This window comes from Peristeroidobacter soli (assembly GCF_004138485.1).
GTDB classification, from domain to species: domain Bacteria; phylum Pseudomonadota; class Gammaproteobacteria; order Steroidobacterales; family Steroidobacteraceae; genus Steroidobacter; species Steroidobacter soli.
Map to the genome: position 1 here is coordinate 1 of NZ_RYEV01000003.1, position 112981 is coordinate 112981.

The window sequence follows — 112981 nt, forward strand, 5'->3', positions numbered from 1 at the left end:
CATGCCGCGCTCACGATCGACATCACCGGCGAGAGCTATCGCGGGGTCAAGGCCCGGAAACTTGCCAGCAAGAAACACGTCGCGTAAGAATCGCCCACTTCTGCTCCGCCAGTGACCTCACAAGGTGGTCCCCAACTCGGGAAATCGGGTGGTCCTCAACTGGGAAATCGCGCAAGCGTCGTGCTCGATCCAGAAGGCAATCGGCTCGAGCTCACTGTCTAGCGAGGCGTCCTCGGCACTACCCCAGAATCGCCTCCCGCTGATACAACTTGATCGCCACCCCCACCAGCAGCGCCCCCAGTGCCAGCGTCGTCCCCGCGCAAATCAGAACATGCAGCGCCGGGATCGAGTCTCCCCTCATCAGGCTCGTTGCGATCAAGTGCTGACTCAGGCTCGGCACCGCCATCAAACCCGCGCTGGGCTTGGTGCCCGTCACGACCGCGAACATGATGGGCGCGATCGGCAGCATCATCACGACTGACAGCCACGACTGCGCCTCGCGATTGCTCCGAGTGAATGAGGCGACGACGGTCATCAACCCCGCGCCCATGGGCACGAACGTCATCATGATGGCGAAGATGGTCAGGATCACGCGAGGGCCGAAGTTGGCCGACATGCCGAGCGCTTCCAGCGGAATGTAGGTGAGCACGACGCCGAACGCCGCGAGCGTCAATAGCAGCGAGACCGACATGAAGGCCGACGTCGCCAGCATCTTGCCGACGATCAACTGAGACCGGCTCACCGGCAGCGTCAGCAACGGTTCCAGCGAGCCGCGTTCGCGTTCCCCGGCGGTGGTGTCGATGGCGAGATAGAAGCCGCCGACCAGCATCGACATGAAACAGAAGTAAGTCATCATGCCGAGGATCAGCAGCGAGCGCCCGGCCGGTGTGGCCACATCCAGCGTGTGCACGCCGACAGGGTCGATCACCGTCGGGTTGATCCCGCGAACCATCAAGCGCAGGACCGCCAGCTGATGGCCATACGCGTTGAGCAACTGCCGGGCGCGATCCGCGCTCGGTGACGTGTTGCCGTTGGACGTATCGACGACCAGAGATAACGGCGCCGACTCACCGGCCTTGAGCGCCTTGGCGTAGTCATCGCCGATGATGAGCACGAGGTCCTGCGCGCCAGACCGGACTGCTTCCATGGCCTGATCGCTCGACAGCTCTACGTTTTGAACCTTGACTCCGTTCTCACGCAGGAACTGCACCAGGTTGGGCGCACGATCCGCGCCGGCGATGGGCAGGTTCAGCGGCTTGTCCTGATTCGCGACGGCGCGCTTCGACACCATCGTCGTGGTCAGGCCGAAGATCACCGGCGCCAGCAGCACGCCGAAAAAGAACGCCGACAGAATCACGCGACGGTCGCGCAGGTTCTCCAGCACTTCCTTGCGGAACACGGTCCAGACGGCGCTCATCACGCCACCTCGCCGGGTTGATCGGCAGCGCGCACGAACGCTTCTTCCAGATCGGGAGCGCCCGTCGCCTTGAGAATGTCCGCCGGCGTGCCTCGCACGACAACGCGACCGTGCGAGATGATCACGATGTCGTCGCACAAGGCCGCGACTTCCTGCATCACGTGACTGGAGAACAGCACGCACCGTCCCGACTCGCGCAGCTCGCGAATCAAATCGCGCAACATGCGCACGGCATTCACGTCGAGACCGTTGGTGGGCTCGTCGAGAATGATGGTCTGCGGTCGATGAATCAGCGCCCGCGCCAGGCCGACCTTGAGTCGTTCGCCTTGTGAATAACCTTTGGCGCGTCTATCAGCTACGCCGCCGAGCGCCAGGCGCTCGATCAGTTGATCGATGGAGCGATTCAACTCGACGCCGCGCAGGCCGTGCAGTTCGCCGTAGTAGCGAATGTTTTCGCGACCGCTCAGATGCGCATACAGCCCGCTCGCATGTGGCAACACGCCGAGCGAGCGGCGCACGCCCAGAGGGTCGGTGGCGCAATCGTGGCCGTCGATCAGCGCGCGGCCTTCGTTGGCGCGAATGACCGTGCTCAGGATGCGCAGGGTCGTGGACTTGCCGGCGCCGTTGTGGCCGAGCAGGCCGGTGATCCTGCCGTCGCCCGCCGAGAACGAAACATCCTGCAACGCTTGCACCGCGCCGAAGCGCTTTCTCAATCCATCGACTTGAATCATGGGGCGGGCGCCGAGCGTGACAGCAGGAACGGGGCGGGGGCGACGGTCTTCAGGCACTCGTCGTCGAGCGATTTCACGGTGCCGGCCGTGATGAAGTCGGCGACCACGCGCGGCATGCAGCCGACGGCGATCTGACCATGGCCTTGGCCGTCGAGCACGAGGTGCCTGGAGTTCTTCAAGCCCGCGAGGATTTGCTCGCCATAGCGCGACGGAGTCACCGGATCGTTACCGCCGGAGAGCACCAGCGTCGGAATCGCGCTCTGCAGAGGCTTGCCGAAGTCTGCATCGACCGGGCCGTGCGGCCATTGTTCGCAAATGCTCCGCATCGCCTGCATGAACGTTGCGCCGATGTACGTCTTGGCCAGGTCGGAGTCCGCGACCGGGCGCTCGTGCCAGCGCGGCGCGTCTTCGCTGCATACGACTGCGAAGTGCATGCCGTTGGCGATCTGAGTATCGAGGCTGCGTTTGATCATGAGGTATTGCGCGGCCAGCGCTTGCGGCTGTCCGATCTCCGCCTCGTGGATGAGCAACGGCAACGTCGAGACGGTTTCATCGGAATAGCTCAGCAATCGAACAGCCGCACTGAGCTCGGCCGCGCCCAGTTGCGTCGCTACTGGCTCCGCGTTCAGTGGATCCGGAATCGAAAGAGGCAGCGGCTTCTCGAGCACTCGCGCGCGCAGGGTCGCGAAGGTGGTCGCGATGTTTGGGAAGGCGCGCTGGCAGTCCGCGTTCGAATCGCACCGGGCAAAGGCGTTGTCGATAGCGGCTTGAGCGTCGAGCGCCACATCCGGGCCCAGCGGCAGCTCCGGTGGCACGACACCATCGAGAATCGCGACACGCACTCGTTGCGGATAACGTCGCATGTAGTGCTGAGCGACTCGCGTGCCATAGGACACGCCATACAGATCCACTCGTTGATAGCCTAGCGCGGCGCGTACATCGTCGAGGTCGCGCACGGCAACGCTGGTCGTGTAGTAGCGCGGATCACCGGGCAGCTTCTCCAGACAGGAGCGCGTCAGCTCGCGCAACTGCTTTGGATCGCTGAACGTAATGTCGCTCTCATCGGGGAAGGAGCAGTCGAGACGATTCGAGCGCCCGGTGCCGCGTTGATCGACGATCACGATGTCACGATCGCGCCGGATGCGCGCCAATGCCGGTGCGATGGAGATATAGAAGTCGCTCGCCGCCTGGCCGGGGCCGCCGCTCAGCACGAACAGCGGATCGCCCGCGGGCTCGGTGCGCATCGAGCGAATGACAGCGACATGCAGCTGAATCTGCTTGCCCGACGGTTGCTCACGATTTTCCGGCACCGACAGTCGGGCGCACTGAGCGGCCACGCCGCCGCCGGCAACCTCGCTCTGCAGTCGGCAGTCTTCGAGCTTCAGATTGGCCGCGTGCGCCTGGAATGCGCTGCAAAAGGTCAAGGGCACCAGGCTCAATGCGGCCAGCGCGCGCAAGCTCTTGTGAATCGAGGACATCGATTTCCCGGTGTGAAAGGTCACGGGGCGCAATGGTACCTCGCCGGCAGTTCCTGCACGTCCATGTGCCCGCTGCATTTGGATCTCCTGTATCAGGAACCTGTGGGCACCGGTAACGGTCTGTTACATTCGCACGCCCGACAACTATCTCAACGAGCCCCTGGAGTTACGCATGCGTTCATCGTCGTTGCTCGCCACCGTCGCCGCCGTTGCCTGCGCGCTGCCGCTGACGGGCGCCTTCGCCAAGGACGAGGCATTGGCCAAGGCCGTCGCCTCCGAGTCCCGCTCGCCGAATTTCGTGGCGCGCGACAAGTACCGGAAGCCGGAGCAGGTGCTCGAGTTCATCGGTGTGAAGCCGACCATGACAGTGGTGGAAATCGCGCCGGGCGGTGGTTATTGGACCGAGATCCTGGCCCCGTATCTGCATGACAAGGGCACTTATTACACGGCCATCACGCCACGCGCCGCCAGCGAGCGGGCCGCGGCCGCCGCGGATACGTGGCAGAAAAAGCTCGACAGCGACAAGGCGCGCTACGGCAATGTGAAGATCAGTGACTTCGGCGGCGGTAAATTCGAGCCCGGTCCGGCCGGCTCCGCCGACGTGGTCGCGACGTTCCGCAACGTTCACAACTGGATGGGCCAAGGCACGGCGGAACAGGCGTTCGCGTCGTTCTACAAGACGCTCAAGCCGGGTGGCGTGCTGGTGGTCGAGGAGCATCGCGCGCCGGCGGACAAGCCGCAGGACCCGAAGGCGGCCAACGGTTATGTGCGTGAGGACTACACCATCGGGCTGGCTGAGAAGGCCGGCTTCAAGCTGGTGGGTCGCTCCGATCTGCTGAACAATCCAAAGGACACCAAGGATTGGCCGAAGGGCGTGTGGACCTTGCCGCCGACCCTGGCGCTGGGCGACCAGGACAAGGCCAAGTACGAAGCGATCGGCGAGGCCGACAACTTTCTGCTGAAGTTTCAGAAGCCGCAGTGAGGTTGGCCCGCGAATTGACTGAGCGGATTTGACGCGCCGAGGAGCCACCCGTGGAAGACGAACAGAAGAAATGGTTGTACTGGGCGATCCCTGTCGTGGTCGCGGTGGCTATCGGCGCGGCTCTGTATTACGGACGTTCGCATCGGCAGGCGGAGCAGGCCGCGCAGCAAGCGCCTGCTCCTGTGCCTGAAACCACCACGCCGGCAACCGAGCCACCGATCCGCAATCCGGTGGCCGAGACGCCGCCGCCCAAGCCGCTGCCGCCGTTGGCCGATAGCGATCCTTCGATGCTGGAGTCGTTGAACGGCGTGTTCGGTCGCGCGCTCGAGCCGTTCCTGGTGCCGAAGAACATCGTTCGACACACGGTCGTGACCATCGACAACTTGCCCCGCAAGAAAACGGCGGTGCAGATGTGGCCGGTGAAGCCGATCGGTGGCGAGGTGCTCGCCAAGGGCGAAGGCGAGGAGATGACGCTCGACGCGAGCAACTACGCGCGCTATGAGCCCGTCATCAAGATCGTGCAGAACATGGACACCGCGCAGGTCGCGACGCTCTATAAACAGTATTACCCGCTGTTCCAGGAATCGTACGTGTCGCTCGGTTATCCGGACGGCTATTTCAACGACCGGCTGGTCGAAGTGATCGATCATCTGCTGGCGACGCCGGACGTGCCCGGCCCGATCAAGCTGAAGCGGCCGAGCGTCAATTTCGAGTTCGCCGATGCCGAGCTCGAAAGCTTGTCGTCGGGACAGAAATTGCTGATCCGCATGGGCAGCGCCAACGCCACCATCGTAAAAGCCAAGCTGCGCGAGCTGCGCAGTGCCATTGCTAAACAGGACGCCGCGACGGGTCGATGACGACTGGGCGCGGCAGCGTCAGTTGCACACAGGAGTGTCGTCATGAGCAAAGTCGTGCTGATATCCGTGGCCTCCGCGGTGGGCCTCGGATTGTTGAGCCTGCATCTGGTCAATCGACTGAAAGCGGGCGAGGCCACGATTGCCGACCTCAAAGCTCAGGTCGCCGCGCTCCAGGAACAGCAGCAACGGTCGCTGCCGCGCGAAGCAACTCCGCCTGCTGAAGACATCGGCCCGCAGCCCAGTGAAGTCATCGGCACACCGCCCAAAGCACCTCCGAAACTGGCCGGCGCCGTAACGGCCGCCGCTCAAGTGGCGCCGCCGGGCATGCCGAATCGCGACGAGCGCATGCGCATGTTTCGTGAGCAGCGCGAGCGTCAGCGCCAGTTGATGCAGGATCCCGAGTATCGCGAGGCGATGCGCGTGCAGACGCGAGGCAATTTCGCGCGCCAGTACCCGGGTGTGATCCAGGAGCTGGGCCTGGATCCGCAGCAGGCGGACGCGTTCTTCGACTTGCTCGCCGATCAGCAGCTGCGCGCCAACGAGCAGATGCAGCCGCTGTGGGAGATGGAAACCGATCCCAGCGATCAGGCCGCCATGCAGGAGCGAAATCGCAAGATCCAGCAGATGGCTCAGCAGAACCAGCGGCGCAACGAGGCGGAGATTGCCGCGCAGCTCGGCTCCAAGGTGCAGGCGTGGAAGGAGTATCAGTCGACCATGGGCGTGCGCTATGAGCTGGAGAACATGCGTAACACGCTCGTGTCGAACGGCTTGCCGATCAGCGACGACATGAGCAAGCCCATGCTCAAGGCGCTGGCGCAGGCGAATCAGGCCGAGGCGGACGAATTCGCCGCCGCCAATCGCGGGGAGCCGGCAGCAGCGTTGGGATGGAGCGCCGGCGGTTCGACCAGCGGCTCCGACAGCAACAACATGGAGCGTCACCTCGAGATGGCGAAGAAGCGCAATCAGCGCATGCTGGATGCGATCTCGCCGTACCTGTCGTTCGAGCAGCGTGCCGCCATCGAGAGGCAGCAGGAAGCGCAATTGAAGATGCAGGAGGCCCAGCTGCGGCTCATGCGTTCGCAGAGCAAGGCGGAGAGCAATGGGGTGCTGTTCCTGCAGAGCTCGGACGTGGTGGTGGCGCAGCCTTGATCGCCGCGTACACCCACGTTGAGTAATAATTGCGCGGTCATCGATCGGGTAAGACTTCCATGAGCACTACATCCGCCACTTCGTTCGCTGTGTTGATGGCCGCGACGCTGTTGGGAGCTACTGGCTGTAGCAAGCCGGAGCCCGCCGCGCCACCGCCGCCGCCGGAACCGACCACGCAGCCGTCGAATACCGAGGAGGTCGGTCAGCCGACCGATCCGCGCTTCATTGGCAAAATCTGGATGTCGACGACGCTGGGACATCCGCGCGGCACGATGATGATCTTCCTGCCCGACCGCTCGCTGTTGATGGACTCGTGCTTCGAGACCTATCGCATCTCCAAGTGGGGCGCGGAAGGCGATCGTATCCGCTGGATCGAAGACACCATCCCGATCGAAGGCACCCTGTCGATGCCGAGCGATCACGAATTGAACTTGACAATCGCGGGGCAGGACAAAGTGCAGTCGTATGTCATCGCAACGGTGCCGTTCGTCTGCCCCGACATGCCGCGATAGTTCGAGAGGAACGTTGCACCGTCGGTGTTTCACGTAAGCGAAATCACCCAAACGCGGTTGCCGGTATCGGAGGATTGCAAGCGCCGCGAGCCTGGTTTTAAAGCGATAACAAACAATCCGCGGCCAGTACTTTTTTCAGGTCGCGCTCACAATGTTTCTAATGCGCGAGCAGTGAATCCATTTGCAGACACTGTCTGAACGTTACGACATTTTGCGCAAACGACCTTCTTCTCGTTAACTGCGCCCGCCCACGAACGACACTTCGTCACATCGACTCGCCTCAATGCGTGCGATGGCCGACCAGGATGAGTCAGGCGGAACGATAGATCGCAACTCTGGGTGAGCGCCGTACCGCGCGCGTAAGCGGTGCGGCTCCCGTGTCATACCCGCGAGGATTGTCCATGCGCACTTCACTCAAGTGCACGCCCGGTTTCGGCGTGTCCGCCCTCTTTTTCGCACTTGTCTGCGCGTTCTCTCTGTTGAGTAGCATCGCCCAGGCCGCACCCACTATATCCGGCACGCCGAAAACCACGTTCGGCGTGAACTCCTGGTATAGCTGGGCGCCGACCGCGCGCGACCCGGCCGTCGAGCAACGCACGCTGCGCTATTCGATCGTCAACAAGCCCTCGTGGGCGCAATTCTCCGTGTACTCCGGCAAGCTCGAAGGCCCGACGCCGGCGACGCCCGGCACCTGGTCGAACATCCGCATCACGGTGCGCAGCGCGACGGGCACGGCCACTCTGCCGGCGTTCTCGATCGCAACCTATCGGCCTGGCAGCACCGGCAGCACGACCAATCGTCCGCCGGTCGTGAGCGGTACCCCGCCGACCTCGGTGACCGCGGGCACCGCGTATTCGTTCCGGCCGACAGGCTCGGATCCCGAAGGCCGCACGCTAACCTGGTCGATCACGAACCGTCCGGCGTGGGCGACGTTCAACACGTCGACCGGTGCGCTCACCGGCACGCCGACGGCCGCACAGGTCGGCACGACCTCCGGCATCGTGATCGCGGCGAGCGACGGCACCAATCGCACGGCGTTGCCTTCGTTCAACATCGCGGTGAATGCGGCGGGCAGCAGCACCGGCTCTGCCACGTTGAGCTGGACGCCGCCGACCAGTAACACCAACGGCTCGACGCTGAGCAATCTGGCGGGCTATCGCATTTACTACGGCACCAGCTCGAGCAATCTGTCGCGCACCATCCAGGTCGCGAATGCCGGCATGACCCGCTACGTGGTGCCGGATCTGGCGGCGGGCACGTGGTACTTCGCGATCCGTTCGTACACTACGACGGGCGCGGAGAGCGCGAACTCGAACACCGGTTCGAAGGTCGTCCGCTAGTCGCAAGTTCGTGAGCTGCTCTCCCGTTGCCGACACGGGACGGGAGAGCAGCGCGCATTCACGCGCCGGTTACTGCTGGCGGCGTGACAGCCAGTCCACCATCGTGTTGCTGACCAGTTCGGGCGCGTCCTGCTGCACGAAGTGGTTGGCGCCAGGGACGGTCACGATGGTCAGATCTTTCTCGACCCACTGCCACGTGCCATTGAGCGCACCCGGCAGCAGCGCCTGATCCTCGAGGCCGTGGAACATCAACACCGGCGCCTTTACCTTCGGAAAGGTGAAGTTCTCCGGCGGCGGTGGCGAGCCTGGCTTCGGATAGTTGGCCTTGTAGTAGTTGAGCATCCCTTCGACATCCGATTGCTGGAACGCTTGCAGATAGCGCGGTCGTACCGCCGGATCGGTCACCCATTGGGTGAGGCGTTCCAGCGAGATGGCCTGGTGCGCATCGGGCTTCTGGAAATTGAAAGCGTACTCGCTGTTTTTCTTCTGCTCGGGATTGGTGGCGATCTCGCGCGCGATGCCGGCGGGGTGCGGCAGATTGCAGATGACCAGCAGCCGCGTGATCTCGGGCTTGCGCATCGCCACGTTCCAGGCGACCGACCCACCCCAGTCATGACCGACGATCACGGCGCGCTCGACCTGTTCCGCCTTGACCACCGCGGCAATGTCGCCCACCAATAGCGGCATGGCGTAGTTCTCCACGCCTTTGGGTTTATCGGAAAGGTTGTAGCCGCGCAGATCGACAGCGGCCGCGCGATAGCCGTGATCGGCGAGCGCGCGCATTTGTTTGCGCCACGTGTACCAGAAATCCGGAAAGCCGTGGATCATCACGACCAGCGGTCCCTGGCCCAGTGCCGCATAGTGGATTTTCACGCCGTTGGCGTCGGCGTACTTGTGCTCGACCTGATCCCACACATCCATCGTGCCGGCCATCGCGATCCCCCCCTTGCAGCTGCCGCCGACTATATAACGACGCTCGATGCGCTACTGCCCGACAGTAGGACCGGGACGCCGCTGTGAAAGCCACTCCTATGCTCACCGTGCGGATCGGGCCTATGATGAGCCGTCCTCCAACCGGTCGGAGTTTCGTATGTCTCTTCGCGGCAAGACACTCTTCATCTCGGGCGCCTCGCGCGGTATCGGACTGGCGATTGCGGTGCGTGCGGCGAAAGACGGCGCCAATATCGCGATCGCGGCCAAGAGCGATCAGCCCAATCCCCGCTTGCCCGGCACCATTCACACCGCCGCCGAAGCGATCGAAGCGGCCGGCGGCAAGGCGTTGCCCATGCAGGTCGATATTCGCGACGAGAATGCGGTCGCCGAAGCGGTGAAGAAAACCGCCGCGCATTTCGGCAGTGTCGACATCCTGGTCAACAACGCCAGCGCGATCTCGCTGACCAGTACGCTCGACACGCCGATGAAGCGTTTCGACCTGATGTTCGGTGTCAACGTTCGTGGCACGTTCGTGTGCTCGCAGGCCTGTATTCCTTATCTGAAGGAATCGGCAAAGGCCGGTCGCAATCCTCACATTCTGAATCTGTCGCCGCCGCTGAGCATGAAGCCCCGTTGGTTCGGGCCGCACGTCGCGTACACGATGGCGAAGTACGGCATGAGCATGTGTGTGCTCGGCATGGCCGAGGAGTTTCGGGCTGACGGCATCGGTGTCAACGCGCTCTGGCCTCGCACCGTCATCGCAACGGCCGCACTGAATGTCATCGCCCTGGCCGATCCGAAGAAAGGCCGCAAGCCGGAAATCATGGCGGATGCGGCGCATGTGATTCTCACGCGTGATCCTCGCAGCTGCACCGGCAACTTCTTCATCGACGATGAAGTGTTGGCCAGTGCGGGCACCACGGATCTCGATCAATACGCGGTTACGCCCGGCACCAAACAGTTCCAGCCCGACTTCTTCGTCGACTGACCCGTGCGGCGGCTGGCATTTTTTCTTTTCGCGATGGTGTCGACGATGAGCGGACCGGTGCAAGCGCAATCCTCGTCTGTGGGCGGCAAGTGGGCGACGTTGGACGGCTCAGCGCCGCTGGTGATCGCGCATCGCGGTGCTTCGGGTTATCGGCCCGAGCACACGCTCGCGTCTTACATGTTGGCCATCGAGTTCGGCGCCGACTACGTCGAGCCCGATCTGGTGGCGACGCGCGACGGTCATCTGATCGCGCGTCACGAGCCTTTGCTGGACGACACCACCGATGTGAAGTCGCGGCCGGAGTTCGCGTCGCGTAGCAGCACCAAGACGCTCGACGGCAAGCAAATCACCGGCTTCTATGCCAGCGACTTCACGCTCGCGGAGATCCGTCAGCTGCGCGCCGTGCAAGCGAATCCGGCGCGCTCGAAAGAGTTTGACGGCCAGTTCACCGTGCCCACCTTCGAAGAGATTCTGGATCTGGTCGAGCAGGAGTCGGCGCAGCGCGGCCGGCGCATCGGCATCTATCCGGAAACCAAACATCCCGCGTTCCATCTGCAGTTGGGATTGGCGCTGGAAGATCGATTGCTGGAGGCGCTGAACCGCCGCGGTTTGAACAAGGCCGGCACGCCAATTTTCATCCAGTCGTTCGAGAGCGCGAACTTGCAGTACTTGCGCGGCAAGACCGAGCTGCCGCTGGTGCAGCTGATGGACGACGGCTCACTCATCTATGACGACAGCGGCAAGCACGTCGCGCGAGTCGCCATCCCTGAGCATGGCGATCCCCGCGGTAGCGAGCGACCGAACAGTCTCGCCGACGTGGCGAAGTATGCGAACGCGATCGGGCCGTGGAAGCGACAGATCCTGCGTGATGTTGGACAACCGAAGTTGTTGACGACGACGGTGATCGACCAGGCTCATCAAGCCGGGCTGCGCGTGCACACCTACACCTTCCGCAACGAGCCCGCGACGCTGGCGCCTGAGTACAACAACGATCCGCTGCAGGAGTACCGACGCTTTTACGAGCTGGGCATCGACGGCGTGTTTTCCGATTTCTCCGATACCGCGCTCAAGGCGCGGGCGTCACGCTGATCGACGGCCAGTCACGCACCCAACAGCACACGTGATCGAACCCTTCGAGGGTTCGCTGTTGTGCTCGAGGATATCGAGCGAAGTATCGTTCGGTGGTTGCTGGCGGCACGACCAGATCGTTCGCGCCGCGCAGATGTAACTCGGGCCACAGATGCGGCTGGTCGCTCAGCGCCGGATTGAGCGACTGCGACAGTCGCAGATACTGGTGATGGTCGGTCCAGGCGTCCGTATCCAGGTTGGCGCCGATGGTAACGACGGACGCGACGTCTTCGAGCCGCTCCGCAATCAATACAGCCAGCGTGCCACCACCGCTGTAACCAACCAGTGCAACGCTTTTGGCGCCGACGCGTCGCTGTACCTCGCGCACGGTTGCCACCATGCTCTCGACTACTTCGATTGAATAACGTGCGCCGGTCCAAAGCTCGAAGTTACATTTGTCCGAGCGAAGGCTGTTGTAGCACGGACGTGTGACATACGCGCCGGGCGCCGGCGAGCGCATCAACATTTCCAATGCCACCGGCTCGCGGGTGGTGGGGTCGTCGCTGGGAGTGCGGCCGAGCCAGGGTATGCCGTCGCTTTCCAGAAAGATCGTCACCGGCCCTGAAGCAGTGGAATCATTGGCATGATCGACCCCGGCGCTGCGTTTCAGATAAACGATGCTGGGAAACGTGCCCGCCTCGATGGGAACGACTTCGAGGCCGGCCTCGCGGGCTCGCTGATCCAGCCGTTGCCCGGGCGAGGTGCAGCCGGCGAGCAGCAGCGTCGCGGCCAGCACGGCATTAAGGGCAACCCTGATGTTCATGACTCGCGATTGCGACCTGCGTCACAACGGAAGTCAACCCTCGGCGGCACAGTTCGCCCGGCCCTGAAGGCCAGAGGCCTGCACTTAAGACCCGTTGCGGTCGCGGGACAGTGGCGGATAACTACGCACAGCTCATACGAATAAACCAAGGGAGAGCTTGCAATGAAGGTAGCGGCGCTGAGAGCAGCCGGACGGACGCTGGCCGCATGGATGGGCGGCGTGGCACTGCTCGCGATGGCCCCATTGGCGCAGGCCATTCCGCCGTCCTTCAGTGGCCAGGTCAATATTCCCATTCCGACCGGGGTCAGCCAGTCGGTGGTCGTCAATATGCGCGCGGCCGGCGCGATCAGCGGCTCGCCTCTGATCGATATCGGCACCGGCCAGGGCGTGGTGTTCGTCAACGGCACGCCAAGCGGCAACTTGCTCGTCGGCCTCTACAATCCCAGCGGCGCCGGCGGCGTTTGCGTCCAGATCACAAACAATGGTTACACGCCCAACCCCAGCGACGTGTTGACCGTGCCGCTCACGGCGACCAATGCCATAGGTGAAAGCGGGAACGCCACCGTTACGATCAACAATGCCGCGGGCACGGGCATCGTGACTCCGGGCAACCAAGCCCAGGAGGCGGCTTGCGCCGACCCGAACCAGGACCCCATCGCGACCATCAACGGCGGCAACCGCACGATCGCCGACACCGACGGCGCGCCGGGCGAGAATGTGACATTCAGCGCCACCGCGAGCGATCCGGAAGGCGAGACGCTCAGCTACGCCTGGTACGGCAGCGATGGTGAAACGCAGCTTTCCACATCGCCGAACCCGACGCTCGCGCTGCCGGATGGCGTCTCATTAGTACGCCTGCTCGTGTTCGACCAGTCGGGGGGCGGCAGCGTCGTCTCCGAAGTTACGATCACCGTCGGCGACGCGAGCGGACCCACCGCGAACGCGGGTGGGAGTCGCAACGTCGAAGACAACGACGCTGAAGACGGCGCATTGGTTACGCTCGACGGCAGCCTGTCCACCGATACCGATGGCACGATCGTGACCTATCGATGGTCGCTCATCACGGGCGGCGAGACGGAAACCTTGCTCGGCTCCAGTGCCTCGCCGACGCTGCAGGTCCGCTTGCCGGCCGGCGACAATCTCATTCAGTTGCTCGTCATCGATAACGCCGGCCTGCAAGGCTCGGATACCGTGACCATCACGGTCGCCGATGGTCCGGCGATCACGACGCTCTCCGACATTCCGAACCTGTCGCCGAATCAGCGGCGCGTCGCACTGGCGTTGGATCGTATCTGTGGCCAGCTGCGCGAGCTGTCCGAGCTCACGTCGGATCAGCAGGATCTGTTGATCCGTTGCAACGGCCTGCAGATCAACAACACGACGGACAATCAGCGCGACGCGCTCGACGAGTTGGTGGCTGACGATTTCGCCGTCGCCCGCACGCAGACGCTACTCTTCGCGAACACTCAGTACGCCAGCGTGATGGATCGCTTGATGGCGCTGCGTGGCGGCGCGAAGGGCTTGAGCCTGGCGGGCCTCAACATCATCGTCGATGGCAAGTCGGTGCCGCTGGCACAGTTGCACGACATGGTGACGGGTCTGTTGGGCGGCGGCGCCAGTGCCGATGACGAGCCGGGCGGCTTGCTCAGCGACAAGTGGGGCATGTGGGCGCGGGGCAATTACAGCTTCGGCGAGAAGGATCGTTCCAGCAGCAGCCCGGCCTTCGATGCCGATCAATGGGCGCTGGTCGGCGGCCTCGACTATCGATTCAGCGACCAGCTGGTCGGTGGCGTGTCGCTTGCGTACGGACAATCCAGCATCGACTTCAATCCGCGCAAAGAAGGCGGTCTCGATACGGATACCTGGGCCGTCTCCTTGTACGGCTCCGCGTATGTGGCCCGGAACCTTTACTTCGATGCCATCGTCAACGTCGCCAACGCCGACTACGGCGCCGATCGCAATATCACTTACGTGGACGGCACCGGTCTGGTGAACGCCGATGCGCGTGGCGACACCAGCGGCATGACCTATAGCGCCGGTCTCTCGGGCGGCTATGACTTCCTGGTGGGCGGCCTGACGTTGTCGCCGACTATCGGCTTCTACTACATCGACGCCACCATCGACAGCTTCACCGAGCGCGGCGCCGCCGGCTTGAACCTGATTTACGACGAGCAGACGTTCCAATCATTCACCGGCAACCTGGGCTTCCGCGTCACGTATGCGTGGAATCTGAGCTGGGGCGTGCTGTTGCCTCACCTGCGCGTCGACTACGTGCGCGAGTTCAAGGACGACGTCGATGTGTTCGGCGTACGTTTCGCGGCGGATCCGAACGCGACGAGCGCGCCGCCGATTCTGGTGGAGACCGACAATCCCGACGAGTCGTACTGGCGCCTGGCCACCGGTCTGTCGGCGCAGTTCATCCACGGCATTTCAGGATACATCGAGTATCAGCGCCTGGAGAGTTTCGAGTTCATCAGCTTCCAGGACGTGAGCATGGGTCTGCGCTTCCAAAAGAGCTTTTGACATGAAAACGCCGCAGCTGCCGAAGACTCTGGGTCGAATCACTGCGCTGTTGGCGCCGAGCCTGTTCGTCATCGCTTCGGCGGCGGCGCCCACTCAGGGCATGGTGAAGCGTTCCGATCTGGAGATCGTCGATTGTCTGTTGCCGGGCCAGGTGCGCCAGCTCGGCAACAGCAGCTTCCTGTCGCAACGGCGACCGATTCGGACCACGGCGTCGGAGTGTTCGATTCGCGGCGGCGAGTACGTCGCTTACGATCGCGCCGATCTGCAATCAGCGCTGCGCATCTGGATGCAGGCCGCCGAGTCGGGCGATGTGGAGGCACAGACCAACGTCGGCGAGATCTACGAGCGCGGCATGGGTGTCGCACCGGACTACGAAGCCGCCGCGAAGTGGTATCAGAAGGCGGCGGACAAGAACTTCGGTCGCGCGCTGTTCAATCTGGGCACGATGTATGAGCAGGGGCTGGGTGTGCCGCAGGATCAGCTCAAGGCGCTGAACCTGTATCGTCAGGCGTGGGGCGTGCCGGCGGACAACATCATTTTCACGTCGGCCGCGCAGCGCGAGCAGGACCAGCTTCGCAAGGAGCTCGATGCCGCCATCGCGGAGAAAGATGCGCAACTCGGCCTGCTGCAGAAACAGCTGAAGGATCTGCAGGAACAGCTTGCGAAGCAGCCGGCCGTCGAACAGGCCGCCGACAACGGCAGCAAGGAGGTCGAAGCGCTGAAGCGCTGGATCGCGCAGCTCGAATCGGAGCGTCGCAAGAGCACCGAGCGCCTGGCCGGCATTCCCAAGACACGCACTCCGCAGGGCACGACCGAACTGGCGCAGCTGCCGCCGACTGCCGACGAGCGCACGCTCGAAGGCATGAACTTCGGCCGTTACTACGCCATCGTCATCGGCAACCAGAATTATCAGAGCATCGAGAGCCTGCAGACTCCGAAGTACGACGCGGCCCGTGCCGCGCGCATCCTGGCCGATCGCTATGGATTCACGGTGTCGATTCTGGAAGACGCCAACGATGTAACCATGTTGAAGGCGATCAATGATCTGAACGCGGTGCTCAAGCCCGAGGACAACCTGCTCATTTATTACGCCGGTCACGGCGCGCGCCTGCGCAGTGGCAAGAGCGAGGCGGGCTATTGGCTGCCGGTGAATGCGGATGCGCCGCCAAAGGACACTTACTGGGTGCCGAACGAGCAGATCACCGGTCACCTCGGCCGCTTGCCCGCGAAGCGCGTGCTCGTGGTTGCGGACTCGTGCTACGCGGGTCTGCTGTCGACAGATCCGAGCTATCTGTTCCTCAACGACAAGGTCACTTACTCGAAGGACTACATCAAATTCAAACTGCCGAAGCGTGCGCGGCTGTTGTTGTCATCGGGCGGCGATAAACCGGTGCTCGATGAAGGCAGCGGCGGCAATTCGGTATTCGCGCGCGCGTTCCTCGATGAGCTGGAGAGCAATCAGGGCATTCTCTCCAGCCCGGAGCTGTTCAGCCGCATTCGCAAGCGCGTCGAGATTGCCGCGCATAAGAACAAATTCGTGCAGGTGCCCGAGTTCAAGTCGATCAAGGGCGCCGGGCACGAAGTCGGCGATTTCTTCTTCGTGCCGCGGGCCAGGAGTTAACCGCCGCGGCCGACTACGCCGCCGCCGTCGATCACGATGGTCTGACCGGTCATGAACGAACCGCTCGGACCGGCGAGGAACACGGCGGCACCGGCGATCTCATCCGGCTCGCCGATACGACGCAGCGGATAAGCCTTCACCGTCTGCTGGTAGACTTTCGGGTCTTCCCACAACGTGCGCGCGAAGTCGGTGCGGACCAGGCCGGGCGCGATGCAATTGGCGCGAATGTTCTTCGGGCCCCACTCGGCGCAGAGGTTGCGCGCCAGCGCCATGTCCGCCGCTTTCGACAAGCCATACACGCCGAGCGTGGACGAGCCGACCAGACCGGCGATGGATGAAATGATGACGATGGAGCCGCCGCCCCGTTCCGCCATCTGCGGCAGCACCATGTTGCACAACCAGAAGTTGCTGCGAACGTTGCTGCTCATCACTTTTTCATAGGCATCGTCCGGCATGTCGATGGACGGGCCGTAATAAGGATTGACCGCGGCGTTACAGACCAGCACGTCGATGCCGCCCCAATGTTTGAGGGTGTCGTCCACCAGCTTCTGCAGGTCTTCCTTGCGGCTGATGTTGCAGGCGAGCGCGATGGCTTCGCCGCCCTTGGCCTGGATCGACTTGACCACCGCTTCGCAGGCGTCGAGCTTGCGGCTGGTAACCACGACTTTCGCGCCATGTTCCGCCATGCGCTCGGCGATGGCGCGACCGATGCCGCGACTCGAACCGGTAATCACCGCAACTTTGCCGGTGAGATCGAACAGAGTGGAAGTCATGACGCATTCCCCAGGCGATGAGGGAATGGATGATAACGAAGCGGCCGGCATGGCTGAGAAAAGTTTCGTCGGGCGCTCTGCAGGTCGGAAATGCGCGACCAACTTGCGGTTCTGTGCACCCTGTCGCTAAACGGCAGCAACCACGTGCCGATGTCTCCGACTAAGCCTGCGGAACTGCCTACGCGAGCGGAACGTTCTGAGACCGAAGCGACGTGAGGTTCATATGAAATCCACTCAACAATGGGGCAAGCATCTACGCGAGATGGTGAACGCCAGCATGGATCCCATGGTCTACGCTCTGCAGTGGGCCCAGGATCCGCGCTGTATGCAGCGAGGCCTGCAACATCGACGCGTCGGCGCGCTGATTGAACGTAATGCGACCGTTTGCCGGCTGTGGCAGGGCAAGCCACGCTGATTTTCGCAGGGTTGGCTGGGCCAATTTCTCGGCAAACCCCCAATCAATTGAGTTAAATCGCCACGGGCGCGGCAGGTACGCTGCGCTCCATGCTGAGCAAAGACTTCAAGGATCGAAGCGCCAGGGACCGGATGGCGAGCGAAACGCAGGCGCTCGCGGAGTTGCTCGCCACGCGCGAGCTGCGTGAATTCCCCCTGACCCGCCACTGTGAAATCGGCCCGTTCGTGGTCGAGTACCTGTTCGCCGAACAGGCGCTGGTCGTCGAGCTCCAGCCTTCGGACACGCGCCTCAAATTCCTCACCGATATGGGCTACGACGTGCTCGCGGTCGATTCCCGCGAGTTGGTTCGCCATCCCAGGCGGGTTCTCGGCCGGTTGCGCGCGGCGTTAAGGGGTAATTCATGACTGATTTAGCGGTCTCGGAGTTGCACTGGCATTCAGTCCAGAATTGGAGTAATTTCGCTATTACTCCATTGGAGGACTTGGCCATGATGCAACCTCATAGTCTCGAGCGCGCCGGTTTCGATCCGGATGCCTTAGGTTCCGCGGCTCTGACCGCCTTTTTCAACATTACCGCCGCGTGGCGGCTGGGCGCCGAAGAGGAGCGGGTGCTGCTGGGCTCGCCGCCGCGCTCGACCTTCTTCAAATGGAAGAGCGACCGCGCCGCGCGCCTGTCCGCGGATACCGTGGAACGCATCAGCTACGTGATGGGCATCTATAAAGCCCTGCATATTCTGTTGCCGACCCAGGAAGTGGCGGATGCCTGGGTGAAGAAGCCGAATACCGCCCTTGGCTTCGGCGGCAAGTCGGCGCTGGAACGGATGCTCGCCGGTCGGGTCGTCGACCTGGCGGATGTGCGTCGTTATCTGGATGCGCAACGCGGATGACCGCCGAGCCGCGCGCGGTCACGCTCCGCTGGCAGAAGATGTATCGCATCGTCGCGTCCCGGCACCCGCCGGTGAACGTGTTCGAGAACATTCTGCCGCCGCAACAGAGGGAGCTGGGTTATTTCATCGAAGGTCTCACCAACGATCGGCTGCGCGACGAGAGCGGCGAAGCGCCGGTGATGCCGGACGAAGATCGGGTGCGCGGTCCGGGCGCCACGCTGGTCATGGCTGCGTTCACCCACACCGGATTTCCCAGTCGATTCAGCGATGGCAGTTATGGCGTCTACTATGCCGGGCACACGCTGGAAACGGCCGTGCGCGAGACGGTCTACCATCGCGAAATATTCATGGCCTCGACCAAGGAAAGTCCGTGCGAGGTCGACATGCGGGCCTACGTGAACCGGCCGGTGCAGCCGTTCCTGGATGTTCGCAGTCCGCGCTTCCAACATTTGCATCACCCCGACGACTACAGTCCCTCGCAGTCATTTGCGAAACCGTTGCGCGACCAGGGCCACTGGGGCGTGGTGTTCAGGAGCGTGCGCCACGAAGGCGGCGAATGCGTCGCGGCCTTCAAGCCGCAGGCAGTGAGCATTCCGGTCGCGGGCGCGGCGCTCGCCTACGTGTGGGATGGCGAGCGCATCAGCAAAGTCTACGAAAAGTCCGAAGTGCTGTTCGACTTCAGTCCGCCTAGCGATAGCGAGCCATGATTTTTTCCAATCCCTGGGCGCCGGGCGTCAGCTTCGGATAGGGCAGCTGATTCACCGGCGTGGCGGTCGTGCCGCTCACTTCGTGGAAGTCCGGGCTCTTCTCATCGATATAGATCAGGCCGGTGACGTATTCGTTCTGCGCCAGCTTGTCCCGCAGATAATTGAACGCCTGGCCGCGATGGGTCGGGTCGTAAGAAGGGTCCAGCTTGCGGAGCAGGATCCGGCTGCCGTCGTGCATGGTGACGGGCATCGCGTCGCCTTGCCCGTACTGCGCGGTGATCTCGCGAGCGGGCGGAACGAAATCGGCGTGCACGACCTCATCGTAATGATCGCGCACGAATTCGTAGCTCTTGGTCGAGCCTTCGTGATCGTTGAAGGTCACGCACGGCGACAGCACGTCGATCAGCGCGAAGCCACGATGTTTCAGGCCGGCGATGATCAGCGGCACCAATTGTTCCTTGTCGCCGGAAAAGCTGCGTGCCACGAAGGTGCCGCCGAGCGTGAGCGCGGCCAGCACCGGATCGATCGGCGGCTGCAGATTCTCCTCGCCTTTCTTGGCCTTCGAGCCAATGTCGGCGGACGCGGAGAACTGTCCCTTGGTCAGCCCATACACGCCGTTGTTCTCGACGATGTAGAGCATGTTGAGATTGCGGCGCATGGCGTGCGCAAACTGGCCGAAGCCGATGGACAGCGTGTCGCCGTCGCCGGAAACGCCGATGTAATGAAGATCTTTGTTCGCCGCGATCGCGCCCGTCGCGATCGAGGGCATGCGGCCATGCACGGAGTTGAAGCCGTGACCGCCGCCGACGAAATACGCCGTCGTCTTCGACGAGCAGCCGATGCCCGACAGTTTCACCAGCTGTTCCGGGCGCATCGACATCTGCCAGCAGGATTCGATGATGGCGGCCGTAATCGAGTCGTGGCCACAACCGGCGCACAGTGTCGACATGCCGCCTTCGTAGTCGCGGCGTGTCAGCCCGAGCTCGTTCTTGGGCAGGCCGGGATGCGCGATCTTTGGCTTGGCGATAAAGCTCACGATCAACCCCCCACGGCCAGACGCTGTTCGGGCACGCTGGCCAGCACGCCCTCGACGATGACGCTCGATGACATCGGCAAGCCGCTGTAATGCAGGATGGAGTGCAGCTTGGCTTTGTCCACCGCGGTCTCCAGCGTCAGCAGGCTGCGCAGTTGAGCGTCGCGGTTCTGCTCGACCACGAAGATGTGCGAGTGAGAGGCGAGAAAGTCCTCGACCTCCTGGCCGAATGGAAAGGCGCGCACTCGCAGGTAATCGATCTGCACGCCGCGCCGGCGTAGCAGATCCAGAGCTTCGCGCACGGCTCCATCACAGCTTCCCAAGGAGACGAGGCCGAGGTTGGTCGAGCCACGGCCATCGAGAACGGCTTTCGGCACCATCGTCTTGGCCGTCTCGAACTTGCGCTTCAGTCGATCGAGCACGATCTGATACTCGGTCGAGTCTTCGGTGTAACCGCCATACTGCGTGTGACCCGAACCGCGCGTGAAATACGCGCCCTTCGGATGCGTGCCGGGCAGCGTGCGATAGGGGATGGCGTCGCCATCCTTGTCGAAGTAGCGATAGAACTTGTCGATCTGCTCGAGCTGCTCCTTGCTGAGCACCTTGCCGCGGTCCGGCACGTAGCTGTCGTCCCATTTGAGGTCCGGACACATCCAGTCGTTCATGCCGATGTCCAGATCGGACATGACGAACACGGGGGTCTGCAGGCGCTCGGCGAGGTCGAACGCGTGCACGGACATGTAGAAACACTCTTCCGGGCTGTTGGGGAACAGCAGCACGTGACGCGTATCGCCATGCGAAGCGTAGGCGGCGAGCATCAAATCGCACTGTTGAGTCCGCGTCGGCATGCCCGTCGAGGGGCCGACGCGCTGAATGTCGAAAATCACGGCCGGTACTTCGGCGTAGTACGCCAGCCCGATGAACTCATTCATCAAGGAAATGCCGGGGCCGCTGGTTGGTGTGAACGAGCGTGCGCCATTCCACGACGCGCCGATGACGGTGCCGATCGCCGCCAGCTCGTCTTCGCATTGGACGATCACGAAGTTCCGCTTGCCGGTCTCGGGATCGATGCGCCATTTCTGGCAGAAGCTCTTGAAGCCATCCATCAACGAGGTCGACGGCGTGATCGGATACCACGCGCCGACGGTGGCGCCGGCATACATGCAGCCGAGGGCGGCCGCTGTGTTGCCGTCGATCATGATGTGGTTCGCGGTCTTGTCCATGCGCGTCACGCGTAGCGGCAGCGGACACGTGAAATGTTCCTTGGCGTAGTTGTAGCCCAGCTCCAGCGCTTTGACATTGGAATCGAGCAGCGACTTCTTGTTCGCATAGCTTTCGCCGAGCAGCGAACGCATGACATCGAGCTCGATGTCGAGCAGCGCGCCGAGCACGCCGGCATAGACGATGTTCTTCAGCAGAATGCGCGAGCGCACGCCCTGAAAGGTCTCGTTACAAATGCGCGCCAGCGGCACGCCGAAAATGGTGATGTCGTCGCGTTTCAGCAGCGCTGGCCTGGGCCACGTCGAGTCATAGAGCAGATAGCCGCCGGGGCTGACATCCTTCACGTCCCTCGCATACGTCTCGGCATTCATCGCTACCATGACGTCGATGCGGCCGGAGCGCGCGACATAGCCGTCACGCGAAATCCGGATCTCATACCAGGTGGGCAGCCCCTGGATGTTGGAGGGGAAGTAATTCTTGCCCATGACCGGAATGCCCATCCGGAACAGGGCTTTCATCAGCAACGTATTGGCACTGGCGGAGCCGGTGCCGTTCACGTTCGCGAGCTTGATGACGAAATCGTTCAGGCGCTCCGGCGAATCGGTGCCGGACGGGGTGTGGCTGGCGTGCTGCTGCATGGAGTGGTCTCGTCGCTCGCATAAGGAATGCGGATTTTCGACTTCTGCATGTCCCACGCCGCTGTCGGGCAGCGCTCGGCGCACAGTCCGCAATGTACGCAGACGTCTTCGTCTTTGACCATGACCCGCGCCGTATGTTGCAACGGTGCGGAAACAAACAAGGGCTGCGTGACGCGCAACGCAGGCGCTTTCAGCCGGGTTCGGATCTCGGCCTCCGTGCCGTTCGGCGTCATCGTCAGGCAGTCCACCGGGCAGATGTCGATACAGGCGTCGCATTCGATACAAAGGCGGGCCTCGAATACGGTCTGTACGTCGCAGTTGAGGCAACGTTGCACTTCGGCGGCGGCTTGCTCGGCGGTGAAGCCCAGCTCCACTTCGATATTGATCTTCTTGAACCGCTCCTTCAGATCGACGTGCGGCATCAGGCGCCGCTCGACCGGGTTGTAATCGTTCTTGTAGGCCCATTCGTGCAGGCCCATCTTGCGGCTGGACAGATTCAACAGACGCGGCGGCCGCTGCGCCACCTCCCGGTCCTGGCAGAACTGATGAATGGAGATGGCCGCCTGGTGGCCGTGCTCCACCGCCCAGATGATGTTCTTCGGCCCGAACGCCGCGTCGCCGCCGAAGAAAACACTCGGCCGCGTCGACTGGTACGTGGTCGTGTCCACCTTGGGCACGTGCCATTGATCGAACTCGATGCCCAGATCGTTCTCGATCCATGGAAACGCGTTCTCCTGGCCGATCGCCAGAATCACGTCGTCGCATGGCAAGAGTTTCTCGCCGACCACTCGCTCGGCGGTGATGCGGCCGGTCGCGTCCAGGTCGTATTCCATGACGTCGAAGCGCATGCCGACCAGCCGGCCGTTTTCGGTGACGAACGCCTTGGGCGCGTGATTCACCACGATCTCGACGTTCTCCGCTTCGGCATCCTCCAGTTCCCACTCGGACGCCTTGAAGAAGGCGCGCGGTTTGCGCGCCATCACTTTCACGTCGTCGGCGCCCAGTCGCAGCGATGAGCGGCAACAATCCATCGCGGTGTTGCCGACACCGATGATCAGCACGCGCCGGCCGATGTCTTTGACGTGGCCGAACGCCACGGATTCCAGCCAGTCGATGCCGATATGAATATGAGCCGCGGCGGCCGGGTCCTTGCGTCCGGGCAGCTTCAGGTCCTTGCCCTTGGGGGCGCCGCTGCCGACGAACACGGCGTCGAACTCACCGGTGGCGAGCAATTGTTTCATGCTCGTCACCGGTGAGCCCAGACGCAGATCCACCCCCAAATCGATGATGTATCCAATCTCCTCGCTGAGCACCTGCTCCGGCAGGCGGAATGAAGGAATATTGGTACGCATGAGGCCGCCGGGTGTCTGCCACTTCTCGAAGATCGTGACTTCGTAACCCAGCGGCATGAGATCGTTGGCCACGGTGAGCGAGGCCGGCCCGGCACCGATGCACACGACGCGCTTGCCATTCTTCCGGGCCGGTGCTTTCGGCAGATGAGGACGCACGTCATCGCGATGATCGGCGGCGACGCGCTTCAAGCGACAGATTGCGACCGGTTCCTGTTCGACACGGCCGCGCCGGCAGGCGGGCTCGCAAGGCCGATCGCAGACCCGACCGAGAATGCCGGGGAAGACGTTGGACTCACGGTTGACCAGATAGGCCGCCGTGAACTGTCCCTGCGCAATCAAGCGGATATATTCAGGAACGTCCGTATGGGCGGGGCACGCCCATTGGCAATCGACGACGCGATGATAATAGTCAGGATTCGCAGTATCGGTTGGTTGCACCGTTACTCAGCCCCCTATCACGACGACACTGCGCCGAAACGTTGCCGGCGCTGTGATAACTCGATCGATGAGCTAGGGTACACCTAAGCAGTGCGAGGCACCACCGGAACCGCCGAAACGAACTCTGAAGTAATGATGGGATCCAGGATGCGTCGCCGGCTGTCGAGTGTCAGACGATCCCAGTGCACTTTCTGTGTGGCCGCGCTGCGCAGTTCAGCATCGGTGACGGTGCGGACGATCTCGCTCGCGGCCGTCGGTCGCGTGGTGGAAAGTCGCAGGGTCTTTCCTTCCTTCAGGAGATTGGCGACCGCGGCCAGCACCTCGTTGTTATTGGTGAGCGCGCCGTGATTCTCCTGAACGAACCAGGTATCGGCGCCTTCCCAAAGTGCGCGGGCCAGCGGCACCGTGCCATCGCCATCGCGTCGCACGGAATATTCGAAGCCACCGTCCAGCAATTTGAGTGACGTGACCGTTTCCTGATGGGTGCCGACGATGACCGCGCATCGTTCATCCGGCGGCGGCATCCGGCTGCGAACTTTGTATGCACGGTTCAGCATCGTGGCGTCCGGCATGAGATCGTCCTGCGGCCACTGCGTCGGGTCGAACAGATTCGGCTCATCGGGCGTCAGTGCCGAGGGCAACATTTGATAGAGCCCGGGCAAGGTCAGGAACACGGTGCGAGCCAGTTGCTCCGCCGTGCTGAAGTGATCGAGTGCCGCGATCTTGCGAACGGTGGGATAGGCGGCGCGCAAAGCTTGCACGGGCGCGAATGATCCCTGATTGGGGGCGCCCAGTTGCACCAGTCGTTGGATCCGCTTGTCGCGGTCGTGGCCCAGCGCGATTCTCGCGACCAGGCCGCCCATGCTGTGCGCGACGATGTGCACTTTACGTGCGCCGGATTTCTCGATGGCCCTGAGCAGCGCGCGCGCCAGGGTTTCCAGATCGGAGCGCCAGTCGAAGGGATGAAATACCGGAACGAACCCGGCGATCTCCAGCGACAGCCGCAACTTCAAGTAGCCCGGCAGCATCACGCCCAGCGCGCGTAACGACTTGCCGGCCGGCAGCGCCAGTTGCGCCAGCCCGCCTTGCGCGATGGCCATCGGATGCAGCCAAAGCAAGGAAGTCGTTCGTCGCTGCATCGAGCCCAGTCGCGAGCCCATGATGCCGGGCAGGATGAACACCATCTCGCCACGACCGTTGCCACGAGTGGCCGCAATCTTTGCCAGCTGCGCCAGCTCTCGATACTCGACTTCGCCGAAGTACGCACTCAGCAACGCCGCGTGTGCCCCAGAGCGCAACAGCGCGATGATCTGGTCTTCGTGTAAGTCGGCGGGGCTGGGCAGAGCGGGCGGGTTGGACATGGGGAAGCTAAACGCTGTTAGCGGCTGCCGGGTTCAACGACCTGCACTTGAATCGTCTGCGCCGGCGCATGTTCGAACTCCAGCGTCATCGGGAAGCGCAGACCCGGGGTCAGGGGCTGGCGCAAATCCACCAGCATGAAATGCGCGCCGCCGGGCGCGAACGTGAACGGCTTGCCGGCCGCGAGCGGGACGTTCGATAGCGGCCGCATCTGCATCATGCCGTTCTCTTCGCTGCTGGTATGCATTTCGATGTGATCGGCGACGGTGGTGGTCGCCGACAATAATGTGTCGGCTTCCTTGGTCGTGATCTTGAGGTAGACCGCACCGATCGTGGCGCCCGCCGGCGTTGCATTGGCCCAGGGATCGTCCACGTTCACCGTCGGGGCCGACGAGTTGCAGCCGCCGGCGAGCAGTGCCAGGCCGGCGATGACAAGGTTCCGTAGCGCGCGAGTCATGAGCTCACCTGAAGATTATTCGTCCATCGCCGATTTGATCACATCGCACATGGCGTTTATCGCCTCGGTGCGCGACGTGCTCTTGCGCCAGACCGCGCCGACGGTTCGGGTCGGTATCGGTTTCGCGAATTCCTTCACCGCCAGCCCTTGACCGGAGCCGAACGGCCCGCGCGTCGCGAGATCCGGCAGCAGGGTGATGCCGAGACCCGCGGCTACCATCTGTCGCAACGTTTCCAGGCTGGTGGCGCGATAGTCCTCGTTCTCTTTCACGTCGATGCGGCTGCACACGTCGAGTGCCTGATCGCGCAGGCAGTGCCCATCCTCGAGCAGCAGCAAGGTCTCGCCCGTCAAGTCGTCGAGCTTGATGCTCGACTTCTTCGACAGCGGATGATTGTTGGGCACGGCGACGTTGAAGTCCTCGTGATACAGCTCGCGCGATTCCAAGCCGTCCATGGGCACGGGCAGTGCGAGGATCGCGACCTCGATCTCGCCATCGCGCAGTTTCTCCAGCAGCTGCTGGGTCTGGTATTCGTACAGCATCAGCTTCAGTTGCGGTAACTGCTTGCGCAGCCGGCGCGCCACCAGCGGCAACAGGTAGGGCCCGATGGTCGGGATCAGCCCCAGCTTGAGTTTGCCGGATAAGGGGTCATGTTCGTTGCGGGCCAGCGAGATGATCTCGTCGCTCTCCTGCAGGATGCGGCGGGCCAGTGGCAGGATCTTGGCGCCGGTGTCGGTCAGCGTGACCCGGCGCGGCTGTCGCTCGATCAATTGCACGCCGAGGTAGTTTTCCAGCTTCTTCAGCTGCGCCGACAGGGTCGGCTGACTGACGAAGGAGCGTTCGGCGGCCTTGCCGAAGTGCTTGGTATCGGCGAGTGCCACGAAATAACGCAGGTCGCGCAGATTCATGGGCGGAATACCCCATTCGTCATGAAGGACGGGTAGAATAGACTCATAGGCAAAGTCTATCAAACTTCCAGAAACAATCGATTGGCGATTGCGGGCAGTGCCCGCATAATTGCATCCGTCGCCGCAGCGCGCTCCACCACCGGAGCCCGCTGCGGCACGTTTTTCAACTGCGCCCAGCCGAAAGCCAGCGCTAAATATTGTCGATGAAGGAGTGTTCCATGTTAGGTGTAGGTCAAAAATTCCCGCAGTTCTCGCTGACCGGCGTGGTGTCGAACGATCTGAGCAATGCGTTCCAGCCGTTCGATTCGAACAGCAACAATGGCAAGTGGAAGATCGTGTTCTTCTGGCCGAAGGACTTCACCTTCGTGTGCCCGACCGAGATTGCCGCGTTCGGCAAGCTCAACAAGGAGTTCGCGGACCGTGACGCCGTCGTCTACGGCGTGAGCACCGATTCGGAGTTCGTGCACCTCGCCTGGCGCAAGGACAAGGAAGAGCTGCGCGATCTGCCGTTCCCGATGCTCTCGGACATCAAGCGCGAGCTGACCTCTGCGCTCGGCGTGCTCGACGCGGAAGCCGGTGTCGCCCAGCGCGCGACGTACATCGTCGATCCGCAGGGCGTGATCCGCTTCGCTTACGTCACCGACCTGAGCGTCGGCCGCAACCCGCAGGAAGTCCTGCGCGTGCTCGATGCTCTGCAGACCGACGAGCTGTGCCCCTGCAACTGGAAGAAGGGCGAGGACACGCTGAAGGCTGCCTGAGCCTGACGCGAGTCGCTTGACGATCTCGATGCCGGCGCGGATTCATTCCGCGCCGGTATCCCACGACGAAGCTCAATGTTGGAGGTTCAAGTAATGTCTCTCGAAACGATCCGCGATCAGCTGCCGGACTACGCGCGCGATCTGAAGCTCAATCTCGGCAGTGTGCTTGCGCCCACCGGCGCCCCCGGTCTCACTGAAAAGCAGATCGCCGCAGTCGCCTTGTCGACCGCGATCGCCGCCCGCAACCCGCATCTCACGCTCGCGATCGAGTCGTGGGCCAGGCCGCACCTCGACGACGCGTACGTGAACGGCGCGCGAGCCGCGGCAGCCATCATGGGCATGAACAACATCTATTACCGTTTCCTCCACCTGGTGGAAGACGGCGAGTATTCGACCATGCCGGCCCGGCTGCGCATGAACATCATCGGCAACCCGGGCATCGACAAGCTCGACTTCGAGTTGCTGTCGCTGGCGGTGTCGGCTGTCAACGGCTGCGGTATGTGCATCACCTCGCACGAGAAGAAGCTGCGTGAAGGTGGTATCAGCCGCGAGCAGATCCAGAGCGCGGTCCGGATCGCGTCGGTGATCCACGCCGTCGCCGGCGTACTGGAATATCACGCAGCCGAGGCTGCCGCTGCTGTGACCGTGTGAGAATCCGGGCATGGCGGCTATACTTGCCGCCATGTCCCCCCGCCCCACGAGATTGTCCGCCGGCGTGGTTGTGATTCGTGAGTCGCACGAGGGCTGGCTTTACCTGTTATTGCGGGCCTACAACCACTGGGATTTTCCCAAAGGTATGGTCGAGCCCGGCGAAGAGCCGCTTGCCGCCGCCATCCGCGAAGTGCGCGAAGAGACCCTGATCGAGGATCTGGAGTTCGCCTGGGGTGAGGTTTACACCCAGACCAATCCTTACAGCCGCGGCAAGGTCGCCCGCTATTACCTGGCCAAGACCCGGACCGCCGAAGTGTCGCTGCCCGTGATCGAAGCGCTGGGTCGCGCCGAACATAACGAGTTTCGTTGGGTGGACCGGGCGCAAGCGATGCGATTGGTTTCGCCCCGGGTCGCCCCTATCATCGAGTGGGCGGATGGCTATATCGAGCCGCGCCAGAGCGCGTTGGATATCGGCGAGGCTTCCGGATAAATGAGCGACAAAAAAGTCGTGGTCGTGGGTGCCGGGTTCGCCGGCTTGAATGCCGCGAAACGACTGGGCAACGTGCCTGGCATCGCCGTCACGGTGATCGATCGAGAGAATCATCACCTGTTCCAGCCGCTGCTGTATCAAGTCGCGATGGCCGCGCTCAGTCCGGCCGACATCGCCGCTCCCATCCGCAGCCTGCTCCACAAGTATCGAAACATCCGCGTCCTGAAGGCGACGGCGCAGAGCATCGACCCGGTCAATCGCAAAGTTGCGACCGATGTGGGCGACGTTCCCTACGATTACCTGTTGCTCGGCTGCGGCGCGCAGCACGCCTACTTCGGGCACGAAGAATGGGAGCCGCACGCGCCCGGGCTCAAATCCTTGCCGCAAGCGACCGAGATCCGGCGCCGGGTGCTCGAGGCCTTCGAGATTGCCGAGCGCGAAGTGAATCCCGAGGAGCGGCGTCGGTATCTCACATTCATCGTCATCGGCGGCGGTCCGACGGGCGTCGAACTGGCGGGTGCCATCGGCGAGATGAGTCGTTTCACGCTGGATCGCGATTTCCGCAGCGTCGATCCGCGTCAGACGCGAGTGATTCTGGTCGAAGCCGGTCCGCGAATTCTCACCAGCTTCGATGACAAGCTTGCCTCTCGCGCGATGCGAGACCTGGAGTCATTGGGCGTGCAAGTCTGGACGGGCGCGCGCGTGACCGATGTGACTTCCGAGGGCGTCGTCATCGGCAACGACAAGATCGCGGCCGCGACGGTGCTATGGGCGGCGGGCGTTCGCGCCGCGGATATCGGTCGCTCGCTCGGTGTGCCGCTAGATCCAGCGGGTCGAGTCATCACCAAGCCGGATTGCACGATCGAGGGGCATCCCGAAGTCTTTGTCATCGGCGACATGTCGAGTCGCGCCGGCTCGAATGGCCGACCGCTGCCAGGCGTCGCGCTGGTCGCCATGCAAGAGGGCGTCTTTGCGGCGGACATCATCAGGAAAGAAGTTCGCAGCAGTGCGCCGGTGACGCGGCCCGCCTTCAAGTATGTGGATCTCGGCCAGATGGCGACCATCGGTCGCAGCCGCGCCATCAGCGAATTTCGCGGCTGGAAGTTGACCGGCGTGCGGGCGTGGTGGTTCTGGCTGTTGGTGCACATCTACCGGCTGAGCGGCTTCCGGAACCGCTTGTCGGTGCTGGTGCACTGGGCGTGGTCGTATATAACGTTCGAACGCGGCGCGCGCCTGATCGTCGCCAAGGACTGGCAGTCGTACCCCGATAAGAGCGCTAATCCCGAAAATTCTTGAACTGCAGCGGCATGTCGAGCTTGGCGTTGCGCGCCAGCCGGATCACTTCCTGCAGATCGTCGCGGCTCTTGCCGGTCACGCGCACCTGCTTGTCCTGAATCGCGGCCTGCACCTTCAGCTTTGAATCCTTGATCAGGCGCTGCAGCTTCTTGCCCAGCTCGCTCTCGATGCCCTCGCGCAAGGTGACGACCTGATGCGCGGTCTGGCCGAGGACCACCGGCGGATCGACCTTGGTGCAGGCAACGTCGATGCCGCGCTTGGACAGCTTGAGCATCAGGATGTCGAGCATCTGCTTGACCTGAAACTCCGCCTTGGCGTGCAGAGTAACGACCAGCTCCTTCAACTCGTACTTCGCGTCGGTGCCCTTGAAGTCGAAACGCTGGCCGACCTCGCGATTGGCCTGGTCGACGGCATTGTTCACTTCGTGGGCATCGAGCTCGGAAACGATATCGAAGGATGGCATGGGCAATTCTTCAGCGGCTGACCAGAGGCGCGGCGGGCTGCAGGTCGATGCGGCAACCCATGGCGCTGCTGGTGAGCGCGGCCTCGATGACCCGGATTGTGTCATACGCCTGCGCGGCTGACACGGGGACCGGCCGGTCGTGCTCGATGGCCTCTCGCATGGCTTCGTAGAACGACACCCAGCGGCCGGTCTCGGGCGTAATGATTTCACGCTGGCCGGTGTCGCCCTGAACCAGCGTGCCCCATTGCTCGGTGGGCTCGCTGCCGAAAAAGTGTTCGTCCGGCTCGACGCCCGCGCGCAACTGCGCCTCCTGTTGATCGAGGCCGGCTTTCAGGAACGACGCCCGCGAACCGTTGACGCGATAGCGATAGCCGCCGTCGGCGCACAGTAAGCTGACGCCGATCGTCATGCGCAACGAACCCTGGCCGAGCAGAATCTCGAAACCGTCCACCGTCACGCTGTTGTCGCGCTGAGTGAAAACGTTGGCGTACAGCCATTCGGGCGCGCCGAACAGCATCAGCGTCTGATCGATCAGATGCGTGCCCAGGTCATAGAGAATGCCGTTGCCCGGATCGTCACGATCGCGCCAGCGGTCGGTGACCTGCGGCCGGAAGCGGTCCCAGCGCGCATGGAAGGAATTGATCTTGCCCAGCCGCCCTTGTTCGAGCAGCTTCTTGATCGTCAGGAAATCGCTATCCCAGCGCCGGTTCTGAAACACCGACAGCTTGCGCTTGTATTGCTGGGCCAGTTGCTCCAGCTCGCTGACTTCCGCGGTGGTTGGCGCAAGCGGCTTGTCGACGACCACGTGCTTGCCGGCACGCAAAGCCGCAGCTGCATGCGCTACATGCATCGGACTTGGCGAGGCGATTGCGACCAGATCGATGTCCGTGCGCGCGAGCAGTTCATCGGCCGTGGCCAGCACATCGACGTCGCCGAGATATTCCTGTGCCGCCGCGGGCTTGCTGGTCACGACGGCCGGAATGGAAATGCCGGCGGCCCGCAGCAGCGGCGCATGAAAATACCGACCCGCGACGCCGAACCCGAGGATGCCTGCGCGTAGTGTCATTTCATCAGCCTCGCATGCCGATCGCGACCAGGATCACGCCGAACATGGTGAGCACGAAGGAAATCATGATGGTGAGCAGGAACAAGCGCACCCATGCACCGAAGCGCGAGACACCATAAGCCCCGCGCAACTGCTTATAAAGATGCAGCGGGGGCACGATGGCGATCGCCGTGCCCCAGATCCAGGCGCTCACGCCCAGCTCATACAGCAGCGTCACGACGGTGGCGAACAGCATCATGAAGCTGATCGAGTACGTGACGAAGATGGCGTGATCGTAGGCGTGAATGTCCCGGCGCCAGAAAAACAGCAGCCACATGAACGGCACGCTCAACGGAATCAGCGCCCATGAGAATTTGTAGCCCGTGGTTTTCAGCTTGTAGGCCAGCAGCGCGGGATTGTCGGTGGCCTGCTTGACCGCGCTCTTCAGCCGGCTCTCGGTGTCGTCGATCTTCTTGCCGACACCCGCCGGGTCCTGCGCCTCCGTCCTGGCCTGAGCTTTGGCTTGAGCTTCCTGCTCCTGCGCGAACTTGACCATGTCCTTCCAGTCGCCGCTGATCAGGGCCTTCTGCGCTTCGCGCGTGGCTTCCAGGCCGATGATGTCGTCCTGGATCTGCTTGCGCTGCTCGGCGGTCAGCTCGGACTCGGCCAGCTTTTCGCGCTGCGCTGCCAGTTGCCCGTCGATCTGCCCGATGTTCGACTGGATGTTTTCCTTGAACTGCTCCGCGACGCCCAGCGGATCGGCGCCTTCGATCTGGATCGAATCCTCGCTGGCGGTGAACGGAATCACCGCGAACATCAGGAACACGATGAACAGATACAGCGCCATGGGCGAGACGAACCGCGCGCGCTCGCCGTCGATATACCGGCGCGTCAGCCGCCCCGGACGAAACAGCAGCTCCGGAATGGTGTGCCAGACCTTGCCTTCGAAATGGAATACGCCATGCAGGATGTCGTGGCCCAGCGAGACCAGGCTGCGATGCAAGTGGGCGGGCTGGCCGCAGTTGGAGCAGTAGGCGCCCGTGACAGTCGCGCCACAGTTGCGACACGGACCGTGCTCGTGTTTCTTGGATTCGCCCGCGGCGGGCTCGACGGCGCGAGCGATTACGCCGCCAGTGATGACATCCGCCGCCGCTTCGCTGTGCCCTTCCATGGACGCAAAAATATCATGTTCTGTCGGTGCCGAACCGGACCCTGCCGTCCACCAGGGTGCCGAGCACCTTGGCGCGTGTGATCTGTTCTGGTGCGCAGGTGGTCAGGTCGGTATCCAGGATCGTGAGGTCGGCCAGGTAGCCTGGCGCGATCAGGCCCAGCCGGTCTTCCTGGAAGCCGGCGTAGGCGTTGGTCGTTGTATACGCGGTCAATGCTTCCTGGACCGTGATCTTTTGTTCCGGCACCCAGCCGCTCGGATTCGCGCCGTCGATGGTCTGGCGAAGGACGGCCGCCGCGACGCCGAGCAATGGATCGATGGGCGCGACCGGCCAGTCCGATCCAAAGGTCACCTTCGCCCGGGCATCGAGCAGCGAGCGGATGGCCCACGAGGTGTGCAGACGTTCCGGTCCCAGCGGCTTGAGGGCCCAGCGACCGTCGTCGATAGCGTGATACGGCTGCATCGACGCGATGATGTTCAGCTTCGCGAAGCGCGGTACATCGCTCTCCAGCAGATGCTGGGCGTGCTCGATGCGGAAACGGCGATCGCGAGCGCCGTTCCTGGCAATCGCTTCCTCGAACATGCCGAGGACTTTGTCATTTCCTTCATCGCCGATGGCATGCACGGTGATGTGCAGACCGGCGGCATCGGCATCCAGGATCAGCTCGCGCAGCCGTTCCGGCGGCGTTCGATAGATGCCGTGATTCGCCGGGTCGTCCGCATAGGGTTCGTGGAACACGGCGGTGCGCGATCCCAAGGAGCCATCGACCAGACCTTTCAGCGCGCCCCATCGCACCCAGTCGTCACCCCGACCTTCCGCTTTGACCAGCGCGTCGAGCTTGCGCCAGTCCTCGAGCGGCACGAAGGAATAAAAGCGCATGCCGATCCTGTTCGCCTGGCGCAGCCGGCGCAGCGACTCGTGCGTGACCCAATCGAGCTCGGTCACGTGAACCTGCGTGACACCTTTCGACAAGGCATGCGCGGTGCCGACGCCGATGGCCGCATCGATGTCCGCATCGCTCGGCTTCGGAATCGCCGGCTTCAGCAAGTCCTTGGCCTTGTCTTTGATCAGACCGGTGGGCTCGCCTTTCTGGTCACGGATGATCAAGCCGCCTTCGGGGTCGGGCGTGTTCCGATCGATGTGGGCCAGCTTCAGGGCGAGCGAATTCAACAACGCGACGTGCTGATCCAAACGGACCACGGCCACGGGCGTGGTTGGCGTGACGGCATCGATCCACTCACGCGAGGGCAGCTCACCGCCCCACATCTGCTCGTCCCAGTTACCGCCTTGCAGCCACTGCCCGGGCCGCAATGCCTTCGCCGACCTGGCGATTCGATCGATGAATTCTTCTTTGGTCTTTGCGGTCCGCAGCTCGGGCGCGCTGAGTCCAAACGACGCGCGCAGGAAATGTGTGTGATTGTCCATGAAGCCGGGCATCACGAACGCGCCACGCAGATCGACGATGCGCGTGCGCTTGCCGGTGAGCTTGCGAATGCGTTCGTTGTCGCCAACGACTGTGACTCGATTGGCAGAGATGCCGATCGCACTGGCGAGCGGCACGTCGCGCTGACCGGTCCAGACCTTCGCATTCACATACGCCAGGTCGAGCGGCCGGTCGGCGGCGAAGAGCTCGCGCGCGGCGAACATCGCGCCCATGCCGGCCAGCAGTTCTCGTCGATTGATCAAAGCACGTCTCCGGGCTGCGGCTGGCCATTGATGCTCGGGGCGAGCAGCTTGGCCTGCGCATCCAGCTCTTTTAGAAACAACTTGGCGGCGGGCGAGAGCGAGCGCGCAGCGTGAGTGACCACGCCGATGGAGCGCGCCACGGTGGGATTGCGCAGTTTGCGGTAAGCGAGCGTGGGTGAGTCGAGCTGCGCGAGCGTCAATCGACTGAGCGCGCTGATGCCCAGGCCAGCATTCACCAGGCTGCCAATGGTCGTCGGCTGCTTGCAGTTGAACAAAGGTTCGGCGGCCACGCCGGCTTCATCCATTGCGCCATCGATCATCGCGCGCAAGCCCGTCTCGGGTGACAGGATCACGAACGCGCGAGTCGCAAACACGGACCAGTCGTGTTCTTCACGATGCGCCAGCATGTCGTCATTGCGACAGACCAGCACGACTTCATCACGCAACAGCGGGCGATAACGCAAGTCGCTGCTGATGGGCGGCGGCGTCGACAAACCGATGTCGGCGCGGCCTTCCAACACGGCCTTGTGCACCGGTCGGCCCACGTCTTCCCAAATCTGGATGCGCACGTCGGGCTGACGCTCGCGGAAGCTCACGATCGTGCTCGGCAACAGTAAGGCCGCGACTGATGGAAAGGCCGCGATCCGGACCACGCCCTGCCGGCCGGCGACGAAGTCGTCGAACTCGGCGAACACTTCCTGATATTCGTTCATGAGCCGGCGCGCCAGCGGCTCGAGGCGCTCGCCGGCCGGCGTCAGGCGCAGCTTGCGCGTGTCGCGGTCGAACAGGCGGGTGCCCAATTTGCCTTCGATCTGCTGGATGGTGCGGCTCAGCGCCGGCTGCGAGACCCCCAGCGCCTCGGCGGCATCGCCAAAGCTGCCGGTGTCCGCCAGCGTCAAAAAGGCCGAAAGCTGTTGGAGATTCAGGCGGGATTGCATCGAAGTGAACTGTTCCATGGCGCCTCCCGCATCGGCAATAGATTTCAGCCCGGCTATGCATAAATAACCATGGCCACATGGCTGCGTCGGGCGGTCGCCGCCGTATGCTCCGGCCCCATGATTCCACTCCTGGCAGGCACCCGAATTCTGGAGCTGAGCGCGGTCGTCATGGGCCCGTTCGCCGGCCAGATCCTCGCCGATCTGGGCGCCGAAGTAATCAAGGTCGAGCCCATCGAAGGAGATGTGGCCCGCGTCTCGCAGCCCCAGGCCAATAGTGGGGCCAACGGCATGGGGGCGCTGTACGTCAACAACAACCGTAACAAGCGCGGCATCGCGCTCGATTTGAAGCGCCAGGGCGGCAAGGCCATCGTCGAGAAGCTGATCCAGCGCAGCGATGTGTTGCTGCATAACATGCGGCCGGATGCGGCGGATCGCCTGGGCCTGAGCTTCGACGCCGTCGCCGCCATCAATCCTCGCATGATCTATTGCTCGGCCATTGGCTTCGGTCAACGCGGCCGTTATCGCGGCCGGCCGGCGTTCGACGACGTGATTCAAGCCGCCGCCGGCCTGGCCGGCATCGCCGAACACAATGGCGAGGATCCTCGCTTCATTCCGACCATCCTGGCGGACAAGGTCGGGGCGCTGCACGCCGTGTACGGCATCCTCGCCGCGCTGGTCGCCCGGGCGAATGGCCGGCAGGATGCGTTACGAGTCGAGGTGCCGATGTTCGAGGCGCTCACCTCGTTCGTGCTCAACGAGCACCTGGCGGCGGCGACCTTTCAAGAAGACGGTAAGGTGGGTTACTCCCGCGTGTTGTCGCCGGATCGGCGTCCTTATCAAACGCGCGACGGCTGGATCGCGGTGTTGCCGTACACAGCCGAGCAGTGGCGACGTTTCCTGATCGAGGCCGATCGCGCCGACGTGCTCGATCAGCCGTGGTTTCATCAGCCCGACAGCCGGCATGCGCACATCGATTATCTGTACAGCGTGATTGCCTCGGTGCTGCCACAACGCGATTCGGCGGACTGGCTGGAATCGTTGTCGCGTCTCGATATTCCCTGCTCGCAGGTCAACCGGCTCGAGGATCTGCTGGAAGATCCGCATCTGCGGGACGTCGATTTCTTCCATGTCGGCGAGCGCTATCCGTCGAATATCAAACGCATGCTGCCGCAGCCCGTCGTGTTCGGCGGTGTGGCGCCCGAAGCGGATATTCCGCCGCCGGCGCTGGGCGAGGACACACGCGCCGTGCTGAGCGAGTGCGGCTACTCGTCACTGGAAATCGAGGATCTGCTGGCAAGCGGGATCGCACGAGGTTCGAACCGATCGTGAGCTTCGCCCTCAGTCATCGGCAGCGTCTGGCTGCCATTGCCACCGGTTCGGCGGGCAATCTGATCGAGTGGTTCGATTTCTACATCTACGCGTTCACCGCGCTGTATTTCGCGGCCAGCTTCTTTCCGGAAGGCGACCGGACCGCGCAGCTCTTGAACGTGGCCGGCATCTACGCTGTCGGATTCCTGATCCGGCCGGTGGGTGGCTGGTACTTCGGTCGATTCGCCGATCGTCACGGTCGGCGCGCCGCGCTGGTCGCTTCGGTATTGATGATGGGCGCGGGCTCGTTGCTGATCGCCGCGCTTCCCACGTACGCCAGCATCGGTGCCTGGGCGCCGGCGTTGTTGCTACTCGCGCGATTGCTTCAAGGCTTCTCTACCGGTGGCCAATTCGGCGCGGCCGCGACTTACTTGAGCGAAGTATCGGCCGACGCACGCCGCGGGTTCTACGCTTCATTCCTGTATGTGACTTTGATCGCCGGGCAGCTGTGCGCGTTGCTCACACTCGTCGCGCTTCAACAGTTTCTCGATGAAGCCGAGCTGCGCGCGTGGGGCTGGCGAGTCCCGTTCGCGATCGGCGCGTGCATGGCGCTCATCGTGCTGTTGTTACGGAATCACCTGCACGAGACTACCGACAACAAGACCACGAAGTCCGCCGAGGCGGGCAGCCTGGTGGCGCTGCTTCGCCATCCCAAGGCTCTGTTCGTCGTCATGTCGCTCACGGCGGGCGGCGGTCTGTGTTTGTACACGTTCACCACATACATGCAAAAGTTTCTCGTGAATAGCGCGGGCTTGGATATCAAGGTCACCAGTAACGTGATGCTCGCCGCAATGTTCGGCTTCATGCTGTTGCAGCCGGCGATGGGCGCGCTGTCCGATCGTATCGGCCGCCGCAAATGCTTGTTGCTGTTTTCGGGGCTGATGACTTTGAGCGCGGTGCCGATTCTCACTGCCTTGTCCAAGGTGCAGGACGCGGGCGCGGCGTTCCTGTTGGTGCTGGCCGCGCTCACCATTCTCAGTCTCTACACGTCCATCAGTGGCTTGTTCAAAGCCGAGCTGTTCCCGCAGCACATTCGCGCGCTCGGCGTCGGGCTGGCGCATAGCATTTCCATCGCGATCTTCGGCGGCTCGGCCGAGTACATAGCGCTGCTCTGTAAGCGGGCGGGACAGGAACAGATTTACTTCTGGTATGTCGCGGCGATCTGCGCCGTCGCGTTCTTCACGGCTTTGTTCATGCGCGAGCCCCGTCGCGCCAGCATGATGGATCACGAATGAAGAAGCTGCTGGTCCAGGCGTTGCTCGTGGCCGGAGCATTACAGCTCGGCGCGTGCGGCAAGCGGGAAGCACCGGCGAAGGACACTGTCCCCAAGGCGCCGTACGGACGCATCGATCAGGCTCGCGTCGTCGCGGCCAACAACGAGCCGCAGAATTGGTTCACCACCGGCCGCACGTTCTCCGAAGAGCGTTTCTCGCCGCTCGATCAAATCAACGTCAGCAATGCTCAGCAACTCGGGTTCGCCTGGCAATATGACTTGCAGACCGAGCGCGGCCTGGAAGCGACGCCGGTCGTCGTCGACGGCGTGCTGTTCGCGAGCAGCAACTGGAGCAAGGTGTATGCGCTCGATGCGCGCACGGGGCGCGAATTGTGGGCGTTCGATCCCAAGGTGCCTGGCGAGTGGGCACGCAATGCCTGTTGTGACGTGGTCAATCGAGGCGTCGCGGTGTGGCAGGGCAAAGTCTATGTGGGCACGCTCGATGGCCGACTGATCGCGCTCGACGCCAACACCGGCAAGGAGCTGTGGAGCCAGGACACTTTCATCGATCACGCGCGCTCCTACACGATCACCGGCGCGCCGCGTATCGCTGGCGGCAAAGTGATCATTGGTAACGGCGGCGCTGAAATGGGTGTGCGCGGTTACATCACTGCCCATGACGCTGAGAGTGGCGCACAAGCGTGGCGCTTCTTCACCGTGCCTGGCGATCCGAAACTTCCATTCGAACATCCCGAGCTCGAAGCGGCGTCGAAGACCTGGGATCCGAACAGTCGCTGGGAAGCGGGCGGTGGCGGCACGGCGTGGGATGCGATGGCCTACGATCCGGAACTCAACCTGCTGTATGTCGGCACGGGCAACGCGAGTCCGTTCCCACAATCGGTACGCAGCCCCCAGGGCGGCGACAATCTTTATCTCAGCTCCATTCTTGCCATTCATCCCGACACGGGCCGGCTCGCCTGGCACTATCAAACGACGCCGGGCGAGTCGTGGGATTACACCGCCGTTCAACACATCGTCCTGACCGATCTGCCCATCGGCGGCACCACCCGCAAAGTATTGTTGCAGGCACCGAAGAACGGTTTCTTCTATGTGCTCGATCGCGCCACCGGCGAGCTGCTGTCGGCGCAGAAATATGTCGACGTGAACTGGGCCAGTCATGTCGATCTGAAAACCGGCCGGCCGGTGCCCACCGGTCAGGGCGATTATTCGAAACAACCCAGGCGCGTCGCACCGGGGCCGTTCGGCGGCCACAACTGGCAGCCGATGGCGTTCAGTCCCAAGACCGGCCTCGTTTATATTCCGACGCTGGATCGCACGGCGTATTACGCAGCCGATCCCGACTACAAATACATCCCGCGTCGCTCATTCAACACGGGCCGCGCCGGCGCAACCGAATACGCGACTCAGGTTCGCGATGGCGCGGTGATGACACGCAAAGGTGCGTTGAAGGCGTGGGATCCGGTCGCTCAGCGCGAAGTGTGGCGTATCGATTATCCCTGGTTCTACAACGGCGGCTTGCTGGCGACGGCGGGCAATCTCGTGTTTCAGGGAACGACGGATGGTTATCTGAAAGCCTACGCAGCCGACAGCGGAAAGCTTGTGGCCGAAGTGTTCGTCGGTACGAGCATCATGGCCGCGCCTGCAAGTTATTCGGTCGATGGCGAGCAGTACATCGCTGTGCTCGCGGGCTACGGCGGCGCGCAGCTCGATGAATACCTCGAAGGATCCGCTGCTCGCAAATACGGCAACGCCGGTCGCATCGTGTCGTTCAAGCTCGGCGGCGGCAAAGTGCCGGTGCCGCCGGAGAAGGATTGGAATGCAAACATTCCGCCGCTGCCCGAACGCATGCAGGCCGATGCGGCCACGTTGGAGCACGGCGCATTACTGTTCGGTCAGCATTGCGGCGTGTGTCATTCGCTCAGCGATACGCCGGGCGGCTATCCAAACCTGTTGCGGTTGCCACCGGGCAAGCATGCGGTTTTCGACGAGATCGTGCTGCGTGGCGCGTTGGCGAGCCGCGGTATGGCGAACTTCTCAAATGAGATCAGCGAAGCCGATGCTCATGCGATTCACGCCTTCCTGATCGACCAGGCTTACCAGGCTAGATCGAAGCGCTAGCCGTTTCGGTCAGCAGCGAATCGATCAGGCTGCGAAACCCGGCGACGTATTCCTCGTAATGCCGGCCGGTCGCCGGGCCCGAGAAACCCACGTGAATGTCACGAACTGTGCCGGCTCGATCCACGACAATCGTGGTCGGGTAACCATAGACGCCAGTCAGCGTCGGCAAGGCTTTGCTGGCTTCGTCGGTGTCTGAAACGCCGGCGATCAAGGTCGTGAACTCGATGCCAAGATCCTTGCGATAGCCACGCACAGCGTGCGCGGCCCGATCGAACTCGCCGTGACGCTCGAACATCAGCGCCACGATCTCCACCCCCCTTGGGTTGGTACTCCTCATAGAACGGCACCAGAAACGTGGCTTCGTCGTGACAATTGGGGCACCAGCTGCCGCCCAAGGTCACTACGACCACCTTGTTCCGAAACTTTTCGTCGTGCAGTGAAACTTCATTGCCGTCAAGATCGCGAAAGGTGAAGTCGAAGCGGGACGTTGCATCCTTCAGCTGCGTGTCCGGCTCCTTGCCTTCGAGCGTGGCGTTCTGGTCGCGTCGGGCTTTTACCTTGGAGTGCGACGCCAGGCCCTGCCACATCTCGCCTTCCAGCTCGCCGTGCTGATTCACTTTCACCTTGTACAGATACGCCAGCCCGCCGGCGAACGTCGACAGCTGGGCTTCATCGCCATGCACCTGGCCTTCGAGGAAGCGATGATCGCCGGTGGGCGTCATCACCGTGCCGGTGACGCGATCGTGTTGTTGCTCGAAGATCGCGACGGCCGCGCCGACCTTGCCGTCGTCGCCGGTCAATGTCATTTCCCAACGGCCGGCGAGGTCGGCGTTGTCGGTCAGCGGTTCCTTGTAGAAACGATAGGCCCCGTCTTTCTTGCCTTGCAGCCGTGCCTCGAAAGGAATCACTTGTTCCTTGCTGCGATCCTTGATGAGCGTGACATTGCCTTCCAGTCGATCGCCATACATGCGCGCTTTCAGTGAATTCTCATAACCGGGAAACACGGCGGTGAGCTCGCCGTCGGCCACCGTTACGTTAGCGACGCGCGTACGCTCAGACGCATTTTCTAAGTACAAAACGAAGCGTTTGTTTTCTTCGCGGACTTCCAGGCCAAACGGCGCTTCGCCGCCGGGCAGTTGCAGTGTGGCGCGATATCGACCCGTTTGTGGTTCATCCACGGGCCGGCCGCAGGCTGCCAGGATTGCAAGCAAGCCGGCTAAACCCAGACGCAATAGCCATCGATGACCCGAATCCCCAGCCGCTGAGTGCATGCATCGCTCCGCTTCGATGGCTTCAGTGTCGGGCGTCTGCCTGCGGAGTGCAACAACGGAACCTTTGCTAGCCGACTTGACACGCAAAACATAGTGGCCCCAGGGCCGGGAACCGCGCTGACGAGTGGCGCGTTTTCGGACCACTGAATCCTATACATAGCGTGAGGGAGGCAAGTATGAGAAGCCCGATTCTTCGAACGATGCTGCCCATGGTCGGCTTGCTGAGCATCGGCGTGCTGGGGGGCTGCAGCAGTGTTTCCGATGTGACCAGGGAGCGCGTCGCTCGCAGCGAATCTTCTTTTCAACAGGCCCAGCAGACGGTCGGCCGCTCTGAAGCCGGGGCGCTGGAGCTACAGCGCGCCAAGGACAATCTCGAGCAGGCCAAGGCACACCTGGCCAAGAAGGAGAGCCAGCCCGCCGAGCGTTATGCGCAACTGGCGCAGCTGGATTCGGAGCTGGCGGTGTCGAAGTCGCAAAGCGCGGCTGCACGCAAGGCCGCTGACGAGCTGATGGCGAGCATTCAGCAGTTGCGTCAGGAAGTTCAACGCTCCATGCCGGGCAATCAGTGATCGCGGGAGAAGGACTATGAACCGTTCATACAATCTGATTTTGATCGCGGTTGCCGCCGGTGTACTGGCCGGGTGCAGCTCGACACCGGAACGTGTCGAAGACTTGGAGGTTGCGCGCGCAGTGGTGCCGCAGGTGGAAGCTTCTCCACGAGCGGGTGTTGCTGCCAGCAATGTTTCCGAAGCGCGCAAGTCACTGGATCGTGCCAATAAGCTGTCGGACGAAGGCGGCAAGATTGGTGACATCCAGTTTGAATCTCAGGTAGCAGCACGCAACGCGCAGATCGCCAACGAGAAGATCCTCACCGCACAGGCGCGTGAAGAGATCGAGAAGGGCACTGCCGAGCGTCAGGCTGTGTTAGCCGAAGCGCGCGAGGCGCAGGCCAAGGCGGCTGAGCGGCGTGCCAGCACGCTGGAGCAGGAGCTCGCCGATATGCGCGCGAGGAAGACCGATCGAGGCATGGTGCTCACCTTGGGCGACGTGTTGTTCGATACGGGCAAGGCGACCTTGAAGCCGGGCGCATACGGCACGGTCGATCGGCTCGCCACCGTGTTGAAGGAATCGCCGGATCGCAAAGTGACTATCGAGGGTCACACTGACAACACGGGTTCAGCGGAGCTCAACCAGGCTCTGTCGGAACGTCGCGCGGCCGCTGTGCAGACGGCGTTGTTGGAACGTGGCGTGAACTCGAATCAGATCATCGCCGTTGGTAAGGGCATGGACTATCCGATCGCCAGCAACGCGGATGCCGGTGGTCGGCAGCGCAACCGTCGTGTCGAAATGATCTTCACCGACAGTCAATCGAAGGTGGCTTCCGACGTGAATTAGTCGGGCTGCAATGTCGAGAGAATCGGGCTTTCATTGACCCCCTCTGCCTCACGGCAGAGGGGGTATTGTCGTTGTTTGCCGTTTCGTAAGGAGCAGTCATGAATGTACGCATTGTCGTTGCCGATGAACGTCAGGCGAGCTTTTTCGACGCCGTGACCCCGAGGTCGCCGATGACCGAGCGTGGCTCGCTACACAATGAAAGGAGCGGCAAAAGAGACATTGAACTGGAGACCGACCGGCCGGGCCGTCGGGCCGGCGGTGCCAACGGGTTCGGTCATGGCATGGGGGGCGCGGAGGGGGCTCACCATGGCATCACTGGAGAGAAGAGTACCGTGCAGCACGAGCTGACTTTGTTTGCCAAGGAAGTGGCGAGAAAGATCGAGACGGATCGGGCCAGGAATGAGTTCGATCGCCTGGTGATCGTGGCGGGGCCGAAGATGCTGGGGCTGTTGCGACAGTCGCTGTCGAACCCGACGCAGTCGATGCTGGCGGGGGAGATCTCCAAGGATATTTTGCGTCAGGGGCCGGACGTTATTTTGAAGGCGGTGCCGGTGGAGGCGTTCGAGACGTTCCGGATGCAGTGAACTTCGCGTTGAGGCGTCGGAGGCACGCGTCGGTGGCGGGCATCGCCAGGGTGGGGGATCTCCTCCCCGGCACCGCGCACACGCCTGCGCACGCTTCGCTCCCGCTGTCGCGGGCGCCCTGCTGCACATTGCCCTGCGCAGTCCTGCTCCGGGCAAGCCCAGGGTGCACATCCATGTACACCCGCTCGGCGGAGCGAAGCCGTGCTTCGCCGAAAGGCCCCGCCGAGCCCCTGTGGCTGCTATAGGACCGCCATCCCTGGGCGGATCCAATTGCCGGGGAGGAGATCCCCCACCCTGGCGCTGCCTATAGGGCCGTTGCGTGCGCCGGCCTCTTTTGGAGAAGAGTACGGGTTAGCGGGTTAGATTGGTTGGCGCTGTGGAGATGGGATGGCCATTCAATCTGTTGGCTAGCCGTCCGATGAGTAGCGCTGCCAGTGTATCTGCTTCGAGAACAATGGGGCGCTCGCGACGTTCAATAATGGGCTGTTCCAGCAGCGCTTGATAGCGCTGCTGGAACAGCTTGCCCCGTCGCGTTCGGCCGTCGATTGGCGACCGGTCGATTAGGACTCGCGCAATGTTTGAAGTTGGAAGGAATTTGATCGCGCCGGCCGGTGGCCGGCAGCGGCGCAGGGGTGTTAGCTCGGTACCCACAGCAGGGCGACGGTGCGGACGTCGATGTCGGTCTTGCGGGGCTTGACGGTTGTTTGATCGATCGCCACCGTCGTCGGGTCGAGTTCGCTGCGCAGGCGGCTCACTTCTGACTCCAGTTCGTTTTGCATTTCCGTGAGTCGTTGCTGAATCACTTCGCGGTTTTCTTCCGCGCGGTCGACATCGTTTCCTTCCTTGCCGAGCCGGCCGGCGCTGCGGGCGGCGGTGCCGACGCGTTGGGCGTTGGTGACGCTCATGGCTTTGCGGCCGAGCAGAGCGCCGAGAATGGAGGTGCCGACTGAGATTGCGGTCTGCATCTTGTGCTGTGACAAATCCGAGCGCTCGCGCTCGACGCGCTCGTCGGCGCGACGAAGTTGATCCTGGAGCGTGGTCAGCTTGGGTGCATATTTCTTTCGCAGCTTTTCGATTTCAGCGTCGCGCTTCTCACGCAATGCCAAGCCGAGTTTGGCGCGGAAGTCACCCTCGCTGGTGCCGGGTGCGACGGACTGGCCGACCGAAGGGCAATGGAAGATGGGCAGCTCTTCATTCGAATAGAGATGAGTCACCAGCTCCTTCTGCCACGAACGATAGTTCGGAGCTCGCAGCAGCGCGGCTGGAATCTCGGCGTAGCGCGCATTCTCGGGCGGAGACTTGGAGAGTTGTTTCTGCAGATCCGCGCCGACGTCGGCTTGCGACCAGTCGACGTCGGTTTCGTTATCGTCGAGGGGTGCGATGTAGGAACGCGTTTCCCAAACATCGAGCCCGGCCGTCTTGTCGACGAAGTGCAAGCGCGCGATGCCGAGCACGCGAGGTAGATACCTTGCGTCTGCTTGTGACGTGTCGAGATACAGCTCGTCGATGCCCGCGGGCACCACCGGCTTCTCGGATTCGGAGGAGGTGCCTGAAGCTCGGCTTGTTTCCGCGGCAGCAGAGATATTTTTTCCTGCGCGCGACTGGTCCGGAGCAGGAGGAGGGGAGAATTTTGGCGCGGCTGTGGATCCGAAGGTGGATGTCTGAGCGGCGGCAGATCCAGAGGTGGAGGTTCGCGAGGCGGCTGAGCCGGACGAAGAGGGCTGGGCCGCCGAGTCGGGCGCCGACCGCGACAGCTTCGCAATCTCTTGCAACGTCAGCGGGCCGCGGAGATACGACAGGGTCCATCGCGTTCTGAACAAAACCGGCGCGGCGTCATGCACATTGCGCATCAGGAACACGCGGTTGCCCAGATTCGCCAGCAACTTTTCCAGCTGCCCCTTATCCAGTCCTTCGCCACCCGCCCCGAGCAGTCCATCGATCACTCGCGCCTTATCACGCTCGGTCTGCAAGCGACCGATGAACCAGGTGCCTGCATTCGACAGACCCTTGTAATCCAGATCGACTGGATTCTGGGTCGCCAGCACGACGCCCAATCCGAACGCGCGCGCCTGTTTCATCAACGTGAGCAGCGGCAACTTCGACGGAGGCGAGGCGGTCGGCGGGAAGTAGCCGAAGATCTCGTCCATATAAAGCAGGGCGCGCAAGCTCGACGTGCCCGACTGGCGACGCATCCACGCGACGATCTCACCCAGCAACAAGGTCACCACGAACATGCGCTCGGCATCGCCGAGGTGCGCGATCGAGATGATGGAGACGCGTGGCTTGCCCTCGGTCGTGAACAACAAGCGCTGCACGTCGAGCGGCTCGCCCTTCATCCAGGCGGCGAAGCTCGGCGCGGCGATCAGGTTGTTGAGCGCCATCGCCAGCTGCATGCGCTCCTTCGCCGGATAGAAGGTGTCGAGGTCGAACACGCCGACCTTGTCGAAGGGCGGCTTTTGAATGCCTTGAATCAGCGCGGCCAGCGACAGATCGCGGCCGGCGGTCCAGGTCTGTTCGAAAAGGGTCGACAGCAGAATGTGTTCGCGACTTTGCAGCGGATCGGCGTCGATGCCGGCCAATCCGAGCAATCCACCGACCGTGGCACTGACACGCTCGCGTAGCGCGCCGCTGTCGAGGCACTGCTCTTCGGGCGGTGCTGTAAAAGACTGCAGGACGCAGAGCGGACGGCCCGCTTCGCTGCCGGGCGTGTAGATCGCGAGATCGACAGCGTCGCGAAAACGCGCGATTCGGTCGCCATCTTGGTCCCAGTCGGCCAAACCTTGGCGCCAGGTGTCCGCGGTTTTCGTCGCGGCGTCTTCGGGCTTGAGGCCTTGACGGGCCGCGGCGCCGGTGTCGATCCAGGGTGCGAAGTCATCCGGTCGCAATGACGGAAAACTCAGCAGCAGGTTGCCGAGGTCGCCCTTGGGATCGATGGCGATGGCCGGCACGCCGTCGATGGCCGCTTCTTCGAGCAGCGACAGGCACAGGCCGGTCTTGCCGCTGCCGGTCATGCCGACGCAGACCGCGTGAGTGGTCAGGTCGCGCGAGTCGTAGAGCAGCAGGTCGGGCCGATCGGCACCGCGCTCAGCGTCGTATTCACGGCCCAGATAGAAGGAGCCGAGGGCTTCGTAAGAGGGGAGGGTCGCCATGAAAAATTGCTCGTTGCAGGACGGCGGCTAAGAACTTTTAGCGATGACCCGGCGTCGTTCGCTTCTGACGTTATAACCGTTTTGTAACCCGGCGATTACTGACCTTATCACTGCCGGCCGGTAAGCTCCCGGCCCGTATGTCCATTACGCTCGATCAAGTCACCAAACGGTATCAGGGCTCGCCAGTCGTCAACGACGTTTCGTTGGAAGTCGGCGAGGGCGAGTTCTACGTCCTGCTCGGCCCGAGCGGTAGCGGCAAAAGCACCCTGTTGCGTGCGATCGCCGGCTTGACCGGCGTCGACCATGGCCGCATTGCACTGCACGGCAACGATGTCACGCATGTGTCCGCCCGGCAACGGGGCGTCGGGCTGGTGTTCCAGAACTACGCGTTGTTCCGCCATATGACCGTGGGCGAGAACATCGAGTTCGCGCTCAAGGTCCGGCGCATGAAGGCCGCGGATCGACGGGAGCGTCGCAAGGAGCTGCTGCGTCTGGTGGCGCTCGAAGGCATGGACGATCGATTGCCGACTCAGCTGTCCGGCGGTCAGCAGCAGCGTGTCGCGGTGGCGCGCGCGCTCGCGCATAAGCCGCCGGTGTTGTTGCTCGACGAACCTTTCGGCGCGTTGGACGCCAAGATCCGCGAAGAATTGCGTCGAACGATTCGCCAGGTGCAGCGTGAGCTGAAGATCACCACGGTGCTGGTGACGCACGACCAGGAAGAAGCGTTCGCGATGGCCGATCGCATCGGCGTGATGAACCTCGGTCGCTTGCTCGAGAGCGGCAAGCCCGACGAGTTGTACGCGCGACCGGCGACGCGCTTTGTCGCGACCTTCCTGGGTGCCGCGAATCTGTTGCTGGCTCGTCAGACCGAACAGGGCATTCGCTTTGGCGCGGCTCCGGTGAATGCGCGGCGAGTCGAGAAGCTCGACGGTGGGCGCGAACAGGAAGTGGTCGCGGTGCTTCGGCCCGAAGAAGTGGAGCTCGCGCCGACGCGCGACAACCTGCGCACCAACTTCATCGCGAATGGCATCGTCGAAGAACAGGTCTTCACCGGCGCGTTCGAACGCATGCGTGTGCGCATGGCCGATGGCGCCGCCAATGCTCATATCGCAACTCCTGACATGAATGGCGGCAGCGCGCCGGCCGCGTTGCTGGATGTGACTCGCACTCAGCACGAACAGCGCCTGTTCCCGCTGGCGCTCGGTCAGTCCGTGGCCATCGGCGTGCGACGGATTCACGTGTTGCCGACGCCGCTGTCCAGCTACACCGCGTACGGTTCGGACGAGGCGTCGTGCGAGCGCTTGTCTCAGCATCCGTTCCTGGTCGAGCTTGCGAGCCGAATGAAGACTCGCATCATCAAGCGTCACGAAGCGCCGCTGGTCGCATGCGATGCGCCGGCGAGTGCACCTGTCTCCGGAGTGGCCGTGATCGCCGCCGGTCAGAAGACCGCGGAGCAATTGCAGTGGCTGTTACAGAACGGCGCGGGCGAAGTGCTGGTATTGCCGGCGCATTCCTCGCCGCCGCAACGGGTGTTGATTCATTGGGCCGACGATTCGGCTCGCCGTTCGACGCTTGCCGTCGCCGCGAGTCTGTTGCGTCACGTGGCGGCCGAAGCGGTTTACGTCGGCATCCTGCCCGAAGGCACGAGCGGCGAATCGCAACGTCCGTTCGGCGTGCGCACGCTGCTCGATGCGCGCTCGGAAGCGCAGGCGGTGCATGGTCTCGAAATGCGTACCGAGTTGCGATTCGGCGCGGCCGCTGACGAGTTGCAGCGGCAGTTGAACGAGTCTCAGGACCCGATGTTGATTCTCGGCGTATCCGATCCGGCGCAGCTGCGGAGTACGTTCGGTGCGTTGTTCACGTCGGGCGCGAGCTATCCGATGATGATCGTTTATCGGCCCAGCAAAGATACTGACGGAGCCGGCGAATGATCCGCTTCAACAAGCAACTGCTGCTGGCCGCCGGTCTCGGCTTGATGACGCTGCTTGCCGGTTGTGGCAAGAGCGACGAATCTTCCGGGCGCGTGACCTTGCTCAATGTCAGCTATGACCCGACGCGCGAGCTGTATCGGGAGTTCAACGAGAGCTTCTCGCGGCGCTGGGAAAAAGAGCATCACCAGCGTGTGACGATCAAGCAGTCGCACGCGGGCTCGGGCAGCCAGGCGCGCGCGGTGATCGATGGCCTGGACGCGGATGTGGTCACGCTCGCGCTCGCTTACGACATCGATTCGATCCAGACCAAAGGCAAGCGGCTCGGCGCCGACTGGCAGAAGCGTCTGCCGGATAACAGCTCGCCGTATACCTCGACCATCGTGTTCCTGGTGCGCAAGGGCAATCCCAAGCAGATCAAGGATTGGCCGGATCTGATTCGCGACGGTATCTCGGTCGTCACGCCGAACCCCAAGACCTCGGGCGGCGCGCGCTGGAATTATCTCGCCGCGTGGGGCTCGGTCCTGCGCACCGAGCTCGGTGGCGATTGGTCCAAGCTCGATGATCCGGCGTCCGAGCAAGCGGTCGCCGCGGCGGAGAAGAAGGCTGAAGCTTATGTATCGGCGCTGTACACGCACGTGCCGGTGCTCGACAGCGGCGCGCGTGGCGCAACGAATACGTTCGTGCAACGTGAGATTGGCGACGTGCTGCTCGCGTGGGAAAACGAGGCGCTGCTCGCCATCAAGGAATTGGGCCCCGACAAGGTCGAGGTCGTCGTGCCGAGCGTCAGTATTCTCGCTGAGCCGCCGGTGGCAGTCGTCGATACCGTCGTCGATCGCCGCGGCACGCGTCAGATCGCCGAGGCGTATCTGAAGTATCTATATGAAGAGCCGGGCCAGGAGCTGGCGGCGAAACATTACTTCCGTCCGCGCAATACCGCGGTCCTCGAGCGGTACAAGGAGCAGTTCCCGACGCTCGAGCTGTTCACCATCGATCAGGTGTTCGGCGGCTGGAAGGCAACGCACGAGCAACACTTCGCCGACGGTGCGATGTTCGATCGCATCTATGGCGGCGGGAGCAAGCCCAAGTGAGTTTCCGGCAGCCTTCCATCCTGCCGGGCTTCGGACTGACGCTGGGCTTTTCGACGTTCTTTCTGTCGGCCATCATCCTGGTGCCGCTGGCGGCACTGGTCATGAAGACGGCGACCATGGGCTGGGGCGATTTCATTCGAGTCGTCACCGATCCGCGCGCGCTCGCTTCGTATCGCCTGAGCTTTGGCGCATCCATCCTGGCGGCGACCTTGAACAGCGTGTTCGGCTTCATCATCGCCTGGACCCTGGTGCGCTATGAGTTTCCGGGCCGCAAGATCATCGATGCCTTGATCGACATGCCGTTCGCCTTGCCGACCGCCGTGTCCGGCATCGCGTTGACGGCGGTGTTCGCGGAGAACGGCTGGATCGGTCAGCACCTCGCGCCGTTCGGTATCAAGGTCGCTTACACCTGGATCGGCGTGGTCGTGGCATTGACGCTGATCGGATTGCCATTCGTCGTTCGCTCGGTGCAGCCGGCCATCGCCGAAGTGCAGCGGGATCTGGAAGACGCGGCTGAAACGCTCGGCGCCGGGCGCTTCACGATTTTCCGTCGCATCGTGTTGCCCACGGTGTTTCCCGCGCTGGCCACGGGTTTCACGCTGGCGTTCGCGCGTGCGGTCGGTGAGTACGGCTCGGTGATCTTCATCGCCGGCAACTTGCCGATGCGCACCGAGATCACGCCGCTGCTGATCGTGATCAAGCTGGAGCAGTTCGACTACAAGGGAGCGGCCGCACTCGGCTTCATCATGCTGACCATGTCGTTCGTGATGCTCCTGTCCATCAACCTGCTGCAGGCCTGGAGCCGCCGACGCATCGTCGCGGGGGCACGCTGATGGCAGGCGGTCCTTCCAAGGAGATGTTGGCGGAAATCGCGAGCCGGCCGGGTCGCGATACGGTGATCTCGTCCGTCGTAAAGTACATTTTCATCCTGCTGTCGCTCGGCTTCCTGGCGGCATTGCTGTTCGCGCCGCTGGCCACCGTGTTCATCACGGCGCTGAGCAAGGGCTGGGAGATGTACTTCGAGAGCTTCAAGGACGAAGACACGCTCGCCGCGATCAAGCTGACGCTGACGGTGGCCGCCATCGTCGTGCCCACGAATACGATTTTCGGTATCGCCGCGGCCTGGGCGATCGCGAAGTTCGAGTTTCGCGGCAAGAGCTTCCTGATCACCCTGATCGATCTGCCCATCGCGGTGTCGCCGGTGATATCGGGTCTCGTGTATGTGCTGCTGTTCGGCGCGCAGGGCTGGTTCGGCCTGTGGCTGCAGGAGCATGACATCAGCATCATTTTCGCGGTGCCGGGCATCGTGCTCGCGACCATGTTCGTGACGTTCCCTTACGTTGCGCGCGAACTGATTCCGTTGATGCAGCAGTTGGGCAACGACGAGGAAGAGGCCGCGATCACGCTCGGCGCGGGCGGCTTGATGACGTTCTTCCATGTCACGTTGCCGAAGATTCGCTGGGGCCTGGTGTACGGCGTGATCCTGTGTAACGCCCGCGCCATGGGCGAGTTCGGCGCCGTCTCGGTCGTGTCCGGCCACGTGCGTGGCCTGACGACGACCATGCCGCTGCACGTGGAAATCCTTTATAACGAGTACAACTTCGTCGGCTCGTTCGCGGTGGCTTCGCTGCTGACCTTGCTGGCGGTGCTGACCCTGATCATCAAATCCTTAGTGGAGATGAAGAGGAAGTGATCGATCGCTTCTTCTCATATGTGATCGACCGCATTCAGCAGTTCATCGACGGACTGCAGATCGATACCTCGCGCGCGAGTCTCGGGGTATGGATCGCGGTCATCAACGTCGCCATCGTGCTGCTGCTGGTCGGTGGCATTTCCATTTCGGCCATCGGTTCGCTGCGCGATCTGGCCGATCAGCAGGGCAAGTCGCGCGTGCAGCTGGCGGGCGCGATGGCGCGTGAAGATATCCGGCGCTTCAGCGAAGACGCGCTGACGCACGCCAAGTCGGTCGCCGATCGCCAGACATTGCAACGACTGCTTGCCGATCGGCGCTCGGCCACGGTCGGGCCGTATCTGCGCCGTTCCTGCAACTCGGACACCATTGCTTCGTGCGCGGTGTTCGAAGGCGGCCAGCTGATCGCGCAGGCCGGCGTGGAGTTGCCCTGGGAGTTGATCCAGTCCTCCGCTGCCGAACAGGGCGAGCGGTTCATGGCCGTGCCGGTCGGATCTCAGTTCGCGTTGCTCGGCGCGTCGGCGCAGGTGGGTGGAGCTACCGAACGACGCGTCTACGTCGCTCGGCTGCTCGATTCGCGGATGGCTCACCTGTTGACGGAACGCGTCGGCACTCAGATCCAGCTGATCAATTACCGCCTGTTCATCGAAGAGCGCAAGGTCGACGATTTCACGCGGCTGCATTCGGCGGGCCTGTCCGATGGTCGCTCGGCAGTGATGCGTCTCGATGCGCTCGACCTGTACGCCGCGAGCTTTCCGATCTTCGCCGTTTCCGGTGAAGCCATTGCGTTCCTGGAGGCGCGCTTGCCGTCGTCGGAAATCGACGCGTCGGTCGGCGGGCTCGCGAAACGGCTGCTGATCACCGCCATCATTCTCGCAGCGCTGGCCGTGCTGGCCGGCATCGTGCTCGGCCGACAGGTTACCGGTCCGGTCACGACGCTGACGGATGCGGTGGAGAAGCTGGGCCATGGCGACTTCTCCACGTCCATTCCGGTCGGCGGCACGCGTGAGGTGGGCAAGCTCGCGCGCACCATCGAGGACATGCGCAACAACCTGGTCGAGCTGACGGGAACATTGCGCCGTCGCGAAGCCGAGGCGCAGGCCGTGCTCGATGGCATCGTCGAAGGCGTGTACGCCGTCGATAAGTCGCGTGTCATTCGTTATTTGAATCCGCAGGCCGCTCAATTGCTCGGCGTGCAGGCTCACGAAGCCATCGGCCGATTCTGCGGTGACGTGTTGAAGCCGTGCCGCGATTCGAACGGTGTGCGTCCGTGCGAAACGAACTGCCCGATCCTGCGCGCGCGCCACGAAGGCAGCTCGCAGGCGACGGAACGTTTGCAATTGAGCGACGGCTCGCCGCGCATCACGATCATCACCAGCTCCAGCCCGGTCGATGAGTTGCAGGTGCAGGTCATTCGCGACGAGACCGAACTGGAAGGCGTGCGTCGCGCGCGCGATTCGGTGCTGGTCAATATTTCGCATGAATTCCGGACCCCGCTGGCGGCGCAGCTCGCGTCGATCGAGCTGTTGCGCGATGGCTTCGACTCGATGTCCACCGATCAGCAGAAGGAACTGGTGCAGTCGCTGGAACGCGGCGCGTTGCGTCTGACGCGGCTGATCGACAATCTGCTCGAGAGCGTGCGCATCGAGTCCGGCCAGCTCAGCATTCGTCATCAGGCGGTGGCGCTCTCCGAGGTGGTTGAAGACGCGGATGCGCTCATTGGCGCCTTGCTCACCCAGCGTCGTCAGCGTCTGGAAGTGGACCTGCCTGAAGATCTGCCAAATGTGGACGGCGATGGTCCGCGCCTGACGCAGGTGTTCGTCAATCTGCTGGCCAACGCAAGCAAGTTCGCGCCCGAAGACAGTGTCGTGCGCATCGGTGCCGAAGCCACGGGCGAGTTCGTCACCAGCTGGGTCGAGGACGAAGGCCCAGGCGTGCCCGAGATCGAGAGCAATTCGATCTTCGATCGTTTCTATCGCAGCGGTGGCCAGGAACCGGAGCCCGGTGGCCTGGGTCTGGGATTGTGGATCGTGAAATCCATCGTCGAGCGGCATGGCGGTACAATTGCCGCGCGACGTACTGCCGAGGGACGCACCCGTTTCGAAGTGAAGCTGCGACAGACTGCCGAGTAACTTAGGGCCTGCTGATGAAGATCTTATCTGCCGACGATGACAAGGATTTGCTGGCGTTGATCGCCTTCACGCTGTCGCAGGCGGGCTATCTGGTGGTCAAAGCCAGCGATGGCACGCAGGCCCTGCGCGCTTTCGAGGCTGAAGGGCCCGATCTGGTGATCCTGGACATCAACATGCCGGGCGCCACGGGGTTTCAGGTGTGCGAGCAGATTCGGACCAAGTCGCGCGTGCCGGTAATGATGTTGACGGTGCGCGGTGAAGAGGAAGATCTGGTTCGTGCGCTGGAGCTGGGTGCCGATGACTATCTCAGCAAGCCTTTCAGCCCGCGTACGTTGCTGGCCCGTGTGAAGGCGCTGCTGCGCCGGGCGGGCATGGAGAACACCGCGCCGCTCGCGGCCGGTCGCATCCAGCTCGACGTGGACGAACATACGGTTCAAGTCGGGTCGAATCAGCCGCTGCGTCTCACCAAGCTGGAGCTGCGGTTGTTGCAAATGCTGATCGCCAATGCCGGTCACACGGTCAGTTCGGATCGGTTGCTGATGCAGGTGTGGGGTCACAAAGGCTCGGGCGATCGGCAGCTGCTGAAGCAACTGGTGCATCGACTCCGGCAGAAAATCGAGATCGATCCGGCCGCGCCGCAGATGCTGCAGACCGCGCCGGGTGCCGGTTACAAACTCGTCGTAGAGTAATTCCAACGCCGCATACTTGCGTGCGTGTGGTTATAAATCGGTTGCAAAGTCATAGCATTCCCTGCGCCGATTCGTGACTGCCACGTTACAGACTTGATACCGTCCATTCCCTAGTCTGTCGCTTCCAAAGCAATGGGAGCGACGATTGGCGGGGCTGCTTCGAACCATAGTGATTGTCGGCGGCGGATTCAGCGGCACGGTGGTGGCCGCGAATCTGTTGCGACGTCCGCCGCCGGGACCGACTCGTCTGATCCTGATCGAGCGGGCGGACCAGGTGGCGCGCGGCGCCGCTTACGCCGAGCGTGGCTTCCCTTATCTGCTCAATGTGCCGGCCAGTCGCATGTCCGCGAACTCGGCTGCGCCCAAGGAATTCCTGGAGTTCGCGCAGCGGCGCATCCCGAAGGTCACGGGCGAGGACTTCCTGCCGCGCACGTTGTATGGCGAATATCTGGGTGAGGTGCTGCTCGCCGCGCAACTGAGTGCGCCAGGAAACATTCGACTCGAGATCGTCAAAGGCGCGGTCGCGAACCTGCGCCGTATCGAGCGTCATCTGCCGTTGCGAGTGGAGTTGGAAGACGGTCGACGTTTCACCGCGGACGACGTAGTGCTCGCGCTCGGCAATCCCAAGCCGGCTTCACTGTCGGCGGCCAGGGATGTATTGACACATCCGGCCTATATCGCCGATCCGTGGACGGTCGATCTCAAGTTCAATCGTTCGCAAACGGTGCTGTTGATTGGTACCGGCCTCACCACTGCCGACATCATCAACGTCGCGGCGTCAGATCCGCAGCGGACACCGACGTTGCATGCCTTGTCCCGGCACGGGCTGGTGCCGCCTCGACAAACGCCGTTCCGTCCCGATGCATTCAAGGGCGATGGCAATGCTCTGTTGCTGGCTGCATCGACGTCGCTTCGCCGCCTCGTCAGCAGCGTACGTTTGCTCGCCAACGAAGCCGAGCAGATGGGCGGCGACTGGCGTGAGGCAATCACCTTTGTTCGCAACATGGCGCCGACTATCTGGCAGCGCTTGCCGGAACGTGATCGCGTGCGCTTCCTGCGTCACGTGCGTGCGTACTGGGATATCTATCGGCACCGTCTACCGCCGGAACTGATCCAGAAGATCGATACGCTGCGTAACGCCGAGCGTCTGACCATTCACGCCGGCCACATCAAACAAATCATTCCGCGGGAAGACCGCATCGAAGTGATCTGGCGTCCGCGCGGCTCACAACAATTGCGGACTCAGCAATTCGATCGAGTCATCAACTGCACCGGTCCCGACTACGCCATCGCGCGTTCGACCGAGCCGGTGTGGCGCAACCTCGTGCAATGCGGGTTGGCGGTGCCCGATTCCTTGGGGTTGGGGCTGCGTACCGGACCGAATGGCGCCGTCGTCGATGCCGATGGCTGGCCGGGTCCGCATCTTTTCTATGTGGGGCCGATGTTGCGTGCCGATCATTGGGAAGCAACCGCGGCTCATGAATTACGCGGGCACGCCGAAAAGCTCGCGGCACTATTGGCTACGGAGCGGCGTTGACGCCATGAGAATCCTGGTCGCCGATGACGATGCGGACTTGAGAGCATTGATCGGATTCACGCTGATGCAGGCGGGATTCGACATTTGTACCGCGATCGATGGAGAAAGCGCGCTGCAGGCGTTTCAGCGCGATTCGCCGGACATGGTGCTGCTCGATATCAACATGCCCGAGCCGAATGGCTTGAAGGTATGTCGTGAGATCCGCGGCCGCTCGCCAGTGCCCATCATGATGTTGACGGTGCGTGATGTCGAAGAGGATCTGATCGAAGCATTCGATTCGGGTGCCGATGATTATGTGCACAAGCCGTTCAGTCCGCGTGCGCTGCTGGCGCGAGTGCGGGCATTGATCCGGCGTTCGGAGCCGTTCGATTCGGGGCCGGTGACGGCGGGGCAGTTGCGGCTGGATCCGGATCAACGAACCTTGCAGTTCGGCGCGGCGCCGCCAATCCGGCTCACGCCGCTCGAATTGAAAGCCATCCAGCTGCTCATGGTGACGCCGGGCCGAACGGTCACTGCGGAGAAGTTGTTACTGCATCTGTGGGGCCGCGCGACTGCTCGCGAGCGTCGCACGCTCAAGCAACTCATTTATCGGCTGCGTCACAAGATCGAGACGGATGCGTCGGCGCCTGAAGTGCTGCAGACCACGCCGGGCGCGGGCTACAAGCTCGTGGCCGACTAAGATCGAGTCGCTATCTGTTCATAGCGCGTAACCGGAGATCGGGTCGGACGCCGATATTGCTGACCCATGTGTCACTGGCCATCGACTGACCTCATGACCCGCGCCGGGTAGATTGCCCAACCAGCGGTACAGCAATCGACAAGGGATTGCGGTGCCGTGGGCTGCGAGCCGCATTCTCCCCCTGGGCCGTCAGTCTTGGTTCACCCTCTCGTCCCTCCCTCACTGGCGACGAGAGGGTCCTTTTCCAGCCTGGTACCTCGCCACGAATTCCGGGCTCGCATTCACCCGCTCCGTCAGCTGCGGTTCAGTGAGCGATGCACGTCGTCGAGCGGTCGCGAGCTTCAGGAGCGGTTGCCGATAGTTTGGTGTTGTAAGCAACGTCATCGGGGGTTCTTCCTGCCGGCGAATATCCCATTTCGAGATACTGTAGCAGCTCACAAATCGTGGTAAACGTGGGGAAATCCAGGCACCCGGGCCGGGGGCCATCCCGGTCGCGACCCGGTGCCGCGGGGCCGGGCCTGGAGTTGTGTCAATAACGTAATGTTCTTGTGACCGCCGCGCGGCAGAATGCCGGCCTCCTTCCGGGTTGCACAGGATTCTACGGACAGTGGCCGACGCAGTAAGCGGGTGGGCAAAGTGGCGTCTTTGGTTGATCGCGGCCGGCGCCGGTCTGATCAGCCTGCTGCTGTACGACGCCTTCCGCGTGCTGCTCGCCGAGGTGCATTTCTACAAGGTGTTGCAGCAGATGGAGGCCGAGCCGCTGCAGGACCTGCTGCTGGCGCTGGGTGCGACCGCGCTGAGCTATCTGGTACTCACTGGCTACGACCTGTCCGCCATGAAGTACGCGGAGGTGCAGATCCGTCGTTCCACGGTTCTGCTGACCTCCTTCATCGCTTACGCACTCGGTAATACCGTCGGGTTGGGTGTGCTGACGGGTGGTGCGGTTCGCATGCGCCTGTACACGGCCGCCGGCATCGAGGCGAACAAGGTCGCGCAGGTCATCGCTTTCAATGCCAGCGCATTCACGTTCGGTACTGCCGCCTTTGGCGCCGCGGGGCTGCTTTGGGGAGCGGATGGAGTCGCTCAGCTTGCGCACATGCCGGCGTGGCTGCTGCGGGTGATCGCCGGGGCGGTCTTGCTCGGCGTCCTTAGTTTCATCGCACTGTCCGTCCGGCGCCGCGAAATCATGGTCGCATGGCGCTGGAAAGTGCGCTTGCCGCCGGCCGGGCTGGCCGTGCAACAGCTGTTGATCTCGGCGTTGGACCTGATCGCGTCGGCCGCGACGCTGTGGGTCTTATTGCCGCCGGGCGCGGTCCCTCCCGGCGAGTTCATGGCGTGGTACGCGATCGCACTGGTGCTTGGCCTGCTGAGCCATGTGCCGGGTGGCTTGGGCGTGTTCGAAGCAGTGATCCTGCTCGCGTGCGGCGATCGTGCGCCGGTCGAGCACATCGTCAGCGCACTGGTGCTCTACCGCGTTATCTATTATTTGATTCCGCTGGTGCTGGCGGCGGTGTTGCTCGCCGCGTATGAAGTGCGTTCAGGCATCGCTGCTCCGATCGGTCGCGCAGCGGTGCGACTGTCGCCGATGTTGCTGGCCACGATGACGTTCATTGCCGGTGGCTGGCTGCTGGTGTCGGGTGTCACGCCGGCTTCGGCACAAGCCACCGACATGCTGGCGTTGCGAGTGCCGCTGACTCTGGTCGAGGCGTCGCACTTTCTCGGCAGCGTCACTGGCTTCGCGATGATCGTCATCGCGCGTGGCCTGTTGCATCGTCTCGATGCCGCGTGGTGGTCGGCGTTCGTGCTGGCGCTGGTCGCGGCCGTGCTGGCGATGCCCAAAGGGTTCGCGCTGATTCAAGCGTTCTATCTGGTGGTGCTGGCGATTCTCTTATATATGTCGCGGGCCCAGTTCGATCGACGCTCGGCGCTGTTCTCGAATCCGTTGCGCGGCGTGTGGTTGCTGTCGGTCGTGTGGATGGTGGTGGCGACGGTGTTCCTGCTGTTCTTTGCTTACCGTCGTGTCGATTACACCAACGAGCTGTGGTGGCAGTTCGAATTCAACGCCAACGCGCCGCGCTCGCTGCGCGCCATGATGGGGGTCATGGTGGCCGGCTTGGGTTTCGCGCTGTGGCAACTGCTGCGGCCGTCAGCCGGCGCGCCGGCGCTGCCATCTCCTGAAGAGCTGGACCGGGCGAGCAACATCGTGAGCTCGCAGTCCTCGGCGGAGGCGAATCTTGCGCTGATGGGCGACAAGCATCTGCTGTTCTCGACCCAATCCAACGCGTTCATCATGTACGGCCGGCAAGGCCGCTCGTGGATCTCGTTGTTCGATCCGGTCGGACGGCTGTCGGAATGGCAGGAGCTGATCTGGCGCTTCATCGAGCTGGCGACCGATCACGGCGGTCGCGCCGCGTTCTATCAGGTGCGCGGCGATTCGTTGCCGCTGTATCTCGACGCCGGCATGCGTGCTTTCAAACTGGGCGAGTACGCCTACGTCCCGCTGCAGGAGTTCACCACCAAGGGCTCGAAGCGCTCGCATTTGCGACAGGCGATCAATCGGGGCGAGCGTGACGGGCTCGAATTCGCCCTGGTGCCGCCAGCCGAAGTGAGTGCATTGTTGCCACAGTTGCGGAGCATTTCGGACGCGTGGCTGGAGGGTCAGGAGACGCGCGAAAAAGGTTTTTCGCTCGGTTCGTTCGAGCCGGCCTATCTGACGCGGCAGCCGTGCGCCATCGTGCGCCAGCAGGGTCAGATCGTCGCGTTCGCCAATCTGTTGTGCACCCAGATGAAGAACGAGGCCAGTGTCGACCTGATGCGTCAGCTGCCGCTTGCGCCACCGGGCACGATGGATTTTCTGTTCACCAAGCTCATGCTGTATTTCCAGGCGGAGGGTTTTCAGCGTTTCGGGTTGGGCATGGCGCCCATGTCCGGCATGGCCAGCCACGAGCTGGCGCCGCGCTGGCATCGATTCGGCCGGCTGCTGTTCGATCATGGCGAGACGTTCTACAACTTCCGGGGTCTGCGTGGCTTCAAGGACAAATTCGATCCGGTGTGGGAACCTCGTTATCTGGTCGCCGGCGGCGGACTGACCCCGTTGCTCACCCTGGCCGACGTGGCCACGTTGATCAGCGGCGGATTGCGAGGAATGATTGCGAAATGAGGTTAGCCCGCTGCTGGTTCGCGTTGCTGCTGTTGGTGCTGGGATCGACCGCGTTCGCTGAGACGATCTCGCACGGTCGCTTCGACAAGATCACCATCTATCGTCCGCAAGGCGACGCGCTACAAACGGTGCTGTTCTTTTCCGGCGAGCACGGCTGGAACGTCGAGCTCGAGCCCATCGCCCAATCGCTGGCCCGGCAGGGCGCGCTGGTGGCCGGCATCGATGCGCCGGCGTTCTTTCGCAATCTCGACCAGGACGGCGGCAAGTGCGTCTCGCCCGACGGGGACCTGGAAAATCTGAGTCACTTCCTCCAGGCCTACTATCGATTGCCGACCTATCGACCCGCATTGCTGGTCGGCACCTCGGCCAGCGCGCACTTCGTGTATGCAATGTTGGCGCAGGCACCCGATGGAACGTTCGGCGGCGGCATCTCGCTGGGCTTCTGTCCGACGCCGGCGCTGAAGAAGCCGCTGTGTGCCAGCGCCAGGCCGGCATCGTCGCCGCCGCTCAGCGCGCCCTGGACGGTGCTTCAAGGGATTCACGATCGGCAGTGTCAGACTCAAGCCAGGTCATTCCTCGCCAACGTGAAGCAGGCGGAGGTGCTGGCCATTCCCGGCGATAACCATGGCGAAGCCGACTTCCACACCTGGGAGCCGCAGTTCGCGACGGCGTTTCAACGCCTGGCCGCGCGTACGCGCGGCTTGCCGGCAGTCAGCGCCAGTGAGCTCAAGGATCTACCGCTCGTCGAAGTGCACACGTCCAGCGATGCCGACACACTGGCCGTGCTGATCTCCGGTGATGGCGGTTGGGCCGGCATCGACAAGGAGCTTGCGGCGGCGTTGTCGAAGCAAGGGCTGCCGGTGGTCGGTCTGGATTCGCTGCGCTACTTCTGGAAGAAGCGCACGCCCGAAGGCACCGCGGCCGACATCGACCGCCTGGTGCGCTATTACTTGAACGCCTGGAAGAAAAAGAACGTGATGCTGGTCGGTTTCTCGCAAGGCGCCGACGTGATGCCGTTCATCGTGAATCGATTGCCGGCCGCGACACGCGAGCGCCTGCGCATGGTGGCGTTCCTGTCGCTGTCCGAGACCGCTGTGTTCGAATTCCATTTACAGAACTGGATTGGCGCGGCCAAAGACGCCATTCCCGTGACTCCGGAACTGTTGAGAATGAAAGGCGTTCGCGGCCTGTGTGTGTATGGCGCGAATGACACAGACTCCATCTGTAGCAAGCCCGCTGCTAAATCATTGCAGGTAGTGAAACTTAGCGGCGGCCATCATTTCGATGGCAACTACGCCAAGCTGGCCGCGTTGCTCTTGAGCCACATGCATTGATCCGCTCGATATTCCGCGATGATCTTCAGCGAGGTGGTCACTCGTTGTGTGCTTGGGGTACGCTGCGTTCCGCGGATACCAGTGACGGGAACCGCAGACACCCTGACGCGTTAGTCAGCGCGCAGGCGAACAGCGGCGCTTGAACCGGATTCCAGTCCGGGGAGCAGCGAGATGAAGAACAACTCCGAGACGCAGACCTGGAGCGAGTGGCAACAGGCTGTGGTGAAGCTGATTCGTGAAGACTTCAGCGAAGTACTCACCGAGGTGGGTGAGGAGGACGTGGACTGGGACGCGTGGCGCCCTCTCTACGAGCAAGGTCTGACGCCGCGAGACGCGGTGGCGGACGCCTTCCTGTTATTGCCGGCCTGACGCCGTCATAACACTTATGCGCGGCGGCCCATAGAAAGCCCGGGCCGCCCATCCAATACTCCAGGCTCTGCCACAACGGAGCCCTCGAGTGAGCGCATCCCAACGTTTGCCCGTGATCTTTTTCGGTCACGGCAATCCCATGAATGCCCTGGCCGACAATGTATACACGCGCGGCTGGCGGCAGATCTGCAGCACGTTTCCCAAACCCCGAGCGGTAGTGTGCGTGTCGGCACATTGGTATGTGCCATACACGGCGGTCACTGCCATGCAGTCGCCGCGAACCATTCATGATTTCGGTGGCTTCCCGCGCCAGCTGTTCGAGTTTCAGTATCCGGCGCCTGGCAGTCCTGAGATTGCGTCCCAGCTTTGGGATCTGGTGGGTGCGGAGCTCGACACCGAGTGGGGTTTGGATCACGGTTCGTGGAGCGTGCTGTGCCATTGCTATCCCGATGCCGATGTGCCGGTCTTGCAGCTCAGCATCGATGAGACGTTGACGGCGCAAGATCACTATCGACTCGGCGCCTCGCTCGCGCCGTTGCGAGAGCAGGGCATTCTGATCGTCGGCAGCGGCAACCTCGTTCACAACTTGCATACGTATGGTTGGGGGCGACGAGTGGTCGAGCCCTACGATTGGGCAGTGCGCTTCGAGCAGCAGGCGCGCGCGTGGATGCTCGCGGGCGAACATCAACCGCTGATCGACTATGAAACATTGGGCCAGGATGCAGCGCTGTCCGCGCCCACGCCAGATCATTACTTGCCGTTGTTATATGTATTAGGGGCACAGCTGCCCGGCGACAAAGTCAGTTTTCCCATCGAAGGCGTCGATGGCGGATCGATCTCGATGCTGACGGTGCAGCTGAGTTAGCAGATGACCTGACGATGCCGACCTCAGGCACATGGATGTGCCCGCCGCCCTGCGGCGGCTCCGAGGGAAAAATCGCATTTTTCCCATCGGAGCACGGCCGGCGCGACAGGAAGTCGCGATCGGCCGTCCGATAAAAAGACAGCCCGAAGTGATTTGAACACTTCGGGCTGCCCCGTGCAGGAAAACTCGGCTCCCCTTGGGCGGAAGTCGAATGTGCCGGGTGGCTCTATCCTCTGATTAGCCGCCGCCCTGACGTTCCTGCAACTTCGCCGCCACGCGCTCGCGCACGTCGGCATTGGCCGTCATCGTTTCCACGATCTGATTGAATTCGTCGACCTTCAGGCCGGACTTCTCGACCGCGGCGATCATGTCGGACTCAGCCTTCGCTTTGACCTGATCCGCCTGCGCCGGCTCCTTCGCCGTTTGCAGATCGTTGGCCGCCTTTTCCTGGATGGTCTGCACCGCGACGTATGCATCCGCGAACTGCTCGATCTTCTGATCGCTGATGGGTGTGGACGCAGCCGACTTCGCAGCGGGCGCCTCATTCATCGGCGGGGTCTGCGCCTCCGACGCGGGAGACGGATATTCCTGGGCAGGCGGTGCAGGCTCTTGCACCTGCGCCCATGCCGCGGGGGCTGCTACGGCGCTCGCGGCGAACAGCGCGGTGTAAAGAATGTGGGAACGTAAGTTCATGAGGATCTCCTCGTCTTGCGGCAATCTCCAGTGGTGAATACCGCCAGCGCAGACGAGGTTCCCCCACGCCCAAACATTTTGTAAGTTGCTGTCGTCACAGGCCGACGCGTGTGGTCAGCCATCGGACGTCACAACCAGCAGACACTAAGTGTTCTTTACCATCGACATCACCTGGCCCGCATCGAGCGTGCTGGCCTTGTGCTGGATCTCAGACGAGTACTGACCTTGTAATTGTTTGGCCTGGCCGAGCAACGATTGATAGGTCTGTTGAATCAGCGCCGTGTTCATCTGGCGACCGCCGGAGTAATAGCGCTTCGCGAGCTGGCCGAGTGCATACGTCGTTGCAAACGAGAATGCGGCGCCTGCAGTGGCGCGTCCGAGTCCGCGACCGAGCCCGCCCGCGACACTGCCCAGCAGACCACCGAGCAACTTGCGGCCGATCTGCTCGACGTATTGCGACGTGAGACCCACACCGGCCGTCGCGAGAAACTCCCGAATGTGACCTTTGTCGAGCTGAAAGCCGTAAGCCTGGCCGATCCGATACACCAGTTTGATTTGCAGCGGAATGATGGCCATGGTGGCCAACGATTGCGGCAACAGCTCGATCGCGCCATTCACTATCGAGTGATTGAGGATGTACTTATCCAGTTCGGCGTCGGACATCGTTGCCTGTCTCGCGCCGTTATCGATGGGCTGGGCGGTTGCAGTGGCCGCGGCGACAGGCGTATTCGGCAGCGGCGCATCGGCAAGCGCTGCCGCGTCCTTTTCAACTTGTGCCGTTTGCTGAGTGTCGAGATTCAGCGCGGCACGCAGCTCTTGCAGAAATTTTTGCTCGACGGGATTTGCGACCCCATCGGCATCGCACACACAGACCGCCATTTCATAGGCGAGTTGGCGATGAGAAGGATCGCTGAGCACGGCCGCCGCCTGCGCGACGTTCACTCGCTTGAGCAGTACGTTCTGATAAAGCTGCGACAGTTGCGGCGCGCCCGGCTCGCCAGTCAAGGACTCGGCGATGCGTTTGATCTCCTCACGTTCGCGCTCATCCTTGGCGCCGTCGCTGAATGCAGCCAGCAGGGCAATGGTCAGAACAGCTTCTTGCTCGCGAGCATTCATCGACGTCACCTGTTTCGTTGTGGCGCTCCGTTATTTCTTGGCGGCAGCGCGCTGTTGACTCAAGGCCACGCCCCCCAGAATCAATGCGCCGGCCACGGCCATGCTGAGGGTGAGCGGCTCACTCAGGAACACCCACGCCCAGATTACGCCGAACAGCGGCACCAGATAAGTCACGGTCGAGGTACGGGGCGCACCGATGCGATACAACAGCCTGTAATAAAGGAAGTACGCCAGGCCGGTGCACAGCACCCCTAACATGACCGCGGACAGCCAGGAAAGTGCCGGCGGAGGCACGCTCGGCCAGGTCGCGAACGCCAGCGGAGCGACGGCAACCGAGGCACACAGCACCGTGCCCGCCGCCACTGCGCTCGGAGGCAGGTCGTGCAAGTAACGCTTGGTGAAATTTCCACCAAAGCCATAAAGGATGGACGCGAGCACGCCGGCGAGAGCGGCCGGTAGCACACTGCCGCCGGAAGTCTTGCCGCTCGCGAGCACGGCGACACCGATGAAGCCGAGCAGCAAGCCGAGCGCACTGCGCTTGCTGATCTTCTCACCGAACAAGGCCCACGCGACGATGCTGGTGAACATCACGACCGTCGCATTGCTGATCGCAACCACACCGGCGGGCGCACGCTGTGCCGCCCAGGCGAAGAGCACGAATGGCGCGGCGGAGTTGATGATGCCGATGCCCAGGAAGCGCAACCAATGCGATGGTTTGATCATCTGCTTCACTCGCAACAGGAACGGCAGCAGGATCAGCGCTCCCAATGCCAGGCGCATTTCGACCAGGGCGAATGCGCCGAAGTCCTTGGCGGCGATGCGCATGAACAGGAATGAGCTGCCCCACACCGCGCCGAGCAGCAACAGCTCACCCGGCGTCAGCCAGGCGTGGACAGCCGGAGCAATGGGAGTGGCCGCGGCCGACGACCGCAATGTAGGTTCGGAGCTGGACATGGGGTTGACCGGAAAAGTGAGCGGCGCGTCGTCATGGACGGCCAGACAGCAGCGAGTCGCGGGACACAAATATCATTTGCGCCCCACGCTGTCACGGTGTTTGCCCGATATCGGCAGCGACTGTCCGGTGCGGATAACTTTAGTTGATGCCGACCCGGCGATCGATAAATCCGGGCTAACGATAGCCCTTGGCCTGTAACGAGAACAGATGCGAGTAGTGGCCGTTCAATTGCATCAGCGCATCGTGGCTGCCGCGCTCGATGATCCGACCATTCTCGATCACGACGATCTGGTCCGCCATGCGCACGGTGGAAAACCGATGCGAGATCAGGATCGCGATCCGGCCGCGAGTCAGGGTGCGGAAGTGCTCGAAGATGGTTGCTTCGGCGCTGGCATCCATGGCCGAGGTAGGTTCGTCGAGCACCAGGATGTCGGCACGTGAGCGCATGAACGCACGTGACAAAGCGATCTTCTGCCACTGACCGCCCGACAGCTCGCGCCCGTCGTTGAACCACTTGCCCAACGGGGTGCGATAGCCCGCCGGCAATGTTTCGACGATGGGGGCGGCCATGCCTTTCTCGCCCGCGTCACGCCAGCGCTCTTCATCCTCGAAGTGACGCACGTCGCCGGCGCCGATGTTTTCACCGAGCATCAGCTGATAGCGGGTGAAGTCCTGGAAGATCACACCGATGCGATCGCGCAGCGCGGTTTCATCCCACTCCTGCAGATCCTGGCCGTCGAGCAGCACGCGCCCGGACGTGGGTGCATACAGGCGCGTCAGCAGTTTGATCATGGTCGTTTTGCCCGAACCGTTCTCGCCGACCAGCGCCAGCGATTCACCCGGACGGATGTGCAGATCGATGTCGATCAGGGTCGGCTGCTCGGCGTCGGGATAAGTGAAACTCACTTTCTCGAAACGAATCCCGTCGTCGGGCTTCGGACCGCGCACGGCCACTCCTTTGTCGCCGTTCACTGGCGTTTCGAGGTAGTCGTACAGCGTCGACAGATACAAATTATCTTCGTACATGCCGCCGACCGCGGACAGGATCGCCGACACCGCCGACTGTCCCTGCCGGAACAGCATCAGATACATCGTCATCTGGCCCAGCGTGATGCGAGTGGCGATGGCGGAGAGCGCGATCCAGGCGTACGCACCGTATAGCGTCGCTGTCCCGATCAGCCCGAGAAAGAAACCCCATGTATCGCGACGGACCGTGAGATTGCGATCCTCGTGATACAGCTTGTTGAAAATGTTTCGATAGCGGTCGAGGAACAACGGGCCCAGATCGAACAGCTTCACTTCCTTGGCGTGATCCTCGCGTGCCAGCACGGTTTCCAGATACAGCTGCATGCGTGTTTCCGGCGAGCGCCAGAGAAACAAGCGGAACTTGTCGCCGGAGAATTTGGCCTCGGCCAGGAACGCTGGCAGACCCGCGAGAATCAGCAGCGCGACCGCCCAGGGCGAGAAGTGCAGCAGCAGTGAGCCGAAACTCAACAGCGAGATCGCGTTCTGTGCCAGGCCGAACGTGCGCGTCACCAGCGACAGCGGACGGCTCGATGCTTCGCGTCGCGCGCGAGTGAGCTTGTCGTAGAAGTCGGAGTTCTCGAAGTGCGACAGCTCGAGCGTCAATGCCTTTTCCAGGATCATGACGTTGACGCGCTGGCCGAGCTGCGCTCGCAGCAGCGATTGACATAGGTTGAGTCCACGCTGAGCGCCGGCGATCGCGGCGACGAGTGCGCCTTCGCCGGCGACCAGCCATAAGGCGTGGTTCGTTAATGCATCGCGCGTGTCTGGCGCTGCCTGAATGGCGGCAACCACCGCGTCGACTATCAGCGCACCAACGTAAGCGACGGCGGCGGGCAGGGCACCCGCGATCAGTGTCAGCAGCGCGAACGCAATCGTGAGCGGACGACTCGTGGTCCACACGAGCTCGAGCGCGCGAGTGCTGTAGGCGAAAACACCAGCGAAACCACGCGCCAGTTCAGGTTTTGTATTGGATGGGCGGCGCAATGAGCTCATGCGCGCGTCTTCGATTGCTTTGTCATCTTCAGCAGCACAGAATCTCCGTCATCCAGTTTTGCAAGCGATGGCCATTCATGAGCGATCCCAGGGATAAACGATCCCAGGAGCCACCTGCCCCACCGCAGAGCGACGACCCGCAGGGCGACAAGCGCTCCGGGCGGATCTCCTATGATGAGCGCGGCAATTCGGTGTGGGAATGGCAACTCGAGACCGGGGTCTATAGCCGCGACATCAGCACGCAGCGCCTGAAGAAGCTCGACCTGAACGACCTGTCCATCGCCGATACCGCCACTCACAAGGTACCGCCCGGTCTGGAGCAGCCCGAGCCGCCAAAGCCCAAGCCCGCCGGCGGCTTCAATCCTTACGACAATTCCTCGACAGCGCGCGGCAACGTTGGCACCAATCCGTACAATAGTGGCGGCAAAGCGCCACTCAAGCCCGCCGCCGCCGAGCCCAAGCGCAAGCCGGCGGACATGAGGAAGCTGCAGGAGTGGATGGAGCTGCGCAAGCGCGTCGAGCAGAACAAGCGCGAAGACGACGATGAATGAGAACAGGCCCTCCGAGTTGCAGAGGGCCTTTCTGTAAGAACCCCGGATCCATGGAATGTACCCTGCCGCTCGAGCGGCGGGCGCCGGGGAAAAATCGCATTTTCCCCCAGCCACGACCGTCGTGACAGGATGTCCGATCGGTCGTATGAATCAGTTCGGCACGTAAATCTGATCGAACACGCCGCCGTCCGCGAAGTGCACCTTCTGCGCCTGTTCCCAGCCGCCGAAATCCTTGATGGTCACCAGCGGCAATTTCGGGAAGGTCTTCGCGTACTTCGCGGCCACCGTCTGATCGATCGGGCGGTAGAAATTCCTGGCGATGATCTCCTGCGCCTCCGGGCTGTACAGGTACTTCAGGTACTCGGTCGCCACCTCCCGCGTGCCTCGCTTCAGCACGACCTTGTCGACCACCGTCACCGGCGGCTCGGCCAGAATGCTCAGGCTCGGTACCACGATTTCCACCTTGTCCGCGCCCAGCTCTTTAATAGAGAGGAACGCCTCGTTCTCCCAGGCCAGCAACACGTCGCCGATGCCGCGTTGAACGAACGTCGTCGTCGAGCCGCGGGCGCCGGTGTCGAGCACGGGCACGTGGCTATACAGCTTCTTCGTGTATTCCTTCGCCGAAGCTTCGCTGCCGCCGGGCTGTTTCAACGCCCACGCCCAGGCCGCGAGATAGTTCCAGCGCGCACCGCCTGACGTCTTCGGATTCGGCGTAATCACCTGCACATCGGGTTTGACCAGATCGGCCCAGTCCTTGATGCCTTTCGGATTGCCCTTGCGCACCAGGAACACGATGGTCGAGGTGTACGGAGAAGAGTTGTGCGGCAGGCGGGACTGCCAGTTCACCGGCAACAACTTGCCATTGGTGGCGAGCGCGTCGATATCGCCCGCGAGCGCCAAGGTCACAACGTCGGCCGGCAAGCCGTCGATGACGGTGCGCGCCTGTTTACCCGAGCCGCCGTGCGATTGTTTGACCGTGACTTTGTCGCCGGTCTTCTTCTCCCAGTAGGCCGCGAATGCCTTGTTGTAATCCTCGTAGAGCTCGCGCGTCGGATCGTAAGAAACATTCAGCAGGGTCACATCGGCGGCGTGTGCCACCGAACCGCTGAATGCGAAGCTGGCGAGCGCGATGCCCGCCCACTTGCGCCATGAAAACGATTTGGAACCCGTCATTGTGCTCTTCTCCAGGTCGTGTGTTGGGAGCGCCGCCCGCGGCAGCCTTGGGAGCATCGTAGGAGCCCCCCGGTGATGGGTCAGTCGGGGTAACGTGACAAAGGGGTATCAACCCGGGTGCGTAGGTAGAACTTGCGGACCCGGCCAGCGACCCGGCGCTAACCGGATTGCATACAGGGAAGTTGACTGAGGCTCGGGCGGCCGGTAATACTCACGCCCATGATTCAGTCGCTTGCATCCCATCGCTGGTGGTGGCGACCCTCACGGGAGAGGGCCGCTGGAGCTCGCTGGGCGTAACAAACCACACACTAGCCAAGCATCCAAAGAACCCATCTCCGCGCACCGATCCGGAGATGGGTTTTTTATCGCCCCTCGCCGGACCGAAGAGCACGGTTCATCGCCGAGGACAGTTCAGTGCAACCACCCTTCGACATCGCCGCAGACCTGGATACTCCAGTCTCGGCCTATTTGAAGCTCAAGCCGTTCAAGCCGCGCTTTCTGCTGGAAAGCGTCGAGGGCGGCGAACGGCTGGCGCGGTATTCCTTCATCGGTTTCGGCGATTGCCTGGAGGTCCGGCTCGATGAGCGGGGCCTGAGCATCGACGGGCGCATCGGCCCGCCGCCGCAAACCCAAGCCGAGTTGCTGAGCGCGCTGCGAAGTGCATTGGCCCGCGCACCCCAGCCCAGCCCGCAGATTCCCGGCGTGCCATTGCCGGGCGGCCTGGTCGGTGCCGCGAGCTACGATTTGGTGCGGCGCTTCGAGCGCCTTCCACCCCGAATTCCCCTGGCTGAGCCCACTCCCGAAGCGCACTACCTCGCGCCTCGATCCTTGCTGGTGTTCGACCATCTCACTCGCGGCGTCGCCTTGTTGCACGCGGGCAGCGAAAGCGAGCGAATCGCTCTGCGCCGGGAAGTGATCAAGGCATTGCGCGGTGGCATTCCCGCCAGCGACAAGAAGATCAAGTATTCGCCGGCCGTCGGCAGCCTCACCGAAGAGCAGTACATCCAGGGTGTGCATCGCGTGAAGGAGTACATCGCCGCCGGCGATGTGTATCAGCTGGTGTTGTCGGTGCGCTTCGCCGGGCTGTGTGACCTCGAACCGTTCGAGGCCTATCGCGCGCTGCGTCTGCTGAATCCCTCTCCTTATATGTACTTCTGTGAGCTCGGTGACGCGACCATCGTCGGCTCTTCGCCGGAAGCGTTGGTGAAGTTGTCGCGCGGCCGCGGCTCGATGCGTCCTATCGCCGGCACCCGGCCGCGCGGTCGCGATTCGGTCGAAGATGCTTTGTTACAAAAAGAGTTGCTCGCCGATCCGAAGGAAAATGCCGAACACATCATGCTCGTCGATCTGGCCCGCAACGATCTGGGTCGGGTCGCAAAGGCCGGCACCGTCAATGTGAATCCTTATCGCAGCATCGAGCGTTACAGCCACGTGATGCACATCGTCAGCGGTGTGAACGGTGAGCTCGCTCCGGGTAAGGATGCATTCGACTTGTTCGCCGCCGCGTTCCCGGCCGGCACGCTGGTCGGTGCGCCGAAAGTGCGTGCGATGGAAATCATCGATGAATTGGAGCCGGTACGACGAGGCTTCTACGGCGGCACTGTCGGCTACTTCGGTCACGGCGGCGACATGGATCACGCGATCACCATCCGCACGATGGTCTTCCGCGGCGATACTTATAGTTATCAAGCAGGCGCGGGGGTGGTCGCGGACAGCGTCCCGGCCGCCGAATATCAAGAAGTCCTGGCCAAGAGCGCCATCCTGCGTCGTGCCCTGGCGTTGGCGGAGGAAGGGTTGTGAGCAACCAGCAAGAAACAGCACGTCTGCTGCTGATCGATAACTACGATTCGTTCACCTACAACCTGGTGCAGGCCTTCATGGTGCTCGGCGCGGAAGTGCTCGTGCATCGGAACGACAGCATCACCGTCGAGCAGGCGAAGTCGTTGCAGCCCACGCATCTGTGCATCTCGCCGGGTCCGGGCACTCCTTACGATGCCGGCGTGTCGATGCGGATGATCGAAGCGTTCGCCGGCGAAGTGCCGATCTTCGGTGTGTGCCTCGGACACCAGTCGCTCGTTGAAGTCTTCGGCGGCAAAGTGGTCCGGGCCGGCCGTCTCATGCACGGCAAGACGTCGCTGGTTCATCACGATGGCCAGAGCATTCTGAAGAACCTGCCCGAGCCGTTCGAAGCGGGCCGCTATCACTCGTTGATCGCGCAGCCCGACACGCTGCCCGATTCGCTCGAAGTGACCGCGCGCACCGATGAAGGCGAAATCATGGGCGTGCGGCACAAGACCTTCACCATCGAAGGCGTGCAGTTCCATCCCGAAAGCGTGCTGACCCCGCAAGGGCCGGTGCTGATGGGCAACTTCCTGCAGCAGCGGTCCGGCAAGCGAGCGGCATGAACATGCGCCAGACGCTCGAACGATTGCTCGACCGCAATAACTTGAGCGAGCAGGAAGCCTCGGAGCTGTTGGTGGCATTGACCGATCCGACGCTCGCTCCAGCCATGGGCGGCGCGGTCCTGGCAGCGTTGCGGGCGAAAGGCGTGACGGCGGATGAAGTGCGCGGTTTCGCGAAGAGCATGCGCAAGCTGGCGCGTCGCCCCGAGTTGCCGCCGGGCGGACCGCTGGTCGACATGGTCGGCACGGGCGGTGACGGTTCGGGCAGTTTCAATCTCTCCACGGGCGCGGCGTTGCTGGTGGCGGCGATGGGCATTCGAGTCGCCAAGCATGGCACCAGCTCGGTTTCCAGTCGCAGCGGTAGCGCGGATGTCATACGCGCGCTCGGCTTGAATCTGCCGCTCGATGAGCGGGCGGCGGGGGAATGTCTGGGCGAGACGGGATTTACGTTTTTTTTCGCGCCTCACTATCACCCGGCCATGAAGGCCGTGATGCCGATTCGCCAGGCGCTCGGTGTGCGCACGGTCTTCAATATTCTGGGTCCGCTGTCGAATCCCGCCGAGCCGGAGTTTCATTTGATCGGTGCATACAACGTCGACATCGCGGCGTTGATGGCCGAGACGATGGCGGGCATGCCGTTGCAGCGCGCTTACGTCGTGCACGGCGCGTCGGGATGGGACGAGGCGACGCCGATCGGGCCCTTTACCCTGTTCGATGTCACGCCGGGAAAGGTCACGCGGACGACGCGGAGTGCCGAGGAATTCATGCTGCCCCAGTGCAGCGTCGAAGACTTGAAGGGTGGCGATGCGGCCTACAACGCCGAGCATCTGCGCGCCGTTTTGGAAGGGCGGGAGCAGGGAGCTCATCGCAACGCGTTGATCCTGCAAGCCGCGCTGGTGCTCGAATTGCTCGGCAAAGCCGCTTCGGCGCAGGATGCGGCGCATATGGCGCAGGATGCCATCGAGAGCGGCGCCGGGCGGCGTCTGCTGGAAAAATTGACGGCTTTCGGCCAGAAGCAATCGGCCGTGAGCCAGGGGCGCTGATATGTCCGGCTTGCTTGCTCAAATGACTCAATCGAGCCAGACGCGGCTCGAAGAAGCGCGTGCGCGCGAATCCGAAAAGGCGTTGTGGGCGCGGGCCTGCGACATGCCGCCGGCGCCACCGCTGCGATTGTCGCCCGAGGGTTTCGACGTCATCGCCGAGTGCAAATTGCATTCGCCTTCGGCGGGTGATTTATCCGCCAACACCAGCGACGTGGAAAGTCGCGTCACTGAATATGCCTGTGGTGGCGCGTGTGCGGTGTCCGTGCTCACTGAGCCGTTGCGATTCGGTGGCAAGCTCGAGCATCTGACCCAAGCCGCGCGCGTGCTCGCGCCTCACAACGTGCCGGTGATGCGCAAAGACTTTCTGATCGATCCTTATCAAGTGATCGAAGGTCGTGTGGCGGGCGCGGGCGGCGTGCTCGTCATCGTGCGCATGCTCGACAAGAGCCGCATCACGGCGCTGCTCGACTGCGCGTGCATGTTGAAGATGTTCGTGCTGCTCGAAGCGTTCGACGCCGCCGATCTGCAGATCGCGCGCGAAGTGCTGGCGCTGCGACGAGGTCACGATGAGCAGATCCTGGTCGGGCTCAATTGCCGCGATCTCGACAAGCTCACGGTCGAGTTGTCGCGCTTGTCGGATCTCGCCGATAGCATGCCGACCGGTTTTGCACCGGTGGCAGAGAGCGGCGTGAATACGCTCGAGGATGTGACGAAGATCGTGAGCCTCGGCTATCGCGTCGCTCTGATCGGCACGACGCTGATGAAGGCGCCGCAGCCGCGAGAGTTGCTGGGCAAGATGCTCGCGACCGGGCGCCAGACCGCGATGGGTATGGCCACTCGCAAGCTGCGCATCGCGAAGGGCGAAGTGAGCTGAGAATGATGGCCGCACGACCCACAATGCTGGTACTCGACCGTTGCCTCGACGGTACGCGTCGCTGCCATCACGCAGGGCACGACATCGCTGCCATCGACGGCGACCAGTGCATCCAGAAAATGGCGATCACGCACACGGTTGGGCTGTGAGCGAGGGCATGTGGGTCAAGGTGTGTGGGTTGACTACGCCCGACGCTGTGGCAGCTGCAGTCGACGCAGGCGTGGACGCCGTCGGTTTCGTCTTCGCCGAGTCGAAGCGCCGGGTTACCGCTCAACAAGCGGCGGAGCTGGCGCGTGATGTGCCTCGGAACATCGTGCGAGTCGCGGTGATGTTGCATCCGTCGCAGACCGAGCTCGATGAGGTGTGGTCGCAGTTCCGGCCGGACGTTCTGCAAACGGACGCCGACGATCTCGCGACCTTGCGGATACCGGCGGACTTGAAAGTAACGCCGGTGTTTCGCGCCGGCCGCGAGCTGCCGACGATGTTGCCGTCGCGGTTGCTGTTCGAAGGGCCGACCAGCGGCACGGGCGAGACGACGGATTGGTCGGCCGCCGCCAGGCTCGCGGCTCGCACACAACTGATCTTGGCCGGCGGGCTGAAGCCGTCGAACGTTGCCGATGCGATCGCTGCGGCCAAGCCGTGGGGTGTCGATGTGAGCAGCGGTGTCGAGGCCCGGCCCGGTGTGAAGGATCCACAGAAGATTTATGACTTTGTCCGTATCGCAAGAGCGGCGGGCAGCGGAGCAGTGAAATGAAATATTCCTTGAGCAAGAGCGAACAGCAGACGCTGATCGCCAACGTCCAGCAGGATGCCTATCCCGACGAGCGCGGCCGCTTCGGTCCCTTCGGCGGTCGCTATGTACCGGAGACGCTGGTGCCAGCGCTCAACCGGTTGCAGGTAGGGGTGGACAAATATCTGCACGATCCGGAGTTCCTGCGCGAATTTCACGACGAGCTGCATAATTGGGTCGGTCGCGCCACGCCGCTGACCTTCGCGCGCACGCTGTCGGAGAAGTGGGGCGCTGAGGTCTGGTTGAAGCGTGAAGATCTCGCGCACACCGGCGCGCACAAGATCAACAACTCCATCGGCCAGGTGCTGCTGGCGAAGAAACTCGGCGCGAAGCGAGTGATCGCCGAGACTGGCGCGGGTCAACATGGGGTTGCATCGGCTGCCGCGTGCGCACGGCTCGGCATGCCGTGCACCGTGTATATGGGCTCGGTCGACATGGAGCGTCAGGCGCCGAACGTCGGCCGCATGAAGTTGCTCGGTGCGACGGTCGTTCCGGTTACCAGTGGCGACAAAACTCTGCGCGCTGCTGTCGACGAGGCGCTGCGTGATTGGGTGTCCGATCCGAACGGCACGTATTACTGCCTGGGCTCGGCCATCGGCCCACATCCCTATCCTTACATCGTGCGTGAGCTGCAGTCGGTCATCGGCCGCGAGGCTCGCGTGCAGATTCTCGAGCGCACCGGCAAGTTGCCCGACCTCGTGGTCGCGTGCGTCGGCGGCGGCTCGAATGCGATCGGCATGTTTCATCCGTTCGTCAAAGACAAAGACGTGCAGATGCTGGGCCTCGAAGCGGGCGGCATCGGCGCGGGGCTCGGCCAGAATGCGGCGTCCATCGCCTACGGCACCCCGGGCGTCCTGCAAGGGTGCTTCTCGTTGTTGTTACAGGACGAGAACGGTCAGATTCAGGAAACCCATTCCGTGTCGGCCGGTCTCGACTATCCCGGTGTCGGTCCGGAGCATGCACTGCTCGCGAGCATCGAGCGCGTGAAGTATGAAGCCGTGAACGACGACGACGCGCTCGCCGCGTTGGCTGAGTGTTGCGCGGCCGAAGGCATTCTGCCCGCGATCGAATCGTCGCATGCGCTGGCCGGCGCGAAACGTTACGCCCTCGCCAATCCAGGCAAGCGCATTCTGATCGCGCTCTCCGGTCGCGGCGACAAAGACATGCCGACGCTGCAACGTACTCTGTTGAAGGATGTGCTCTGATGCCCGCTCGTGATTCCATCAGCACCGCGATTCGCAACCGGCGCGCCACGGGTCAGCCGGCGCTGATTGCTTACATCACCGCGGGCTTTCCCAAAAAGGAAGGTTTCATTCAGCAGCTGAACGCGGTCGGCGCCGTGGCCGATGTCGTCGAAGTCGGTGTGCCGTTCACCGATCCGATGGCCGACGGCACGACCATTCAGCGTTCCAGTCGGGCCGCTCTGGAGCAGGGCGTGTCGTTGCGCTGGATCCTGCAAGAACTGACCCGTGCGGAAGTGAAGCCGCAGGCGCCGTTGTTGTTGATGAGCTATCTGAATCCGTTGCTCGCCTATGGCATCGGCAAGTTGCCCGAGGACGCGGCGCGCGCCGGCATCGCGGGCTTCATCGTTCCCGATCTGCCGTTCGAAGAAAGCCACGAGTTGCGTAACGCGCTGGATGCGCGCGGTCTGGCGCTCGTTCAGTTTGTGACACCGGTGACTCCGACCGAACGCATGCAGATGCTGACCGCGGGCAGCGGCGGTTTCATTTATGCGGTCACCATGACAGGCACGACCGGCAAGAACGTGGCCGTCCCTGAAGAAGTGTTGCAATACTTCGAACGGGTCAAAAAGATTTCGCCAGTGCCGGTGTGCGCGGGCTTCGGCATTCGCAGTCGTGAGCAAGTGCAGCGGCTGGCGCCGTTCATCGATGGCGCGATCGTCGGCTCCGCGCTGGTGGAAGTACTGGAGCGCGGCGAAGATCCCGCGAAATTTCTGCGCTCGTTACGCGAGTAAGCAGCTCGTCGGCACTGTCGTGCGCGAGAGACGGTAAATATTTCCAACAAATGAACGCGCCGCTACGTTCAAATGACGCAGCGGCGCGATGGGTCCATGGTTCACTTGCGCTGCAGCCGCGACTCCAGGAACAATCTGCCAAACGATGATGTGGGCGGGAGTGATGGCGTCGAAGTCTCCAGGTTTTTTCGCAGGGCTGTTCGGGGCCAAGAAAGCCCCTGAGCAAGCTCGTCCGGCTACCCAGAACAATCCTTATCACGCTGTGTCGGTGCTGCCCGGCACCGATGCCTGCGCCGCTGCGTATCGATTCTCCGGCCAGCGTTTCCTGTCACGACAAGCGCCGCGCTTGCCGCTACCCAGCTGTGATGCAGCGACTTGCGCCTGCCGGTTCAAACATCACAAGGATCGTCGCTCCGGGCCGCGCCGTAACAGCGATATCGGCATGGTGATGGCGGGATTTTCAGGACACGAGCGCCGCCAGACGCGCGGCCGCCGCTCTACCGATCGTTACTAGCGCTTTCCGGCGAGAACGCTGACAGGCGGCTCTGCGTACGGAGCATGTCCTCTTCGGTCAGCTCCGGAAGATCGGCGCGCAGCTTCAGCAACAGCGCTTCGAACGCCGCGGCCGGCACTGCCGGGCTACAGAAGAATCCTTGATATTGATCGCAGCCCAACTCGCGCAAATAGCCGAGTTGCTCGGCGGTTTCGACTCCTTCCGCCACGACTCGCAGTCGCAAGTTGTGGGCAAGCGAGATGATGGCTTTGACGATGGAGGCGTCGTCCGGGCTGGACATCAGATCGCGCACGAAGCTGCGATCGATCTTGAGCTTGTCGAGCGGGAAGCGCCGCAGATAACTCAAGCTGGAATAGCCGGTGCCGAAATCGTCGATGGAAATGTGCACGCCCATGGTGCTCAGGAATTCCAGGGTCGATGCCGACTTCTCGGCGTCGTCCATGATGGCGCTTTCGGTGAGCTCGAGCTCCAGATAACCGGGCTGCAGTTGCGCCTCGTCGAGCGCCGAGCGAACCACGGCGACCAGATCGACGTGCCGGAACTGCTTGGCCGAAAGATTCACCGCCACGCGCACCGGCGACATTCCTGAATCGATCCACGCACGCACCTGCCGGCAGGATTCGCGCAGCACCCATTCACCGATCTGCACGATCAGTCCGGTGTCCTCGGCAATGGGAATGAAAGCATTCGGCGGCACCAGCCCTCGCGTGGGATGACGCCAGCGGAGCAGCGCCTCGGCGCTACGAATGCGATTGGTGCCGATGTCGACTTTGGGCTGATAGTGCAGCTCCAACTGGCCCAGTTCGATCGCGCGACGCAGATCGTTTTCCAGCGCCACGCGCTCGTCCGCGGCATTCGACATTTCCAGCGCATAGAAACGATAGCTGCCGCGGGTCGCCGCTTTCGCGCTGCGCAGTGCCATCTCCGCCCGGCGCAGTAAGACGTCGAAAGTCTCGCCGTCGAGCGGGTACATGCTGACGCCCATGGTCAGCGAGGTGTGAATATCGAACGACGCAATCACGAACGGCTCGCGCACTGCCTCGGTGATCTTGTTGACCAGCGTTTCGGCTTCGCGCGGGCCCTTCAAGTCGCGGGCAATGATGGTGAACTCGTCGCCCGCCAGTCGAGCGAGGACGTTGTTGTAGCCGAGCACGCCCTGCAGCCGCTGCGAGAGCGCGAGCAGCAGTTCATCGCCAGCCTGGTGGCCGAGGGAGTCGTTGAGGGGTTTGAGGCGGTCAACGTTCAGGACGATGACGGCGAATTCATTGCCGCTGTTCTTGGCCTCGACAATGGCCTGGGCGGCCACTGCGGCCGCGGCGCGTCGGGTGGGCAGGCCGGTCAGGTAATCGGCGCCGTCGCGCCGGCGCAGGACCCGCTCCCGATGCAGCTGGATCGCAAACCAGGTGGCAATGGCCGTCGGTGCCACGAGGATTGCGAGCAACGGCAAATACGCCAACCAGTATTGAAAGGTCCCTTGCATGTAGACAAAAAGTCATCCTGCCCCGCCTGCCGCGAGACGTCTGTTGAACATATCGGGCACGGACCCCGCGGCTTGAGCGCCCTGAGCCCAAAGAACACCGACAGCCATCGTCCAAGTGACGAAGTGTGCGCCGGTTCGCACCGCTCGTCGTCTCGATTAACGTAATGCCACCTCGGTTAGAATCGTGGCATGCACTCCATTTGTGTGTTTTGTGGTTCCAGCCCCGGCAGCCGTCCCGACTACAGGGACCTGGCCCACGAGACCGGTCGCCTGATCGCCGAGCGGGGGCTGACGCTGGTTTACGGCGGCGGCAAGGCGGGGCTGATGGGGGTGCTCGCGGACGCGGCGCTGGCGGCTGGCGGGCGGGTCATCGGGATCATTCCCCAGATGCTGCTGGATCGGGAAGTGGGCCACACCGGGCTGACGGACCTGCGCGTTGTCAGAACTTTGTCGGAGCGAAAATTCCAGATGGGCGTGTTGTCCGACGCCTTTCTGAGCCTGCCTGGCGGCATCGGCACCATGGATGAGCTGTTCGAGGCCTGGAGCTGGAGCCAGCTCGGACTCCATACCAAGCCGAGCGGCCTGCTGAACTTCCAGGGCTATTACGACCCCCTGGTCCAGTTTCTGGACCTGACCGTCACCGAGGGCTTTCAGCGGCCACAGCATCGGGCGGCGCTGCTGGTCGGGACCGAGGTCGGGCCGCTGCTCGATCAGCTGCAGGCCGCCGCCCAGAGCGCTCCGGCGCCATAATCCTGCTGCCACCTCTCTCCTTGACACTGATCCGCCTCGCCTGCAGCCTTCGGGCCGCTCATCGACCCTAGAGGATCTCCATGTTCCGAACCATGCTCCAGGCCAAGCTGCACCGGGTGCGCGTGACTCAAGCCGATCTCGATTACGAGGGTTCGTGTGGCATCGATGAAGGGCTGCTGGAGGCGTCCGGGCTCCGGGAAAATCAGTACATCGAGCTGTATAACGTCAACAACGGCGAGCGCTTCTCGACCTACATCATCAAGGCGCCCCGCGGCTCCGGTGCGATCTCGCTGAACGGCGCGGCCGCCCGCCGGGCGATGGTCGGCGATCTGCTGATCATCTGTGCGTACTCGCAATACTCGGAGGCCGAAGTGGAGCAGCATCAGCCCATCGTCGTGCTGGTCGACGAACACAACCAGCCCCGCGTGAAACCGCTGCGGGCCGCGTCTTAAGGCGCCGTCCGCATGGAGCTGGTCACCTGGTTCATCGATTTCATTCTGCATCTCGATAAACATCTCATCGAGCTGATCGCCGATTATTCCTACTGGATCTACGCGATCCTGTTCCTGATCATCTTTTGCGAGACCGGCGTGGTGGTGACGCCGATTCTTCCCGGCGACTCGCTGTTGTTTGCTCTGGGTGCATTGGCGGCCGTCGATACCACCGGCACCTTGAATGCGCCGGCGTTATGGGCGCTGCTGATGGTGGCCGCGTGGCTCGGCGATGCCACCAATTTTCGTATCGGCCGGGCGGTGGGGCCCAAGGCGTTCAGCGGCACCATTCCGTGGCTGAAGAAGGAATATCTGGATCGGACGCACGCGTTCTATGAGAAGTACGGCGGCAAGACCATCGTGCTGGCGCGCTTCGTGCCGATCGTGCGGACGTTCGCGCCGTTCGTGGCAGGCGTCGGCGACATGAATCGAGCGAAGTTCTTCACCTATAACCTGCTGGGCGGGTTCCTGTGGGTGTCGATCTTCATCTGGGGCGGTTACCTGTTCGGTAACGTGCCGCTGATCAAGGAAAACTTCGGCATCGTCACGATTGCGATCATCGTGATCTCGGTGCTGCCGGTGGTGTGGGAGCTGATCCGGCCGAACAAACCGGCCGGCGCGTAACGTGGCCTGCGGCCGGCGCGTACCGGACCGCATGGGATGAGTTTGACGGGGCGCGGCCCAGGGGCTAGCATTTTGGTCCATTAACGGATCATATTTGCCAGATATGGTCCAAGCATGGATCAAACTGTGCCCAAACCCAAGGTACGTCCCTTCTCCCGAATCGGCCGGCAGGCCATCACCCTGCTGGGCCAGCGGATCAAACTTGCTCGCAAACAGCGCCGGATGACGGCGCAAGAGCTCGCGGATCGAGCGGGGATTTCCCGCGGCTTGGTTCAGCGAATCGAAAAAGGCGATCCGGGGTGTCAGATCGGAGCGGTGTTCGAGACGGCTGCGATCCTCGGAGTTCCGCTCTTCGATGCGGATACCGCCGCCTTGAAAGCGCGGATCAAACGCACCAACGAAGAGATTGCGTTGCTGCCGGCTCATACGCACGTCCGCAAGAAGGTTGAGGATGCCTTCTAAGCCGAAACGATTGACTGACGCCTTCGTTTGGGTCTGGCTGCCCGGCACCACCGAGCCCGTCGTGGCTGGACGGTTGAGCGCCAATCGCAACGGCCTCGAGTTCAATTACGGCCGAACCTACCTCGATCGCACCAACGCGATTTCGCTCTATGACGCCGAGCTGCCACTGCGTGCCGGCGTGCTACCGCTGCTCGCGGGTCTTTCCATGCCAGGTTGTATTCGAGATGCCGCACCGGATGCATGGGGACGGCGCGTGCTGATCAACAGGCTGCTCGGCGCTCGTGGCCCGCGGACGGATACGGCGCAGCTGGACGAACTGACCTATTTGTTGGAGTCCGGCTCCGATCGCGCGGGTGCCTTGGACTTCCAGACATCGGCGACGGAGTATGTGCCGCGACAAGGGGCGAATGCGACGTTGACGGAGTTGATGGAGGCGGCGGTTCTCGTCGAACGAGGCGTGCCGCTCACGCGCGAGCTTGCGGAGGCTCTCCAGCATGGCAGCGCCATCGGCGGAGCGCGTCCGAAAGCACTCATTCAAGATGGCAATATCAAATATCTGGCCAAGTTCTCCTCGTCGACCGACCTGTACAGCGTCGTGAAAGCAGAGTTCATCGCGATGCGTCTGGCTCGATATGCGGGGTTGAACGTGGCGAGCGTGAGCTTGCGGCGCTCTTCGAACAAGGATGTATTGCTGGTAGAGCGATTCGATCGTGCGGTGGCGAATGGGGGATGGCGGCGCAAGGCCATGGTGTCCGCGCTCACGATACTCGGTCTGGACGAGATGATGGCCCGGTACGCGAGTTATGAGGATCTTGCGGAAGTCATTCGTCACCGCTTTACCGATGCACGAGCAACGCTGCGTGAGCTGTTTTCCCGGCTGGTATTCAATATCCTGTGCGGCAACACCGACGATCATGCGCGAAACCATGCCGCGTTCTGGGACGGTGGGAGCCTGGCTTTAACGCCCGCTTATGACATTTGTCCGCAACCGCGAGCGGGCAACGAGGCCTCGCAGGCGATGCTGATCGCGGGAGATGACAACCTGAGCCGGATCTCGACATGCCTGGCAAGTGCGCATCACTTCTTGTTGTCGCCCGAGGAGGCAGTGGAGATCGTGCATCGACAGGTTGCCGCGATCGTGGAGCATTGGGACGCGGTGTGTGAGGAGGCTGCGATCTCCACGACGGACCGTTCGTTGCTCGCGACGCGTCAGTTTCTGAATCCGTTCTCGATGGAAGGATTCAGCATGGGCGAGGCCCGGCTGCAGTGACCGTAGATCGACCCGCTATTTCCGCAACGTAAACAGGCCCGCGATGCTGGCGCCCAGCAAGGTGTAGGCGAGCCAATCCGGGCCGGTTTCAGTGACCAGCAGCATGACGCTGATCAGCGCTCCGACCGCCGTCACTATGGTCACGTCGCGGCGCTGGCCGTCTTCCTTGATGGTTTGTTTGAGCCGTTCGATTTCGGTCGTATCGATCGGCACGCTGAACCGCCCGTCGGACGCGCGTTGAATCGCGTTTTCCACCAGCGGCGGCAATTGATGTAACGCCTGCAACATGTCCGGTAGCTGCTTGCGCACATCGCGAGCCAGCGCGCGCAGGCTCCAGCGTTCGGCGACCCACTGACGGAGCAAAGGCTGGGCGGTCTTCCAAAGATCCAGATCCGGGTACAGCTGACGGCCCACACCCTCGATCTGCAGCAGCGTCTTCTGGATCAGCATCAGCTGTGGCTGCATCTGCGCGTCGAAGCGCTGGGCCGCTTCGAACAGGCTGATCAACACCTGACCAAACGAAATCTCTCGCAGCGGCTTGTTTGCGATCGGCTCGCACACCGTCCGTACCGCCGACTCCAGTTCATCGACGCGAACATGCGAAGGAATCCAGCCCGAGTCGATGTGCAGCTGAGCGATCCGGCGATAGTCGTGCTCGAAGAACGCCAGGAAGTTCTCCGCGAGATAATGCTGGTCGCGCGGCGCGAGCGTGCCGACGATGCCGAAGTCGACCGCGGCGTACTGCGGCTGCTCGGGATTGTCGAGCAACACGAAGATGTTGCCGGGATGCATGTCGGCGTGGAAAAAGTTGTGGCGGAACGCCTGTGTGAAAAAGATCTCCACGCCGTTCTCGGCCAGCCGCTGAATGTTCGCGCCACGACGCTGCAGTTCGGCGACGTCATTGATCAGCACGCCTTGCACGCGTTCCATCACCATCACGTTGCTGCGTGTGTAGTCCCAATAGACCTCGGGCACATACAACAGCCGCGAGTTCACGAAGTTGCGCTTGAGCTGCGCGGCATTGGCGGCTTCGCGCTTCAAATCCAGCTCGTCGAGGATGGTCTTCTCGTACTCACGAACCAGCTCGACCGGTCGCAGCTTGGGCGCATCGCTCCAATAACGATTGGCCAGGTCGGCGAGCGCATACAGCACTTCGACATCGCGCTCGATCAGCTTGCGAATGCCGGGCCGCACGATCTTGACGACGACTTCCTTGCCGTCCTTCAACTGCGCGCCATGCACCTGCGCGATGGTTGCCGCCGCCAGCGGAGCGGCATCGAAGCGAGCGAACACATCGCTCGTCGGTCGCTCATACGCTGCTTCAACGATGGCGCGCGCAGCTTCGTTCGAGAACGGCGGTACGCGGTCCTGCAGTTTCTCCAGTTCGTCAGCGATGTCTCGCGGCAACAGGTCGCGACGGGTCGACAGCGTCTGACCGAACTTCATGAAGATCGGGCCCAGTTCTTCCAGCGCGAGACGCAACCGTTCGCCGCGCGAGGCTGAGGCCTTGCGTCGGAACCAGGTGTTCGGCGACAGATAGAATGCGAACCGGACCGGCCGGAACAGGTGAGTCGCAACGATGATCTCGTCCAGGCGATGGCGCACCAGGACGCGTTGAATCTGCAGCAGCCGGGAAATGACGCTCAGGCGCATGCGTCAACCGCGCTTGCGTTCGAGCAAGGACAGGCGGGCTTCGAGCCGATCGACATCGTCGCGCAACTTGTCGACGCCCGTGATGAATTCATCCGCTTCGGTCCGGCTGGGAGCATCGCGCCCTTCTTCTTGGAGATATTCAGAAACATTCTGCGCAAAGGTGTCCGCGGCCCGTTTTGCGAAGCCGAGCGCCGAGCGCGCCACATTGCCCACCTGGTGAGCGGCGATGTCGCCGATGACTCGCGACAGCTCTTCTTCCAGATCGGGCCGCGCATGCTTGAGCAGTTCGCTGAAGGTTTGCGCGATTTCGGCATCGCCATGAATGTGCACCGAGCTGGTCCGCAGCGCTGTTTCGGGTGCGGGGCCGGCCATGCGAAGCAGCGACAACGGCGTGCCCGACAGCGTCGCGTTCGGCGCACCCTCGTGCCGAGTGTCGAGCGACATCTGCTCGCCGTTCGATTTGAAATAAATGCTGAGCGGCATGCCATCGACATGCAGCGCCAGCACCTTCGTATCGAGCCGACGGCACAACGCACGTGCCGCCGACGAAGCGGCGATGTTGCGATTGAGCACGGATTCCAGCGGCGTCAGGCGCATGTCAGAAACGATAGCCCCGATGCAGGGCGACGATGCCGCCGGTGAGATTGTGATATTTGCAGTTCTCCAGCCCCGCCTCTTGCATCATCTCGATCAGAGCCGGCTGCGTGGGGAACTTGCGAATCGATTCGGCGAGGTAACGATAGCTGGCTTCATCGCGCGCCACGACTTTGCCCAGCCACGGCAACACCGAGAACGAATAGGCGTCGTACAGCGGCTTCAGGCCGGGAACGACGGGATGCGAGAACTCGAGAATCAGCAATTGGCCGCCGGGCTTCAGGACGCGCGTCATCGAGCGCAGAGCCGCGGCCTTGTTCGTGACATTGCGCAGCCCGAAGCCGATGGTCACGCAATCGAACGTGCTGTCGGGAAACGGCAGCCGCTCGGCGTTGGCGAGCGAGTAGCGGACGTTATTCACGAAGCCGCGATCGGTCATCGCGTCGCGACCCTCCGCCAGCATCGCGGGATTGATATCGGTCAAAACGACCATGCCATTTTCGCCGACTTGCTTGCACATGCCCGCCGACAGGTCACCCGTGCCACCCGCCACATCGAGCGCTCGCTGGCCGGGGCGCAATCCGGTCTGCGACAGCGCGAAGCGCTTCCACAGCCGGTGCGTGCCCGCCGACATCAAGTCGTTCATCAGGTCGTAATTGCCCGCGACCGATTCGAACACGGCTCGAACCCGCGCCTGCTTTTCCGCGACCGGCACCTGCTGGTAGCCGAAGTCGGTGGTGGCGTCCTGGGGAGACTGGGGGGAGTTGGCGGTCATGGTCGTCGCTGGCTGTGACGAGCCATTTTAATCGAGATCACTACTGAGAGTAGCGATATCCACTTTGTCAGTGTAGGTTCGCGAGCGAATCTACATTGAGCGTAGTGATATCCGGGTTCGCTAGCGCTGCGGCGGCTTCAACGAAAATGGGCTCGCCGGCTTTTTCGGCAGCACCGTGGGGTAGGCGATGCCCAGCTCCTTGAGCCGGTCCAGATAGCTCTGCCATTTCTGGGTCCGGTCCCGGCCCAGCTCGTACAGGTAGGCCCAGGTATAGAGGCCGGTGTTGTGGCCGTCGTCGAACACCAGTTTGACCGCGTAATTGCCCACCGGCTCGACCTGCGAGATCGTGACTTCGTGCTTGCCGAGCTGCAGCTGCTCCTGCCCCGGGCCATGACCGCGCACCTCGGCCGACGGCGAGAACACCCGCAGATATTCATACGGCAGCTCGAACACCGAGCCGTCGTCGAAGCTCACTTCCAGCACGCGGGACTTGGTCCGCGATTTGATGTTGGTCGGATGCGGCATGGCCGGTTCGGGGACGAGGATTACAGGATGTAGCGCGTCAGGTCTTCGTCCTTCACCAGTTCGCCCAGGTGCTTGTCCACATACTCCTGGTCGACGGTGACATTGACGCCGTTCTTGTCGGCCGCTTCATACGACAGCACTTCGAGCAACCGTTCCAGCACCGTATGCAAACGACGGGCGCCGATATTTTCGGTGCGCTCGTTCACTTGATACGCGACCTCGGCGATCCGACGGACACCGCTCTCGCTGAAGTCGAGCGTGACACCTTCGGTCGCGAGCAGCGCCTTGTACTGCGTGCACAGCGACGCGTCAGGCTCCGTCAGAATTCGAATGAAGTCTTCGACCTCGAGCGCATCCAGTTCCACCCGAATCGGGAAGCGACCCTGCAATTCCGGGATCAGGTCCGACGGCTTGGACATATGAAACGCGCCGGAGGCAATGAATAGAATATGGTCGGTCTTCACCATGCCATGCTTGGTGGTGACCGTGCTGCCTTCCACGAGCGGCAACAGATCACGTTGCACGCCTTCGCGCGACACATCGGCGCCATGCGTTTCCTGGCGACGGGCGATCTTGTCGATTTCGTCGATGAACACGATGCCGTTCTGCTCCGCGTTCTGTAACGCGCGCATCTTCAGCTCTTCTTCGTTGACCATCTTCGCGGCTTCTTCATCCGTGAGCAGCTTGAATGCTTCGCGAACTTTCACTTTGCGCGTCTTGGTGCGCGAGCCGCCGAGGTTGGAGAACATGCTCTGCAACTGATTGGTGAGATCTTCCATGCCGGCGGGCGCCATGATCTCGACGCCGACCGGCAATGCGCGCACTTCAATCTCGATCTCACGATCGTCGAGCTGGCCTTCGCGCAGCATCTTGCGGAATTTCTGCCGCGTTTCGCCGTCGCGCGGCGTGGGCTCGGGCTCGGCAGTGAAGCCCATGGATTTGGGTCGCGGCAGCAGCGCGTCGAGCACGCGCTCTTCGGCGGCATCCATGGCGCGATGACGCACCTTTTCCATTTCTTCTTCGCGAGTCATCTTGACCGCGACGTCCATCAGATCCTTGATGATGGAATCGACCTCGCGGCCGACATAACCGACTTCGGTGAACTTGGTGGCTTCGACTTTGATGAACGGCGCGCGCGCGAGGCGGGCGAGCCGACGAGCGATCTCGGTCTTACCGACGCCGGTGGGGCCGATCATCAGAATGTTCTTGGGCGTGATTTCAGCGCGCAATCCTTCAGCGACCTGCATGCGGCGCCAACGATTGCGCAGCGCGATGGCGACGGCACGCTTGGCCGCGCCCTGGCCGACGATGTGCTTGTCGAGCTCTTGAACGATTTCTCTGGGAGTCATTGACATAAAGATGGAAGTGAATGATGACTACTGACTGGTGACTATTGCGACGGCCTGGCTATGGAACGCCTTCTGACTATTCATTAGTCATCAGTCACGAGTCACTTCAACTCCTCTATCGTGAGATTGCGATTGGTGTAGATACAAATATCGGCGGCAATGTTCAATGCCTTCTCGACGATCGTGCGGGCATCGAGCTCGGTGTTCTGTAACAACGCGCGCGCGGCGGATTGGGCGAATGCGCCGCCGGAGCCGATCGCCATGATATCGTCTTCGGGCTCGATGACGTCGCCGTTGCCCGAAATAATGAATGAGCTCTTGGTGTCGGCGACACACAGCAGGGCTTCCAGGCGGCGCAGGCTGCGATCGCTGCGCCAGTCCTTCGCGAGCTCGATGGCCGCGCGCGTCAAGTTGCCGTACTGCTGCAGCTTGGCTTCGAAACGCTCGAACAGAGTGAACGCGTCGGCGGTGCCGCCGGCGAAGCCTGCCAGCACTTTACCGTCGTAGAGGCGCCGCACCTTGCGGGCGTTGCCCTTCATCACAGTGTTCCCTAGAGAGACCTGGCCGTCGCCGCCGATGCAGACGACGCCGTTGCGGCGGACCGAGAGGATGGTAGTTGCGTGGGGTGATTCGCTCATGTTCTGTCTGCTTGCCGCGCCGTCAGCTCTTCCGGCGTGCCCGAGGGTGGGCCGCATCGTAGATCTTGGCTAGGTGCTGGAAATCAAGGTGGGTATAAATCTGAGTGGTTGCTATGTTGGCGTGACCCAGCAGTTCCTGGACGCCGCGCAGGTCCTGACTGGACTCGAGCAGGTGCGTGGCGAACGAATGGCGGAACATGTGCGGGTGAACGTGCACGCCGAGGCCCTGGTTGCGAGCCCACGCCGCCACTTGTTTCTGAACCGAACGTGGGCTGATGCGATCGCCGCGTTTGCCGACGAACAGCGCGGTATTTCCTACGTCGGCGAGCTTGGTGCGTTCGAGCAACCAGCGACTGATGGCTTCGACAGCGTGGCGGCCGACCGGCACGACGCGAGTCTTGCCGCCTTTGCCGAGCACGCGAACGGTGCGATCCGCGAGGTCGATGTCGGTCAGATCCAGTCCAACCAGCTCCGACAGACGCAGGCCCGAGGAATAGAACAATTCCATCATCGCCTTGTCGCGCACGCCGATTTCTTCGTCGGTGCGGAAGCTCAGCAGCCGGGTCATTTGATCGACGTCGATGGTCGCGGGCAAACGTTTGCTGGCTTTCGGCGCCTGCACCTCGACGCCGGGATTGGCCTTGACCACGCGTTCGCGCAATAGAAAGTTATAAAAACTGCGCAGCGCGCTCAGGCGCCGTTGAATGGTTCGAGGCGAGGCGCCGGCGCGATGCTCGGCGGCGGCGAAGGCACGAACGTGCTGACCGTCGATCCGCGACCAGTCGGTCAGGCCGTTCTTGTCGCAATGAGCGACGAAACGTTTCAGGTCACGACGATAGTTGGAATCGGTGTGCGGCGACATGCGCCGCTCCACGGACAGGTGGCTGAAAAATTTCGGCAGCCAGGCAAGGGCGGACTCATCCATTGATCGACGCCCGCGACCGCGAAATCAGGCGGCCGCGACGGCCTCGCTCACCAGGTCACCGATGCGCGCCAGGAAGTCGGTGCTCATGGTGGGATGGAAACGTTGTGCGTCCGGGCTGCCGATCGCGAGCAGACCGAAGCCGAGCTCGCGGCCCAGCGGCACCAGCGCGGCCGAACCGATCTCGATCGTGCCGGCGCCGAACAGGAAATCGCGTTGGCTGTCGCGAATCTGACCGCAGCGGGGGCGGGCGGATTCGAACAGGGTGTCGAACATTTTCAGCTCGGTCGCGTTCGGGTCGATCAGGCGCAGATGACGGCTGTCGATGCTGGTGAAGCCGGTCGCGCGGGTCGGCGCGAGCAGCAGCAACCATTCGGAAGCGCCGAAGTCTTCACGCAGCGAAGTTTCCATCGAGTCCAGCAACGTGGTGGCATTGCCGGCGCGCACCAGGCGACAGGCCAGGCGATGGATCTTGGCGGCCAGCACGTCGTTGCTTCGAGCCACATCGATCAGCTCGCGCAGCCGGGATTCCAATGACTGATTTTTCTCACGCAGCGCCGAGACCTGACGCTCGACCAGCGACACGGTGGCATTGCCACGGCTGTGCGGGAGCTTGAGCTTGGTGAGCAAGGTCGCGTGCCGCTCGAAGAAGTCGGCGTTGTTCGTCAGGTAGTCGGCGATCTCGGCCTCGCTGGGCCCACTGTCGGCCAGCTTGCTGGTGACCGCCGGGGTGAGCGTTTCCACATCGGCACCGCGGACCGGTTGCTTGCTCATACAGTTGCCTTGTTCTTCAGCTCGATTGGTACGTTCAAACTTCCACCGTCCCTTCGAAAACGGTGACCGCCGGGCCGGTGAGCCACAGCGCTTCGCCAGGGCCGGGCCAGCGCACGAACATGCGACCGCCCGGCGCGTCCACCTGCACTTCCTCTTGCAGCAGACCCCATCGTCGTCCGATGGCGACAGCGGCGCACGCGCCGGTGCCACAAGCTTGCGTCTCGCCCACGCCGCGCTCGAACACCCGCAGCCGGATGTGAGTCGGGCTGACCACTTCCATGAAGCCGACATTGGCGCGCTTCGGGAAGCGGGAATGATTCTCCACCGCGGGCCCCAGTGTGTCCACGGCGGCGTCCCGCACGGCGGGCACTTGCATGACGGCATGCGGATTGCCCATCGAGACCGCGCCGATCTGCAGCTCTTTCTCACCGACGCGTAGCGGGTACACGTCGGCTTCCCGTGAAGCTTCGAACGGCAGCGACGCGGGCGCGAAGTTGGGCACGCCCATGTCGACGGACACCAGGCCGTCGTCCCTCAGGAAGCCGTTGACCTGACCGCCGGGGCTGTCCATCCGCACGCTGGATTTACTGAGCTTGCGAGCGACCAGGCTGGCGATACAGCGCGCGCCGTTACCACACTGCTCCACCTCCGAACCGTCGGCGTTGAAGATGCGATAGAACACATCGAAACCGTCTCTGGCGGGGGGCATCAGCACCAGCGCCTGATCGAAACCGATCCCGACGCGACGATCGGCGAGGCGGCGAAACACTTCGGAGGATGGCAATTCCATGCCGGCCGGAGCCTCGAATACGATGAAATCGTTGCCCAGGCCCTGCATCTTGGTGAAAGACAGGCGCATGAGCGGAGCATATCATTCGCGACAACGCGAAACCCAGCACAGTCCGGCGCGCCTCGCCGGGCCCAAGATTGTCTCTTTTTCGGGGGAAGCGAGGATTTTCATGCGCCACGTGATGGTAATGAACTCCAAAGGCGGCAGCGGCAAGAGCACTCTGGCGACCAACATCGCTTGTTACTTTGCGAGCCGGGACGCCAAGGTGACGATCGCCGACTACGATCCGCAGCGCTCCAGCCTCGACTGGCTGGCGATGCGCCCTGCCGATCTGCCCAGCATCGCCGGCGTGCCGGCCTACGATGAAGGCATCCGCACCGTGCCGCGAGATACGGAGGTGCTGGTCATCGACGCCCCGGCCAGGACGCATGGCGCGGAAATGAACGAGCTGGTCCGTCGCGCCGAGACCATCCTGATTCCGGTGATGCCATCGCCCATCGACATGAAAGCCTCGGCGCGCTTCATGGAAGAGCTGCTCGAGCTGGGCAAGGTGCAACGTCAACAGGCGCGCCTCGGCATGGTGGCGAACCGGGTGCGAGAGAACACGCTGCTGTTCGACGAGCTTGATCAATATCTGGACAAGCTCAAGGTGCCGTATCTCGGCCAGCTGCGTCAGTCGACCAACTATCTGCGTGCCTATCAGCGCGGCATGGGCATTTTCGAGCTGCCCGAATATCTGGCCAGCCCGGACTGGGAGCAGTGGAAGCCCATTACGAAGTGGCTCGACAGCAAGAAGAGCCAGCCAAGTTAGCCATTGCTCAGGCTGGCGCGAATGCCGGTCTCCAGGTCGGTATAGCGCAGCTTCACGCCCAGATGTTTCAGCATGCGGTCGTTACTGACCCGGCGCGATTCATTGAGGAATGACAGGCGCTCGGGGCTGAACGTCAGCTGGGCTTCTTCCATCGAGACCCGCGGTGGATGAGGCAGGCCGCTGAGATCCGCGACCAGGTCGATGAACGACGTCGAGCTGACGGAGTTGCCGTCGGTGACGTTGTAAACGCCGCGCGCTTCCTTGTTCTCGATCGCCGCTTCGCAGGCGCTGACCAGATCGTCCACATGAATGCGATTGGTGATGCCGGCGTCTTCGGCGCGCACCACCGGTTCTGACTTGCGCAATCGTTCCAGCGGCAGCCGCTCGGGGCCATAAATTCCCGGCACCCGGAGCACGACACGCCGAACCCGTCGTTCGTGACACCACACCCGGGTCATTTCTTCGGCGCTGACCCGTCGGCGGGCGCGCTCGGTGAGCGGCATGACGGGCGTGCTTTCGTCGACCAGGGCACCTTGCGAGTCGCCGTACACACCGGTCGTGCTCATATAAACAAAGCTCTTGGGCGGCACGAACGCCAGATGCAGGAACCTATCGAGCCGCAGGTCGCTCTCGCCCGAACCGGGCGGCGGGGCCAGATAAACGATGGCTTCCTGATCCAGGCGCTCGGGAATGCTCGAGCCGAGTCGCGGCCGGTCGAGGTCGATGACGACCGTCTTCAATCCTTGCCGCTCCAGTGCGGCCGCCTTGTCGTTCGAGCGGACCAGGGCGGTGATCTCATATCGATCGCGCAGGCGGGCGGCCAGGCGCTGGCCGACATAGCCGCAGCCGGCAATCAAGATGTGGGGTCGGCCCTCGCTGCCAGACTGAGTCATGAGCGCCCTCGGGCCATCGACTTGACACGGTGTCGGTGCATATTTAAATTTCAGAAAAGACAGAAATTACGGATGGGTCCAGAACATGCAACTGACTCCTACCATGCAGAGGTGCGTGCTCCATTGGGGCGAAATGGCCAGCCGCTGGGGCGTCTCCCGTTCGGTAGCGCAGATCCATGCCTTATTGTTCCTGGCGCCGACGCCGCTGACGGCCGACGAGATCGCCGAGACGCTGAACGTGGCGCGCTCCAATGTCAGCGTCAGTATCAGGGAGCTTCAATCCTGGGATCTGGTCAGCGTGACTCATCAACTGGGCGACCGGCGCGATTACTTTCAGGCGCGCAAGGATATATGGGAAGTGCTCACCATGATCATGGACGGACGCAAGAAGCGTGAAATCGACCCGACTTTACAGATGCTGCGCGAGGCGACCGCCGACGCCAGGAAAGATGAGGAAACCCCCGAGCAGGTGAAACAGCGTATCGGCGACATGCTCGAATTCCTGGAGGAGGTCTCGGGCTGGTACGACCAGGTCCGCGCCATGCCTCGGCCCACGCTGTTGAAGCTCATGCGCATGGGCACGAAGGTCGCCAAGATCGTCACATGAGCCGTCCAGAGTGGCAACGCGCACCGCGGCGTGTCGCTCGCTCGGATGCGCCTTGTATCGTGCTGGTCACGGGGGCGACCGGCTTTATCGGTCGCAGCCTCTGTCGGCGGCTGCTCGCCGACGGCCACAGTGTCATTGCCCTGACTCGCAATGGTCCGCGGGCACGTGCGGTGTTCGGTTCGATGGTGCGTGTGATTGTTTCGCTCGATGAAATCATATCGAGCGAACGTATCGATTGGATCGTCAACCTCGCCGGTGCGCCGATCTTCGCGGGTTTATGGACGCCCGCGCGTCGCACCGAACTGCTCGACAGCCGGCTGAACGTCACAAACAAGATCACCGAGCTGATCGCGCGGCTCACGCACAAGCCGGACGTGCTGATCAATGCGTCCGCGATCGGTTACTACGGCGTGCGCGGAGAAGAGGAGATCACCGAAGCGGCGCGCGGTCAGCCGATCTTTCAATCGCATCTCTGTCAGGCGTGGGAACTGGCGGCGCAAGCGGCCGAGCAATATGACGTTCGTGTCTGTCGTCTGCGCTTCGGCATCGTGCTAGGCATGTCGGGTGGCGCTTTGCCCGGATTGCTCCGGCCCGCTCGCATGCGATTGCGCGTGTTGCTCGGGTCGGGGCAGCAATGGCAATCGTGGGTTCACATCGACGATCTGCTCGATCTGTTGTGGTTCTGTATCAGGCAGGAAGACATGAGCGGCGGCATCAATGTCACATCGCCGCGGCCGGTTCGTCAGCAGGAGTTCGCGGCGACGCTGGCGGCGCAGTTCGGTCGGTCCATTCCTGTGCGCGTGCCGGCGCGCATCTTGCGAGCCTCGCTGGGCGAATTGTCTCAACTGCTGCTGGAAGGGCAGAGAGTACTGCCGACCAAGGCGCTGAACGCAGGCTTCGCGTTTCGCTATCCCGAGTTGAACGCGGCGCTTGCCGATCTGCTGCGAACTAAAGATCCTGCGGCGGGATGAACGCAGCGCCCAGTTTGGCGGTGGCATCCGGCGCGAAGTCGAACGAATCGAAGAACAGCTGCTCGGGCGGCAAGCCACGATGCGTGAATTCGTGGCGGATCGTTTCCACCATCACCGGCGGGCCGCTGGCATACACATCGACCTTGGTGAGATCGGGATGATCTTCCAGCGCGGCGGCATGCACCCAGCCCGTTCGACCCTGCCACCGATCTTCGGCGCGTGGCGCTGAAAGCACGGGAATGTAATGAAGGTTCGGATGCTGCTCACACAGCGCGCGAAGATGCGCGTCTTCATACAAGTCGTGAGCGGTCTGCGCTCCCCAATAAAGATATAGCGGCCGGCGGTCGCCGACTTCCAGCAGACTATGCAGCATCGAACGAAGCGGCGCGTACCCAGTGCCGCCGCCGACGAGCAGCGCAGGTCGCGGCGATTCACGCCGGAACCAGAATTGTCCGAGCGGCCCTTCGACTCTCAGCAGCGCTTTTTCCAGCGTGCCGTCGAACAGCTGTTGAGTGAACTCGCCGCTCGAGACCCGACGGATGTGCAGCTCGAGCAACTTGCCGTCGCCCGGCGTGCTCGCGATGGAGAAGCTGCGGCGCCGGTTCTGCGGCAGCATGATGTCCAGATACTGACCGGGCGCGAAATGGAAATATTCGTTGGCCGGCATCTTCAGGAACACCGCCATGATGTCGGGCGTGAGCCGGTCCAGTCGCTCGATGCGACAAGGCAGGCTCTTGAGCACGATCTCCGGCGCCGGCGGGCGGATCTCACGAACTTCGATGGTGAGATCTTCGCTGGCCGCGTGCGCCTGGCACAGCAGTGCGTAACCGTCGCGCTCTTCGTCTTCCATCAATCCCAGCGGCCGGCCGTGCGGATAGCTCACTTCGCCGTGACGAATGCGCGCGCGACACGACGAACAATGTCCGCTCTTGCAGCTGTGAGGAAGGTTCAATCCCGCGCGAAGGGCGGCATCGAGAATGGTCTCGCCGCGTTCGACGGTGAGAACCTGCTGCGAGGGAAGCAGCGTGATGCGTGCGTAGGGTCGGGCTGCGGACATCGCGAAGCCTAGTTTCTCCGCCGGTCGCTTTGCCTGCGTTCCAGCCAGCGGCGCGCGCGAATCTTCGGGAGATTCGCCTTGCGGCCCACGGCCAGGGCGAGAGCGTCGTTCAATGCCTTCACCGAGCGCTCGTGTTCGCCGAGTTGGTCCATGAGGCTCGCGAGCAGTTGATATGCTTCCAGGCGCGGCCGGATCGCGATGCTCGTTTCGAGGAAGCTGCGCGCCTTGCCGTAGAGCTCGGCGCGAGTTGCAAGCTGGGCGCAGGTAAACAGCAACGCCGCGTCATCGCTGTGCTCAGGCAACCAGGCTTCCGCGCGATCCAGCGTTTTCAGCGGCTCGTCGGTTTCCAGCTCACCGTAAGCCAGCACCGCTGCTTCATTCCACTGCTTGTTGATGCAATCGCGCAGCGCCGCTTCCGCGGCTTCGTGATCGCCACATGACATCGACGCGCGAGCATATGCGACCACGATCTCGGGATGCTTGGCCAATGACTTGGACGTTTCCTTCCAGGCGGCTTTCAACTCGTTCAAGTCGCCCTGGGTCGCGGCGTCTTTCAGCCGGTCGAGATGAACCTGCGCGACCGTCTCATCGACCATCGCGGCCGTGATGCCTCGAGTACTGCGCAGGCGCGGCTCCAAAGCCTGCAGCTTCTGCCAGTCGCCCGACTGACGATAGGCACGAGCGAGCAGCAACAGGCCGCGCGCGTTCTGCTGTTTCATCGCTTCGAGTTGTTCGAGCGTCGTCAGCGCCGCTTGCAGCTGCTTGTGCTTGAGCAGGACTTCGGCTTGCATGACGAGTGCGGGCGCGCGGCGCTCGGGAGCCACTTCCAATGCACGCTGCAGATATTCGTCGCGCCGTTCAGAGGCGCCTTGCAGATCCGCAGCCCGAGCTGCCGTCAGATAGTGGGCCGCGGGGCTCTCGGCTTCACGCACGTTGCGAGTCAGCGTGTTCTCGGCGGCTTCCCAGTTTCCTTCGGACAGCTCCAGGATGCCTTGAGCAAAGCTGCGACGGGCGCGTTCGTGACGTCGTGCCTCTTGAGCCGCTTTCCAGGAACGACGTGCGGTGATGAGCTTGATCAACAATCTCACCGCGAAGTACGCGGCGACCAGCAGCAGACCGAACGTCACCGCGGACATTTCGATCAATCGACCGGCGAAGCGCAGCGCCACGTAGCCCGGATCGCCCAACACGATGTTGGCGATCAGACCCGCGACGATCATTGCCGCGGCGATGTATAGACCGCTTCTCATGGCGGTTACTCCGGGCCTCGGCGCGACGGGACCATCCGGCGCAGTGTGCTGATGGAGTTGGTCACGGTGGGCAGAGCGGGGTCGATGTTGATCGGTTCCAGCGCCTGCACTTCGTTCAGCAACGACTCCGCCTCGGGGCTGGAAAGATCGAAGAAATCACCCAAGGAGCGTCGCGCACCGGCCAGTGCCGTGCGATACGCCTGCTCATCGTGACGGATCACCGCCGTGCGGGCCGCGAAGAACAACAACTGCAGATGCTGGCGTCTCAACAGCGCTTCCTCGGCAGTAATGACGCTGCCGGAGGCGTCGTCGACTTTGCGCACGACGATCAGATTCGAGAAGGTCTGGCTGAGAATGGCGCCGGCGCGAGCAAACATTCCATCCGGCAGCTTGGTGCGATCGAAGGCGTTGCGCTCGGTGACCAGGATGCCTTTCACCGGCGCGTCGCTGGCACGTTCTTCGGCGCCAATCAGCTTGGACAGAATGCCGGTGGTATCGGGCAGCTGCACGGCCCGCAGCGCCTGCAACTCCTTGGCGATTTCTTGCCGGACAGCGGCGAAGGACGGGTCCTTCAGCGACGCGAGGCGCAGGTCCGCCGACTCCAGCGCGACGATCGCAGTTTCTACATCGCGATCCAGCGTCAGCCGGCGCTGGGCCAGCTCCAGAAGAAACAATGCCTCGGCGCGCGACCACGCGCGTTCCGGTCCTTCGGCGCGGCCGCGCAGCTCTTCGACGGAAGAGGCCAGCTCCTGCAGTTGTTGAGGAGCATCGTTCAGCGTGTCCAGGCGTCGATTCAGATCGCGATGGGCTTGGCGCTCGCGGCTGGCCTGACTCTTCAATTCGGCGCGCAGCAGTTCCCGATCGGCGTTGGACGCGGCCACGGCGGCATTGGCGATATCGAGCTTGTCCCGGATCGCATCCAGGCGCACCAGGCCATAGCCGGCGATTGCCAAGGCGAGCACGGCAATAGCTGTCGTCAATCGACTGTACGTATGCGCGCGACGGGTTCTCGACGAATCGCCGGGATCAACCGAGCTGATGGATTCAGGACCAGAATTGGCCATAGGGGGCCATGGGAAAGGGCGCTGCTTGCGACCTGCGTATCCTAACACGCAGTGCCGATTTCAAGCCGCCCGGGCGCGGGTTCTCCAATTGGCCAAAGCGCCGATCATCGAGGCGTCGTCGGCGCCGTTCGCGACAATCAGCGTCCCGTTCAAGCCCGCGGCCTGCGCCGCTTCGGCGATGCGCCGGCTGGCCAGCAGCAGCGTGCTCTCCCGCAGGAGCGCGCGCCCGCGGTCGGACAACATCTCCATCAAATTATGCAAAGTTTCGATGCTGGTGGCGGTGACCACGTCGATGCCTTCGTTCTGCCAGCGTGTTTCCAGCGCGTCGCGCGTGGCGTCGTCGATCGTGGGGCGAACGCGTCGATAAACGTCGAGCGTCTCGACGACCAGGCCGCGGGCGCTGAATGATTCCTGCATCAGCTCGCGACCGCCCGAGCCGCGCACGATCAGGATCTTCGCGCCATCGGCCAATGTGAGATCCGGATGCGCCAGCAACGCTTCGCTGTTGAAGCCGGCTTCGGGAACGATGTCGGCCGGCAGCGAAGTCTCTTTCAATGCCGCCGCGGTGGCCTTGCCGATCGCCGCTACGCGTGCCGTCGGGCTCTTCTCGATCAAGTGCACGCCATGCGCGACTGCATTGACGCTCACAAAGATGATGAGATCGTGACCGCTCGCCTTGGACGCAGTGACCGGCTCGATTTCCACCGCGGGAAAGGCAATCGCCGCGGCGCCATTCTGCTGCATCCGTTCGCACAGGCCCACGGCTTGGGAGGCGGGGCGAGTCACGAGGACAGTGAGCTCCGCCAGCGGCGGCATCACCTTCGGAATCATGTCGACTCCTGCCGCAAACGTTCGAGCAGCTCGCCGGCGCCATCTTTCAACAGCTCTTCCGCCAGTCGCACGCCGATCGCTGCCGCCTCGGTGACCGGGCCCAGCTGCGAGCCGCGATACATCTCGCTACCGTCGGGCGCGCCGATGACACCATGGAGTTGCAGCTGATCGCCACTGAGCGTCGCGAATCCCGCGATGGGAGATTGGCAGCTGCCCTCGAGCCGTTGCGCGAACGAGCGCTCCGCCAGACAGCATTGCCACGACTCCGTGTCATTCAGTGCACGGACGTAAGCGATGTTACGTGCATCGTCGTCACGGCATTCGATACCGATGATGCCTTGACCCACGGCCGGCACCGATTGCCCGGCCGCGAAATATTCAGTGATGCGGCTTTCCAGTCCGAGGCGAATCAAACCCGCGGCGGCGAGGATGATCGCGTCGTACTGATCTTCGTCGAGCTTGCGCAGGCGAGTATCGACATTGCCTCGCAAAGTGATGAGCTCCAGATCCGGTCGCGCCTGTTTCAGCTGACATTGCCGGCGCAAGCTCGAAGTGCCGACGCGCGCGCCTTGCGGCAGGCTCGCGAAACTCTTGTGACGAGTAGAAACAAATGCATCGCGGGGATCGGCCCGAGGCAGCATCGCGGCCAGGGTGAAACCCGGCGGCATGTCGCTCGGCACGTCCTTCATGGAATGCACGGCGATATCGGCCCGATGCTCCGACATGGCCAGTTCCAGCTCCTTGATGAACAGGCCCTTGCCGCCGATGTCGGCCAGCGGCCGGTCGAGGATGCGGTCGCCTTGCGTGGTCATGGGCACCAGCTCGACCTTCAGATCCGGGTGCTTGTTTCTGAGCAGGGCCGCGACGTGTTCGGCCTGCCACAGGGCCAGACGGCTCTGCCGGGTGGCGATGCGCAATGTGTGTTCGGAGATACTCATGACAATTCTATAAACGAGTCGGCGCGGGCAGGGCGAATCATTCCGCCGACACGGCCATGGCTTTTTCCGCGCGTCGCATCTCGAGCCGGAAACGGATCAGCGCGATGATGAGCGCGAGGACGACCGGCCCGAGGAACAGGCCGATGGCACCGAAGGCGGCCAATCCGCCCAGCACGCCGATGAAGACGGTCAGCGTACCGACATTGGCGCGCCCCGACACCAGCATCGGCCGCACCACATTGTCGACCAGCGACACCAGCACCGCACCCCACACCAGCATGAAAATCGTCGCGCCCCAGCGGCCTTCCACCGCCAGCACCAGCGCCGCCGGGCCCCACACCAACGCGGTACCACCGAACGGCAACAAGGCCACCAGCGCGGCGATGACGCCGAACACGATGGGCGAGGGCAGGCCCACGATCAGGAAGGAAATGCCGACCAGCGTGCCCTGGATCAGCGCTGTCAGCCCGGTGCCATACACCATGGCGCGCGTGACCGCCGCCAGATGGTCGAACAGCTTGGCCTTGGGGGTCTCGGCCATCGGAATCAGCTCGCGCGTGGTGTCCACCATCTCGCCGCCGTCGCGGATGAAAAAGAACAGCATGAACTCCATCAGCACGAAGCCGACCACGGTGCCGACCGCGCCCAGGAAGACTTTGCCGGTCAGCGACGCCAGAGTCTGCAACGCTTCTTTGGAACCTTGCGTGAACCAGGCCTGCAGCTGCGCCAGATCCACGTCGAGCGTCCGGTCGAGCCAGTCCAGCCCCTCGCGCACCCAGGGAACATTCGCCAGATTCAACACGTTGCCAGTTGTCTGACCGGCGACCTTGTCTTGCACCAGCTGCAACAGGTCGCCGACCTGGGCCGCGAAGGCCGCGCTCAGTGCGGTCAGCGGGCCGATGATGACGACGAACGTGAGCACGGTCAGCAATGCCGCCGAGAGTTGGGGTTTGCCACGCAGCCGGGCGGCCAGCCGCACATGCAGCGGATGAAGCAGAAATGCGATGAAGATCGCCCACAGCAACGGACCCAGGAAGGGCTGGACGATCTTGAACAAGGCCAGGCCCAGCACCAGGCACGTCACCAATGCGAACGTGCGCGCGTAGAACCGATCTTTCACCGGTGCGACGCGTGGCGGTTGAGTCATGGGTATTCCGATCCGTGTGGCCGCAGGCCCGCGGCAAAGGTCGCCATGCTAGCACCGCCGCCCGCTCACTGGTTTGCTAACATCCGATGCACGAAGCTCGAGAGGAACGACTCATGAATGCCCAAGTAGACGTGACTACCGACCAGCTGGTCGCCGACCTGAAGACCGTCATGGAGGATGCCGAGGCGCTGCTCAAAGCCACCTCGACGCTCACCGGCGAGAAGATCCAGGAAGTGCGTGCGCGCGCCGAAGAGTCGCTGCGCCAGGCCAAGGTGCGCTTGAGCGAAGTCGAGGAAGAGGCGATGCGCCGCGCGCGTGAGATCGCCGACGCCGCCGACGAATACGTTCACGAGAATCCGTGGCAGTCGGTCGGCATTGCCGCCGGCATCGGTCTGGTGGTCGGACTGCTGCTCGCCCGTCGCTGAGCGCGACGCGAGTCGACTCCGTCATGGCAGTGGAAACCCACGATCCGCGCACCGGCGCCCAGAGCGCGCATGCCCGAAGCACGCAAGAAGGCGCGCGTCCGGTCGCCGGCCTGTTTCAGTCGCTCAACAACTTCCTGGCGACGTTCGTCGCCATCGTGCACACCCGGCTGGAGCTGCTGACCACCGAGTTGCAGGAAGAGGTGCGGCAGGTCGGCGGGATTCTGCTGTGGGCCTTCATCGCGGCGTTCGCGGCGATGATGGGCCTGTTCCTGGTGGCGCTGGCGGTGATCTTCGTGTTCTGGGACACGCACCGGCTGGCGGCCTCGGTGGCCATGGTCGGCATGTTCATCGTGGTCGCGGTCGTGGCCGGGTTGATACTCCGGCACAAGCTCAGCACCAAGCCGCCGTTGCTGGACGATACGCTGGCGGAGCTGGCCAAGGATCGGGATCAGCTGAAGGCGCGTCTGTGAGCAGCGAGCGCTTCAATCAGTTGACGGCCAAGCATTCCAACCTGCGATTGCGCGCAGCCGTGCAGCGTCGCGCGCTGGGCTCGAACATGAATGAGATCGAGCATCACCTGAGCGGTCTGGATCGCGGTATCGGCGCCGCTCAGCGTGCGTTGAAAAATCCCGCCGTGCTGATTGGCGGCGTGGCGCTGGTCGCGTTGATCGGACCGAAACGGCTGATGCGTTGGGTGAGTCGCGGCGCGTTGGTATATACGACCGCGCGGCGCTTCATGCGCCTGCGCCCGCGTCAGGAGTGACTTTCGCCGCGAATGCGCCGGAGCAGCTCGGACGCGTGACGCCGGCTGACTTCCAGCACTTCACCGCATTCACGAACTCGCACGACGTACTGGCCTGAATCGGTGCGCTCCACCGCGGAGATGTATTTCTCCGCGATCAAAGCATTGCGATGGATGCGCACGAAGTCCGGCGCGAACTCTTCGGCCAGCGCCTTCAACGATTCGTCGATCAGACTCTCGCCGCCCTTGTGGCGCACGGTCACGTATTTCTGATCGGCGACGAAATAATAAATATCCGATAGCGGGATCAGCTTGAGCGTTTCGCCCAGCCGCGCGCAGATCTGTTCGCGACGATGCTCGAGTCGCGCGGTCTCGGCGACCTTCACCAGGCGCGTCGGAGAAATGCGCGACGCGTGGCGTAGCGCGTGAGCGAGCTTCTCTTTACGGACCGGCTTCAACAAATAGCCGACCGCTTCGGTCTCGAAAGCTTCGACGGCGTATTGATCGTAGGCGGTGGTGAAGATCACCGCCGGCGGATCTTCCAGCGAATCGATGTGACGTGCGATCTGAATGCCGGACAGCCCGGGCATGCGCACATCGAGCAACACGACGTCGGGGCGCAGCTCGCCGCAGGTCGCCAATGCCTGCTCGCCGTTGTCGGCTTCGCCGACGACTTCGCAGTCCTCGATCTCTTCCAACAGCCGCCGCAACCGTTCCCGTGCCGGCGACTCGTCATCTACGATTAACAGACGCATCTGTTTTGGTTACCGCCCCAATGCCGGCTAGCCGTTTACCATATCCTCGCCAGCATACGGAAAGATCAGCCGGGCGCAAAATTCCCCTTCCCGCTGCTCGACCTCGACCCGGGCGCGGCCGGGCCAGGCCAGCTCCAGGCGCTGCCGGATGTTCTCCAACGCCATGCGATTGCCCTCGCGATTGGCGTAGCCGGTCTGAGTCAGAATGGGGTTGCGCACTTCGATGTGCACCTGGTCGTCCTGGCGGCGGCCGACGATGGAGATCTCGCCGCCGCGCGGCAGCGTCTCGACGCCGTGATACACGGCATTCTCGAGCAGCGGCTGCACGATCAGGCTCGGCACGAGCGCGCGCATCGGCAACTCATCGACGTCCCAGTGCACGGTGAGTCGATCGCCGAGGCGCAGTTGTTCGATGCGTTGATGAGTCCGCGCGATTTCCAGTTCGTCCTTGAGCGGAATGCGCGCGCTGGCATCGCTCAGGCTGGCGCGAAACAGATCGGCGAGATCTTCGACCGCTTGCTCGGCGCGCTCCGGGCTGGAGCGCGTCAACGCGGCGATGGTGTTCATGCTGTTGAATAGGAAGTGCGGGCGAATGCGCGCTTGCAGAGCGCGGATGCGAGCGAGTGCTTCCTGCTCGATGCTGCGTTTCCACTCGGCGCTCACATAGAAATACCGCAGCGCCAGTGCGCTGATGATGAAGCCGACGACGATATTTCTCAGCACGAACCCGGCGTGATCGTGTGGAAAGAAGCCAGGCCCCGCGCTCATCGGGTCGCCGGCCCAGAACCGGCCCACTTGAAACACCGCTTCCGACACCAGGCCGATGGTCGCGACCAGCATGGCGATCGCGGCCATCGCCGCGCGCGCCGGTGGCATCGTTTGCAGCCACGGCCGCGAGCGGCACAGCACGGCGGAACAGGTAAGGCCGATCCACAAAAGAAACATCGAGCCGCCGGCCAGATCGGTCCAGAAATTATCGTGCAACGCCTGCCGGGCCAGCGCGATCACCAGCGCCACCAGTTCGGCGATCAGCACCACCACGAAAATGGCGGGCGAGGCGCAGAAATCCGGCAGAAAGAACGTCGGCGCCTTGGACGCAGGCGAGGTCGACGTGGCGCGAGGTTCGGAGGCTGACGCCACCATGAGGACCAGGCCCTAGGGTTTGTTGTCCCGGGCCGCGGCGAACAGCGCGTCCTTCAGGCGGAACAAGGTGGAGATGTCCTCGTCGCCATGACCTTGCTCGATCAGGCGCCGGTAATGAACCAGTGTCATCTCGATCAAGGGCAGCTGCACGCCGTGGCGGGCGGCCATGGCGCGGCAGATCTTCAAATCTTTCTCGTGCAGCTTCACGCGGAAGCCAGCGGGGTAGGCGTCGCGCAAGATGTTGGGCGCGCGATTCACGAAGTACCAGCTGGAGCCCGCGCCTTTACCGAGCGTGTCGATGAGACGATCGAGCGGCAGATCCTCGGACTTCGCAAAGGCCATGGCCTCCGCGACCGCCTGGATCACGCCGGCGCACATGATTTGATTGGTGGCCTTCGCCGCCTGGCCGGAGCCGCTGGCGCCGAAGTGCGTGACCGCTTTGCCCATGGCCTGCAACACCGGCTGAGCGCGTTCGAAGGCTTTTTCATCGCCGCCGACCATGACGGCGAGCGTGCCATCGCGTGCGCCCTCGGTGCCGCCGCTGACGGGCGCGTCGAGGAATTGAGCGCCGGCCGCGTTCAAGCGATGAGCGGCGGTTCGCGCCGTGTCGGCGCTGATGGTGGAGCAGTCAATGACGATGGTGCCGCGCTTGATCACCGGCAACAGCTCATCGATCACGGCGAGCACGTCCGCATCGGCGGATACGCAGGTGACGATGACATCGCACAAGGGCGCGAGCTCGGCGAGCTTGGTGACGGCCTTGCAGCCGGTTTCTTGCGCGAGCGCGGTGGCTTTCTCAGCCGTTCGATTCCATACGGCGCTCAGCAGTCCCTGCTTGTGAAGATTGCGCGACATGCCCAGGCCCATCGCGCCCAGGCCGACAAATCCAGCTCGCAGGGTCACTGGCACATCACATCCATGGAAGCTTTGGCCGAGGCACGCGCGGCATCGAGCTCGGTGTCGGTGAGGTAGCGGCGCTCGCCATCCTTGCCGGCTTCATACAGTTTGGGTGAGTTCATGTATTTATCGTAGCGTTCGCGCGCCTTGATGCAACGGTCCGCCTTGTCTTTGGCGGTCGTTTCGGTGGCGGCCTTCTGGTCGGCCGGCGAATTGCCCGCGGCGGGGCGGGGGGCACTCGGGTTCGCGGCCTGAATCGCGGCCTGCGAACGCTCCTGCGCGGCGATCACGTCGGTGCGCTGGGATTGGACGTTGAGCCGTTCAGCCGGCAATGACGGCGGCTTGTCGGTGTATTGGATGTTGCCTTTCTCGTCTTTGTACTTGTAGACGTCGGCAGCGGCGGTACCAGCCGCCAGCACCGCGGCCAGGGTCAGCAACAACACAGGTCTGATCATGGCAGTCTCCAGCAATTAAATAGCCCGGGCGTCCGTTTCGCCGGTGCGGATGCGGACGGCGTGACCCAACGGGATCACGAAGATCTTGCCGTCGCCGATGCGACCGGTATTGGCGACCTGGACGATGGTCTCCAGCACCTGGTCGACCCGGTCCTCGTCGATGGCCACTTCGATCTTGCACTTGGGCAGGAAGTCGACGACGTACTCGGCACCCCGGTACAGCTCAGTGTGCCCGCGTTGCCGGCCAAAGCCTTTGACCTCCGTCACCGTTACACCGGCCACGCCGAGCTCCGACAGCGCCTCGCGCACCTCGTCCACTTTGAAGGGCTTGATGATGGCGACTACCAGTTTCACGCCGCGGTCCTATGTAAAGAACGTCGGCAGTCTAACAGGACCGGTCCCAACCAGGGATTAAGACAGTCCCTGTCATGCAGCAGGATTGAGCAGTGGTTCACGTTGTAGGGAAAGGGCGCGCCAAAGAAAACGGGCGCTTGCGCGCCCGTTTTCACCCCATGCCGTTATCGAATGTAGCTCGGTAAAAGTCACGCCTTTTGCCGAGCGTGTCGAAAGGGCCTCGGCCGCTTTCGACCAGACGCTCACCCTCAGAGGTTGTAGCCCCGCTCGCCATGCTCGGTCGTGTCCAGACCCTCGGTCTCGACTTCGTCGCTGACCCGCAGGCCGATGACCAGATCGATCAGCTTGAAGGCGATGAAGGACACGACACCCGACCAGACGATCGTGGTGCCCACACCCCAGAGCTGGGAGATGACCTGCGTACCCATGCCCGCGTAGCCCCAGGTGCCGGCGACGTAGTCATAGATGCCGGTGCCGCCCAGCGAGGGAGCGTTGAACACGCCCGTCAGGATGGCGCCGAGGATGCCGCCGACGCAGTGGACGCCGAACACGTCCAGCGAGTCGTCGTAGCCCAGGGCCGCCTTCAACTTGGTGACCGCGAACAGGCAGACCGCGCCGGCCAGCAAGCCGATGACGATCGCGCCCATCGGGCCGACCCAACCGCAGGCCGGAGTGATGGCGACCAGGCCAGCCACCGCGCCCGAAGCCGCGCCGAGCATCGTCGGCGTGCCGCGGAAGATCCACTCAGCGAAGGTCCAGGCGATGACCGCGGCGGCGGTGGCGACGAAGGTGTTGAGGAACACCTGCGCGGCGAACGCATTCGACTCGAGGTTCGAGCCGACGTTGAAGCCGAACCAACCCACCCACAGCAGGGAGGCACCGACCATGATCAGCGGCACGTTGTGCGGCGTCATCGCCGTGGTGCCGTAGCCCTTGCGTTTGCCAACCAGGATGCAGCCCACGAGGCCGGCGATACCCGCGTTGATGTGCACGACCGTGCCGCCCGCGAAGTCGAGCGCGCCTTTCTGGAAGAGGAAGCCCGCGCCGGCAGTGGCAGCGGCAGCGGCATCGGCCGTCGTGTACGCATCCGGACCCGCCCAGAACCACACCATGTGCGCGACCGGCAGGTAAGCGAACGTGAACCACAGAACGATGAAGGCCAGTACCGCGGAGAACTTCATGCGCTCGGCGAACGCGCCGACGATCAAGCACGGCGTGATCGCTGCGAACGTCATCTGGAACGCGGCGTACAGATACTCAGGAATGTAGATGCCCTTGCTGAAGGTCGCCGCGGGCGTCAGGTTGCCGGCCGCGTCGAGCATGCCCGCGAGGAACATGCGGTCGAAGCCGCCGAAGAATGCGTTACCGCTGGTGAACGCGACGCTGTAGCCGTAGATGGCGTAAAGCACCGCGAGCAAGCTGAAGGTGACGAAGACTTGCATCGACACCGACAGCACGTTCTTCGAGCGGACCATGCCGCCGTAGAACAGTGCCAGGCCCGGCACCGCCATCAGGATGACCAGCAGCGTGCTGACCATCATCCAGGAGATATCACCCTTGTCGTAAGTCGGAGCTGCGGGCGCGGCTGCTGCTTCGGCCGGAGCGGCGGCTTCAGCCGGCGCGGCCTCCGCAGGCGCAGCTGTAGCAGCTGCAGGTTCCGCGGCTGGAGCGTCTTGCGCCAACGCCATGTCGGGCGCTGCGATCGTCACGAATGCGACAATCGCGAGGCTCCATAGGTAAGTGAGCACGCGGCTCGTTGCCAAGGGTTTCTTCACTGTCGTTCTCCTACGAAGAGATAGATCGTTTGTTTGCCAGGTGCTGCTGTTGAGGAAAAAGAAACTCACACTGCCTCGACGCCGGTCTCGCCGGTGCGAATGCGCACCGCTTGAGCGAGGTCGATGACGAAAATCTTGCCGTCGCCGATTTTTCCCGTGCGGGCGACGTTGGTGATGGCTTCGACCACTTGCTCCGCGATCGAATCGTCCACTGCCAGCTCGATCTTGGTCTTTGGCAGAAAATCCACTCGGTACTCGGCTCCGCGATACAGCTCGGTGTGACCGCGCTGGCGCCCGAAGCCCTGCACCTCCGTGACCGTGATGCCTTGAACTCCGATATCCGCGACGGCCTGTCGGACGTCATCCAGCTTGAAGGGCTTGATGATCGCGGTTATCAACTTCATTGCATTCCGGCTCCGGGTTCATGGGCGCGTGCTTTGAAGGATTAGTCATGACCAGTCATGACCCGTCGTAGTAATTCCCCGCTTCCCAAGCGCGCCGCATCGGAAATGCATCATCTGTGCCACGAATTCGTGCAAGCAAACCAACGCCGCGCTGGCTGAGAACAGGGCGTCGGCGCACTCTCCCGGTGCGAAAAATCCGCCCGTTTGCTTCAACTCGGAGCAAAATGCCGGCTGGCTGCCCCGTAACCGTGGAGCGATGACCACGAACGGGCGATTTTGAGGCTTAATGCCGATCCTGAATCCGTTAGGAGTCTGATCCGTGGACCCCCGCTCACTCGATGACCTCGCCCGCCGTCTTGCTTCCGCCGTGCCGCCCGGAGTGCAGGCGCTGCGTCGCGATCTGGAAGAAAACTTCAAGGCCGTGTTGCAAGCCGGGTTGAGCAAGCTCGACCTGGTGTCGCGTCAGGAATTCGATGTACAAGCCGGCGTCCTGCGCCGGACCCGCGAGAAACTCGAAGCGCTGGAAGCGCGGCTGGCGGAGTTGGAAAAGAAAAATCCCTAGCTGATTTTCGCTGGCGCCGCGGAGGGATTTCGCGGCGATTCGCCCGCTCAACAGCGAGCTGGCATTCACTTGCCCATGATCGAATGACGCCGATGGCCGCGGCTGCGCGTGGCCCGCACGGGCGCTGTTGCGTTCGTTGATCACAACGGCCAGGGAATGTTTCAGGAGGCCACGGATGGCAATGGCGACTGTCTTGAGTCGGGCGCAGCACGGCATGGACGCGCCGCTGGTGCGCGTCGAAATCGATATCGGCGGCGGCCTGCCGCGCTTCACTATCGTCGGCCTGGCCGAGGCCGTTGTGAGGGAGAGTCGCGACCGCGTGCGCGCGGCCATCATGAATTGCGGCTTCGAGATGCCGGACGGTCGCGTTACGGTGAATCTGTCTCCGGCCGATCTTCCCAAGGACGGCGGTCGCTACGATCTTCCCATCGCGCTCGGTCTCTTGCTCGCGTCCGGTCAGCTGCCTGCGGAATCGTTGTGCGATTGTGAGTTCTATGGCGAGCTGTCACTCAGCGGCGAAGTGCAATCGATGCAAGGCGTGTTGCTCGCCGCCGTCGCGGCGACCCGGGCTAAACATTCCATTTTCGTTCCGCGTGCCAACGTTGCTGAGGCCGCGCTCGTCACCGGATGTCGTATCGCGATCGCATCCAGCTTGCCCGATGTAGTGGCTCACGCCACTGGCAAAGCTCCGTTGTATTTCATTACCGGCGCCGCGCCTGATAGCGCGACTGACATCGATGCAGATCTTTGCGATGTGCGCGGACAGGAAACAGCCAAGCGTGCGTTGGAAATCGCCGCCGCCGGCGCACACTCGTTGCTTCTCATTGGTCCACCCGGCACAGGCAAGAGCATGCTCGCGCAACGCCTGCCCGGCCTGTTGCCGCCGATGAGCGAGGACGAAGCCCTTGAAGTCGCCGCCGTGCGCAGCGTCGCGCGACTTCCTATCGATACATCGCGCTGGCGAACGCGGCCGTTTCGGACTCCGCATCACTCCGCTTCTTCAGTGGCGTTGGTCGGAGGCGGATCCCGGCCGCGCCCCGGTGAAATCTCATTGGCTCATCACGGTGTGTTGTTCTTGGACGAGTTGCCGGAATACGAGCGTGGGGCGCTCGAAGTACTGCGCGAACCGTTGGAGACGGGCGTCATCACCATCTCTCGCGCCGCGCAGCAGGCCGAATTCCCGGCCTCTTTCCAGTTCGTCGCGGCGATGAACCCTTGCCCGTGCGGCTACTTGGGCGACGAGCGCGGCATTTGCCACTGCACCTCCGAGCAAGTCCGCAAATACACGAACCGGCTGTCGGGGCCGCTGATCGATCGCCTCGACCTGCATGTCGAGGTGCTTCGCGTTCCGCATGGGCTGTTGCGTGCGGACATCGTGAAAGCCGAGACAAGCGCTGCCGTCGCTGCCCGTGTCGCACGCGTGCGCGAGCTGCAGCACGATCGGCAGGGCTGTACGAACGCCCGGTTGAACGGACGGGAGACGGAACGCCTCTGTTGCCCGACCGCCGCCGGCCGGCAGCTACTGGATCGCGCGGCCAACAAACTCGCATTCTCCGCGCGTGCTTATCACCGCGTATTGAAAGTCGCCCGGACCATTGCCGATCTCACCGGCGCCTCGGCGGTCGACACGCCGCATGTGAGCGAGGCGATGATGCTCAGGAAACTGGACCGGAACTCGAATCCGGCACGGTGAAGCCGGCGCCGGACCGAGGCCGGATCGTTAAATGAGCGGTCCTCGCGGAGTACCGTTTTCGCGGGGCTCGTCGTCATAGTGGGGCATGAGTGGAAAGTTGCCGGTGGTGCAGTTGAGCCCCTTGCCCGAGGTGCCGGGCGAGCGGCCTGCGTCTGCCGACCCCATGGTCGATCCCGCCGAGGTCGAGCGGCTGTTCCGGGAGCACAACGCCACCCTGCTGCGGTTCATTGCCGCCCGCGTCGGTTCCACCCAGGAAGCACGCGAAATTGCTCAGGAATCGTACGTCCAGCTGCTCAGGCTGAGCGGTCCGGGTGCCATCAGTTACCTGCGCGCCTTCTTATTTAAAACCGCCGCGAACCTGGTCACGGATCGGCTGCGGCAACGGGACCGCCGGCGCAACGTGGCCTCGATGGGTGATATGGACTTCGTCCCCTTCGAGTTGTCGCCGGAGCGACTGGTGGCCAGCGAGCAAGCGATGACGACGTTACGGGCGGCGGTGGAGGAGTTGCCGCCGAGATGCCGGCAAGTCTTCCTGCTCCACCGCGTGCACGAATTGTCGACGGAAGAAATCGCTACCCGGCTCGGCATCGGCGAACGTATGGCGCGTCGCTACCTGGCGAGAGCACTGGAGTTCTTGCGGACCAGGATGGATGCCGCCGAAAGCGGACGAGGGACGTGTGAGCAATGAGCCAACACAACCAACAAGGATCTGAAATGGCGCCGGGGTATTCCGCCGCGCAACGGCGCGAGGCGGCCGAATGGTTCATCGTGATCCGCGATCAGACGGAACCGGAAGCGCAGACCCTGCAAGCCTGGTTGCGATGGATGGAAGCCGACGAAGCCCACCGCACGGCATTCGAAGCGGTCTCCGCCGCCTGGCATCACACCTCGCCGTCGACGATGGTCGCCATGCCGACCGCGAGCGAGCTCGCCGAGGATGACTACGACGGCGAGCTTTCCGTCGAGCAGTGGCTGGCCTCCAGGAAATCGCCGGCGCCCACGACGCCCGGCCTGGCGTCGAGATCGTGGCGGGGCCTGCGTCGTGGCGTGTTCGCGCTGGCGGCGGTTGCAGCCTGGATGACGGTCGCGTTGCTGTTCTACCGGGAAACCGTCCAGGCTCCCTCCTGGGGCGTGTTCGAAACGCGCGTCGGCGAACATCGCGAGATCGTGCTGGCGGACGACTCGCGCGTTGCGCTCGGCGCCCGGTCGCGCCTGGTGGTGAACTTCAATCGCGAGCGCCGCGAATTGCGGCTGGAAGCCGGCGAAGCTTTTTTTCAGGTCGCAAAAGATCCCGGGCGCGCCTTCGTGGTTCGTGCCATGGGAGGATCGATCACCGCGATCGGTACCGCGTTCGACGTGCGCGCCGTGCGCGATCACGTCACCGTCATGGTCGCCGAAGGGGTGGTGAGCGTTCGCAATCGAGCGACACGGGAGGGGGAGCAAGTCAACGTCGCGCCACGTCAGCAAGTGACCTTCGATCTCGATGGCCGAGAGCCGTTGCAAGTGCGCTCCGCGCCGAATCTCGAAGAACGATTGCGCTGGCGCGAGGGCTGGCTGATCTATCGCAACGAACCGCTCGGCAACGTCATCGCCGACGTGAGTCGTTATACCGAGCGGCGCATCGAGGTCAGCGACAGCGACGCCGCCACGCTGCGCTTCAGCGGCGCCGTCGATCGCCAGAGCGTCGATGAATGGTTGCTCGCCTTGCCGGAGGCGTTTCCCGTCACCATCGAAGCCGTTCCCGCTCAACGGGTTCCCACGCCGTGAGTACCGAATTCGCCGCCGCCGTCGTCTAGGTGCACGTTCGTCACAATGGGGAGAACGAATATGCACAAGACACGATCCATGCTCAGCCTGGCGGTGGCTGCATTCGCCGGCATCGCCGCCGCGAACAGTGCCGCCGCTCGCGATCTCGACGCCGCGGTCACGCTCGACATCGCGGCCGGTCCGTTGGAAACCGCCATCATCGAACTGTCGAAGCAGACCGGCATGCAACTGGTGGCGCCGGCCGGTTCATTGCCCACTACGACCGCGCCTCGTGTCAGTGGCAGCATGCCGCTGGGGAGTGCGCTCGATCTGTTGTTGCAGGGAACGCAACTGACCTATCGGCTGGTGGGCGAGCGGACGCTGACCATCGTGCCGAAGGAACATTCGAGCGCGGGCAAGTCATCGCTCGCTCGGACCCAGGAAACGATTGCCGCCACCTCGGATCCGGCGGCGGGTATTCGTTTGGCAAGTCGAACGACGCACGCTGCCGCACGCGCCGAGTCGCGCAAAGTCGTCGTTGCCGATGCAGGCGCCGGCGGCGCGGGATCGAGTGGAGAGTCGGAGGTCGCCGAGCCGGCCGTCGTGGTCTGGGGTCAGCGTGACGCGGCGGCGGAGAGCGGCTATCGCGCCAGATCCGTATCGCAGCTCGGCGTGCTGGGCGCGAAGGCCATCGAAGATACTCCGTTCTCCATCAACGTCGTGCCGCCGGAGCTGATCGAGAATCGGATGGCCACGGCCGCCGATCAGATCTTCCGCATCAATCCAGTGGCGCAACTCGAGACGCCGCGCTCCCGCTTTTATAGCAGTGCCGTACTGCGCGGCTTCTCGGTCGGCTGGAACAGCCAGATCGACGGCATGCGCAACGGCAACAACGCCGACGTCGAAGACAAGGAGCGCATCGAGATCGTCACCGGCCTGTCGGCGTTTCTGTATGGCGTGGGCAACGTCGGTGGCACCGTGAACTATGTTTTGAAGCGGCCCACGGCCGAGGCGCTGCGCAGCGTTACCGTCGGTTACGCGGGCGGCGAGAATTTCTATGGACATCTCGATCTCGGCGGGCCGATCGATGGTGCCGGCAAGTTCGGCTATCGCTTGAACGTGGTCGGTCAGGACGGCGACACGTACATGGACCACCAGTCGCTGGAGCGCAGCCTGGTCAGTGCCGCGCTGGATTGGAACCTCACCGACGATCTGCGGCTGCAGTTCGATGCGTCGAGCTCCGACAGCGACATGCGAGGCGGCGAAACCTACTGGCTGGCGCTGGGCTCGACACCGCGAAGTTTCGCGCTCTACGACAATCCGCCGGACACCGACCGTTACTACGGACAGCCGCAGTCATTCACCAAGGCTCATGCCGAGCACGCCGCCGGCCGATTGCAATGGAACATCAACGAGGACAGCACGCTGCGCGCCGCGGTTTCCAAGCGCAAGGAAGATTTGCAGCTGCGCGCCTCGTTGAACGCGCTCAGCGACGACGACTTGCCTGGCCAATACTCGCCGTGGATCGGCGAGTGGATCTATCCGGATATCGACATCACCGCCGCCTATCTGTTCGCCGACACGAAGTTCGAGACCGGCGCGGTCGCGCATCGACTGACGGGCGGTGTGTTCGGCGACGAGCGCGAGACCACGCCCTACATCTCTCAGGGCTGGACCTTCCCGACTGCCAAGGGCTCCGTCGCCGATCCCTTGTATGTCGATTACGCGCCGGGCCTGCCGGTCGGCTCGAAGTATGTCGATCAACGCACCCGTTCGATGAACTACGTGGTGGGTGACGAGATCACTGTCGGCGCCTGGACCGCGCTGATCGGCTTGACGCATACGCAGCTGAAGATCGAGGCGTTCGATGCGACCGGCGCCACGACCGCGGTTTACGACAAAAGCAAAACCAACCCCGCCGCGACACTGCTTTGGCGCGCCACCGACGGTTTGCGCCTGTACGCCAACTACATGACGAGCTTCGAAGCAGGTAGCGTCGCCGCCGGCGTCGATGGCAGCGGGCGTGCCGTTCTCAATGCCGGTCAGGCGATGCCGCCGATCGAGAACAAACAAATCGAGATCGGCGCGAAGTACGCCGTCGGCGGTGCGCTGCTGACCGCCGCCGTGTTCGAGATCGACAAGGCGCTGGAGTACTACGCACCGGTGAGCCCCGCGGAGGTGCGCTTGGTTCAAGATGGACGGCAGGTGCATCGTGGCGTCGAGCTGACGGTCAGCGGGCGCGTCACCGAGAACTTCACGTTACTCGGCGGCGTCACGGTGCTGGATGCGAAGATCAAGGACAACGCCGAGGTGCCGGAGGTCGAGGGCTCGAGGCCGCAGAACGTCGCGAAGGCGCAGGCGAAGCTGTATGCGGAATATTCGCTACCGTCGCTGAGCGGGCTGACGTTCTCCGCCGGTGTCTATCACACCGGCGAGCAGGAGTTGACGCTGCCGAACAGCTACACCATCGACTCGTTCACCACCGCCGATCTGGGTGTGCGCTATCAAACGCGCGTGTGGAACGATCGCAAGCTCACACTGCGCTTCAACATCGATAATGTCACCGATGAGCGCTACTGGTTGAACAGTACGTTCTTGGGTTATCCCAGAACGTACGCCGCCGGTGCGCAGTTGCAGTTCTGAGGTCGGGCTGGGTGGTCGCACGAGGCTCCGCTGCGAAGCGTGAGCCTCGTTTTCATTTGTGGGAGTGCGTATGAGACGTGTCGTGTTGGCCGTGCTGGTCTGGTTGGTGGCGCCCATGCCTGGCTGGGCACAACGCTGGGAGGCTCAGGCGCCGACCGAGGTGTCGGTCGTAGCGGGGCGTGCCCAGACCCTGTGGTCCAGCGTATTGCAGGAGCCGCGACAGCTGCTGATCTCGCTGCCTCCGGATTACCAGCGCTCCGGCAAAGCCTACCCCGTCGTTTATCTGCTCGATGCGGAAATGCAGTTCACGCAGGCGGCCGGCGTTCTGCAGTTCCTGGGGCCGTTCAACGAGCGTATTCCCGAAACGATCCTGATCGGCGTCGTGAATACCGACCGCAGTCGCGATTTCGTGCCAGCCGCGCGCAACCCGGCGTGGCGAGGCGAGCCGATGTGGAGCGAGGCCTATGAGCACAGCGATGCCGACAACTTCCTGAAGTTCTTTGCCGACGAATTGATTCCTTGGGTGGATGCGCGCTATCGCACGGCGCCGTATCGCATTCTGGTCGGCCATTCGTTCGGCGGCGTGTTCAATACGCACGCGCTGATCCACCGGCCCGAATTGTTCCAGGCCCACATCGCGATCAGCCCTTCGCTCTGGTACGACGGCGAGGCGCTCGTGGCCCGCACGGAAGCCGGCATTCGCAGCCTGAAGTCGCCGCCGGCGCTGTTCCTGAGCTGGGCCGATCACGAAGACACCATTCGCCTCAGCACCGAAAAGCTGGTCCAGGCGCTGTCTCGCAAGCCGCCCGCGGGGTTGCACTGGACGCATCGTTACTATCCGGGTGACGACCACATGAGCACGCCGCACCGTGCGCTGTACGACGGTTTGGAATGGTTGTTCGCCGGTTGGCGGATGCCGC

General features: G+C 62.8%; 109 protein-coding genes (1 of these 109 cut by a window edge). 61 read left to right on the forward strand and 48 right to left on the reverse strand.

Translation table 11 applies throughout. The annotated features are described in order from the left end of the window. Nucleotides 1-238 precede the first annotated feature (238 nt). The 3 genes from EKO19_RS08710 to EKO19_RS08720 are packed head-to-tail and all read right to left on the reverse strand — an operon-like array spanning nt 239 to nt 3626. The gene (locus EKO19_RS08710) at nt 239-1417 is read right to left on the reverse strand and encodes an ABC transporter permease (protein ID WP_129776054.1); all 1179 of its coding nucleotides are present in this window, start codon (nt 1415-1417) and stop codon (nt 239-241) included. Continuing rightward, entirely contained in the window at nt 1417-2148 is a 732-nt protein-coding gene (locus EKO19_RS08715) for an ABC transporter ATP-binding protein (RefSeq protein WP_129776055.1), read from the reverse strand. The genes EKO19_RS08710 and EKO19_RS08715 overlap by 1 nt, the downstream gene beginning before the upstream one ends. Further along, on the reverse strand, nt 2145-3626 hold the full coding sequence (locus EKO19_RS08720; protein WP_157995179.1) for an alpha/beta hydrolase: 1482 nt from the start codon (nt 3624-3626) through the stop codon (nt 2145-2147). The genes EKO19_RS08715 and EKO19_RS08720 overlap by 4 nt, the downstream gene beginning before the upstream one ends. A gap of 172 nt (nt 3627-3798) precedes the next feature. Here EKO19_RS08720 and EKO19_RS08725 point away from each other — a divergent pair, with 172 nt between their 5' ends. From EKO19_RS08725 to EKO19_RS08745, 5 genes are all read left to right on the forward strand, one after another. After that, the gene (locus EKO19_RS08725; protein ID WP_129776057.1) at nt 3799-4608 is read left to right on the forward strand and encodes a class I SAM-dependent methyltransferase; all 810 of its coding nucleotides are present in this window, start codon (nt 3799-3801) and stop codon (nt 4606-4608) included. A gap of 50 nt (nt 4609-4658) precedes the next feature. Further along, nucleotides 4659-5465, forward strand: coding sequence for a DUF3014 domain-containing protein (locus tag EKO19_RS08730; RefSeq protein WP_217705217.1), 807 nt, complete (start codon nt 4659-4661; stop codon nt 5463-5465). Between the two features lie 42 nt (nt 5466-5507). Further along, nucleotides 5508-6614, forward strand: coding sequence for a hypothetical protein (locus EKO19_RS08735; protein WP_129776058.1), 1107 nt, complete (start codon nt 5508-5510; stop codon nt 6612-6614). A gap of 59 nt (nt 6615-6673) precedes the next feature. Beyond that, nucleotides 6674-7126, forward strand: coding sequence for a hypothetical protein (locus EKO19_RS08740; protein WP_129776059.1), 453 nt, complete (start codon nt 6674-6676; stop codon nt 7124-7126). A gap of 401 nt (nt 7127-7527) precedes the next feature. Beyond that, on the forward strand, nt 7528-8466 hold the full coding sequence (locus tag EKO19_RS08745) for a putative Ig domain-containing protein (RefSeq protein ID WP_129776060.1): 939 nt from the start codon (nt 7528-7530) through the stop codon (nt 8464-8466). A gap of 69 nt (nt 8467-8535) precedes the next feature. Here the strand turns inward: EKO19_RS08745 and EKO19_RS08750 are convergent, their stop codons facing one another. Next, nucleotides 8536-9399 (reverse strand): alpha/beta fold hydrolase, encoded by an 864-nt coding sequence (locus tag EKO19_RS08750; RefSeq protein WP_129776061.1) that lies wholly within the window; start codon nt 9397-9399, stop codon nt 8536-8538. A 157-nt stretch (nt 9400-9556) separates the two neighbouring features. Here EKO19_RS08750 and EKO19_RS08755 point away from each other — a divergent pair, with 157 nt between their 5' ends. Further along, entirely contained in the window at nt 9557-10387 is an 831-nt protein-coding gene (locus EKO19_RS08755; protein WP_129776062.1) for an SDR family oxidoreductase, read from the forward strand. Nucleotides 10388-10444: 57 nt separating this feature from the next. Beyond that, nucleotides 10445-11476: a glycerophosphodiester phosphodiesterase gene (locus tag EKO19_RS08760; protein WP_217705218.1), complete on the forward strand. Its 1032-nt coding sequence runs from the start codon at nt 10445-10447 to the stop codon at nt 11474-11476. Here EKO19_RS08760 and EKO19_RS08765 read toward each other — a convergent pair. Further along, complete coding sequence (locus EKO19_RS08765; protein WP_129776064.1) at nt 11454-12278, reverse strand: alpha/beta fold hydrolase; 825 nt, start codon at nt 12276-12278, stop codon at nt 11454-11456. The genes EKO19_RS08760 and EKO19_RS08765 overlap by 23 nt on opposite strands. A gap of 162 nt (nt 12279-12440) precedes the next feature. Between EKO19_RS08765 and EKO19_RS08770 the strand changes: the two genes are divergently transcribed. Both EKO19_RS08770 and EKO19_RS08775 read left to right on the forward strand, forming a co-directional pair. After that, complete coding sequence (locus EKO19_RS08770) at nt 12441-14801, forward strand: autotransporter outer membrane beta-barrel domain-containing protein (protein ID WP_129776065.1); 2361 nt, start codon at nt 12441-12443, stop codon at nt 14799-14801. A gap of 1 nt (nt 14802) precedes the next feature. Next, nucleotides 14803-16422 carry a caspase family protein gene (locus EKO19_RS08775; protein WP_129776066.1) on the forward strand — a complete coding sequence of 540 codons (1620 nt, stop codon included), beginning with the start codon at nt 14803-14805 and terminating at the stop codon, nt 16420-16422. Here EKO19_RS08775 and EKO19_RS08780 read toward each other — a convergent pair. After that, nucleotides 16419-17195, reverse strand: a complete 777-nt coding sequence (locus tag EKO19_RS08780) for an SDR family NAD(P)-dependent oxidoreductase (protein ID WP_129776067.1) — start codon at nt 17193-17195, stop codon at nt 16419-16421. The two genes, EKO19_RS08775 and EKO19_RS08780, sit on opposite strands and share 4 nt — an antisense overlap. 223 nt (nt 17196-17418) lie before the next feature. Here EKO19_RS08780 and EKO19_RS08785 point away from each other — a divergent pair, with 223 nt between their 5' ends. The 4 genes from EKO19_RS08785 to EKO19_RS08800 all read left to right on the forward strand — a co-directional run bounded on the left by EKO19_RS08785 (nt 17419) and on the right by EKO19_RS08800 (nt 19203). Beyond that, a complete protein-coding gene (locus EKO19_RS08785) occupies nt 17419-17610 on the forward strand; it encodes a hypothetical protein (RefSeq protein WP_129776068.1) in 192 nt (63 codons plus the stop codon). An 89-nt stretch (nt 17611-17699) separates the two neighbouring features. Continuing rightward, complete coding sequence (locus tag EKO19_RS08790) at nt 17700-18014, forward strand: DUF559 domain-containing protein (protein WP_129776069.1); 315 nt, start codon at nt 17700-17702, stop codon at nt 18012-18014. Between the two features lie 83 nt (nt 18015-18097). Further along, nucleotides 18098-18496, forward strand: a complete 399-nt coding sequence (locus EKO19_RS08795) for an MbcA/ParS/Xre antitoxin family protein (RefSeq protein WP_217705219.1) — start codon at nt 18098-18100, stop codon at nt 18494-18496. Further along, nucleotides 18493-19203: an RES family NAD+ phosphorylase gene (locus tag EKO19_RS08800; RefSeq protein ID WP_129776070.1), complete on the forward strand. Its 711-nt coding sequence runs from the start codon at nt 18493-18495 to the stop codon at nt 19201-19203. Before EKO19_RS08795 ends, EKO19_RS08800 begins: the two co-directional genes overlap by 4 nt. Here the strand turns inward: EKO19_RS08800 and EKO19_RS08805 are convergent. The 6 genes from EKO19_RS08805 to EKO19_RS08830 form a co-directional block, all read right to left on the reverse strand. Continuing rightward, complete coding sequence (locus EKO19_RS08805) at nt 19184-20239, reverse strand: 2-oxoacid:ferredoxin oxidoreductase subunit beta (RefSeq protein ID WP_129776071.1); 1056 nt, start codon at nt 20237-20239, stop codon at nt 19184-19186. The genes EKO19_RS08800 and EKO19_RS08805 overlap by 20 nt on opposite strands. A 2-nt stretch (nt 20240-20241) precedes the next feature. Beyond that, nucleotides 20242-22095 (reverse strand): 2-oxoacid:acceptor oxidoreductase subunit alpha, encoded by a 1854-nt coding sequence (locus EKO19_RS08810; protein WP_129776072.1) that lies wholly within the window; start codon nt 22093-22095, stop codon nt 20242-20244. Further along, complete coding sequence (locus EKO19_RS08815; protein WP_129776073.1) at nt 22041-23885, reverse strand: FAD-dependent oxidoreductase; 1845 nt, start codon at nt 23883-23885, stop codon at nt 22041-22043. The genes EKO19_RS08810 and EKO19_RS08815 overlap by 55 nt, the downstream gene beginning before the upstream one ends. A gap of 83 nt (nt 23886-23968) precedes the next feature. After that, nucleotides 23969-25246 (reverse strand): lipase family alpha/beta hydrolase, encoded by a 1278-nt coding sequence (locus tag EKO19_RS08820; protein ID WP_129776074.1) that lies wholly within the window; start codon nt 25244-25246, stop codon nt 23969-23971. Between the two features lie 17 nt (nt 25247-25263). Then, the gene (locus tag EKO19_RS08825) at nt 25264-25701 is read right to left on the reverse strand and encodes a copper chaperone PCu(A)C (RefSeq protein WP_129776075.1); all 438 of its coding nucleotides are present in this window, start codon (nt 25699-25701) and stop codon (nt 25264-25266) included. Nucleotides 25702-25716: 15 nt separating this feature from the next. Then, nucleotides 25717-26607 carry a LysR substrate-binding domain-containing protein gene (locus EKO19_RS08830; protein WP_217705220.1) on the reverse strand — a complete coding sequence of 297 codons (891 nt, stop codon included), beginning with the start codon at nt 26605-26607 and terminating at the stop codon, nt 25717-25719. A gap of 218 nt (nt 26608-26825) precedes the next feature. Here EKO19_RS08830 and EKO19_RS08835 point away from each other — a divergent pair, with 218 nt between their 5' ends. The 4 genes from EKO19_RS08835 (at nt 26826) to EKO19_RS08850 (ending at nt 29802) form a co-directional block, all read left to right on the forward strand. Then, a complete protein-coding gene (locus tag EKO19_RS08835; protein WP_116807743.1) occupies nt 26826-27365 on the forward strand; it encodes a peroxiredoxin in 540 nt (179 codons plus the stop codon). Nucleotides 27366-27458: 93 nt separating this feature from the next. Then, nucleotides 27459-28016, forward strand: coding sequence for a carboxymuconolactone decarboxylase family protein (locus tag EKO19_RS08840; RefSeq protein ID WP_129776076.1), 558 nt, complete (start codon nt 27459-27461; stop codon nt 28014-28016). A 10-nt stretch (nt 28017-28026) separates the two neighbouring features. Further along, nucleotides 28027-28506 carry an NUDIX domain-containing protein gene (locus tag EKO19_RS08845; protein ID WP_217705221.1) on the forward strand — a complete coding sequence of 160 codons (480 nt, stop codon included), beginning with the start codon at nt 28027-28029 and terminating at the stop codon, nt 28504-28506. Beyond that, a complete protein-coding gene (locus tag EKO19_RS08850) occupies nt 28507-29802 on the forward strand; it encodes an NAD(P)/FAD-dependent oxidoreductase (protein ID WP_129776077.1) in 1296 nt (431 codons plus the stop codon). Here EKO19_RS08850 and EKO19_RS08855 read toward each other — a convergent pair. From EKO19_RS08855 to EKO19_RS08875, 5 genes are read right to left on the reverse strand one after another with little or no spacing between them, the layout of a single operon-like run. Then, the gene (locus EKO19_RS08855; protein ID WP_129776078.1) at nt 29783-30265 is read right to left on the reverse strand and encodes a YajQ family cyclic di-GMP-binding protein; all 483 of its coding nucleotides are present in this window, start codon (nt 30263-30265) and stop codon (nt 29783-29785) included. The two genes, EKO19_RS08850 and EKO19_RS08855, sit on opposite strands and share 20 nt — an antisense overlap. Before the next feature lie 10 nt (nt 30266-30275). Then, nucleotides 30276-31331 (reverse strand): Gfo/Idh/MocA family oxidoreductase, encoded by a 1056-nt coding sequence (locus EKO19_RS08860; RefSeq protein WP_129776079.1) that lies wholly within the window; start codon nt 31329-31331, stop codon nt 30276-30278. Nucleotides 31332-31335: 4 nt separating this feature from the next. After that, on the reverse strand, nt 31336-32481 hold the full coding sequence (locus tag EKO19_RS08865; RefSeq protein ID WP_129776080.1) for a DUF3667 domain-containing protein: 1146 nt from the start codon (nt 32479-32481) through the stop codon (nt 31336-31338). A gap of 13 nt (nt 32482-32494) precedes the next feature. After that, nucleotides 32495-34165, reverse strand: a complete 1671-nt coding sequence (locus EKO19_RS08870) for an amidohydrolase (protein ID WP_217705222.1) — start codon at nt 34163-34165, stop codon at nt 32495-32497. Continuing rightward, nucleotides 34162-35121: a LysR family transcriptional regulator gene (locus EKO19_RS08875; RefSeq protein WP_129776081.1), complete on the reverse strand. Its 960-nt coding sequence runs from the start codon at nt 35119-35121 to the stop codon at nt 34162-34164. Before EKO19_RS08875 ends, EKO19_RS08870 begins: the two co-directional genes overlap by 4 nt. Before the next feature lie 99 nt (nt 35122-35220). On the opposite strand from EKO19_RS08875, the gene EKO19_RS08880 reads away from it, so the two are divergent. Genes EKO19_RS08880 through EKO19_RS08890 form a run of 3 tightly spaced genes read left to right on the forward strand, consistent with a single transcriptional unit; the run spans nt 35221 to nt 39823 of the window. Continuing rightward, a complete protein-coding gene (locus tag EKO19_RS08880; protein WP_157995180.1) occupies nt 35221-36432 on the forward strand; it encodes a CaiB/BaiF CoA transferase family protein in 1212 nt (403 codons plus the stop codon). Continuing rightward, nucleotides 36429-37706, forward strand: a complete 1278-nt coding sequence (locus tag EKO19_RS08885; protein WP_246038860.1) for an MFS family transporter — start codon at nt 36429-36431, stop codon at nt 37704-37706. The genes EKO19_RS08880 and EKO19_RS08885 overlap by 4 nt, the downstream gene beginning before the upstream one ends. Continuing rightward, nucleotides 37703-39823 (forward strand): PQQ-dependent dehydrogenase, methanol/ethanol family, encoded by a 2121-nt coding sequence (locus tag EKO19_RS08890; protein WP_129776083.1) that lies wholly within the window; start codon nt 37703-37705, stop codon nt 39821-39823. Before EKO19_RS08885 ends, EKO19_RS08890 begins: the two co-directional genes overlap by 4 nt. 98 nt (nt 39824-39921) lie before the next feature. Here the strand turns inward: EKO19_RS08890 and EKO19_RS08895 are convergent, their stop codons facing one another. Beyond that, nucleotides 39922-41001, reverse strand: coding sequence for a peroxiredoxin family protein (locus EKO19_RS08895; protein ID WP_157995181.1), 1080 nt, complete (start codon nt 40999-41001; stop codon nt 39922-39924). Between the two features lie 269 nt (nt 41002-41270). Here EKO19_RS08895 and EKO19_RS08900 point away from each other — a divergent pair, with 269 nt between their 5' ends. From EKO19_RS08900 to EKO19_RS08910, 3 genes are all read left to right on the forward strand, one after another. Further along, nucleotides 41271-41663, forward strand: a complete 393-nt coding sequence (locus EKO19_RS08900) for a DUF4398 domain-containing protein (RefSeq protein WP_129776085.1) — start codon at nt 41271-41273, stop codon at nt 41661-41663. A gap of 16 nt (nt 41664-41679) precedes the next feature. Beyond that, entirely contained in the window at nt 41680-42489 is an 810-nt protein-coding gene (locus tag EKO19_RS08905; RefSeq protein WP_129776086.1) for an OmpA family protein, read from the forward strand. Between the two features lie 98 nt (nt 42490-42587). Next, entirely contained in the window at nt 42588-43073 is a 486-nt protein-coding gene (locus EKO19_RS08910) for a host attachment protein (protein ID WP_129776087.1), read from the forward strand. A 635-nt stretch (nt 43074-43708) separates the two neighbouring features. On the opposite strand, the gene EKO19_RS08915 is transcribed toward EKO19_RS08910, so the two are convergent. Continuing rightward, nucleotides 43709-46222 carry an ATP-binding protein gene (locus EKO19_RS08915; protein WP_129776088.1) on the reverse strand — a complete coding sequence of 838 codons (2514 nt, stop codon included), beginning with the start codon at nt 46220-46222 and terminating at the stop codon, nt 43709-43711. Nucleotides 46223-46359: 137 nt separating this feature from the next. Here EKO19_RS08915 and EKO19_RS08920 point away from each other — a divergent pair, with 137 nt between their 5' ends. The 12 genes from EKO19_RS08920 (at nt 46360) to ygiD (ending at nt 61696) form a co-directional block, all read left to right on the forward strand. Then, nucleotides 46360-48153: an ABC transporter ATP-binding protein gene (locus tag EKO19_RS08920; RefSeq protein WP_129776089.1), complete on the forward strand. Its 1794-nt coding sequence runs from the start codon at nt 46360-46362 to the stop codon at nt 48151-48153. Beyond that, a complete protein-coding gene (locus EKO19_RS08925; RefSeq protein ID WP_129776090.1) occupies nt 48150-49241 on the forward strand; it encodes a sulfate ABC transporter substrate-binding protein in 1092 nt (363 codons plus the stop codon). Before EKO19_RS08920 ends, EKO19_RS08925 begins: the two co-directional genes overlap by 4 nt. Beyond that, the gene (gene cysT / locus EKO19_RS08930; protein WP_129776091.1) at nt 49238-50074 is read left to right on the forward strand and encodes a sulfate ABC transporter permease subunit CysT; all 837 of its coding nucleotides are present in this window, start codon (nt 49238-49240) and stop codon (nt 50072-50074) included. Before EKO19_RS08925 ends, cysT begins: the two co-directional genes overlap by 4 nt. Then, on the forward strand, nt 50074-50934 hold the full coding sequence (cysW, locus tag EKO19_RS08935; protein ID WP_129776092.1) for a sulfate ABC transporter permease subunit CysW: 861 nt from the start codon (nt 50074-50076) through the stop codon (nt 50932-50934). The genes cysT and cysW overlap by 1 nt, the downstream gene beginning before the upstream one ends. Next, nucleotides 50931-53063, forward strand: a complete 2133-nt coding sequence (locus EKO19_RS08940) for a sensor histidine kinase (RefSeq protein WP_129776093.1) — start codon at nt 50931-50933, stop codon at nt 53061-53063. Before cysW ends, EKO19_RS08940 begins: the two co-directional genes overlap by 4 nt. A 14-nt stretch (nt 53064-53077) precedes the next feature. Then, entirely contained in the window at nt 53078-53752 is a 675-nt protein-coding gene (locus EKO19_RS08945) for a response regulator transcription factor (protein ID WP_129776094.1), read from the forward strand. Nucleotides 53753-53897: 145 nt separating this feature from the next. Then, nucleotides 53898-55289, forward strand: coding sequence for an FAD/NAD(P)-binding protein (locus EKO19_RS08950; RefSeq protein ID WP_157995182.1), 1392 nt, complete (start codon nt 53898-53900; stop codon nt 55287-55289). A 4-nt stretch (nt 55290-55293) separates the two neighbouring features. Then, a complete protein-coding gene (locus EKO19_RS08955) occupies nt 55294-55968 on the forward strand; it encodes a response regulator transcription factor (RefSeq protein ID WP_175597004.1) in 675 nt (224 codons plus the stop codon). A gap of 607 nt (nt 55969-56575) precedes the next feature. Continuing rightward, a complete protein-coding gene (gene mprF, locus EKO19_RS08960) occupies nt 56576-59128 on the forward strand; it encodes a bifunctional lysylphosphatidylglycerol flippase/synthetase MprF (RefSeq protein ID WP_217705223.1) in 2553 nt (850 codons plus the stop codon). Next, nucleotides 59125-60462 (forward strand): virulence factor family protein, encoded by a 1338-nt coding sequence (locus EKO19_RS08965; RefSeq protein ID WP_129776098.1) that lies wholly within the window; start codon nt 59125-59127, stop codon nt 60460-60462. Before mprF ends, EKO19_RS08965 begins: the two co-directional genes overlap by 4 nt. A gap of 171 nt (nt 60463-60633) precedes the next feature. Beyond that, on the forward strand, nt 60634-60831 hold the full coding sequence (locus EKO19_RS08970; protein WP_129776099.1) for a hypothetical protein: 198 nt from the start codon (nt 60634-60636) through the stop codon (nt 60829-60831). An 88-nt stretch (nt 60832-60919) separates the two neighbouring features. Then, complete coding sequence (gene ygiD, locus EKO19_RS08975; RefSeq protein ID WP_217705224.1) at nt 60920-61696, forward strand: 4,5-DOPA-extradiol-dioxygenase; 777 nt, start codon at nt 60920-60922, stop codon at nt 61694-61696. A 237-nt stretch (nt 61697-61933) separates the two neighbouring features. On the opposite strand, the gene EKO19_RS08980 is transcribed toward ygiD, so the two are convergent. From EKO19_RS08980 to EKO19_RS08995, 4 genes are all read right to left on the reverse strand, one after another. Continuing rightward, nucleotides 61934-62389 carry a DUF4168 domain-containing protein gene (locus EKO19_RS08980; protein WP_129776100.1) on the reverse strand — a complete coding sequence of 152 codons (456 nt, stop codon included), beginning with the start codon at nt 62387-62389 and terminating at the stop codon, nt 61934-61936. A gap of 144 nt (nt 62390-62533) precedes the next feature. Continuing rightward, nucleotides 62534-63505, reverse strand: coding sequence for a YcjF family protein (locus EKO19_RS08985; protein WP_129776101.1), 972 nt, complete (start codon nt 63503-63505; stop codon nt 62534-62536). 30 nt (nt 63506-63535) lie between these two features. Then, nucleotides 63536-64459, reverse strand: a complete 924-nt coding sequence (locus EKO19_RS08990) for a DMT family transporter (protein ID WP_129776102.1) — start codon at nt 64457-64459, stop codon at nt 63536-63538. Nucleotides 64460-64634: 175 nt separating this feature from the next. Then, complete coding sequence (locus EKO19_RS08995) at nt 64635-66479, reverse strand: ABC transporter ATP-binding protein (protein ID WP_129776103.1); 1845 nt, start codon at nt 66477-66479, stop codon at nt 64635-64637. 77 nt (nt 66480-66556) lie between these two features. On the opposite strand from EKO19_RS08995, the gene EKO19_RS09000 reads away from it, so the two are divergent. Then, entirely contained in the window at nt 66557-67030 is a 474-nt protein-coding gene (locus tag EKO19_RS09000; RefSeq protein ID WP_129776104.1) for a hypothetical protein, read from the forward strand. Nucleotides 67031-67180: 150 nt separating this feature from the next. Here the strand turns inward: EKO19_RS09000 and EKO19_RS09005 are convergent, their stop codons facing one another. Further along, entirely contained in the window at nt 67181-68218 is a 1038-nt protein-coding gene (locus EKO19_RS09005; RefSeq protein ID WP_407676646.1) for a sulfate ABC transporter substrate-binding protein, read from the reverse strand. 399 nt (nt 68219-68617) lie between these two features. On the opposite strand from EKO19_RS09005, the gene EKO19_RS09010 reads away from it, so the two are divergent. The 8 genes from EKO19_RS09010 (at nt 68618) to EKO19_RS09045 (ending at nt 75801) form a co-directional block, all read left to right on the forward strand. After that, entirely contained in the window at nt 68618-70003 is a 1386-nt protein-coding gene (locus EKO19_RS09010; RefSeq protein ID WP_246038861.1) for an anthranilate synthase component I family protein, read from the forward strand. Then, on the forward strand, nt 70000-70608 hold the full coding sequence (locus tag EKO19_RS09015) for an anthranilate synthase component II (RefSeq protein ID WP_246038862.1): 609 nt from the start codon (nt 70000-70002) through the stop codon (nt 70606-70608). The genes EKO19_RS09010 and EKO19_RS09015 overlap by 4 nt, the downstream gene beginning before the upstream one ends. Further along, nucleotides 70605-71648, forward strand: coding sequence for an anthranilate phosphoribosyltransferase (gene trpD, locus EKO19_RS09020; protein WP_129776107.1), 1044 nt, complete (start codon nt 70605-70607; stop codon nt 71646-71648). The genes EKO19_RS09015 and trpD overlap by 4 nt, the downstream gene beginning before the upstream one ends. A gap of 1 nt (nt 71649) precedes the next feature. After that, nucleotides 71650-72522 carry an indole-3-glycerol phosphate synthase TrpC gene (locus EKO19_RS09025; protein ID WP_129776108.1) on the forward strand — a complete coding sequence of 291 codons (873 nt, stop codon included), beginning with the start codon at nt 71650-71652 and terminating at the stop codon, nt 72520-72522. A gap of 157 nt (nt 72523-72679) precedes the next feature. Beyond that, a complete protein-coding gene (locus tag EKO19_RS09030; RefSeq protein WP_281281058.1) occupies nt 72680-73276 on the forward strand; it encodes a phosphoribosylanthranilate isomerase in 597 nt (198 codons plus the stop codon). Further along, nucleotides 73273-74517, forward strand: coding sequence for a tryptophan synthase subunit beta (trpB, locus tag EKO19_RS09035; RefSeq protein ID WP_129776110.1), 1245 nt, complete (start codon nt 73273-73275; stop codon nt 74515-74517). Before EKO19_RS09030 ends, trpB begins: the two co-directional genes overlap by 4 nt. Further along, nucleotides 74517-75287, forward strand: a complete 771-nt coding sequence (gene trpA, locus EKO19_RS09040; RefSeq protein WP_129776111.1) for a tryptophan synthase subunit alpha — start codon at nt 74517-74519, stop codon at nt 75285-75287. Before trpB ends, trpA begins: the two co-directional genes overlap by 1 nt. A gap of 163 nt (nt 75288-75450) precedes the next feature. Next, entirely contained in the window at nt 75451-75801 is a 351-nt protein-coding gene (locus EKO19_RS09045) for a hypothetical protein (RefSeq protein ID WP_129776112.1), read from the forward strand. On the opposite strand, the gene EKO19_RS09050 is transcribed toward EKO19_RS09045, so the two are convergent. Beyond that, nucleotides 75785-77281, reverse strand: a complete 1497-nt coding sequence (locus EKO19_RS09050; RefSeq protein ID WP_129776113.1) for a putative bifunctional diguanylate cyclase/phosphodiesterase — start codon at nt 77279-77281, stop codon at nt 75785-75787. The genes EKO19_RS09045 and EKO19_RS09050 overlap by 17 nt on opposite strands. A 189-nt stretch (nt 77282-77470) precedes the next feature. On the opposite strand from EKO19_RS09050, the gene EKO19_RS09055 reads away from it, so the two are divergent. From EKO19_RS09055 to EKO19_RS09075, 5 genes are all read left to right on the forward strand, one after another. Further along, nucleotides 77471-78031 carry an LOG family protein gene (locus tag EKO19_RS09055; RefSeq protein WP_129776114.1) on the forward strand — a complete coding sequence of 187 codons (561 nt, stop codon included), beginning with the start codon at nt 77471-77473 and terminating at the stop codon, nt 78029-78031. An 80-nt stretch (nt 78032-78111) separates the two neighbouring features. Continuing rightward, a complete protein-coding gene (gene panD / locus EKO19_RS09060) occupies nt 78112-78483 on the forward strand; it encodes an aspartate 1-decarboxylase (protein ID WP_129776115.1) in 372 nt (123 codons plus the stop codon). Between the two features lie 12 nt (nt 78484-78495). Next, on the forward strand, nt 78496-79146 hold the full coding sequence (locus tag EKO19_RS09065) for a DedA family protein (protein ID WP_129776116.1): 651 nt from the start codon (nt 78496-78498) through the stop codon (nt 79144-79146). 114 nt (nt 79147-79260) lie between these two features. After that, complete coding sequence (locus EKO19_RS09070; RefSeq protein WP_129776117.1) at nt 79261-79608, forward strand: helix-turn-helix transcriptional regulator; 348 nt, start codon at nt 79261-79263, stop codon at nt 79606-79608. After that, nucleotides 79598-80878 (forward strand): type II toxin-antitoxin system HipA family toxin, encoded by a 1281-nt coding sequence (locus EKO19_RS09075; RefSeq protein ID WP_129776118.1) that lies wholly within the window; start codon nt 79598-79600, stop codon nt 80876-80878. Before EKO19_RS09070 ends, EKO19_RS09075 begins: the two co-directional genes overlap by 11 nt. A 15-nt stretch (nt 80879-80893) precedes the next feature. Here the strand turns inward: EKO19_RS09075 and ubiB are convergent, their stop codons facing one another. From ubiB to dapF, 9 genes are all read right to left on the reverse strand, one after another. Next, a complete protein-coding gene (gene ubiB, locus EKO19_RS09080) occupies nt 80894-82531 on the reverse strand; it encodes a ubiquinone biosynthesis regulatory protein kinase UbiB (RefSeq protein ID WP_175597005.1) in 1638 nt (545 codons plus the stop codon). Nucleotides 82532-82534: 3 nt separating this feature from the next. Further along, complete coding sequence (locus EKO19_RS09085; RefSeq protein ID WP_129776119.1) at nt 82535-83128, reverse strand: ubiquinone biosynthesis accessory factor UbiJ; 594 nt, start codon at nt 83126-83128, stop codon at nt 82535-82537. Nucleotide 83129: 1 nt separating this feature from the next. Continuing rightward, nucleotides 83130-83900: a bifunctional demethylmenaquinone methyltransferase/2-methoxy-6-polyprenyl-1,4-benzoquinol methylase UbiE gene (gene ubiE, locus EKO19_RS09090; RefSeq protein ID WP_129776120.1), complete on the reverse strand. Its 771-nt coding sequence runs from the start codon at nt 83898-83900 to the stop codon at nt 83130-83132. Nucleotides 83901-84020: 120 nt separating this feature from the next. Further along, the gene (locus tag EKO19_RS09095) at nt 84021-84425 is read right to left on the reverse strand and encodes a gamma-butyrobetaine hydroxylase family protein (RefSeq protein WP_129776121.1); all 405 of its coding nucleotides are present in this window, start codon (nt 84423-84425) and stop codon (nt 84021-84023) included. A gap of 20 nt (nt 84426-84445) precedes the next feature. After that, nucleotides 84446-85774 (reverse strand): ATP-dependent protease ATPase subunit HslU, encoded by a 1329-nt coding sequence (gene hslU, locus EKO19_RS09100; RefSeq protein WP_129776122.1) that lies wholly within the window; start codon nt 85772-85774, stop codon nt 84446-84448. 101 nt (nt 85775-85875) lie between these two features. Continuing rightward, nucleotides 85876-86412: an ATP-dependent protease subunit HslV gene (gene hslV / locus EKO19_RS09105; RefSeq protein WP_129776123.1), complete on the reverse strand. Its 537-nt coding sequence runs from the start codon at nt 86410-86412 to the stop codon at nt 85876-85878. A 22-nt stretch (nt 86413-86434) separates the two neighbouring features. After that, a complete protein-coding gene (gene xerC / locus EKO19_RS09110) occupies nt 86435-87337 on the reverse strand; it encodes a tyrosine recombinase XerC (RefSeq protein WP_129776124.1) in 903 nt (300 codons plus the stop codon). 24 nt (nt 87338-87361) lie between these two features. Beyond that, on the reverse strand, nt 87362-88108 hold the full coding sequence (locus tag EKO19_RS09115) for a DUF484 family protein (RefSeq protein ID WP_129776125.1): 747 nt from the start codon (nt 88106-88108) through the stop codon (nt 87362-87364). A 34-nt stretch (nt 88109-88142) separates the two neighbouring features. Beyond that, a complete protein-coding gene (gene dapF / locus EKO19_RS09120) occupies nt 88143-88961 on the reverse strand; it encodes a diaminopimelate epimerase (protein ID WP_217705380.1) in 819 nt (272 codons plus the stop codon). 106 nt (nt 88962-89067) lie between these two features. Between dapF and EKO19_RS09125 the strand changes: the two genes are divergently transcribed. Continuing rightward, on the forward strand, nt 89068-89709 hold the full coding sequence (locus EKO19_RS09125) for a ParA family protein (protein ID WP_129776127.1): 642 nt from the start codon (nt 89068-89070) through the stop codon (nt 89707-89709). On the opposite strand, the gene EKO19_RS09130 is transcribed toward EKO19_RS09125, so the two are convergent. Beyond that, a complete protein-coding gene (locus tag EKO19_RS09130) occupies nt 89706-90602 on the reverse strand; it encodes an SDR family oxidoreductase (protein ID WP_129776128.1) in 897 nt (298 codons plus the stop codon). The two genes, EKO19_RS09125 and EKO19_RS09130, sit on opposite strands and share 4 nt — an antisense overlap. An 85-nt stretch (nt 90603-90687) precedes the next feature. Here EKO19_RS09130 and EKO19_RS09135 point away from each other — a divergent pair, with 85 nt between their 5' ends. Together EKO19_RS09135 and EKO19_RS09140 are read left to right on the forward strand one after the other, a co-directional pair. Beyond that, nucleotides 90688-91209, forward strand: a complete 522-nt coding sequence (locus EKO19_RS09135) for a GbsR/MarR family transcriptional regulator (protein WP_129776129.1) — start codon at nt 90688-90690, stop codon at nt 91207-91209. Further along, nucleotides 91206-92180 carry a TIGR01777 family oxidoreductase gene (locus EKO19_RS09140; protein ID WP_129776130.1) on the forward strand — a complete coding sequence of 325 codons (975 nt, stop codon included), beginning with the start codon at nt 91206-91208 and terminating at the stop codon, nt 92178-92180. Before EKO19_RS09135 ends, EKO19_RS09140 begins: the two co-directional genes overlap by 4 nt. On the opposite strand, the gene EKO19_RS09145 is transcribed toward EKO19_RS09140, so the two are convergent. The 6 genes from EKO19_RS09145 to EKO19_RS09170 all read right to left on the reverse strand — a co-directional run bounded on the left by EKO19_RS09145 (nt 92158) and on the right by EKO19_RS09170 (nt 98467). Continuing rightward, nucleotides 92158-93237 (reverse strand): 2Fe-2S iron-sulfur cluster-binding protein, encoded by a 1080-nt coding sequence (locus EKO19_RS09145; RefSeq protein WP_129776131.1) that lies wholly within the window; start codon nt 93235-93237, stop codon nt 92158-92160. The genes EKO19_RS09140 and EKO19_RS09145 overlap by 23 nt on opposite strands. Nucleotides 93238-93245: 8 nt before the next feature. Continuing rightward, a complete protein-coding gene (locus EKO19_RS09150; protein ID WP_129776132.1) occupies nt 93246-94487 on the reverse strand; it encodes a heme biosynthesis HemY N-terminal domain-containing protein in 1242 nt (413 codons plus the stop codon). A 5-nt stretch (nt 94488-94492) separates the two neighbouring features. Beyond that, a complete protein-coding gene (locus EKO19_RS09155; RefSeq protein WP_157995184.1) occupies nt 94493-95467 on the reverse strand; it encodes a uroporphyrinogen-III C-methyltransferase in 975 nt (324 codons plus the stop codon). Nucleotides 95468-95611: 144 nt separating this feature from the next. After that, nucleotides 95612-96382 carry a uroporphyrinogen-III synthase gene (locus EKO19_RS09160; RefSeq protein ID WP_129776134.1) on the reverse strand — a complete coding sequence of 257 codons (771 nt, stop codon included), beginning with the start codon at nt 96380-96382 and terminating at the stop codon, nt 95612-95614. After that, on the reverse strand, nt 96379-97314 hold the full coding sequence (gene hemC, locus EKO19_RS09165) for a hydroxymethylbilane synthase (RefSeq protein ID WP_175597069.1): 936 nt from the start codon (nt 97312-97314) through the stop codon (nt 96379-96381). Before hemC ends, EKO19_RS09160 begins: the two co-directional genes overlap by 4 nt. Nucleotides 97315-97357: 43 nt before the next feature. Continuing rightward, complete coding sequence (locus EKO19_RS09170) at nt 97358-98467, reverse strand: AI-2E family transporter (protein WP_129776136.1); 1110 nt, start codon at nt 98465-98467, stop codon at nt 97358-97360. 113 nt (nt 98468-98580) lie between these two features. Here EKO19_RS09170 and EKO19_RS09175 point away from each other — a divergent pair, with 113 nt between their 5' ends. The 3 genes from EKO19_RS09175 to EKO19_RS09185 are packed head-to-tail and all read left to right on the forward strand — an operon-like array spanning nt 98581 to nt 99655. Continuing rightward, complete coding sequence (locus EKO19_RS09175; RefSeq protein ID WP_129776137.1) at nt 98581-98892, forward strand: ElaB/YgaM/YqjD family protein; 312 nt, start codon at nt 98581-98583, stop codon at nt 98890-98892. Nucleotides 98893-98915: 23 nt separating this feature from the next. Next, nucleotides 98916-99362, forward strand: a complete 447-nt coding sequence (locus EKO19_RS09180) for a phage holin family protein (RefSeq protein ID WP_129776138.1) — start codon at nt 98916-98918, stop codon at nt 99360-99362. Then, the gene (locus EKO19_RS09185) at nt 99359-99655 is read left to right on the forward strand and encodes a YqjK family protein (RefSeq protein WP_129776139.1); all 297 of its coding nucleotides are present in this window, start codon (nt 99359-99361) and stop codon (nt 99653-99655) included. Before EKO19_RS09180 ends, EKO19_RS09185 begins: the two co-directional genes overlap by 4 nt. Here EKO19_RS09185 and EKO19_RS09190 read toward each other — a convergent pair. From EKO19_RS09190 to EKO19_RS09220, 7 genes are all read right to left on the reverse strand, one after another. Next, nucleotides 99646-100389, reverse strand: a complete 744-nt coding sequence (locus EKO19_RS09190; RefSeq protein WP_129776140.1) for a LytR/AlgR family response regulator transcription factor — start codon at nt 100387-100389, stop codon at nt 99646-99648. The two genes, EKO19_RS09185 and EKO19_RS09190, sit on opposite strands and share 10 nt — an antisense overlap. A 27-nt stretch (nt 100390-100416) precedes the next feature. Then, the gene (locus EKO19_RS09195; RefSeq protein ID WP_129776141.1) at nt 100417-101532 is read right to left on the reverse strand and encodes a sensor histidine kinase; all 1116 of its coding nucleotides are present in this window, start codon (nt 101530-101532) and stop codon (nt 100417-100419) included. Nucleotides 101533-101544: 12 nt separating this feature from the next. Next, nucleotides 101545-102441, reverse strand: coding sequence for an NAD(P)-dependent oxidoreductase (locus EKO19_RS09200; RefSeq protein ID WP_217705225.1), 897 nt, complete (start codon nt 102439-102441; stop codon nt 101545-101547). Beyond that, the gene (locus tag EKO19_RS09205; RefSeq protein ID WP_129776142.1) at nt 102432-102884 is read right to left on the reverse strand and encodes a DUF4124 domain-containing protein; all 453 of its coding nucleotides are present in this window, start codon (nt 102882-102884) and stop codon (nt 102432-102434) included. The genes EKO19_RS09200 and EKO19_RS09205 overlap by 10 nt, the downstream gene beginning before the upstream one ends. Nucleotides 102885-102899: 15 nt before the next feature. Then, nucleotides 102900-103238 carry a P-II family nitrogen regulator gene (locus EKO19_RS09210; RefSeq protein ID WP_129776143.1) on the reverse strand — a complete coding sequence of 113 codons (339 nt, stop codon included), beginning with the start codon at nt 103236-103238 and terminating at the stop codon, nt 102900-102902. A gap of 248 nt (nt 103239-103486) precedes the next feature. Next, nucleotides 103487-104926 (reverse strand): ammonium transporter, encoded by a 1440-nt coding sequence (locus EKO19_RS09215; protein ID WP_129777329.1) that lies wholly within the window; start codon nt 104924-104926, stop codon nt 103487-103489. A 152-nt stretch (nt 104927-105078) separates the two neighbouring features. Next, the gene (locus EKO19_RS09220; protein ID WP_116807584.1) at nt 105079-105417 is read right to left on the reverse strand and encodes a P-II family nitrogen regulator; all 339 of its coding nucleotides are present in this window, start codon (nt 105415-105417) and stop codon (nt 105079-105081) included. A 319-nt stretch (nt 105418-105736) separates the two neighbouring features. On the opposite strand from EKO19_RS09220, the gene ubiK reads away from it, so the two are divergent. From ubiK to EKO19_RS09250, 6 genes are all read left to right on the forward strand, one after another. After that, nucleotides 105737-105979: a ubiquinone biosynthesis accessory factor UbiK gene (ubiK, locus tag EKO19_RS09225; RefSeq protein ID WP_129776144.1), complete on the forward strand. Its 243-nt coding sequence runs from the start codon at nt 105737-105739 to the stop codon at nt 105977-105979. 175 nt (nt 105980-106154) lie between these two features. Further along, complete coding sequence (locus EKO19_RS09230; protein WP_129776145.1) at nt 106155-107672, forward strand: YifB family Mg chelatase-like AAA ATPase; 1518 nt, start codon at nt 106155-106157, stop codon at nt 107670-107672. Between the two features lie 103 nt (nt 107673-107775). Then, nucleotides 107776-108360 carry an RNA polymerase sigma factor gene (locus tag EKO19_RS09235; RefSeq protein ID WP_246038892.1) on the forward strand — a complete coding sequence of 195 codons (585 nt, stop codon included), beginning with the start codon at nt 107776-107778 and terminating at the stop codon, nt 108358-108360. Beyond that, nucleotides 108357-109439, forward strand: a complete 1083-nt coding sequence (locus EKO19_RS09240) for a FecR family protein (RefSeq protein ID WP_129776147.1) — start codon at nt 108357-108359, stop codon at nt 109437-109439. The genes EKO19_RS09235 and EKO19_RS09240 overlap by 4 nt, the downstream gene beginning before the upstream one ends. A 60-nt stretch (nt 109440-109499) precedes the next feature. Continuing rightward, the gene (locus EKO19_RS09245; protein WP_157995186.1) at nt 109500-112061 is read left to right on the forward strand and encodes a TonB-dependent siderophore receptor; all 2562 of its coding nucleotides are present in this window, start codon (nt 109500-109502) and stop codon (nt 112059-112061) included. Nucleotides 112062-112131: 70 nt separating this feature from the next. Further along, nucleotides 112132-112981, forward strand: partial view of an alpha/beta hydrolase gene (locus EKO19_RS09250; protein ID WP_129776149.1) — the 5' portion only. The gene runs 359 nt beyond the window's last position; the window shows 850 of its 1209 coding nt (coding positions 1-850); it begins with the start codon at nt 112132-112134; the stop codon falls past the right edge of the window.

Excerpts from the sequence above, each read along its gene's own strand:
- EKO19_RS09145 (WP_129776131.1), bottom strand. The coding sequence starts at position 93,237 with ATGTCCGCAGCCCGACCCTACGCACGCATCACGCTGCTTCCCTCGCAG.
- EKO19_RS08785 (WP_129776068.1), top strand. The coding sequence starts at position 17,419 with ATGAAATCCACTCAACAATGGGGCAAGCATCTACGCGAGATGGTGAAC.
- EKO19_RS09065 (WP_129776116.1), top strand. The coding sequence starts at position 78,496 with ATGGAGCTGGTCACCTGGTTCATCGATTTCATTCTGCATCTCGATAAA.
- EKO19_RS09135 (WP_129776129.1), top strand. The coding sequence starts at position 90,688 with ATGCAACTGACTCCTACCATGCAGAGGTGCGTGCTCCATTGGGGCGAA.
- EKO19_RS08900 (WP_129776085.1), top strand. The coding sequence starts at position 41,271 with ATGAGAAGCCCGATTCTTCGAACGATGCTGCCCATGGTCGGCTTGCTG.
- EKO19_RS09180 (WP_129776138.1), top strand. The coding sequence starts at position 98,916 with ATGGCAGTGGAAACCCACGATCCGCGCACCGGCGCCCAGAGCGCGCAT.
- EKO19_RS09205 (WP_129776142.1), bottom strand. The coding sequence starts at position 102,884 with ATGATCAGACCTGTGTTGTTGCTGACCCTGGCCGCGGTGCTGGCGGCT.
- EKO19_RS08915 (WP_129776088.1), bottom strand. The coding sequence starts at position 46,222 with ATGGCGACCCTCCCCTCTTACGAAGCCCTCGGCTCCTTCTATCTGGGC.
- EKO19_RS09030 (WP_281281058.1), top strand. The coding sequence starts at position 72,680 with ATGTGGGTCAAGGTGTGTGGGTTGACTACGCCCGACGCTGTGGCAGCT.
- EKO19_RS08755 (WP_129776062.1), top strand. The coding sequence starts at position 9,557 with ATGTCTCTTCGCGGCAAGACACTCTTCATCTCGGGCGCCTCGCGCGGT.
- EKO19_RS09025 (WP_129776108.1), top strand. The coding sequence starts at position 71,650 with ATGTCCGGCTTGCTTGCTCAAATGACTCAATCGAGCCAGACGCGGCTC.
- EKO19_RS08875 (WP_129776081.1), bottom strand. The coding sequence starts at position 35,121 with ATGGAACAGTTCACTTCGATGCAATCCCGCCTGAATCTCCAACAGCTT.
- EKO19_RS08830 (WP_217705220.1), bottom strand. The coding sequence starts at position 26,607 with ATGAATCTGCGCGACCTGCGTTATTTCGTGGCACTCGCCGATACCAAG.
- EKO19_RS09000 (WP_129776104.1), top strand. The coding sequence starts at position 66,557 with ATGAGCGATCCCAGGGATAAACGATCCCAGGAGCCACCTGCCCCACCG.
- cysW (WP_129776092.1), top strand. The coding sequence starts at position 50,074 with ATGGCAGGCGGTCCTTCCAAGGAGATGTTGGCGGAAATCGCGAGCCGG.
- EKO19_RS08990 (WP_129776102.1), bottom strand. The coding sequence starts at position 64,459 with ATGTCCAGCTCCGAACCTACATTGCGGTCGTCGGCCGCGGCCACTCCC.
- EKO19_RS08825 (WP_129776075.1), bottom strand. The coding sequence starts at position 25,701 with ATGACTCGCGCGCTACGGAACCTTGTCATCGCCGGCCTGGCACTGCTC.
- EKO19_RS08865 (WP_129776080.1), bottom strand. The coding sequence starts at position 32,481 with ATGGAAGGGCACAGCGAAGCGGCGGCGGATGTCATCACTGGCGGCGTA.
- EKO19_RS08995 (WP_129776103.1), bottom strand. The coding sequence starts at position 66,479 with ATGAGCTCATTGCGCCGCCCATCCAATACAAAACCTGAACTGGCGCGT.
- EKO19_RS08775 (WP_129776066.1), top strand. The coding sequence starts at position 14,803 with ATGAAAACGCCGCAGCTGCCGAAGACTCTGGGTCGAATCACTGCGCTG.
- EKO19_RS09160 (WP_129776134.1), bottom strand. The coding sequence starts at position 96,382 with ATGATTCCGAAGGTGATGCCGCCGCTGGCGGAGCTCACTGTCCTCGTG.
- EKO19_RS08750 (WP_129776061.1), bottom strand. The coding sequence starts at position 9,399 with ATGGCCGGCACGATGGATGTGTGGGATCAGGTCGAGCACAAGTACGCC.
- EKO19_RS09055 (WP_129776114.1), top strand. The coding sequence starts at position 77,471 with ATGCACTCCATTTGTGTGTTTTGTGGTTCCAGCCCCGGCAGCCGTCCC.
- EKO19_RS08720 (WP_157995179.1), bottom strand. The coding sequence starts at position 3,626 with ATGTCCTCGATTCACAAGAGCTTGCGCGCGCTGGCCGCATTGAGCCTG.
- EKO19_RS09175 (WP_129776137.1), top strand. The coding sequence starts at position 98,581 with ATGAATGCCCAAGTAGACGTGACTACCGACCAGCTGGTCGCCGACCTG.
- EKO19_RS08860 (WP_129776079.1), bottom strand. The coding sequence starts at position 31,331 with ATGACACTACGCGCAGGCATCCTCGGGTTCGGCGTCGCGGGTCGGTAT.
- EKO19_RS08890 (WP_129776083.1), top strand. The coding sequence starts at position 37,703 with ATGAAGAAGCTGCTGGTCCAGGCGTTGCTCGTGGCCGGAGCATTACAG.
- EKO19_RS08850 (WP_129776077.1), top strand. The coding sequence starts at position 28,507 with ATGAGCGACAAAAAAGTCGTGGTCGTGGGTGCCGGGTTCGCCGGCTTG.
- EKO19_RS09115 (WP_129776125.1), bottom strand. The coding sequence starts at position 88,108 with ATGAGCAAGCAACCGGTCCGCGGTGCCGATGTGGAAACGCTCACCCCG.
- hslU (WP_129776122.1), bottom strand. The coding sequence starts at position 85,774 with ATGACTCCCAGAGAAATCGTTCAAGAGCTCGACAAGCACATCGTCGGC.
- EKO19_RS08770 (WP_129776065.1), top strand. The coding sequence starts at position 12,441 with ATGAAGGTAGCGGCGCTGAGAGCAGCCGGACGGACGCTGGCCGCATGG.
- EKO19_RS08980 (WP_129776100.1), bottom strand. The coding sequence starts at position 62,389 with ATGAACTTACGTTCCCACATTCTTTACACCGCGCTGTTCGCCGCGAGC.
- EKO19_RS09125 (WP_129776127.1), top strand. The coding sequence starts at position 89,068 with ATGCGCCACGTGATGGTAATGAACTCCAAAGGCGGCAGCGGCAAGAGC.
- EKO19_RS09230 (WP_129776145.1), top strand. The coding sequence starts at position 106,155 with ATGGCAATGGCGACTGTCTTGAGTCGGGCGCAGCACGGCATGGACGCG.
- trpB (WP_129776110.1), top strand. The coding sequence starts at position 73,273 with ATGAAATATTCCTTGAGCAAGAGCGAACAGCAGACGCTGATCGCCAAC.
- EKO19_RS09075 (WP_129776118.1), top strand. The coding sequence starts at position 79,598 with ATGCCTTCTAAGCCGAAACGATTGACTGACGCCTTCGTTTGGGTCTGG.
- EKO19_RS08845 (WP_217705221.1), top strand. The coding sequence starts at position 28,027 with ATGGCGGCTATACTTGCCGCCATGTCCCCCCGCCCCACGAGATTGTCC.
- EKO19_RS08765 (WP_129776064.1), bottom strand. The coding sequence starts at position 12,278 with ATGAACATCAGGGTTGCCCTTAATGCCGTGCTGGCCGCGACGCTGCTG.
- EKO19_RS08910 (WP_129776087.1), top strand. The coding sequence starts at position 42,588 with ATGAATGTACGCATTGTCGTTGCCGATGAACGTCAGGCGAGCTTTTTC.
- EKO19_RS09220 (WP_116807584.1), bottom strand. The coding sequence starts at position 105,417 with ATGAAGTTGATAACCGCGATCATCAAGCCCTTCAAGCTGGATGACGTC.
- EKO19_RS08985 (WP_129776101.1), bottom strand. The coding sequence starts at position 63,505 with ATGAATGCTCGCGAGCAAGAAGCTGTTCTGACCATTGCCCTGCTGGCT.
- EKO19_RS08970 (WP_129776099.1), top strand. The coding sequence starts at position 60,634 with ATGAAGAACAACTCCGAGACGCAGACCTGGAGCGAGTGGCAACAGGCT.
- EKO19_RS09195 (WP_129776141.1), bottom strand. The coding sequence starts at position 101,532 with ATGGTGGCGTCAGCCTCCGAACCTCGCGCCACGTCGACCTCGCCTGCG.
- EKO19_RS09190 (WP_129776140.1), bottom strand. The coding sequence starts at position 100,389 with ATGCGTCTGTTAATCGTAGATGACGAGTCGCCGGCACGGGAACGGTTG.
- EKO19_RS08715 (WP_129776055.1), bottom strand. The coding sequence starts at position 2,148 with ATGATTCAAGTCGATGGATTGAGAAAGCGCTTCGGCGCGGTGCAAGCG.
- EKO19_RS09215 (WP_129777329.1), bottom strand. The coding sequence starts at position 104,926 with ATGGCGTTGGCGCAAGACGCTCCAGCCGCGGAACCTGCAGCTGCTACA.
- EKO19_RS08925 (WP_129776090.1), top strand. The coding sequence starts at position 48,150 with ATGATCCGCTTCAACAAGCAACTGCTGCTGGCCGCCGGTCTCGGCTTG.
- EKO19_RS08725 (WP_129776057.1), top strand. The coding sequence starts at position 3,799 with ATGCGTTCATCGTCGTTGCTCGCCACCGTCGCCGCCGTTGCCTGCGCG.
- trpD (WP_129776107.1), top strand. The coding sequence starts at position 70,605 with ATGAACATGCGCCAGACGCTCGAACGATTGCTCGACCGCAATAACTTG.
- EKO19_RS08955 (WP_175597004.1), top strand. The coding sequence starts at position 55,294 with ATGAGAATCCTGGTCGCCGATGACGATGCGGACTTGAGAGCATTGATC.
- EKO19_RS08820 (WP_129776074.1), bottom strand. The coding sequence starts at position 25,246 with ATGTCCAACCCGCCCGCTCTGCCCAGCCCCGCCGACTTACACGAAGAC.
- ubiB (WP_175597005.1), bottom strand. The coding sequence starts at position 82,531 with ATGCGCCTGAGCGTCATTTCCCGGCTGCTGCAGATTCAACGCGTCCTG.
- xerC (WP_129776124.1), bottom strand. The coding sequence starts at position 87,337 with ATGGATGAGTCCGCCCTTGCCTGGCTGCCGAAATTTTTCAGCCACCTG.
- EKO19_RS08790 (WP_129776069.1), top strand. The coding sequence starts at position 17,700 with ATGCTGAGCAAAGACTTCAAGGATCGAAGCGCCAGGGACCGGATGGCG.
- EKO19_RS08945 (WP_129776094.1), top strand. The coding sequence starts at position 53,078 with ATGAAGATCTTATCTGCCGACGATGACAAGGATTTGCTGGCGTTGATC.
- EKO19_RS08880 (WP_157995180.1), top strand. The coding sequence starts at position 35,221 with ATGATTCCACTCCTGGCAGGCACCCGAATTCTGGAGCTGAGCGCGGTC.
- EKO19_RS09245 (WP_157995186.1), top strand. The coding sequence starts at position 109,500 with ATGCACAAGACACGATCCATGCTCAGCCTGGCGGTGGCTGCATTCGCC.
- EKO19_RS09170 (WP_129776136.1), bottom strand. The coding sequence starts at position 98,467 with ATGACTCAACCGCCACGCGTCGCACCGGTGAAAGATCGGTTCTACGCG.
- panD (WP_129776115.1), top strand. The coding sequence starts at position 78,112 with ATGTTCCGAACCATGCTCCAGGCCAAGCTGCACCGGGTGCGCGTGACT.
- EKO19_RS08710 (WP_129776054.1), bottom strand. The coding sequence starts at position 1,417 with ATGAGCGCCGTCTGGACCGTGTTCCGCAAGGAAGTGCTGGAGAACCTG.
- EKO19_RS09070 (WP_129776117.1), top strand. The coding sequence starts at position 79,261 with ATGGATCAAACTGTGCCCAAACCCAAGGTACGTCCCTTCTCCCGAATC.
- EKO19_RS08800 (WP_129776070.1), top strand. The coding sequence starts at position 18,493 with ATGACCGCCGAGCCGCGCGCGGTCACGCTCCGCTGGCAGAAGATGTAT.
- EKO19_RS08810 (WP_129776072.1), bottom strand. The coding sequence starts at position 22,095 with ATGCAGCAGCACGCCAGCCACACCCCGTCCGGCACCGATTCGCCGGAG.
- EKO19_RS09150 (WP_129776132.1), bottom strand. The coding sequence starts at position 94,487 with ATGAGAAGCGGTCTATACATCGCCGCGGCAATGATCGTCGCGGGTCTG.
- EKO19_RS08905 (WP_129776086.1), top strand. The coding sequence starts at position 41,680 with ATGAACCGTTCATACAATCTGATTTTGATCGCGGTTGCCGCCGGTGTA.
- EKO19_RS08740 (WP_129776059.1), top strand. The coding sequence starts at position 6,674 with ATGAGCACTACATCCGCCACTTCGTTCGCTGTGTTGATGGCCGCGACG.
- EKO19_RS08855 (WP_129776078.1), bottom strand. The coding sequence starts at position 30,265 with ATGCCATCCTTCGATATCGTTTCCGAGCTCGATGCCCACGAAGTGAAC.
- EKO19_RS09045 (WP_129776112.1), top strand. The coding sequence starts at position 75,451 with ATGGCGTCGAAGTCTCCAGGTTTTTTCGCAGGGCTGTTCGGGGCCAAG.
- trpA (WP_129776111.1), top strand. The coding sequence starts at position 74,517 with ATGCCCGCTCGTGATTCCATCAGCACCGCGATTCGCAACCGGCGCGCC.
- EKO19_RS09140 (WP_129776130.1), top strand. The coding sequence starts at position 91,206 with ATGAGCCGTCCAGAGTGGCAACGCGCACCGCGGCGTGTCGCTCGCTCG.
- EKO19_RS09130 (WP_129776128.1), bottom strand. The coding sequence starts at position 90,602 with ATGACTCAGTCTGGCAGCGAGGGCCGACCCCACATCTTGATTGCCGGC.
- EKO19_RS08835 (WP_116807743.1), top strand. The coding sequence starts at position 26,826 with ATGTTAGGTGTAGGTCAAAAATTCCCGCAGTTCTCGCTGACCGGCGTG.
- EKO19_RS08795 (WP_217705219.1), top strand. The coding sequence starts at position 18,098 with ATGATGCAACCTCATAGTCTCGAGCGCGCCGGTTTCGATCCGGATGCC.
- EKO19_RS08745 (WP_129776060.1), top strand. The coding sequence starts at position 7,528 with ATGCGCACTTCACTCAAGTGCACGCCCGGTTTCGGCGTGTCCGCCCTC.
- EKO19_RS09095 (WP_129776121.1), bottom strand. The coding sequence starts at position 84,425 with ATGCCGCATCCGACCAACATCAAATCGCGGACCAAGTCCCGCGTGCTG.
- EKO19_RS08780 (WP_129776067.1), bottom strand. The coding sequence starts at position 17,195 with ATGACTTCCACTCTGTTCGATCTCACCGGCAAAGTTGCGGTGATTACC.
- EKO19_RS08920 (WP_129776089.1), top strand. The coding sequence starts at position 46,360 with ATGTCCATTACGCTCGATCAAGTCACCAAACGGTATCAGGGCTCGCCA.
- EKO19_RS09240 (WP_129776147.1), top strand. The coding sequence starts at position 108,357 with ATGAGCCAACACAACCAACAAGGATCTGAAATGGCGCCGGGGTATTCC.
- EKO19_RS08735 (WP_129776058.1), top strand. The coding sequence starts at position 5,508 with ATGAGCAAAGTCGTGCTGATATCCGTGGCCTCCGCGGTGGGCCTCGGA.
- EKO19_RS08840 (WP_129776076.1), top strand. The coding sequence starts at position 27,459 with ATGTCTCTCGAAACGATCCGCGATCAGCTGCCGGACTACGCGCGCGAT.
- EKO19_RS08965 (WP_129776098.1), top strand. The coding sequence starts at position 59,125 with ATGAGGTTAGCCCGCTGCTGGTTCGCGTTGCTGCTGTTGGTGCTGGGA.
- EKO19_RS09050 (WP_129776113.1), bottom strand. The coding sequence starts at position 77,281 with ATGCAAGGGACCTTTCAATACTGGTTGGCGTATTTGCCGTTGCTCGCA.
- ubiE (WP_129776120.1), bottom strand. The coding sequence starts at position 83,900 with ATGACCGCCAACTCCCCCCAGTCTCCCCAGGACGCCACCACCGACTTC.
- EKO19_RS09085 (WP_129776119.1), bottom strand. The coding sequence starts at position 83,128 with ATGCGCCTGACGCCGCTGGAATCCGTGCTCAATCGCAACATCGCCGCT.
- hslV (WP_129776123.1), bottom strand. The coding sequence starts at position 86,412 with ATGAGCGAATCACCCCACGCAACTACCATCCTCTCGGTCCGCCGCAAC.